The sequence below is a fragment of the Vogesella sp. LIG4 genome, assembly GCF_900090205.1.
Taxonomy (GTDB): Bacteria; Pseudomonadota; Gammaproteobacteria; order Burkholderiales; family Chromobacteriaceae; genus Vogesella.
On sequence record NZ_LT607802.1, the window covers coordinates 1,343,673 to 1,455,461 of the forward strand.

Annotated in this window: 112 protein-coding genes, 1 tRNA gene, 1 pseudogene and 1 riboswitch (1 of these 115 cut by a window edge); of the genes and pseudogenes, 86 read left to right on the forward strand and 28 right to left on the reverse strand. The window is 60.6% G+C overall.

Annotated elements, in window-relative coordinates:
* A protein-coding gene (locus PSELUDRAFT_RS06305; protein WP_088966039.1) for a succinylglutamate desuccinylase/aspartoacylase family protein crosses the window boundary here: on the forward strand, positions 1–852 show its 3' portion. Its footprint begins 273 nt before the window's first position; 852 of the gene's 1,125 nt are visible here — the last part of the coding sequence; its start codon lies beyond the left edge, outside the window; its stop codon occupies positions 850–852.
* A gap of 1 nt (position 853) precedes the next feature.
* Here the strand turns inward: PSELUDRAFT_RS06305 and PSELUDRAFT_RS06310 are convergent, their stop codons facing one another.
* Complete coding sequence (locus PSELUDRAFT_RS06310; RefSeq protein ID WP_088966040.1) at positions 854–1,294, reverse strand: Lrp/AsnC family transcriptional regulator; 441 nt, start codon at positions 1,292–1,294, stop codon at positions 854–856.
* Positions 1,295–1,748: 454 nt separating this feature from the next.
* Here PSELUDRAFT_RS06310 and phoB point away from each other — a divergent pair, with 454 nt between their 5' ends.
* From phoB to tal, 4 genes are all read left to right on the forward strand, one after another.
* Positions 1,749–2,438 carry a phosphate regulon transcriptional regulator PhoB gene (gene phoB, locus PSELUDRAFT_RS06315; protein ID WP_088966041.1) on the forward strand — a complete coding sequence of 230 codons (690 nt, stop codon included), beginning with the start codon at positions 1,749–1,751 and terminating at the stop codon, positions 2,436–2,438.
* A 3-nt stretch (positions 2,439–2,441) separates the two neighbouring features.
* The gene (gene phoR / locus PSELUDRAFT_RS06320) at positions 2,442–3,740 is read left to right on the forward strand and encodes a phosphate regulon sensor histidine kinase PhoR (protein WP_231895318.1); all 1,299 of its coding nucleotides are present in this window, start codon (positions 2,442–2,444) and stop codon (positions 3,738–3,740) included.
* Positions 3,741–3,817: 77 nt separating this feature from the next.
* Positions 3,818–4,114, forward strand: coding sequence for a Dabb family protein (locus PSELUDRAFT_RS06325; protein ID WP_088966042.1), 297 nt, complete (start codon positions 3,818–3,820; stop codon positions 4,112–4,114).
* 94 nt (positions 4,115–4,208) lie between these two features.
* A complete protein-coding gene (tal, locus tag PSELUDRAFT_RS06330; RefSeq protein ID WP_088966043.1) occupies positions 4,209–5,270 on the forward strand; it encodes a transaldolase in 1,062 nt (353 codons plus the stop codon).
* Between the two features lie 228 nt (positions 5,271–5,498).
* On the opposite strand, the gene PSELUDRAFT_RS06335 is transcribed toward tal, so the two are convergent.
* Together PSELUDRAFT_RS06335 and PSELUDRAFT_RS06340 are read right to left on the reverse strand one after the other, a co-directional pair.
* A complete protein-coding gene (locus PSELUDRAFT_RS06335; protein WP_157725032.1) occupies positions 5,499–6,041 on the reverse strand; it encodes a hypothetical protein in 543 nt (180 codons plus the stop codon).
* 133 nt (positions 6,042–6,174) lie between these two features.
* Complete coding sequence (locus PSELUDRAFT_RS06340) at positions 6,175–6,696, reverse strand: hemerythrin domain-containing protein (RefSeq protein ID WP_088966045.1); 522 nt, start codon at positions 6,694–6,696, stop codon at positions 6,175–6,177.
* A 142-nt stretch (positions 6,697–6,838) separates the two neighbouring features.
* Here PSELUDRAFT_RS06340 and PSELUDRAFT_RS20075 point away from each other — a divergent pair.
* The 4 genes and pseudogenes from PSELUDRAFT_RS20075 to PSELUDRAFT_RS06355 all read left to right on the forward strand — a co-directional run.
* Positions 6,839–7,267 (forward strand): annotated as a pseudogene (locus tag PSELUDRAFT_RS20075) (GNAT family N-acetyltransferase); the annotation flags it as partial.
* A 48-nt stretch (positions 7,268–7,315) separates the two neighbouring features.
* The gene (ampD, locus tag PSELUDRAFT_RS20080) at positions 7,316–7,870 is read left to right on the forward strand and encodes a 1,6-anhydro-N-acetylmuramyl-L-alanine amidase AmpD (RefSeq protein ID WP_369800108.1); all 555 of its coding nucleotides are present in this window, start codon (positions 7,316–7,318) and stop codon (positions 7,868–7,870) included.
* A 214-nt stretch (positions 7,871–8,084) separates the two neighbouring features.
* A complete protein-coding gene (locus PSELUDRAFT_RS06350; RefSeq protein WP_157725033.1) occupies positions 8,085–8,774 on the forward strand; it encodes an ABC transporter substrate-binding protein in 690 nt (229 codons plus the stop codon).
* A 58-nt stretch (positions 8,775–8,832) separates the two neighbouring features.
* Positions 8,833–9,438 carry a flavin reductase family protein gene (locus PSELUDRAFT_RS06355; protein ID WP_088966048.1) on the forward strand — a complete coding sequence of 202 codons (606 nt, stop codon included), beginning with the start codon at positions 8,833–8,835 and terminating at the stop codon, positions 9,436–9,438.
* Here the strand turns inward: PSELUDRAFT_RS06355 and PSELUDRAFT_RS06360 are convergent.
* From PSELUDRAFT_RS06360 to PSELUDRAFT_RS19740, 5 genes are all read right to left on the reverse strand, one after another.
* On the reverse strand, positions 9,435–10,031 hold the full coding sequence (locus PSELUDRAFT_RS06360) for a DUF4166 domain-containing protein (protein WP_197693940.1): 597 nt from the start codon (positions 10,029–10,031) through the stop codon (positions 9,435–9,437). The two genes, PSELUDRAFT_RS06355 and PSELUDRAFT_RS06360, sit on opposite strands and share 4 nt — an antisense overlap.
* A gap of 11 nt (positions 10,032–10,042) precedes the next feature.
* On the reverse strand, positions 10,043–10,519 hold the full coding sequence (locus tag PSELUDRAFT_RS06365) for a DUF2269 domain-containing protein (protein WP_088966050.1): 477 nt from the start codon (positions 10,517–10,519) through the stop codon (positions 10,043–10,045).
* Positions 10,516–11,379, reverse strand: coding sequence for an NAD-dependent epimerase/dehydratase family protein (locus PSELUDRAFT_RS06370; protein WP_088966051.1), 864 nt, complete (start codon positions 11,377–11,379; stop codon positions 10,516–10,518). The genes PSELUDRAFT_RS06365 and PSELUDRAFT_RS06370 overlap by 4 nt, the downstream gene beginning before the upstream one ends.
* Entirely contained in the window at positions 11,376–11,738 is a 363-nt protein-coding gene (locus PSELUDRAFT_RS06375) for a hypothetical protein (protein WP_088966052.1), read from the reverse strand. Before PSELUDRAFT_RS06375 ends, PSELUDRAFT_RS06370 begins: the two co-directional genes overlap by 4 nt.
* A 120-nt stretch (positions 11,739–11,858) precedes the next feature.
* Positions 11,859–12,887 (reverse strand): helix-turn-helix domain-containing protein, encoded by a 1,029-nt coding sequence (locus PSELUDRAFT_RS19740; protein ID WP_231895319.1) that lies wholly within the window; start codon positions 12,885–12,887, stop codon positions 11,859–11,861.
* Between the two features lie 181 nt (positions 12,888–13,068).
* Here PSELUDRAFT_RS19740 and PSELUDRAFT_RS06385 point away from each other — a divergent pair, with 181 nt between their 5' ends.
* Both PSELUDRAFT_RS06385 and PSELUDRAFT_RS06390 read left to right on the forward strand, forming a co-directional pair.
* Positions 13,069–14,775 (forward strand): proline--tRNA ligase, encoded by a 1,707-nt coding sequence (locus tag PSELUDRAFT_RS06385; protein ID WP_088966053.1) that lies wholly within the window; start codon positions 13,069–13,071, stop codon positions 14,773–14,775.
* A gap of 64 nt (positions 14,776–14,839) precedes the next feature.
* On the forward strand, positions 14,840–15,463 hold the full coding sequence (locus PSELUDRAFT_RS06390; RefSeq protein ID WP_088966054.1) for a lytic transglycosylase domain-containing protein: 624 nt from the start codon (positions 14,840–14,842) through the stop codon (positions 15,461–15,463).
* A gap of 70 nt (positions 15,464–15,533) precedes the next feature.
* Here PSELUDRAFT_RS06390 and PSELUDRAFT_RS06395 read toward each other — a convergent pair whose 3' ends face one another.
* On the reverse strand, positions 15,534–16,046 hold the full coding sequence (locus tag PSELUDRAFT_RS06395; RefSeq protein ID WP_088966055.1) for an RDD family protein: 513 nt from the start codon (positions 16,044–16,046) through the stop codon (positions 15,534–15,536).
* A gap of 217 nt (positions 16,047–16,263) precedes the next feature.
* On the opposite strand from PSELUDRAFT_RS06395, the gene ilvB reads away from it, so the two are divergent.
* The 11 genes from ilvB (at position 16,264) to PSELUDRAFT_RS06450 (ending at position 28,016) form a co-directional block, all read left to right on the forward strand.
* Positions 16,264–18,030 (forward strand): biosynthetic-type acetolactate synthase large subunit, encoded by a 1,767-nt coding sequence (ilvB, locus tag PSELUDRAFT_RS06400; RefSeq protein ID WP_088966056.1) that lies wholly within the window; start codon positions 16,264–16,266, stop codon positions 18,028–18,030.
* A 9-nt stretch (positions 18,031–18,039) separates the two neighbouring features.
* The gene (gene ilvN, locus PSELUDRAFT_RS06405; RefSeq protein ID WP_088966057.1) at positions 18,040–18,531 is read left to right on the forward strand and encodes an acetolactate synthase small subunit; all 492 of its coding nucleotides are present in this window, start codon (positions 18,040–18,042) and stop codon (positions 18,529–18,531) included.
* A 48-nt stretch (positions 18,532–18,579) separates the two neighbouring features.
* Entirely contained in the window at positions 18,580–19,596 is a 1,017-nt protein-coding gene (gene ilvC / locus PSELUDRAFT_RS06410) for a ketol-acid reductoisomerase (protein WP_088966058.1), read from the forward strand.
* A gap of 172 nt (positions 19,597–19,768) precedes the next feature.
* Complete coding sequence (gene pssA / locus PSELUDRAFT_RS06415; protein ID WP_088966059.1) at positions 19,769–20,527, forward strand: CDP-diacylglycerol--serine O-phosphatidyltransferase; 759 nt, start codon at positions 19,769–19,771, stop codon at positions 20,525–20,527.
* A 192-nt stretch (positions 20,528–20,719) separates the two neighbouring features.
* Positions 20,720–22,510, forward strand: coding sequence for a 2-isopropylmalate synthase (locus PSELUDRAFT_RS06420; protein WP_088966060.1), 1,791 nt, complete (start codon positions 20,720–20,722; stop codon positions 22,508–22,510).
* Between the two features lie 209 nt (positions 22,511–22,719).
* Positions 22,720–23,343 (forward strand): dethiobiotin synthase, encoded by a 624-nt coding sequence (bioD, locus tag PSELUDRAFT_RS06425; RefSeq protein WP_088966061.1) that lies wholly within the window; start codon positions 22,720–22,722, stop codon positions 23,341–23,343.
* 300 nt (positions 23,344–23,643) lie between these two features.
* On the forward strand, positions 23,644–24,762 hold the full coding sequence (gene coxB / locus PSELUDRAFT_RS06430; RefSeq protein WP_088966062.1) for a cytochrome c oxidase subunit II: 1,119 nt from the start codon (positions 23,644–23,646) through the stop codon (positions 24,760–24,762).
* Positions 24,763–24,772: 10 nt separating this feature from the next.
* The gene (ctaD, locus tag PSELUDRAFT_RS06435) at positions 24,773–26,404 is read left to right on the forward strand and encodes a cytochrome c oxidase subunit I (protein WP_179947571.1); all 1,632 of its coding nucleotides are present in this window, start codon (positions 24,773–24,775) and stop codon (positions 26,402–26,404) included.
* A gap of 1 nt (position 26,405) precedes the next feature.
* Positions 26,406–26,954 carry a cytochrome c oxidase assembly protein gene (locus tag PSELUDRAFT_RS06440; RefSeq protein ID WP_088966063.1) on the forward strand — a complete coding sequence of 183 codons (549 nt, stop codon included), beginning with the start codon at positions 26,406–26,408 and terminating at the stop codon, positions 26,952–26,954.
* Complete coding sequence (locus PSELUDRAFT_RS06445; protein ID WP_088966064.1) at positions 26,951–27,130, forward strand: DUF2970 domain-containing protein; 180 nt, start codon at positions 26,951–26,953, stop codon at positions 27,128–27,130. Before PSELUDRAFT_RS06440 ends, PSELUDRAFT_RS06445 begins: the two co-directional genes overlap by 4 nt.
* Positions 27,131–27,158: 28 nt before the next feature.
* Positions 27,159–28,016 (forward strand): cytochrome c oxidase subunit 3, encoded by an 858-nt coding sequence (locus PSELUDRAFT_RS06450; RefSeq protein WP_088966065.1) that lies wholly within the window; start codon positions 27,159–27,161, stop codon positions 28,014–28,016.
* Between the two features lie 6 nt (positions 28,017–28,022).
* On the opposite strand, the gene PSELUDRAFT_RS06455 is transcribed toward PSELUDRAFT_RS06450, so the two are convergent.
* Positions 28,023–28,202 (reverse strand): twin transmembrane helix small protein, encoded by a 180-nt coding sequence (locus tag PSELUDRAFT_RS06455; RefSeq protein ID WP_088966066.1) that lies wholly within the window; start codon positions 28,200–28,202, stop codon positions 28,023–28,025.
* Positions 28,203–28,263: 61 nt separating this feature from the next.
* On the opposite strand from PSELUDRAFT_RS06455, the gene PSELUDRAFT_RS06460 reads away from it, so the two are divergent.
* From PSELUDRAFT_RS06460 to PSELUDRAFT_RS06580, 25 genes are all read left to right on the forward strand, one after another.
* Positions 28,264–28,911 carry an SURF1 family protein gene (locus tag PSELUDRAFT_RS06460; protein ID WP_157725034.1) on the forward strand — a complete coding sequence of 216 codons (648 nt, stop codon included), beginning with the start codon at positions 28,264–28,266 and terminating at the stop codon, positions 28,909–28,911.
* Positions 28,886–29,338 (forward strand): hypothetical protein, encoded by a 453-nt coding sequence (locus PSELUDRAFT_RS06465; protein WP_157725035.1) that lies wholly within the window; start codon positions 28,886–28,888, stop codon positions 29,336–29,338. The genes PSELUDRAFT_RS06460 and PSELUDRAFT_RS06465 overlap by 26 nt, the downstream gene beginning before the upstream one ends.
* Before the next feature lie 51 nt (positions 29,339–29,389).
* A complete protein-coding gene (locus PSELUDRAFT_RS06470; RefSeq protein WP_088966069.1) occupies positions 29,390–30,421 on the forward strand; it encodes a heme A synthase in 1,032 nt (343 codons plus the stop codon).
* Positions 30,409–31,311, forward strand: coding sequence for a heme o synthase (locus PSELUDRAFT_RS06475; protein WP_088966070.1), 903 nt, complete (start codon positions 30,409–30,411; stop codon positions 31,309–31,311). The genes PSELUDRAFT_RS06470 and PSELUDRAFT_RS06475 overlap by 13 nt, the downstream gene beginning before the upstream one ends.
* Entirely contained in the window at positions 31,312–31,896 is a 585-nt protein-coding gene (locus tag PSELUDRAFT_RS06480) for an SCO family protein (protein ID WP_088966071.1), read from the forward strand.
* Between the two features lie 41 nt (positions 31,897–31,937).
* Positions 31,938–32,690, forward strand: coding sequence for a flagellar brake protein (locus PSELUDRAFT_RS06485; protein ID WP_088968408.1), 753 nt, complete (start codon positions 31,938–31,940; stop codon positions 32,688–32,690).
* Positions 32,691–32,718: 28 nt separating this feature from the next.
* A complete protein-coding gene (gene hisG / locus PSELUDRAFT_RS06490; protein ID WP_088966072.1) occupies positions 32,719–33,360 on the forward strand; it encodes an ATP phosphoribosyltransferase in 642 nt (213 codons plus the stop codon).
* A gap of 57 nt (positions 33,361–33,417) precedes the next feature.
* Positions 33,418–34,710 carry a histidinol dehydrogenase gene (gene hisD, locus PSELUDRAFT_RS06495; RefSeq protein ID WP_088966073.1) on the forward strand — a complete coding sequence of 431 codons (1,293 nt, stop codon included), beginning with the start codon at positions 33,418–33,420 and terminating at the stop codon, positions 34,708–34,710.
* 133 nt (positions 34,711–34,843) lie between these two features.
* Positions 34,844–35,914: a histidinol-phosphate transaminase gene (gene hisC / locus PSELUDRAFT_RS06500; RefSeq protein ID WP_088966074.1), complete on the forward strand. Its 1,071-nt coding sequence runs from the start codon at positions 34,844–34,846 to the stop codon at positions 35,912–35,914.
* Positions 35,915–35,920: 6 nt separating this feature from the next.
* On the forward strand, positions 35,921–36,514 hold the full coding sequence (gene hisB / locus PSELUDRAFT_RS06505; RefSeq protein WP_088966075.1) for an imidazoleglycerol-phosphate dehydratase HisB: 594 nt from the start codon (positions 35,921–35,923) through the stop codon (positions 36,512–36,514).
* A gap of 74 nt (positions 36,515–36,588) precedes the next feature.
* Positions 36,589–37,230, forward strand: coding sequence for an imidazole glycerol phosphate synthase subunit HisH (gene hisH, locus PSELUDRAFT_RS06510; RefSeq protein WP_088966076.1), 642 nt, complete (start codon positions 36,589–36,591; stop codon positions 37,228–37,230).
* Between the two features lie 24 nt (positions 37,231–37,254).
* Entirely contained in the window at positions 37,255–37,998 is a 744-nt protein-coding gene (hisA, locus tag PSELUDRAFT_RS06515; RefSeq protein ID WP_088966077.1) for a 1-(5-phosphoribosyl)-5-[(5-phosphoribosylamino)methylideneamino]imidazole-4-carboxamide isomerase, read from the forward strand.
* A 47-nt stretch (positions 37,999–38,045) separates the two neighbouring features.
* Complete coding sequence (hisF, locus tag PSELUDRAFT_RS06520; protein ID WP_088966078.1) at positions 38,046–38,813, forward strand: imidazole glycerol phosphate synthase subunit HisF; 768 nt, start codon at positions 38,046–38,048, stop codon at positions 38,811–38,813.
* Positions 38,814–38,823: 10 nt separating this feature from the next.
* Positions 38,824–39,216 (forward strand): phosphoribosyl-AMP cyclohydrolase, encoded by a 393-nt coding sequence (hisI, locus tag PSELUDRAFT_RS06525; protein ID WP_088966079.1) that lies wholly within the window; start codon positions 38,824–38,826, stop codon positions 39,214–39,216.
* 97 nt (positions 39,217–39,313) lie between these two features.
* Positions 39,314–39,640, forward strand: coding sequence for a phosphoribosyl-ATP diphosphatase (locus tag PSELUDRAFT_RS06530; RefSeq protein ID WP_088966080.1), 327 nt, complete (start codon positions 39,314–39,316; stop codon positions 39,638–39,640).
* Between the two features lie 16 nt (positions 39,641–39,656).
* On the forward strand, positions 39,657–39,977 hold the full coding sequence (locus PSELUDRAFT_RS06535; RefSeq protein WP_088966081.1) for a histidine triad nucleotide-binding protein: 321 nt from the start codon (positions 39,657–39,659) through the stop codon (positions 39,975–39,977).
* Between the two features lie 134 nt (positions 39,978–40,111).
* The gene (gene tatA, locus PSELUDRAFT_RS06540) at positions 40,112–40,309 is read left to right on the forward strand and encodes a Sec-independent protein translocase subunit TatA (RefSeq protein ID WP_088966082.1); all 198 of its coding nucleotides are present in this window, start codon (positions 40,112–40,114) and stop codon (positions 40,307–40,309) included.
* Between the two features lie 9 nt (positions 40,310–40,318).
* A complete protein-coding gene (tatB, locus tag PSELUDRAFT_RS06545; protein ID WP_088966083.1) occupies positions 40,319–40,789 on the forward strand; it encodes a Sec-independent protein translocase protein TatB in 471 nt (156 codons plus the stop codon).
* On the forward strand, positions 40,790–41,530 hold the full coding sequence (tatC, locus tag PSELUDRAFT_RS06550) for a twin-arginine translocase subunit TatC (protein ID WP_088966084.1): 741 nt from the start codon (positions 40,790–40,792) through the stop codon (positions 41,528–41,530).
* Positions 41,514–41,876: a DUF2069 domain-containing protein gene (locus PSELUDRAFT_RS06555; protein WP_197693941.1), complete on the forward strand. Its 363-nt coding sequence runs from the start codon at positions 41,514–41,516 to the stop codon at positions 41,874–41,876. The genes tatC and PSELUDRAFT_RS06555 overlap by 17 nt, the downstream gene beginning before the upstream one ends.
* Positions 41,877–42,094: 218 nt before the next feature.
* A complete protein-coding gene (locus PSELUDRAFT_RS06560) occupies positions 42,095–44,260 on the forward strand; it encodes a type I secretion system permease/ATPase (protein WP_164497423.1) in 2,166 nt (721 codons plus the stop codon).
* Positions 44,257–45,633: an HlyD family type I secretion periplasmic adaptor subunit gene (locus PSELUDRAFT_RS06565; RefSeq protein WP_088966086.1), complete on the forward strand. Its 1,377-nt coding sequence runs from the start codon at positions 44,257–44,259 to the stop codon at positions 45,631–45,633. The genes PSELUDRAFT_RS06560 and PSELUDRAFT_RS06565 overlap by 4 nt, the downstream gene beginning before the upstream one ends.
* Positions 45,634–46,230, forward strand: coding sequence for a response regulator transcription factor (locus PSELUDRAFT_RS06570; RefSeq protein ID WP_088966087.1), 597 nt, complete (start codon positions 45,634–45,636; stop codon positions 46,228–46,230).
* A gap of 151 nt (positions 46,231–46,381) precedes the next feature.
* Complete coding sequence (locus PSELUDRAFT_RS06575) at positions 46,382–50,371, forward strand: retention module-containing protein (RefSeq protein ID WP_088966088.1); 3,990 nt, start codon at positions 46,382–46,384, stop codon at positions 50,369–50,371.
* A gap of 157 nt (positions 50,372–50,528) precedes the next feature.
* Positions 50,529–51,719 carry an EAL domain-containing protein gene (locus tag PSELUDRAFT_RS06580; protein WP_197693942.1) on the forward strand — a complete coding sequence of 397 codons (1,191 nt, stop codon included), beginning with the start codon at positions 50,529–50,531 and terminating at the stop codon, positions 51,717–51,719.
* Between the two features lie 77 nt (positions 51,720–51,796).
* Here PSELUDRAFT_RS06580 and PSELUDRAFT_RS06585 read toward each other — a convergent pair whose 3' ends face one another.
* From PSELUDRAFT_RS06585 to PSELUDRAFT_RS06600, 4 genes are read right to left on the reverse strand one after another with little or no spacing between them, the layout of a single operon-like run.
* Positions 51,797–52,378 (reverse strand): BON domain-containing protein, encoded by a 582-nt coding sequence (locus PSELUDRAFT_RS06585; RefSeq protein WP_231895321.1) that lies wholly within the window; start codon positions 52,376–52,378, stop codon positions 51,797–51,799.
* Positions 52,375–52,965 carry a phosphoheptose isomerase gene (locus PSELUDRAFT_RS06590; RefSeq protein ID WP_088966091.1) on the reverse strand — a complete coding sequence of 197 codons (591 nt, stop codon included), beginning with the start codon at positions 52,963–52,965 and terminating at the stop codon, positions 52,375–52,377. The genes PSELUDRAFT_RS06585 and PSELUDRAFT_RS06590 overlap by 4 nt, the downstream gene beginning before the upstream one ends.
* A gap of 38 nt (positions 52,966–53,003) precedes the next feature.
* Positions 53,004–53,342: a YraN family protein gene (locus PSELUDRAFT_RS06595; protein ID WP_088966092.1), complete on the reverse strand. Its 339-nt coding sequence runs from the start codon at positions 53,340–53,342 to the stop codon at positions 53,004–53,006.
* Positions 53,339–54,412: a penicillin-binding protein activator gene (locus PSELUDRAFT_RS06600; protein ID WP_157725036.1), complete on the reverse strand. Its 1,074-nt coding sequence runs from the start codon at positions 54,410–54,412 to the stop codon at positions 53,339–53,341. Before PSELUDRAFT_RS06600 ends, PSELUDRAFT_RS06595 begins: the two co-directional genes overlap by 4 nt.
* Before the next feature lie 60 nt (positions 54,413–54,472).
* Here PSELUDRAFT_RS06600 and rsmI point away from each other — a divergent pair, with 60 nt between their 5' ends.
* Both rsmI and PSELUDRAFT_RS06610 read left to right on the forward strand, forming a co-directional pair.
* Positions 54,473–55,345: a 16S rRNA (cytidine(1402)-2'-O)-methyltransferase gene (gene rsmI / locus PSELUDRAFT_RS06605; RefSeq protein WP_179947594.1), complete on the forward strand. Its 873-nt coding sequence runs from the start codon at positions 54,473–54,475 to the stop codon at positions 55,343–55,345.
* Positions 55,346–55,398: 53 nt separating this feature from the next.
* Positions 55,399–55,483, forward strand: a tRNA-Leu gene (locus tag PSELUDRAFT_RS06610).
* Positions 55,484–55,583: 100 nt separating this feature from the next.
* Here the strand turns inward: PSELUDRAFT_RS06610 and PSELUDRAFT_RS06615 are convergent.
* The gene (locus tag PSELUDRAFT_RS06615; RefSeq protein WP_088966095.1) at positions 55,584–56,249 is read right to left on the reverse strand and encodes an OmpA family protein; all 666 of its coding nucleotides are present in this window, start codon (positions 56,247–56,249) and stop codon (positions 55,584–55,586) included.
* A gap of 247 nt (positions 56,250–56,496) precedes the next feature.
* Positions 56,497–56,580, forward strand: a riboswitch (cyclic di-GMP riboswitch).
* A 52-nt stretch (positions 56,581–56,632) separates the two neighbouring features.
* On the opposite strand from PSELUDRAFT_RS06615, the gene PSELUDRAFT_RS06620 reads away from it, so the two are divergent.
* From PSELUDRAFT_RS06620 to PSELUDRAFT_RS06630, 3 genes are all read left to right on the forward strand, one after another.
* Positions 56,633–58,903, forward strand: a complete 2,271-nt coding sequence (locus tag PSELUDRAFT_RS06620) for a S8 family serine peptidase (RefSeq protein WP_088966096.1) — start codon at positions 56,633–56,635, stop codon at positions 58,901–58,903.
* Positions 58,904–59,039: 136 nt separating this feature from the next.
* Positions 59,040–59,798: a TatD family hydrolase gene (locus PSELUDRAFT_RS06625; protein WP_088966097.1), complete on the forward strand. Its 759-nt coding sequence runs from the start codon at positions 59,040–59,042 to the stop codon at positions 59,796–59,798.
* A 66-nt stretch (positions 59,799–59,864) separates the two neighbouring features.
* A complete protein-coding gene (locus tag PSELUDRAFT_RS06630; RefSeq protein WP_088966098.1) occupies positions 59,865–61,496 on the forward strand; it encodes a methyl-accepting chemotaxis protein in 1,632 nt (543 codons plus the stop codon).
* A gap of 102 nt (positions 61,497–61,598) precedes the next feature.
* Here the strand turns inward: PSELUDRAFT_RS06630 and PSELUDRAFT_RS06635 are convergent, their stop codons facing one another.
* Positions 61,599–63,485, reverse strand: a complete 1,887-nt coding sequence (locus PSELUDRAFT_RS06635; RefSeq protein ID WP_369800088.1) for a TolC family outer membrane protein — start codon at positions 63,483–63,485, stop codon at positions 61,599–61,601.
* A gap of 193 nt (positions 63,486–63,678) precedes the next feature.
* Between PSELUDRAFT_RS06635 and PSELUDRAFT_RS06640 the strand changes: the two genes are divergently transcribed.
* Together PSELUDRAFT_RS06640 and PSELUDRAFT_RS06645 are read left to right on the forward strand one after the other, a co-directional pair.
* The gene (locus tag PSELUDRAFT_RS06640; RefSeq protein ID WP_231895322.1) at positions 63,679–64,353 is read left to right on the forward strand and encodes a transglutaminase-like cysteine peptidase; all 675 of its coding nucleotides are present in this window, start codon (positions 63,679–63,681) and stop codon (positions 64,351–64,353) included.
* A gap of 11 nt (positions 64,354–64,364) precedes the next feature.
* Entirely contained in the window at positions 64,365–66,278 is a 1,914-nt protein-coding gene (locus PSELUDRAFT_RS06645) for an EAL domain-containing protein (RefSeq protein WP_088966101.1), read from the forward strand.
* 249 nt (positions 66,279–66,527) lie between these two features.
* Here the strand turns inward: PSELUDRAFT_RS06645 and PSELUDRAFT_RS06650 are convergent, their stop codons facing one another.
* From PSELUDRAFT_RS06650 to PSELUDRAFT_RS06660, 3 genes are all read right to left on the reverse strand, one after another.
* On the reverse strand, positions 66,528–67,418 hold the full coding sequence (locus PSELUDRAFT_RS06650) for a Tim44 domain-containing protein (protein ID WP_088966102.1): 891 nt from the start codon (positions 67,416–67,418) through the stop codon (positions 66,528–66,530).
* 65 nt (positions 67,419–67,483) lie between these two features.
* The gene (tsaA, locus tag PSELUDRAFT_RS06655) at positions 67,484–68,185 is read right to left on the reverse strand and encodes a tRNA (N6-threonylcarbamoyladenosine(37)-N6)-methyltransferase TrmO (protein WP_088966103.1); all 702 of its coding nucleotides are present in this window, start codon (positions 68,183–68,185) and stop codon (positions 67,484–67,486) included.
* Positions 68,186–68,353: 168 nt separating this feature from the next.
* Positions 68,354–69,106, reverse strand: coding sequence for a GNAT family N-acetyltransferase (locus PSELUDRAFT_RS06660; protein ID WP_088966104.1), 753 nt, complete (start codon positions 69,104–69,106; stop codon positions 68,354–68,356).
* Positions 69,107–69,301: 195 nt separating this feature from the next.
* Between PSELUDRAFT_RS06660 and mnmG the strand changes: the two genes are divergently transcribed.
* The 16 genes from mnmG to glmS all read left to right on the forward strand — a co-directional run bounded on the left by mnmG (position 69,302) and on the right by glmS (position 85,029).
* A complete protein-coding gene (mnmG, locus tag PSELUDRAFT_RS06665; protein ID WP_088966105.1) occupies positions 69,302–71,194 on the forward strand; it encodes a tRNA uridine-5-carboxymethylaminomethyl(34) synthesis enzyme MnmG in 1,893 nt (630 codons plus the stop codon).
* 112 nt (positions 71,195–71,306) lie between these two features.
* Positions 71,307–71,933: a 16S rRNA (guanine(527)-N(7))-methyltransferase RsmG gene (gene rsmG / locus PSELUDRAFT_RS06670; RefSeq protein ID WP_088966106.1), complete on the forward strand. Its 627-nt coding sequence runs from the start codon at positions 71,307–71,309 to the stop codon at positions 71,931–71,933.
* Positions 71,930–72,721, forward strand: a complete 792-nt coding sequence (locus PSELUDRAFT_RS06675) for a ParA family protein (RefSeq protein ID WP_088966107.1) — start codon at positions 71,930–71,932, stop codon at positions 72,719–72,721. The genes rsmG and PSELUDRAFT_RS06675 overlap by 4 nt, the downstream gene beginning before the upstream one ends.
* Before the next feature lie 2 nt (positions 72,722–72,723).
* The gene (locus PSELUDRAFT_RS06680) at positions 72,724–73,590 is read left to right on the forward strand and encodes a ParB/RepB/Spo0J family partition protein (RefSeq protein ID WP_088966108.1); all 867 of its coding nucleotides are present in this window, start codon (positions 72,724–72,726) and stop codon (positions 73,588–73,590) included.
* Positions 73,591–73,682: 92 nt separating this feature from the next.
* Positions 73,683–74,066: an ATP synthase subunit I gene (locus PSELUDRAFT_RS06685; RefSeq protein WP_088966109.1), complete on the forward strand. Its 384-nt coding sequence runs from the start codon at positions 73,683–73,685 to the stop codon at positions 74,064–74,066.
* Positions 74,056–74,865 (forward strand): F0F1 ATP synthase subunit A, encoded by an 810-nt coding sequence (atpB, locus tag PSELUDRAFT_RS06690; RefSeq protein WP_088966110.1) that lies wholly within the window; start codon positions 74,056–74,058, stop codon positions 74,863–74,865. The genes PSELUDRAFT_RS06685 and atpB overlap by 11 nt, the downstream gene beginning before the upstream one ends.
* A gap of 63 nt (positions 74,866–74,928) precedes the next feature.
* Positions 74,929–75,216, forward strand: a complete 288-nt coding sequence (gene atpE / locus PSELUDRAFT_RS06695; RefSeq protein WP_088966111.1) for a F0F1 ATP synthase subunit C — start codon at positions 74,929–74,931, stop codon at positions 75,214–75,216.
* A gap of 40 nt (positions 75,217–75,256) precedes the next feature.
* Positions 75,257–75,727: a F0F1 ATP synthase subunit B gene (locus tag PSELUDRAFT_RS06700; RefSeq protein WP_088966112.1), complete on the forward strand. Its 471-nt coding sequence runs from the start codon at positions 75,257–75,259 to the stop codon at positions 75,725–75,727.
* A 7-nt stretch (positions 75,728–75,734) separates the two neighbouring features.
* A complete protein-coding gene (locus PSELUDRAFT_RS06705; RefSeq protein ID WP_088966113.1) occupies positions 75,735–76,271 on the forward strand; it encodes a F0F1 ATP synthase subunit delta in 537 nt (178 codons plus the stop codon).
* 8 nt (positions 76,272–76,279) lie between these two features.
* Positions 76,280–77,821: a F0F1 ATP synthase subunit alpha gene (gene atpA / locus PSELUDRAFT_RS06710; RefSeq protein ID WP_088966114.1), complete on the forward strand. Its 1,542-nt coding sequence runs from the start codon at positions 76,280–76,282 to the stop codon at positions 77,819–77,821.
* Positions 77,822–77,864: 43 nt separating this feature from the next.
* Complete coding sequence (gene atpG, locus PSELUDRAFT_RS06715; RefSeq protein WP_088966115.1) at positions 77,865–78,731, forward strand: F0F1 ATP synthase subunit gamma; 867 nt, start codon at positions 77,865–77,867, stop codon at positions 78,729–78,731.
* Between the two features lie 41 nt (positions 78,732–78,772).
* Positions 78,773–80,167 carry a F0F1 ATP synthase subunit beta gene (gene atpD / locus PSELUDRAFT_RS06720; RefSeq protein ID WP_088966116.1) on the forward strand — a complete coding sequence of 465 codons (1,395 nt, stop codon included), beginning with the start codon at positions 78,773–78,775 and terminating at the stop codon, positions 80,165–80,167.
* A gap of 15 nt (positions 80,168–80,182) precedes the next feature.
* Complete coding sequence (locus tag PSELUDRAFT_RS06725) at positions 80,183–80,605, forward strand: F0F1 ATP synthase subunit epsilon (protein WP_088966117.1); 423 nt, start codon at positions 80,183–80,185, stop codon at positions 80,603–80,605.
* A gap of 117 nt (positions 80,606–80,722) precedes the next feature.
* Entirely contained in the window at positions 80,723–82,087 is a 1,365-nt protein-coding gene (glmU, locus tag PSELUDRAFT_RS06730; protein ID WP_088966118.1) for a bifunctional UDP-N-acetylglucosamine diphosphorylase/glucosamine-1-phosphate N-acetyltransferase GlmU, read from the forward strand.
* A gap of 308 nt (positions 82,088–82,395) precedes the next feature.
* Positions 82,396–83,196 carry a DeoR/GlpR family DNA-binding transcription regulator gene (locus PSELUDRAFT_RS06735; protein WP_088966119.1) on the forward strand — a complete coding sequence of 267 codons (801 nt, stop codon included), beginning with the start codon at positions 82,396–82,398 and terminating at the stop codon, positions 83,194–83,196.
* A 3-nt stretch (positions 83,197–83,199) separates the two neighbouring features.
* Positions 83,200–85,029, forward strand: coding sequence for a glutamine--fructose-6-phosphate transaminase (isomerizing) (glmS, locus tag PSELUDRAFT_RS06740; protein ID WP_088966120.1), 1,830 nt, complete (start codon positions 83,200–83,202; stop codon positions 85,027–85,029).
* Between the two features lie 200 nt (positions 85,030–85,229).
* Here glmS and PSELUDRAFT_RS19910 read toward each other — a convergent pair whose 3' ends face one another.
* The gene (locus tag PSELUDRAFT_RS19910; RefSeq protein ID WP_304440662.1) at positions 85,230–85,643 is read right to left on the reverse strand and encodes a helix-turn-helix domain-containing protein; all 414 of its coding nucleotides are present in this window, start codon (positions 85,641–85,643) and stop codon (positions 85,230–85,232) included.
* Between the two features lie 114 nt (positions 85,644–85,757).
* On the opposite strand from PSELUDRAFT_RS19910, the gene PSELUDRAFT_RS06750 reads away from it, so the two are divergent.
* From PSELUDRAFT_RS06750 to PSELUDRAFT_RS06760, 3 genes are all read left to right on the forward strand, one after another.
* Positions 85,758–86,147 (forward strand): DoxX family protein, encoded by a 390-nt coding sequence (locus PSELUDRAFT_RS06750; protein ID WP_088966121.1) that lies wholly within the window; start codon positions 85,758–85,760, stop codon positions 86,145–86,147.
* A 43-nt stretch (positions 86,148–86,190) separates the two neighbouring features.
* Positions 86,191–86,934: an SDR family NAD(P)-dependent oxidoreductase gene (locus tag PSELUDRAFT_RS06755; RefSeq protein WP_088968411.1), complete on the forward strand. Its 744-nt coding sequence runs from the start codon at positions 86,191–86,193 to the stop codon at positions 86,932–86,934.
* Positions 86,935–87,046: 112 nt separating this feature from the next.
* A complete protein-coding gene (locus tag PSELUDRAFT_RS06760) occupies positions 87,047–87,682 on the forward strand; it encodes an NAD(P)-dependent oxidoreductase (protein WP_088966122.1) in 636 nt (211 codons plus the stop codon).
* Here PSELUDRAFT_RS06760 and PSELUDRAFT_RS06765 read toward each other — a convergent pair.
* The 4 genes from PSELUDRAFT_RS06765 to PSELUDRAFT_RS06780 form a co-directional block, all read right to left on the reverse strand.
* Complete coding sequence (locus PSELUDRAFT_RS06765; protein ID WP_197693944.1) at positions 87,679–88,602, reverse strand: D-alanyl-D-alanine carboxypeptidase family protein; 924 nt, start codon at positions 88,600–88,602, stop codon at positions 87,679–87,681. The two genes, PSELUDRAFT_RS06760 and PSELUDRAFT_RS06765, sit on opposite strands and share 4 nt — an antisense overlap.
* Before the next feature lie 216 nt (positions 88,603–88,818).
* Positions 88,819–90,699 carry a methyl-accepting chemotaxis protein gene (locus PSELUDRAFT_RS06770; protein ID WP_088966124.1) on the reverse strand — a complete coding sequence of 627 codons (1,881 nt, stop codon included), beginning with the start codon at positions 90,697–90,699 and terminating at the stop codon, positions 88,819–88,821.
* A gap of 17 nt (positions 90,700–90,716) precedes the next feature.
* Complete coding sequence (locus PSELUDRAFT_RS06775) at positions 90,717–92,153, reverse strand: amino acid racemase (RefSeq protein WP_088966125.1); 1,437 nt, start codon at positions 92,151–92,153, stop codon at positions 90,717–90,719.
* A 59-nt stretch (positions 92,154–92,212) separates the two neighbouring features.
* A complete protein-coding gene (locus PSELUDRAFT_RS06780; RefSeq protein WP_088966126.1) occupies positions 92,213–93,478 on the reverse strand; it encodes a dicarboxylate/amino acid:cation symporter in 1,266 nt (421 codons plus the stop codon).
* A gap of 282 nt (positions 93,479–93,760) precedes the next feature.
* On the opposite strand from PSELUDRAFT_RS06780, the gene PSELUDRAFT_RS06785 reads away from it, so the two are divergent.
* Positions 93,761–94,657, forward strand: coding sequence for a LysR substrate-binding domain-containing protein (locus PSELUDRAFT_RS06785; RefSeq protein WP_088966127.1), 897 nt, complete (start codon positions 93,761–93,763; stop codon positions 94,655–94,657).
* Between the two features lie 146 nt (positions 94,658–94,803).
* On the opposite strand, the gene PSELUDRAFT_RS06790 is transcribed toward PSELUDRAFT_RS06785, so the two are convergent.
* Genes PSELUDRAFT_RS06790 through PSELUDRAFT_RS06800 form a run of 3 tightly spaced genes read right to left on the reverse strand, consistent with a single transcriptional unit; the run spans position 94,804 to position 98,221 of the window.
* Positions 94,804–96,039 carry a TniQ family protein gene (locus tag PSELUDRAFT_RS06790; protein WP_088966128.1) on the reverse strand — a complete coding sequence of 412 codons (1,236 nt, stop codon included), beginning with the start codon at positions 96,037–96,039 and terminating at the stop codon, positions 94,804–94,806.
* Positions 96,040–96,048: 9 nt separating this feature from the next.
* Positions 96,049–96,414, reverse strand: coding sequence for a helix-turn-helix transcriptional regulator (locus tag PSELUDRAFT_RS06795; RefSeq protein WP_197693945.1), 366 nt, complete (start codon positions 96,412–96,414; stop codon positions 96,049–96,051).
* Positions 96,415–96,463: 49 nt separating this feature from the next.
* Positions 96,464–98,221 carry a TnsD family Tn7-like transposition protein gene (locus PSELUDRAFT_RS06800; RefSeq protein ID WP_088966129.1) on the reverse strand — a complete coding sequence of 586 codons (1,758 nt, stop codon included), beginning with the start codon at positions 98,219–98,221 and terminating at the stop codon, positions 96,464–96,466.
* Positions 98,222–98,379: 158 nt separating this feature from the next.
* Between PSELUDRAFT_RS06800 and PSELUDRAFT_RS06805 the strand changes: the two genes are divergently transcribed.
* The 12 genes from PSELUDRAFT_RS06805 (at position 98,380) to PSELUDRAFT_RS06850 (ending at position 110,657) form a co-directional block, all read left to right on the forward strand.
* Positions 98,380–98,670 carry a DNA-binding protein gene (locus tag PSELUDRAFT_RS06805; protein WP_231895323.1) on the forward strand — a complete coding sequence of 97 codons (291 nt, stop codon included), beginning with the start codon at positions 98,380–98,382 and terminating at the stop codon, positions 98,668–98,670.
* 231 nt (positions 98,671–98,901) lie between these two features.
* Positions 98,902–99,870 carry a hypothetical protein gene (locus PSELUDRAFT_RS19250; protein WP_157725038.1) on the forward strand — a complete coding sequence of 323 codons (969 nt, stop codon included), beginning with the start codon at positions 98,902–98,904 and terminating at the stop codon, positions 99,868–99,870.
* Positions 99,867–101,894 carry a hypothetical protein gene (locus PSELUDRAFT_RS19255; RefSeq protein WP_157725039.1) on the forward strand — a complete coding sequence of 676 codons (2,028 nt, stop codon included), beginning with the start codon at positions 99,867–99,869 and terminating at the stop codon, positions 101,892–101,894. Before PSELUDRAFT_RS19250 ends, PSELUDRAFT_RS19255 begins: the two co-directional genes overlap by 4 nt.
* On the forward strand, positions 101,891–103,309 hold the full coding sequence (locus PSELUDRAFT_RS19260; RefSeq protein ID WP_157725040.1) for a hypothetical protein: 1,419 nt from the start codon (positions 101,891–101,893) through the stop codon (positions 103,307–103,309). Before PSELUDRAFT_RS19255 ends, PSELUDRAFT_RS19260 begins: the two co-directional genes overlap by 4 nt.
* 110 nt (positions 103,310–103,419) lie before the next feature.
* A complete protein-coding gene (locus PSELUDRAFT_RS06820; protein ID WP_088966133.1) occupies positions 103,420–104,151 on the forward strand; it encodes a type IV toxin-antitoxin system AbiEi family antitoxin domain-containing protein in 732 nt (243 codons plus the stop codon).
* Between the two features lie 255 nt (positions 104,152–104,406).
* Entirely contained in the window at positions 104,407–104,907 is a 501-nt protein-coding gene (locus PSELUDRAFT_RS06825; RefSeq protein ID WP_088966134.1) for a 3'-5' exoribonuclease, read from the forward strand.
* A 637-nt stretch (positions 104,908–105,544) separates the two neighbouring features.
* Positions 105,545–105,934 carry a hypothetical protein gene (locus PSELUDRAFT_RS06830; protein ID WP_157725041.1) on the forward strand — a complete coding sequence of 130 codons (390 nt, stop codon included), beginning with the start codon at positions 105,545–105,547 and terminating at the stop codon, positions 105,932–105,934.
* Between the two features lie 139 nt (positions 105,935–106,073).
* Positions 106,074–107,150 (forward strand): competence protein CoiA, encoded by a 1,077-nt coding sequence (locus tag PSELUDRAFT_RS06835; RefSeq protein ID WP_088966136.1) that lies wholly within the window; start codon positions 106,074–106,076, stop codon positions 107,148–107,150.
* On the forward strand, positions 107,134–107,511 hold the full coding sequence (locus tag PSELUDRAFT_RS06840) for a hypothetical protein (protein ID WP_088966137.1): 378 nt from the start codon (positions 107,134–107,136) through the stop codon (positions 107,509–107,511). The genes PSELUDRAFT_RS06835 and PSELUDRAFT_RS06840 overlap by 17 nt, the downstream gene beginning before the upstream one ends.
* 492 nt (positions 107,512–108,003) lie before the next feature.
* Positions 108,004–108,735 (forward strand): N-acetyltransferase, encoded by a 732-nt coding sequence (locus PSELUDRAFT_RS19265; protein ID WP_157725042.1) that lies wholly within the window; start codon positions 108,004–108,006, stop codon positions 108,733–108,735.
* A complete protein-coding gene (locus PSELUDRAFT_RS06845) occupies positions 108,736–109,584 on the forward strand; it encodes an ImmA/IrrE family metallo-endopeptidase (RefSeq protein ID WP_088966138.1) in 849 nt (282 codons plus the stop codon).
* Positions 109,581–110,657: a hypothetical protein gene (locus PSELUDRAFT_RS06850; RefSeq protein WP_088966139.1), complete on the forward strand. Its 1,077-nt coding sequence runs from the start codon at positions 109,581–109,583 to the stop codon at positions 110,655–110,657. The genes PSELUDRAFT_RS06845 and PSELUDRAFT_RS06850 overlap by 4 nt, the downstream gene beginning before the upstream one ends.
* On the opposite strand, the gene PSELUDRAFT_RS19270 is transcribed toward PSELUDRAFT_RS06850, so the two are convergent.
* Complete coding sequence (locus PSELUDRAFT_RS19270; RefSeq protein ID WP_157725043.1) at positions 110,627–111,211, reverse strand: sce7726 family protein; 585 nt, start codon at positions 111,209–111,211, stop codon at positions 110,627–110,629. The two genes, PSELUDRAFT_RS06850 and PSELUDRAFT_RS19270, sit on opposite strands and share 31 nt — an antisense overlap.
* Between the last annotated feature and the right edge of the window lie 578 nt (positions 111,212–111,789).

Genomic DNA, 111,789 nt, shown 5'->3' on the forward strand with positions numbered 1-111,789 from the left:
GCGGTGGGCCGTTTCGAGCTGGACAGCGGCGAGAACTTCAACCGCCAATACGCCGAACCCTCGGCCGCGGTGGTTGCCGCGGTGGCGGACAAGCTCGGCGACGATATCGACCACAACCGCACGCTGATCCGCCAGGCGCTGCGCGAGGCGCTGCAAGCGCAAACGGTGGACAGCGAGCTGGCCAGCCTGCGCCAGCAGCTGCACCTGCTGGCGGTGGACGCCGACCTGGTCATCGACCTGCACTGCGAATGGCGCGGCGCCATCCACATCTATGCCAACAACGAGCAATGGCCGCGGGTGGAAGCACTGGCCGCCTACCTGGGCTGCCCGGTGTCCCTGCTGGCCGACTCCTACGGCGGCATGCCTTTCGACGAGGCCATCTTCATGCCCTGGCTGCGCATTCGCGATGCCTTGCCGGGCAAGCCGGTGCCGGTGGACAGCGTGTCGGTCACGGTGGAGCTGCGCGGGCAGCAGGATGTGAATCACGAACTGGCGCGGCAGGATGCCGCCGCCATCCTGGACTTTCTGCGCCACCAGGGCCTGCTGGCCGAAGCGGCGCCGCCACTGCCGCCGCTGCCGTATCCGCCCACGCCGCTGGAAGGCTCGGAAACGCTGCTGGCGCCGCATGCCGGAGTTGTGGTGCTGCATGCCGCCATGGGCGACTGGATTGAAGCCGGGCAACTGGTGGCCGAGGTGGTGGACGCGGTGGAGGGCCGCTCAAGCGAGGTGCGTGCCAGCACCTCCGGCGTGCTGTACGCCGGCATCCATCACCCTTACACCCATCTGGGCGATACCGTGGCCAAGGTGGCCGGCGCGGTGAAACTGCAGAAAGCGCGGCTGCTGGACGCCTGAGTCAGTCGTCGCCCAACTGGGGCATGCGCGGCGGTACCGGCTGATCGATCACCATCGAGGTCTTGGTATCGCCGTACTGCATCAGGCGGGCGATGACTTCCTGCAGCGTGCTCATGCTGCCCACCGCCACGCGTATCATCAGGCCGCTGCTGCCGGTAATCGAATCGCAGGCGATGATCTCCGGCATGTTCTTGAGCTTTTCCACCACGCCGTAGTACTCCAGGTTTTTCACCGTCAGCTCGATGACGCACTGGATGGGGTAGCCCAGCTTGTCGGGGCTGATGATTGCGCGGTAGCCGCTGATTACGCCGCTTCGTTCCAGTTTTTCCACCCTGTCGGCGACGGCAGGTGCCGAAAGGTTCACCCGGCGGGCAAGTTCCGCAAAGCTCAGACGGCCGTTTTCATGCAGTGCAACAAGGATTTTGCGGTCGAACTTGTCCATTCTTTCGATTCCAAAGTCTACGGGCCAAAAATAGATTGTATACAAACTCCGGAGGAAGAAAATCCTTCGAATGCCCATTACCAGCGGCCATTATCGTCCGTAAAATTCGCCCCGTGTTGAAGCACTAGGGTCCGCGCCCGAAGCTTCGACTTCTGGATCTGTTGTGAGGGTGCTCAATGTCCCTGAGCATCTTTGAACTGTTCTGGTGATCTCTTTGTCCCTGGTCTTTAAGACTGTTGGCGCCCGGCGCCGGCAGTTGACCTCTTCAGGCCTGTCCCAATCGGACAGGCCGTTTTTTTTTCTCCCGTCGTACAAGCTCGCCAAGTGGCCGGCATTCTATATGGAACTGCCGTGAACACCGCGGCCATGTCAATGACAGGCCGGCTTGGTGAAGTGTCACATTTCTGTAACGATCAGTTTCTATCCTTGCCATAATTGCCATGGGAGGATAAGCATGCCCGCCAATATTCTGCTCGTAGAAGACGAGCCGGCGATCCAGGAGTTGATCGCCTTCAATCTGGTTCAGGCCGGCCATCACGTATTGCGTGCCAGTACCGCCGAAGTGGCGCTGACCCTGGTAAAGAACGCGCTGCCGGATCTGGTCCTGCTGGACTGGATGCTGCCAGGCGCTTCCGGCGTGGAAATCGCCCGCAAGCTGCGCGCCGACGAGCGCACCCGCCAGATCCCCATCATCATGCTGACTGCGCGTTCCGACGAGCAGGACAAGGTGCAGGGCCTGGAGGCCGGCGCCGATGACTACATCACCAAGCCGTTCTCGCCGCGCGAGCTGCTGGCGCGCATCAAGGCGGTGCTGCGCCGCCGTGCGCCGCAGATGACCGACGACGCGGTGGAAGTGAAAGGCCTGCGCCTGGACCCGGTAACCCACCGCGTGCAGGGCAATGGCGGCAGCATCGACCTGGGCCCCACCGAATTCCGCCTGCTGCACTTCTTCATGACCCATGCCGAGCGGGTGCATTCGCGCACCCAGCTGCTGGACCAGGTATGGGGCGACCACGTATTCGTGGAAGAGCGCACCGTGGACGTGCACATCCGCCGCCTGCGCAGCGCGCTGGAGCCCACCGGCCACGACGGGCTGATCCAGACCGTGCGCGGCACCGGCTACCGTTTTTCGGCACAGGGGTAGGTCTTGGCCGAATTCCTGATCATGCGGCTGGTAACACTGGTCGCACTTGCCGCCGTAGCGCTGATTTGCGGCCTGGTATGGGGGCCGCTGTCTGGCATCAGCCTGATGCTGGGCCTGCTGGTGGCCTGGCTGGGCTTTCACCTCTACCACCTGGCGCAGCTGCTGCGCTGGCTGGAACGCCCGGCGCCGCGCCGCGTGCCGGACGGCTTCGGCCCGTGGAACACCGTGTTCATGGCGCTGTACCGCCAGGCGCGCCGCCAGAAGCAGAGCAAGCGCCGGCTGGCCATCGTGCTGGACCGCTTCATTAACGCCAGCGAGGCGATGCCGGACGGCGTGGTGGTGCTGGACGAGTACGACCGCATCGAGTGGATCAACCCGATGGCGGTGGAGCACCTGGGGCTGGATCGCCGCCGCGATATCGGCAGCCAGATCCTGAACCTGGTGCGCGAGCCGGAATTCCACGATTACATGGCCGAGCAGCGCTACAGCCAGCCGCTGATCCTGCGCAACGGCGCCAGCGGCCAGGAGCTGGTGCTGTCCGTCCAGCTGGTGCCGTTCGACATCAAGCGCAAGCTGCTGCTCACTCGCGACATCACCCAGCTGGAGCGGGTGCAGACCGTGCACCGCGACTTCGTGGCCAATGTGTCGCACGAGCTGCGCACACCGCTTACCGTGGTGGGCGGCTTCCTGGAAACGCTGTCGGACATGGAAGAAGTGGACGCTGCCACGCTGCAGCATTTCCTGCCGATGATGCTGGAACAGTCACGGCGCATGCAGAGCCTGGTGGAAGACCTGCTCACCCTGTCGCGCATCGAAAACAGCCCGCTGCATGCGTTGCAGGAGCCGGTGGACATGACATCCATGCTGGATACGCTGCAGGTGGAGGCCGAAGGCCTGTCGCAGGGGCGGCACAGTATCGAACTGCAGCGCGACAGCGGCCGCAATCTGCTGGGCAACCAGCAGGAGCTGCACTCGGCGTTCGGCAACCTGGTATCCAACGCGGTGCGCTACACGCCGGAAGGCGGCAACATCACCCTGCGCTGGCGCGAGCTGGACGACGGCCGTGTGGCGTTCTCGGTGGCCGATACCGGCATCGGCATTCCGGCCGAACACCTGCCGCGCCTGACCGAGCGTTTCTACCGCGTGGACCGCGGCCGCTCGCGCAACAGCGGCGGCACCGGCCTCGGCCTTGCCATCGTCAAGCACGTACTGATGCGGCACCATGCCCGGCTGGAGGTACGCAGCGAGCCGGACAAGGGCAGCGAGTTCAGCGTGGTGTTCAGCCCGGAACAGGTGGCCTGAAACGGCATGAGCTACGCTCAAAAGGTTGGCTGCGGCCAACCTTTTGTCTTTTTTGACGCTGCTACCGGAGGCTCATCATGCTGCATCACATCGTACTGTTCCGCTTTCCCGACCATACCGACGCCGACACCATCGCCCGGGTGCAGGCCGAGTTCGCCGCGCTGGTGGCCGCCACCGGGGTGGTCAGCGATTTCCGCCATGGCCCGGATGTCAGCCCGGAAGGCCTGGCGCAGGGCTTTACCCACGGCTGGCTGCTGCAGTTTGCCGGCGTTGCCGAGCGCGATGCCTACCTGGTGCACCCGGCGCACCAGCAGTTCGTCGCCATGGTGCAGCCCTTGCTGGCCGCGGCGCTGGTGTTCGATTTCGTCGATTGAGCAACGGTGCTGTAGTGGCTTTGCTTCATGCCGGCATCGGGTTAGCATGGCCTGACGACATTTCCCGTTTTCCAGCCCTTTTCGAGTAGCACACATGAATCGATTGCAAGCCATCCGCCCGTTCGGCCAGCGCATCTGGCTGGACAACCTGTCCCGTGAACTGCTGGCCTCCGGCGAACTCGCCCGCCTGCTGCAGGAAGACGGCATTGCCGGCGTCACCTCCAACCCGGCCATCTTCCACAAGGCCATCAGCACCGACCCGCGCTACCGCGACGAGCTGGCGCAGCTGAAAACCAATGCCGCGCTGTCCGCCGAGCAGCGCTACGAGACGCTGGTGATCGCCGACATCCAGGCCGCCTGCGACCTGAACCTGGCGCAGTACCGCGCCACCGGCGGCGACGATGGCTACGTGTCGCTGGAAGTATCGCCGGAACTGTCGCGCGACGAAGCCGGCACCCTGGCGGCTGCACGCCGGCTGTGGGCGGCCATCGACCGCCCCAACGCCATGATCAAGATCCCGGCCACGGCCGAAGGCATTGCCGCCTTCCGCCAGCTCACCGCCGAGGGTGTCAACGTCAACATCACCCTGCTGTTCTCTTTGCGCCAAGTAGAGGCCGTGTGGGATGCCTACATCGCCGGCCTGGCTGCACGCCATGCCGCCGGCCTGCCGCTGGGCCACATCAAGGCGGTGGCCAGCTTCTTCCTGTCGCGGGTGGACAGCCTGCTGGACGAACAGCTGCCGGCCGAGCTGCAGGGCAAGGTGGCGGTGGCGTTGTCGCGCGTGGCCTACCAGCGCTACCTGGAGCGCTTCCACGGCGCTGAGTTCGCCGCGCTGAAGGCGGCAAGCGCCCGCGCCCAGTTCCTGCTGTGGGCATCCACCGGTACCAAGAACAAGGCCTACTCCGACGTGCTGTACGTGGAAAGCCTGATCGGCGAGGAAACCGTCAACACCGTGCCGGATGCCACCCTGGCGCTGTTCCGCGACCACGGCAACGCTGCCGCCACCCTGGGCCAGGATGTGGCCGCCGCGCGCGCCACCCTGGCGGCAGCACAGGCTGCCGGCGTGGATTTCGACGTGGTGGGCGAGAAGCTGCAGCAGGACGGCCTGGTGCTGTTCGAGAAGGCGTTTGCCGAGTTGCTCAAGCTCACCGCATGAGAACCTGCTTACGATCTGCTGCGCGTCGGTGATACTGCGTTGAAAACGTCTTCGGAATGCTCATTGACTTCATGTCAACTCCGCTTCCTCAGCAGTTTTCGCCTTGTCTCCCCTTAGCTCGCGAGATCGTAAACAGATTCTGAGGCGACGGTTGAGGTAATGGACAAGGGCTCCCGCAGGGAGCCCTTGCTGTTTATGGCGCCTAGCCCGCCGGCCTTGCGGCCAACCTCAGTCCAGCGCCGGGCAGGCGCTGTCGGCCAGCCGGCTGTCGCACAGCTGCACGCTGCGCAGGTACTGCAGCCATTCGCTCTGCTGCGCCTTGCTGGGGCTGAACTTGAACGCCTTCTGGATCACGTAGAAGCTGTCGTGCCCCTGTATCGCCTTGAACCAGGTGAGTTCCGGCTGGCCGGTGGCGGGGTTGTTGGGGCAGGACAGATACCACAGCGCAAACGGGTAGCCGTTGTCGCGGCCATCGGCCAGCACGTCGTAATCGCTGCCCGGGCAGGAGAACTGCCACTGGCGCACCATCACGTCGCGAAAATCCTGCGGCGTGGTGGTATGCATGCCCAGAAACACCTGGGTGGTGAGCATCTCGTCCCAGCGGTGCACCGACTGCGCCGCCGGCACCATCTCGGTCATCACCAGGTCGTCCTTCTCGGTCTGGAAGTCGATCTTGTAGCCGGCCGGCAGGTTTTCCACCAGGTTCTCGTTCTGCAGGGCGGCCATGGCGGGCAGGCTGGCCAGCAGCAGGGGCAACAGGGGCAGGCGCATGATCACCTCCGGCGGATGGCGACCCGCCACGCACTAGCCGGCGTGGCGTCCGGGTAAGGCTGCCTGCAGGCACGATGCCGCTGGCCGCTCCCAGAGTTTCACAGTAGCACGGCCGCCGGCCGGGTGAAGCGCGTCAGGCGGTGCGGCGCGCGGCCATGCGCTGGCCGGCGGCGTACAGCTCATCGGCGCTGATCAGCGCCTCGGCAGTGGGGAACAGCCAGGCTTCCTCGCGGGCGGCGTGCTCGCGGTACAGGCGGGTGAATTCGTGGATCTCGCCGGCGTTCAGCCCGCTCAGGCTGCCGGCGGCGTAGGCGTTCAGGTCGTCGCGGATGGCGTTCCAGCGCGCATGCAGGTAGCCGTGCTCACCCAGCAGCTGCTCGATCTTGGGCGCCGCCTCCGGCTGGCGCGCCATGATCAGCGGGAACAGTTCGTCCTCTTCATCCTGGTGGTGCGCCGGGCCGGCCACCTCGAAATAGCGCACGATGCCGGCGATGGTATTGGTTACCGCGGTGCTGCGGCCGTTGGCATCGATATAGGCCGGCAGCGCGTCCAGCTGCTGGCAGAAGTGGCGCACCTTGTCGTGACAGGCGTTCAGCATCTCCAGCGGCGCATCGAAGGACGGCGCGGCGGCGGACAGGGAATCGAGCTTGAGCATGGCAGTCTCCTGCGATAAAGGTTGGCCGCAGTATCGCGCTGCAAGTGTTGCCTGCCTATGACGGCGCTCAACTTCCGGCGTCTGCCGTGGGGCAGGCTGTTGCGGTAAAGTGCACCTTTGCCCGTTGAGACGGACTGCCGCGATGAGCGTTCCTTTCCAGATTCGCCCGCTGCCGCGCGATGCGGCCAACCTTGCTGCCGCGCTGGCGCTGCACGATGCCGCCCATGCGCTGGAAGTGGCCTGGCTGCAGGGCTACCCCGTACCGCGGCTGTGGCCGGACGCGGCTGCCATTGCCGCCGATAGCCGCCAGCTGCTGGCGGCGTATGACGAGGCCGGCACGCTGTGCGGCCTGCTGCTGGCCAGAGCGCTGGCGGACGGCGGCATCGATATCGAACGTACGCTGGTAGCGCCGCAGCGGCTGGGCGAGGGCTGGGCCGGGCGCCTGCTCAGCGCCGCGCTGGCGCCGGTGCAGCACGCCACGGTGATGACCGCCGCCGCCAACCAGGCGGCACTGCGCTGCTACCGCAAGGCCGGCTTCAGTGTGGTGCGCGAATTTGCCGCGCCGGACGGCCTGCCGCTGCTGGCGCTGGCCTGGCAGCGCGACGATAGCCCGCTGGTGTTGCAGCTGGATGCCGATGGCTGGGTGTGCGAGGCGGAAAAACTGCCATCGCCCAACTGCGATGATTTTGCCGCACCGGCTGCCACGCCGCTGCTGGTGATCCACAACATCAGCCTGCCGCCTTACCAGTACGGCGGGCCGGGCGTGCCGCAGCTGTTCAGCAACAGCCTGGACCCGGACGAGCACCCGTACTACGCCACCATTGCCGGCCTGCGGGTGTCCTGCCATTTCTTCATCCGCCGCGATGGCAGCCTGCTGCAGTTCGTGCCCACCAGCCGCCGCGCCTGGCATGCCGGCGTGTCGCAGTGGCACGGTCGCGAACGCTGCAACGATTTTTCGCTGGGCATCGAAATGGAAGGCTGCGACTACGAGCCGTTCTGCCATGCGCAGTACCGCACGCTGGCGGCGCTGGCGGCGCTGCTGCAGCGCGACTGCGGCGTGACGGCAATTACCGGCCACGAGTTCATCGCCCCCGGCCGCAAGAGCGACCCCGGCCCGTATTTCGACTGGGCGCGGCTGTCGGCCAGCATCGGGCGGGTGCTGCCGGAAAACTGAAACCGCTGCGGCCAACCTCGGGCTGGCAGGCTGGGCGACGGTTTGTCCGGCCCGCGTCCGCGTGTGCGCCGGCGTTCTTCGCGTGACCGTGCAGGCAATAAATCCTCATAAAAGCCTTACTGCACAAAAGTGAGGTTTTTCAATAAATGTTTTTCGCGTTTCACCCGTATTGATTATGCTTTAAGGGTTTTCATCTCCGGGGATGCCCGCCACCGTGCGCATCATCAGCTTAATTGCCAGCCTGCTGTGGGCCGGCCAGCTTGCGGCACGGCCATTGCTGCTGCTCACCCAGCAGCAGGCGCCGTACGCCATGCAACAGCCGGACGGCCGTCAGTACGGCCTGGCCTTGCAGGCGGTGCGCTGCGCCCTGCAGCGCAGCGGGCAGAGCGTGGTGATCCGCTTCGTGTCCTGGTCGCGGGCGCAGCGGCTGGTGGAAAGCGGTGCGGCAGACGGCTACTTCCCCGCCTCGCGCAATCCGCAGCGCGACGTGCATGCGCAGTGGTTCGGCCCGGCGGCGCCGCAAGAATGGCGCTGGTACCTGCGGCGCGACAACCCGCTGGACCCGGCCGCGCCGGACTTCGCCCAGCGCGCCAGGGTGGGCGCCTATGCCGGCTCCAATATGCAGCAGTGGCTGCTGGATCACGGCTACCGCATCAGCGTCAGCCCGCCGGAGCATGACCAGATACTGGATGTGCTGCTGGCCGGCCGCGCCGATGCCGTCGTGGCGGCCAACCTGGCCATGGAAGCGTTGATCGCCAAGCGCGGCGTGGCCAGCCGGGTGCGCTCGGTTCTGCTGCAGGACAAACCGCTGGGGCTGTACCTGGCGCACGACTACGTGCGGCAGCAGCCGCAGCTGGTCGCCAGCCTGCCGCAGGCCATGCGGCAGTGCTACCCGGGTCGCTGAGTTGGCAGACGGCTGCGATGCCGTGCACCATGGCGCATCGCCATTTTGTAGCAGATACATGAACTACGCCTGCCAGCAACTCGACAGCAACGCCATCTACCGCCTGCTTACCGCACTGGTAACGCCGCGCCCCATCGCCTGGATCAGCACCCGCGGCCCGGATGGTGCGGCCAACCTTGCGCCGTATTCCTTTTTCACCGTGGCCAGCCTGTCGCCGCCGGTGCTGCTGGTCAGCCAGGTGAACCCGCGTCACGGTGGCGACAAGGACACGCTGCGCAATCTCGCGGCCAACGGCGAATGCGTGGTGAATATCGTCAGCCATGAACTGGCCGCGGCGATGAATGCCAGTTGCGCGCCGCTGCCCTATGGCGACAGCGAGTTCGCCGCCGCCGGCCTGGCCCCTTGTGCCAGCCAGTGGGTAGCCGCCCCGGGTGTCGCCCTGGCCAGGGCGCGTATCGAATGCCGGCTGCGCGATATCCAGCGCATCGGCGACGGCCCGATGGGCGGCAGCCTGATGCTGCTGGACGTGCTGGGCATCAGCGTGGACGACGCACTGCTGCAGGACGGCGCGGTGGATGCCGCATTGCTGGACGCCATCGGCAAGCTGGGTGGCGATGGCTACAGCACCACCCGCGAGCGCTTCGAGCAGCAGCGGCCGGCTTAAGGCTGCGGCATCGTCGTCGGACTTGCCTCGGCGTTGGCCGCATGAGTGTCGAAGATGCCGCTGTAGCGGTACACCTCGCCCAGCAGCGGGTGGGTCAGGCGGAAGTCCATGGCAAAGCGGTTATCGTCCAGTGCCTCTTCCACGATGCTGGTGTGGCCCAGCAACCATTCGGGCAGCGGCAGCCGTAACGGGCCAAGCCGGACGATAAAGCTCTCGCCGCGGTAGTGCAGCTGCTGGCCGACCACATAGGGCGTCATCGCCAGCCCCAGCACCGGGTTGATGTATTCGATCAGCTGGCCAGGCTTGCCGGCCTCCCAGCGGCTGTCAAAACGCAGAACCCTGCCGTCGGGAAAGACGATGCGGCGCTGCCAGCGCTGCCGGCCCTGCTGATCGTCCTTGCGCACCTCGGTGGGCAGTTGCCGGCCGCGACGGTGTATCAGCGCGCCCATCAGGTGCAGTAGTTGCAGCAGCGGCTGCATGGCAAGCGGGTAGTGGATGTCCAGGTGGCCATGCTCCACGCTGTGGCCAGCTACGTAATGGGCCTGCAAGGCGGCTGGCAGCTGATGCCAGTGCCTGCCCAGAATCTGTTGCATCAGGCTGCTCATCATTGTGCTCCGGGGAGGTGTTTGAAAACCATCAGCGCCACCACCAGCACCATGGCACTGAAGGCGGGCACGCCGAGCCAGAACCACCAGCGGGCGTACTGCCAGTACAGCGGCGGCAGGGCGGTGTGTTGCGCACAGCTGCTGGCGGCGATCTGCCGCATGCGGATCTGCAGCCACACCACCGGCAGCCAGCAGATGCCGGCCAGTGTGTACAGCGTCAGGGTGGCGGCAACCCACGGGGTGGTGAGCGGCAGGCCCAGCTGCTGCAGCATGTAGAGGCCGCTGGCCGGCTGGAAGATCACGGTGGGGGTGGTGAACAGCCAGTCGGCCAGTACCACGTGGCGGTTGGTCACGGCGATGTGCGCGACATCGCCGCTGCGGTCGGCCATCCATTTGTAGAAGGCGCTGCCGAGGCCGGTGCCGAACAGCAGCACCATGCTGAGAATGTGCAGGGTTTTGATCAGTGCGTAGCTCATGAGCTTTCTCCTTGTGTAGCGGCGTGAAAGAACAGGCGCGGCGAGGGCGACAGCGGCGGGCGCCCCAGCAGCCGGGCAAGCGGCTCGGGGTTGGCCGCACGGCTGGCCAGCAGCATGCGCAGGTTGTCCGGCTGCAGTACCGGGTTGAGGTGGCGACCGACACGCAGCAGGGCCAGCAGCAATGCCGGCGGAATGGCCAGCACCGGCGCCGGCGCCTGCCCGCGTGCCGCGCGCATGGTCTGCAGCCAGTCGGCAAAGCTCAGCGGCTGCGGCCCCACCACGTCCACGCTCTGGCCGGCCACACCTTGCGCCAGTGCTTGTTGCACGGCGGCCACTACATCGCTGATGTGTACCGGCTGCACCAGCTGGCGGCCACCGTTCGGCAGTGGCAGCAGCGGCAGGCGCGCCAGCTGCATGAAGGCGGCGCTGCTGGCACTGCCCGGGCCGTAGACCAGCGAGGGGCGCAGCACCAGCCAGTCCAGCGGCAGGCTGCGCAGATGGCGGTCGGCGGCGAGCTTGCTCAGGTGGTAGGGGGTGAAGGCGCTGTCGTCGCAGCCCAGTGCCGAAATCTGGATCACCCGTGAAATACCGGCCTGCACGCAGGCATCGAACAGCGCGCAGGGGGCCTGCGTGTGCAGGGTGGCAAAGCGCTGCCCCGGCTGTTCGGCGATGATGCCCACAACGTTGATCACCACATCGGCACTCGCCAGATGGGGCAGCCAGTGCTGCGCGCTTTGCAGCTGGTTGACGTCGGTGCCGTGGCGGCGAGACAGCGGCTGCACGCGATGGCCGGCTGCCAGTAGGGCGGCACTCAGGTGGCGGCCGATGAAGCCGCTGGCGCCGGCAAGCACGATATTCATTGCTGTGCCTCCGGCGTGGCGGCCGGGGAAGCGGCCGGCGGCTGGGGAATGAAGCGGCCCAGGCGTGTGCCTATGCTGCGCAGACCCAGAAGCAAGCCGGCCAGGGTGGCGATCAGCACCAGGTGCAGGCTGTTCAGTGGGGCGACACCGGTGGTGAACAGACTGACCAGCAGCGTCAGCAGCAGCGGGGCGATGGTCAGCATCACGCGGGTGTAGCTCAGCCAGAAGGCGGCGGCGTGTTCGCTGGGGCACAGCCGGGACAGCAGGTTGTGCAGCGGTGTGGACAGTGCGCGTAGTACGGCCACGCTGGCGATGAGGCTGATCAGCGCGGCAAGCAGTAGCTGGAGGTAGGCATTCATGGCGATCTCCCGGTGAAGTGTGGAGATCCCAGTTTCGTGTCTCAGCGCAGGGTAAACCTCCGCTTTGGCCGGATAGGAGCAATTTATTGCTCCGGAAAGATCATTCCGGAGAAAAAACCATCAGTTTGCCGGCGCTGCCGGTTGCCCCTGGTGCAGCTTGCGATACTGCCCGGGCGTGGTGCCGGCGATTTCGCGGAAGGCTTCGTAAAAATTGGACTGCGAAGTGAAGCCCACGCTCAGGCCGACAGACAGCACCGAGGCGCCGGGTTCCTCGCACAGCATGCGCTGCGCAGCGGCGACGCGCTGCTCGCGCAGGTAGCGGGCAAAGCCTTTGCCTAGGCAGCTGTTGAGCAGCTCGGACAGCTGGTGGCTGCTCAGGCTCATGGCCTCGGCGAGGCCGGCCAGACTCAGCTCGGCGTCCAGGTACAGCTGCTGCGTTTGCATCAGCGCTGCCAGCCGTGCCAGCGCGGCATCGCAGTCCACATTGCCCAGCGTGGTGTTGCTATAGGCGGTGTGCACCGTGGCATTGACCTCTTCTTCCAGCTGCGGGCGCATGGCCAGGGTCAGCTGTACCAGCAGAAAGGCAAGGCCGATGGCTATGGCGTACAGGCTGTAGAACAGCTTGCCGGGCAGCGTGGTCTGTAGCAGCCCCAGCAGCGAGACGCCGCTGGCGATGGCGAATACCGCGCCAAGCAGCAGCATCTCGCGGTGGAAGTTTTCCCGCTCCTGGCGCAGCGGGTACAGCACGCGCAGCAGCCACAGCAGGTAGCCGGCACCAATGCTGAAGGCCAGCGGCAGCGCGAAGCCCGGCGGCACCCATACGCTCAGCAATACCGGCAGACCGTGCAGCAGCAGTGCCGGATGCGCGTTGTTTGCCTCCGGCTGCAGCAGCGGGCGGCTGAACAGGTAAAACGCCGGTGCCACCAGGTACAGGGTGACAAAGTAGGGCCGCTGCAGTACCCAGGGCAGGTCCAGATACAGCCAGGCAAAGTGGCACAGCTGCAGCGCCGCCAGTGCCAGCAGCAGAATCTGCCCGGCAAGGCCGGCCAGCGGCGTGCTGTACCGGCGGAAATGGCCCAGGCCCAGGGCCAGGGCGCAGAACAGGGAATAACCGGTAAACAGGATGGCCAGGGTGGCGATGGTTTGCATGGGCGGACAGGTGAAAACGGGTGCCCGGAAATATGTCGGAATCATGGTTGCGGGTCAATTCCGCCAGTGCACGCGGCGAGCGGCCGCCAGCTGCTGTCGCACATGCGGCCAACCTTTCCCCTTGTCGCCGCTACCCGCTACAATCAACGTCATTTTGCAGCATTTCCAAGGAACCCCGCCCATGCGCGCCTCGCAGTTTTTCATTTCCACCCTGAAAGAAGCCCCCGCCGATGCCGACATCGTCAGCCAGAAGCTGATGCTGCGCGCCGGTTTCATCCGTAAAGTTGCCGCCGGTGTCTACAACTGGATGCCGATGGGCCTGCGCTCGCTGCGCAAGGTGGAGAACATCGTGCGCGAGGAAATGAACCGCGCCGGCGCCATCGAGATCGTGATGCCGGTGGTGCAGCCGGCCGGCCTGTGGCAGGAAACCGGTCGTTTCGACGGCATGGGTGACGAGCTGCTGCGCTTCAAGGACCGCCACGAGCGTGATTTCGTGATCCAGCCGACTTCCGAGGAAGTGGTGACCGACATCGCCCGCAACGAGCTGCGCAGCTACCGTGCGCTGCCGAAGAACTTCTACCAGATCCAGACCAAGTTCCGCGACGAGCGCCGCCCGCGTTTCGGCGTGATGCGCGGCCGCGAGTTCACCATGAAGGATGCCTACTCCTTCGACCGCAGCGCGGATGATGCCGGCAAGAGCTACGACAATATGTACGCCGCCTACTGCCGCATTTTCGACCGCTTGGGCCTGACCTACCGCGCGGTGGCGGCCGATACCGGCGCCATCGGCGGCGACCGCTCGCATGAATTCCAGGTGATTGCCGAAACCGGCGAAGACGCCATCGTGTACTGCCCGAATTCCGACTATGCGGCCAACATCGAGCTGGCCGAGGCGGTAGCCCCGGCCGGCGAGCGCGCCGCCGCCGGCGAGGCGCTGACCAAGGTGCACACCCCGGGCGTGAAGACCATTGCCGACCTGGTGCGCTTCCTGAACATCGACATCAAGGCCACGGTGAAGGCGCTGGTGGTGGAAGGCGAAGAGGGCGACGCGGTGCTGATGATGGTGCGCGGCGACCATGAGCTGAACGAGGTGAAGGCGGAGAAGATCGCCGGCATCAAGAAGCCGCTGACCATGGCCACCCCGGCGCTGATCAACAAGGCCTTCGGCGCCAACCCCGGCTCGCTGGGCCCGGTGGGCTTCAAGGGCCGCATCATAGCCGACCGCACCGTGGCCAAGATGGCCGACTTCGTGATCGGCGCCAACGAGGATGATCAGCACTACACCGGCGCCAACTTCGTGCGCGACTGCGTGGAGCCGGAAGTGGCCGACCTGCGCAATGTGGTGGTGGGCGATGCTTCCCCGGACGGCAAGGGCACGCTGGATATCCAGCGCGGTATCGAGGTGGGCCATGTGTTCTACCTGGGCACCAAGTACTCCAAGGCCATGGATGCCACCTTCCTGGATGAAGACGGCAAGCCCAAGCACTTCGAGATGGGCTGCTACGGCATCGGCGTTACCCGCATCCTGGGCGCCGCCATCGAGCAGAACTTCGACGACAAGGGCATGATCTGGCCGGACAGCATCGCGCCGTTCAGCGTGGTGATCTGCCCGGTGGGCTACGACCGCTCCGAAGCGGTGAAGGCCGCCGCCGACCAGCTGTACGGCGAGCTGCAGGCCAAGGGCGTGGACGTGATCATCGACGACCGTGGCGAGCGCCCGGGTGCGATGTTCGCCGACTGGGAGCTGATCGGCGCGCCGCACCGCGTCACCATCGGCGACCGTGGCCTGAAGGAAGGCAAGCTGGAATACCAGCACCGCCGCGACAGCGAAGCCACCGCGGTGGCGCCGGCCGATATTCTGGCCCACCTGCTGGCCAAACTGGGCTAAACCGAAGGGTGGGCCAAGGCCGTCAGGCCATGCCCGCCCTACGTTCAGACAAGGTTGCCCCGTAATGCGCGCTCCGCTGCTTGCCCTTCTCTCCGTTGCCCTGCTCGCCGCCACCCCGGTGTGGGCGGGTGCGCAGCGCGAAGAGGCGCTTGCGGCCAACGTGGCCTCGGCGATGTCGCGCAGCGTGTCGGATGTGAACGCGCCGCGGCTGGTGTTCGAGGATGTCCGCGAAGGCCCGCTGTGGCTGGCGGAGATGTCGCGCCGGCTGCAATCGCGCATCCCGGACCAGTGGATGCGCGAGCGGCTGCTGACCGCGGTGCAGTACGAGGCCACCCGCGCCGGGCTGGACCCGCAGCTGGTGCTGGGGCTGATCCAGGTGGAAAGCGGCTTCAACAAGTACGCCATTTCGCCGGTGGGCGCGCGCGGGCTGATGCAGGTGATGCCGTTCTGGGTGCGCAGCATCGGCGCGCCCGGCCACAATCTGTTCGACCTCACCACCAACCTGCGCTACGGCTGCACCATTCTGCGCCATTACATCAATATGGAAGGCGGCAACCTGTTCCGCGCGCTGGGCCGCTATAACGGCAGCCTGGGGCAGCCCGATTACCCCAACCTGGTGGTGGGGGCGTGGAAGCAGCGCTGGCAGTGGGCCGCGCCGCGGGCGGACAAGTTGGCCGCATTGCCCTAGCCGGTTTGCGCCGGAATACAAAAAGCCCTTGTGCATTGCGCAAGGGCTTTTTCATTTGCGGCGAAGGCGCTTAGCTGCGCTCGCCCCTGGGGGCGACGATCTGGCGGGTGCCGGCCAGGCGGTCGTGCAGGAACTGGCGGTCCGGGTCAGTGAACGGCCACAGCAGCGGCAGCAGCCACCACGACATGGCGATCCACATCGCGGCGCGGGTTTCGCCGCTGGCACGCTGCCAGGCCAGGAAGGAGATGATGGGCACGCCGACGAACAGCATCAGCGCCACCACGAAGCGCACCGCGGCATGCGGCCAACCCAGCGGGCCGTCATCGCGCGTTACCAGCTTGATGCGCCAGGTTTTCATTGCCGGCGTCTGGCCGCTTTTCACCCAGCAATAGCCGAAATAGCCGTACAGCACCGCAGCCATGGTCAATTTGTATAGCCATTCCAGCGGCAGTGCGTGATTGCCCCAGGTCAGCAAGGGGGTGAACACCGCGGCAACGGTGAACACGATGGCTGCCAGCAGCAGCAATTCATAGCAGAGGGAAGCAAAGCGGCGCGGAAGGCCGGGAGTGGCTGCGGATGTCATGAAATGGGGTGTCGTTATCGAATAGCCTGGCCGCCAGTGCGGTCAATACGGCATGTTATCAAAGCGGCCCCGCCCCGCCTACCCCCGAAAAGTGGCTGTTTTTGCAAGTTTTTGCCGCTTTTTTGCACCTGCACAAAAGCGCTTGACCGTGCTTTCTGGCTTGGGTTAAGTTCATTCATCACGGGACAAAAATAACCTGAAATACAAAGAGGCAAAAATGCAGATATCGGGCGCGGAGATCGTAGTTCGCAGCCTGCAGGAAGAAGGAGTCGAATTCGTATTCGGCTACCCCGGCGGCGCGGTACTCGAAATATATGACGCAATTTTCCGTCAGCAACAGTTCAAGCATGTACTGGTCCGCCACGAGCAGGCCGCGGTGCATGCCGCTGATGCTTACTCGCGTTCCAGCGACAAGGTCGGCGTGGCTCTGGTCACTTCCGGCCCGGGCGCAACCAACGCGGTCACCGGCATCGCCACTGCTTATATGGATTCCATCCCGATGGTGGTGATTTCCGGCCAGGTGCCGACACCCGCCATCGGTCTGGACGCCTTCCAGGAAGTGGACATGGTGGGTATTACCCGCCCGTGCGTGAAGCACAACTTCCTGGTGAAGGACATCAACGAACTGGCGGCCACCATCAAGAAGGCGTTCTACATCGCCAAAACCGGCCGTCCCGGCCCGGTGGTGGTGGATGTGCCCAAGGATGTGACCCAGGCCAAGGCCGAGTTCCACTACCCGGAAAGCGTGAGCATCCGCTCCTACGTGCCGGTTACCCGTGGTCACCCGGGCCAGATCAAGAAAGCCGTCAACCTGCTGGCCGAAGCCAAGCGCCCGTATATCTACGTGGGCGGTGGTGCAGTGCAGGGCAATGCCGCCGCTGAAGTCACCGAGCTGGTGAAGATGCTGGGTGTGCCGTGTACCAACACCCTGATGGGCCTGGGCGCCTATCCGGGACAGGATCAGCAGTTCCTCGGCATGCTGGGCATGCATGGCACCTACGAAGCCAATATGGCCATGCAGTACTGCGATGTGCTGATCGCCGTGGGCGCGCGTTTCGACGACCGCGTCATCAGCATCCCGTCGCACTTCCTGTCGCAGCCGAAGAAGATCGTGCACATCGACGTGGACCCGTCCTCCATCGCCAAGCGCGTGAAGGTGGATGTGCCCATCGTTGGTGACGTGAAGCATGTGCTGCGCGACATGATCGACCTGTTCAAGCAGAGCGGCCTGAAGACCAACGAGCAGCACCTGGCCGGCTGGTGGAAGCAGATCGAGCAATGGCGCAGCTACAACAGCCTGCTGTACACCCCGTCCACCGAGCTGATCAAGCCGCAGTACGTGGTGCAGAAGCTGTACGAGATCACCGGCGGCGATGCCATCATCACCTCCGACGTGGGTCAGCACCAGATGTGGGCGGCGCAGTACTACCCGTTCAAGCGCCCCAAGCAGTGGCTGAACTCCGGCGGCCTCGGCACCATGGGTTTCGGCCTGCCTGCCGCCATCGGCGCACAGCTGGCCAACCCGGACGCGCAGGTGGCCTGTATCACCGGCGAAGGCTCCATCCAGATGAATATCCAGGAGCTGTCCACCGCCAAGCAGTACCACACCCCGGTGAAGGTGGTGGCGCTCAACAACCGCTACCTGGGCATGGTGCGCCAGTGGCAGGAGTTCTTCTACGGCACCCGCTACTCCGAGTCCTATATGGACGCGCTGCCGGATTTCGTGAAGATCGCCGAAGCCTACGGCCACATCGGCATCAAGGTGGAAAACCCGGCCGATGTAGAGCCGGTGTTGCGTGAAGCCTTCAGCCCGGCACTGAAGGAACGTCTGGTCTTCCTGGACTTCCGTACCGACCAGTCCGAGAACGTGTTCCCGATGATCCAGAACGGCAAGGGCCTGGACCAGATGGACTTGCCGCCGCACATGCGCGAGCTGCAGATCGCTCCGTTCGAGAACAACCGTGACTACGGCAACATGTGCTGAGGCGTAAGAATGCGACACATCCTTTCTATTCTTTTGGAAAACGAAGCGGGCGCACTCTCGCGAGTAGTAGGACTTTTTTCCGCCCGCGCATACAATATCGATTCGCTAACGGTGTCGACCACCGAAGACCCGACACTGTCGCGGATGACTATCGTCACCCATGGGTCCGACGAAGTCATCGAACAGATCACCAAGCAGCTCAACAAGCTGATCGAGGTGGTCAAGGTGATTGACCTCAACGAGTCCGACCATATCGAACGCGAGATGATGTTGATCAAGGTCCGTGCCACCGGCAAGGATCGTGAAGAAATGAAGCGCATGGCGGATATCTTCCGCGGTCGCATCATCGACGTGACGGAAAAGACCTACACCATCGAGCTCACTGGTACCAGCGAAAAGCTCAACGCCTTTATCGAGGCGATCGACCGTTCAGTGATCCTGGAAACGGTGCGTACCGGTGCATCCGGCATTGGTCGCGGCGAACGTATTTTGAAGATCTGAAATCACCAGGGCGGCTACCCGCTGCCCGAGAACAACTAGGGACATGAAATGAAAGTTTTCTACGACAAAGACGCTGACCTCTCCATCATCAAGGGCAAGCAGGTCGCCATCATCGGTTACGGCTCCCAGGGCCACGCCCACGCGCAGAACCTGAAGGAATCCGGCGTCAACGTGATCGTCGGCCTGCGCAAAGATGGCGCATCGTGGAAAAAAGCTGAGGCCGCCGGCCATCAGGTAAAAGAAGTTGCCGACGCAGTGAAAGCTGCCGACGTGGTAATGATCCTGCTGCCGGACGAATCCCAGCCGGACGTGTACTACCGCGAAATCGCCGCCAACATCAAGCAGGGCGCTGCGCTGGCCTTCGCTCACGGCTTCAACGTGCATTACAACCAGATCGTGCCGCGCGCCGACCTGGACGTGATCATGATCGCCCCGAAAGGCCCGGGCCATACCGTGCGTTCCGAGTACGTGAAGGGCGGCGGTGTGCCGACCCTGATCGCCGTGTACCAGGACAAGTCCGGCAAGGCCCGCGACATCGCCCTGTCCTACGCTGCTGCCAACGGCGGCACCAAGGGTGGCGTGATCGAGACCAACTTCCGTGAAGAAACCGAAACCGACCTGTTCGGCGAGCAGGCTGTACTGTGCGGCGGCGCGGTTGAACTGGTGAAAGCCGGTTTCGAAACCCTGACCGAAGCCGGTTACGCTCCGGAAATGGCCTACTTCGAGTGTCTGCACGAACTGAAGCTGATCGTTGACCTGATGTACGAAGGCGGCATCGCCAACATGAACTACTCCATCTCCAACAACGCGGAGTATGGCGAGTACGTGACCGGCCCGGAAGTGGTGACCTCCGCCACCAAGGAAGCGATGAAAAAAGCGCTGTACCGCATCCAGTCCGGCGAATACGCCAAGATGTTCATCCTGGAAGGCAAGACCAACTACCCGAGCATGACTGCCCGTCGTCGTCTGAACGCCGAGCATCCGATCGAGAAGGTGGGCGCCGAACTGCGCGCAATGATGCCGTGGATCGCCAAGAACAAGCTGGTTGACCAGTCCAAGAACTGATCTTGGTCTGTTGCAGCTAACAAAGCCGGACTTTGTCCGGCTTTTTGCATTTTCGGCGGCCGTGGTGGCTTTTGTCGTGCCGGCTGCCGTTTTAGAATGAACGGCTGTATGCGGCCAACCTTAGGCCGCGCGCCATCAACCTGTAGCCAACAATAACGACAAGGGCGAGCCCATGCATATCGATCCGGCCCCGAACAAGCTGTCCCTGCGCCGCCAGGGCATCTACCTGCTGCCCAACTCCTTTACTCTGGCCGCGCTGTTTGCCGGTTTCTACGCCATTGTGCAGGCGATGAACCTGCACTTCGAGCATGCCGCGGTGGCGATCTTCATCGCCATGATCCTGGATGGCATGGATGGCCGTGTGGCGCGGCTTACTCACAGCCAGAGTGCCTTTGGCGCCGAATTCGATAGCCTTTCCGATATGGTGAGCTTTGGCGTGGCGCCGGCGCTGGTGGCCTACGAGTGGATGCTGAAGGACCTGGGCAAGCTGGGCTGGATGGTGGCCTTCATTCATTGTGCCGGCGCTGCGCTGCGCCTGGCGCGTTTCAATACCATGATCGGCTCCACCGACAAGCGCTGGTTCATCGGCCTGCCCAGCCCGGCTGCGGCGGCACTGGTCGCCGGCCTAGTGTGGATCTGTCATGCCTACGGCTACAACGACCTGCCGGGGCTGAAATGGGTGGCGCTGGGCTTTACCGCCTTCTCCGGCATCACCATGGTGACCAATGTGAAGTTCTGGAGCTTCAAGGAGATCCACCTGCGCCGCCGTGTGCCGTTCGTGATGCTGCTGGCACTGGTGCTGGTGCTGCTGCTGCTGATGTCGGAGCCGCCGTTGGTGCTGTTCGGATTCTTTGTCTGCTATGCGCTGTCCGGCTATGTGATGGCGGTGCTGGGCATGGGCAAAAAGACCGCGCCGCAGGCTGTCGAATAAGCCCTCTGGGCGGATGGCTGGCGACAAAGGCACCTTGGGGTGCCTTTTGTTTTGTCTATAATCTGACATATTGTCCAATAAATTGCCTTTGGACATATGTTTGCAACATGAAAAACAATAAATTTCCGGATTTGTTTGACACAATGTCGGCGATTTCGGTAAGGTAAGCCCAGAGACATACAGGAGACAGCAATGCAATTGGACATCGAGCGTCTAATCGAGGATTTCGGCGGCCCCAGCGTACTCGCGGAAGCGCTGACGGCAGGCTTCCCCGAGGAGCCGGTGACCCGTGCGGCTGTCTATAAATGGCGCGAGCGCGGCAGCCTGCCGCTGGCACAGCTGAACAAGCTGGCGCTGCTCGCCGCACAACAGGGCAAGCGATTCGATTTCAACGACTATCTGACCGGCGCACAGCCGGCGGGACAATGGAGATCACCAGACATGGGCGACCGTCTCATCATTTTCGATACCACCTTGCGTGATGGCGAACAGTCGCCGGGCGCAGCGATGACCAAAGAAGAAAAAGTCCGTATCGCCCGCCAGCTGGAACGCCTGGGTGTGGACGTGATCGAGGCCGGCTTTGCCGCCGCCAGCCCCGGCGATGCCGACGCGATTCGCGCCATTGCCGAAGTGGTGAAGGAATCCACCGTCTGTTCGCTGGCCCGCGCCAACGAGCGCGACATCCGCGCCGCCGGCGAAGCGGTTGCTCCGGCGCCGAAGAAGCGCATCCACACCTTCATCGCCACCAGCCCGATCCACATGGAGAAGAAGCTGCGCATGAGCCCGGACGAAGTGGTGACCGCGGCGGTGAAGGCAGTGAAACTGGCACGCGAATACACCGATGACGTGGAGTTCTCCGCCGAGGATGCACTGCGCTCCGATATCGACTTCCTCGCCCGCATCTTCGGCGAGGTGATCAAGGCCGGCGCCACTACCCTCAACGTGCCGGATACCGTGGGCTACGCGGTGCCGCGCATTACCGAAGCCTTCTTCCGCGAGCTGATCGCCAAGACCGAGGGCGGCGACAAGGTAGTGTGGTCCGCCCACTGCCACAACGACCTGGGCATGGCGGTGGCCAACAGCCTGGCCGCAGTGCTCGGCGGTGCCCGCCAGGTGGAATGCACCATCAACGGCCTGGGCGAGCGCGCCGGCAACGCCGCGATGGAAGAGATCGTGATGGCGGTGAAGACCCGCAAGGACGTGTTCGGCGTGGAAACCCGCATCGACAGCACCCAGATCGTGCCTGCGTCCAAACTGGTATCCACCATCACCGGCTACCCGGTACAGCCGAACAAGGCCATCGTTGGCGCCAACGCCTTTGCCCATGAGTCCGGCATCCACCAGGATGGCGTGCTCAAGCATCGCGAAACCTACGAGATCATGTCCGCCGAATCGGTGGGCTGGACCGCCAACCGCCTGACGCTGGGCAAGCTCTCCGGCCGCAATGCCTTCCGCACCAAGCTGCAGGACCTGGGCATCGTGCTGGAAAGTGAAGAGGCTCTGAACGCCGCCTTCGCCCGCTTCAAGGAACTGGCCGACAAGAAGCGCGAGATTTTCGACGAAGACCTGCACGCGCTGGTGTCCGACCAGCTGGTGACCGTCGAGCAGGAAGACTACAAGTTCGTGTCGTTGAAAGTGGCGACCGAAACCGGCGAATCGCCGCAGGCGCAGATCGTGTTCGTGGAACACGGCAACGAGTGCCGTGCCGAATCGACCGGCTCCGGCCCGGTGGATGCCGCCTTCAAGGCCATCGAAAGCGTGGTGAAGAGCGAGGCCGAGCTGGAACTGTACTCGGTGAACGCCATCACCAAGGGCACCGAATCGCAAGGCGAGGTGACCGTGCGCCTGGCCAAGGACGGCCGCATCGTCAACGGCCAGGGCGCCGACACCGACATCATCGTCGCCAGCGCCAAGGCCTATCTGGCGGCACTGAACAAACTGCATAGCAAGACCGAGCGGGTGTATGCCCAAGGCCCGGTGTAAGGAGCGCGCAAACGCGGCGGCAGGACGTCCCACCCGGAAAGGTTGGCCGCAGCGTTCAAGATCAAAGGCTCACAAGGCCGCCCCATCGAGGTGACTGCCCAACCAGGCGGACGCCGACAGCCGACCCAGGAGGTCGGCCTTGTCGCGTCCGCCTTTTGTTTTGCCGTTTTGGCCGCATCTAGCGTTAATTCATCTACAGGACAGCTGTCGTGGCACAAGGCTATTTCATTACCGGCACCGATACCGAGATCGGCAAGACGCACAGTGCGGTGAAGCTGGTGCAGCACCTGCAGGCGCAGGGCAAGCGGGTGCTGGCGATGAAGCCGGTGGCCTCCGGCTGCGACATCCTGCCGGACGGCAGCTGGCACAACGACGACGTGGCGCGGCTGGTGGCCGCTACCGGGCAGACAGACCTGGACCTGATGAACCCCTACCGCTTCGTGCCGCCGGTATCGCCGCACATCGCGGCGCGTCAGGCCGGGGTGGAGATCGACCTTGCGCTGATTGCTGATCACTATCAAAGGTTGGCCGCACAGGCCGACGTGGTGCTGGTGGAAGGCGCCGGCGGCTGGCTGGCGCCGCTGTCCGACCGCTACCGCATGCAGGAGCTGGCACAGCGGCTGCAGTTGCCGGTGATCCTGGTGGTGGGCATGCGCCTGGGCTGCATCAATCATGCGCTGCTGACGGCACAGGCCATCCAGGCTGCAGGTTGCCAGCTGGCCGGCTGGGTGGCCAACCGCGTGGTGCCCAGTCAGCTGGCCTATGCCGACAATCTGGCCACCTTGCAGCAGTACCTGGGCGAGCCGCTGCTGGAGCTGCCGTTCGAGGGCTGAGTGGCGAGCATGCCTGGTTGCCAGGCTTCATGCCAAGTGGCTATTAATGGGCGCACGTATGCGGCAGCAATGCAAACAATGCTGTAAATGCTGCGCCGCAGCATGATAAATCCTTGTTTTTTTACGGCGAATTTCTAATCTCGTTACTGAACTGCCATTGGAATAGAGCAGAGAGCGACCGGTAATCCGGTTACAACGAGAGGATCGACACGGCAGCCTGATGCCGTAGTCAACAGAGGCCCGCGTAGTGTGGCAGCCGGTACCTGGCCGCCAAGCTGGGAGGGCCTGTAGGGAGACGCCATGCTTTCCCGTTATGCCCGCCTTGGGATCTGGGGGTGCGCACCGCTGTCTGCGGCCGCGTCCAGGCTGAACTTCCAGACGCCCGTTACGCAGCTGGCCCAAGAAGTCTACGACATGCACTTGCTGCTGCTGTACATCACCGGCGCCATTTTCGTGCTGGTGTTTGTCGTGATGTTCTGGGCCATCCTGCACCACCGCAAATCCGTCGGCCACCAGGCCAAGCATTTCCATGAGAACACCACGGTCGAGATCGTCTGGACGGTTATTCCGTTCCTGATCCTGGTGGGCATGGCACTGCCTGCCACCCGGCTGATCCTGCAGCAGAAAAGCAGCGCCGGCGCGGAAATGACCATCAAGGTCACCGGTTACCAGTGGAAGTGGCAGTACGACTACCTGGACCAGAACCTGCGCTTCATGAGCCACCTGGCCACACCGCACGATGCCATCGTCAATGCGGCCAATCTTAGCGACAACTACCTGCTGGAAGTGGACGAGCCGCTGGTGGTGCCAACCGGCGCCAAGGTGCGGCTGCTGCTCACCGCCAGCGACGTGATCCACTCCTGGTGGGTGCCGCAGCTGGGCGTGAAACAGGATGCGATCCCGGGTTTCGTGCGTGATGCCTGGTTCAAGGTGGACAAGCCGGGCATCTACCGCGGGCAGTGCACCGAGCTGTGCGGCAAGGACCATGGCTTCATGCCCATCGTGGTGCTGGCCAAAACGCCGGAGGAATACCAGCAGTGGCTGGCCGCCAAGCAGAAGGCCGCCGCCGCCAGTGCCGACGACCCCAACAAGATCTGGAAGCTGGAAGACCTGAAGGCGCGTGGCGAGAAGGTGTTCAGCCAGAACTGCGTAGCCTGCCACCAGGCCAACGGCAAGGGTATTCCGGGCTCCTTCCCGGCGCTGGATGGCTCCAAGATCGCTACCACCGACAAGCCGGCGCATATCGAAATCGTACTCAACGGCAGCAAGCGCAACCCGGCAATGCAGGCCTGGGGCAAGCAGCTGTCGGATACCGACATTGCAGCGGTAATCACCTACGAGCGTAATGCGTGGGGCAACCATACCGGCGACGTGGTGCAGCCCAAGGAAATCAAGGCTGCCCGTGGCGGCAAGGCGTAAGGAGGGGATGATGGCGATTGCAGAAACCACCCACGCCGGCCACGGCGAACATCATGGCAAGCCGCACGGCATCGGCCGCTGGCTGTATGCCACCAACCACAAGGATATCGGCACGCTGTACCTGTGGTTTGCGTTCTCGATGTTCATCACCGGCGGCATCCTGGCGTTGTGCATCCGCGCCGAGCTGTTCCGCCCCGGGCTGCAGTTCTTCCAGCCCGAGCTGTTCAACCAGTTCACCACCCTGCACGGGCTGATCATGGTGTTCGGCGCCATCATGCCGGCCTTCACCGGGCTGGCCAACTGGATGCTGCCGCTGATGATAGGCGCGCCGGACATGGCGTTTGCGCGCATGAACAACTGGAGCTTCTGGCTGCTGCCACCGGCTGCCGCGCTGCTGATGCTGTCGTTCATCGTGCCCGGTGGCGCCGCCGCTGCCGGCTGGACGCTGTATGCGCCGCTAGCCACCCAGATGGGCATGGGCATGGATTTCACCATCTTTGCCATCCACATCATGGGGGTAAGCTCGGTGATGGGCTCGATCAACATCATCGTCACCATCCTTAACCTGCGCGCGCCGGGCATGACGCTGATGAAGATGCCGATGTTCGCCTGGGCCACCCTGATCACCGCCTACCTGATCATTGCAGTAATGCCGGTGCTGGCCGGGGTGGTAACCATGGTGCTGACCGACAGGCACTTCGGCACCCACTTCTTCAACGCCGCCGGCGGTGGCGACCCGATCCTGTACCAGCACATCTTCTGGTTCTTCGGCCACCCCGAGGTGTACATCATGGCGCTGCCGGCGTTCGGCATCGTCAGCCAGGTGATTCCAGCCTTCGCCCGCAAGCCACTGTTCGGCTACACCTCGATGGTGTACGCCACCAGTTCCATCGGTATCCTCAGCTTCATGGTATGGGCGCACCACATGTTCGTTACCGGCATGCCGGCCACCGCGCAGCTGTTCTTCATGTACGCCACCATGCTGATCGCCGTGCCCACCGGGGTGAAAGTGTTCAACTGGGTCGCCACCATGTGGGAAGGCAGCATGAGCTTTGAAACACCGATGCTGTTTGCGGTGGGCTTCATCCTGCTGTTCACCATCGGCGGCCTGTCCGGGGTGACGCTGAGCATTGCCGCAGTGGATATCCAGCTGCACGGCACCTATTACGTGGTGGCGCATTTCCACTACGTACTGGTGGCCGGCGCCTTGTTCAGCCTGTTCGCGGCCATCTACTACTGGTTCCCCAAGATGACCGGGCGCATGTACAACGAGAAGCTGGGCAAGTTCCACTTCTGGTGGTCGATGATCTGGTTCAACGTCACCTTCTTCCCGATGCACTTCCTTGGTCTGGCCGGCATGCCGCGCCGCATTCCCGACTACAACCTGCAGTTTGCCGATTTCAACGCCATCGCCAGCGTGGGGGCGTTCTGTTTCGGCCTGGGGCAGCTGATTTTCCTCTACAACATCATTACCAGCATGCGTAGCGGCCCGCTTGCCCCGGAGCACCCGTGGGAAGGCGCCAATACCCTGGAATGGCATATCCCGACACCGGCGCCGTACCACAGCTTTGTCGAGGCGCCGACGGTAGAGGTGGGAGAGAACGGGGTGATCAAGTCGGTACAGGGTGGAAAGCATCACTGATATGGAACAGCGCCAGCTAGTGCCTGCCCGCGACAACCGCGCCCTGCTGTTGAAGCTCAGCGTGGTGGCTTGCGCCATGTTCGCATTCGCCTGGGGGCTTATCCCGGTGTACGACGCGCTGTGCAAGGTTACCGGGCTGAACAAGCTGCTGGTGCCGGACTCGGTAGCGGCCGCGCCAGCCAGCAGCCGCAGCCAGGCAGCACCGCTGACGCTCACCTTCGACGCCACGGTGCAGCCGGGCCTGCCGTGGGAAGTGCGGCCGCTGGTGTCCAGCTTGCAGGCGCGCCCAGGCGAGTTCGTGCGGGTGGATTATGAAATCACCAATGCCAGCAACCGCCATGTGGTCGGGCAGGCGATACCCCGCTACCTGCCGGCGGCGGCGGCAGAGTACGTGAAGAAACTGGATTGCTTCTGTTTTGCGCAGCAGGCATTCGAACCGGGGCAGACCAAGCGCTTTCCGGTGGTGTTCGTGGTGGACAAGAGCATTCCCGCCGGCATCGACAGCATTACGCTGGCGTATACCATTTTCGATGTGCCGGGGCGCTCATGAAGCTCCCGCTGCAAGCCCTGCGTGCCGTTTTCTCGGCCTTCATCGGCATCCGCAAGGGGCAGGAAGCCAGACAGGACAGCAAGCTGAGCTTTGCGGATGTGGTGACCGCCGCCATCGTGCTGGCGGCCTTGCTGATCGGATTGTTGCTGTTGCTGGTGCATCTGGTGACGTCATGAACCGGATGCGGCCGCCAAGGAGAGGGTAATGATAAAACAACACGAGCAGAGCCATTATTTCGTGCCGGACCCGTCCCGCTGGCCCATCATCGGCTCGCTGGCGCTGTTCTGCCTGGGGTTGGGAGCGGCCTTCGCCGTCAACAGCATGGCGGTGGGCAAGCTGGGCTTGCTGGCCGGTTTTGCCATCCTGTTCTGGATGCTGTTCGGCTGGTTCGGTGATGTGATCCGCGAGAGCCTGGCCGGGCGCTATCACGGCTGGGAGGATCACTCCTTCCGCTGGGGCATGGGCTGGTTCATCTTCTCCGAAGTGATGTTCTTTGCCGCCTTTTTCGGCGCGCTGTTCTATGTGCGGACGATCTCGGTGCCGGAGCTGGGCAACGACCTGCACAAGCTCTTGTACCCGGATTTCACTCCCAGCTGGCCACTGGTCACCGGGCCGGGCATGACCGCGCATTACGAGGCGATGGAAGCCTGGGGGCTGCCGGCGGTTAACACCCTGATCCTGTTGAGTTCCGGCGCCACGCTGACCTGGGCGCATTGGGGCCTGCTGGCCGGCAAGCGCCGGCAACTGGCTACCGGGCTGGGCATCACCGTGCTGCTGGGCGCGTCCTTCCTGAGCCTGCAGATGTACGAATACGCGCACGCCATGCGCGAGATGGGGCTGAGTCTGGCATCCGGCGCCTATGGCATGACCTTCTTCATGCTGACCGGTTTTCACGGCCTGCATGTATTCCTGGGCGCCATCATGCTGTCGGTGATGTGGCTGCGGGTGCAGCGCGGGCATTTCAGTGCCGAGCACCATTTCGCCTTCGAGGCGGCTGCCTGGTACTGGCACTTCGTGGATGTGGTGTGGCTGATCCTGTTCGTGTTCGTGTACTGGTTGTAGCGGCGGCTACCAGTTTCCCCAGAGCTTGCCGGCCATCACCAGGGCGAACAGGCTGATCGACAGCACCACGCGCAGGGTCAGTGCCTTCACGGTGCGACGCGGGTCACCGCCGCGGGTCAGTGAACGCAGTGCATAGGCCAGTGAACCGATAATGAGCAACAACAGCAACGGTACGATCACATTCATGGCGGTTTCTCGTTCAGGGGCACCCTCCCAGTCTAGACGTCCGCGCAGTGGCCTGTGGCTGTTGTTGCTGGCGCTGGTGCCGCTGGCGCTGGCGGTGTGGCAATACCAGCGCGGCGAGCAGCGCACGGCGCAGCTGGCGGCGTTCGAGCGTGCGGCCAACCTGCCGCCGCGGCACCTGGCGGAAATCGCCCTGCAGGCGGAGCCGAACGGGCAGCGGGTATGGCTGACGGTGCGCGACAGCAAGCCCTCGGTGCGCATCGCCGGTGCCTTGCTCGACGAGCGCGACGGCGTGCGCGAATGGCAGGCGGTGCAGTTGCTGGATGGCAGCTGGGTGGTGGTGGACCGCGGCTGGCTGCCGCGCCCGGTGGGCATCATGAGCTTGCCGCTGCCTGTCGGCCGGCTGTCCGGGCGCTGGGTGCCGCACCCCCGGCCCTACCTGCTCAGCAAGGCGCGCATCGGGCTGGAAGGTGAGGTGGATGCGCTGGACTGGGCGGCGCTGGCCGCCAGCCTGCCGGGGCATCTGCGTGACGGGCTGGTGGTGCTGGAGCCCACCTTACGGCCCTATACCACCTGGCCGGTGAAGCCGGCATTCGATCCGCAGCGGCACTACGCCTATGCGCTGCAGTGGCTGCTGATGGCGCTGTGCATGGTGGTATTGGCGCTGATGATGAGGAGGAGACAGCATGCAAGTCGCACTGGGCAAGACTGATATGCGGCCGTTGTGGTGGATGCTGCTGCTGGCCCTGCTGCCGGTGGTGGGCTCCACCTGGCTGTATTTCGGCTGGCAGCCGGCAAGCAGCCGCAGTGTCGGCACGCTAGTCGTGCAGCCGCTGCCGACTGTGCAGGCGCAAGGCTGGCCGGCCGGGCGCTGGGCTCTGCTGTCGCTGGGGGCGGGCTGCGATGCGGCCTGTGAGCAGCGGCAGTTTGCCATGCGGCAGATCCGTACTGCCCAGGGCGAGGATGCACAGCGGCTGCAGCTGGTGCGGCAGCCCAATCGTGCCGGCTTGCGCGAGGATGGCTTTTACCTGGTGGACCCGATGCGCAATCTGGTGCTGTTCTACCCGGACGGCACCGCGCCCACGGCGATCATCCGCGAAATCACCAGAGTGCTGAAAACCAATAACGGCCTCGGCTGAGCGTCGAACTTGCGGCCAACTGTGCCGCCCATGCTGCAACAGGGGGATGTCATGAAACGTCTGCTGCTGTTTGCCTTGCTGCTGGCCTGCATCGTGGTGCCGCTGGGTGCCTATGTCCGGCTGTCCGACGCCGGCCTGGGCTGCCCGGACTGGCCCGGCTGTTATGGCCACCTTTCCCCGCATCATGCCGCCGACGATATCCGCCAGGCCATGGCCGTGCAGCCGGACGGGCCGGTATCCCCTGCCAAGGCGTGGAAGGAGATGACCCACCGCTACCTGGCTGCCACGCTGGGCCTGCTGGTGTTGTGCACGGCAATTGTTGCCTGGCGGCAGCGCCGGCACCGGCTGGCGGCCAGCGGCCTGCTGGCGCTGCTGGTGCTGCAGGGGCTGCTGGGCATGTGGACCGTCACCCTGCTGCTCAAGCCGGCGGTGGTGACGGCGCATCTGCTGGGTGGCATGAGCATCGTGTCACTGTTGGCCGCATCGCGCTTTGCCGCACCCACGCCACGAGCGGTGCCGCGGCGCGTGGGCTGGCTGCTGTGGCTGCTGCCGCTGCTGGTGCTGGCGCAGATCGCGCTGGGCGGCTGGGTATCCAGCAACTACGCGGCACTGGCCTGCCAGGGCTTCCCCAGCTGCAACGGCAGCTACCTGCCGGACGACATGCAGTTTGCCGGCGCCTTCCACTGGCAGCGGGTGCTGGGGGAGAGCGCCGACGGCTCTCCGTTGCTGTTCAGCCAGCTGACCGCCATTCACTGGCTGCACCGGCTGGGCGCGCTGCTGCTGACGCTGCTGTTGCTGGCAGCCATCCAGGCTGGCTGGCGCGTAGCGGCGCTGCGGCCGCGTTTGCGGTTGCTGGCGGCTGCGCTGGTGCTGCAACTATTGCTGGGTGCGGCCAACGTACTGCTGCAATTGCCGCTGCCGGTGGCGGTGGCGCACAACATCGGCGCCATGCTGCTGCTGGCCAGCACCATGTCGCTGGCGTTCAGCGTCCGGCCACAAGTCATGCCGCAGCCGCGCGCCGTGACGATAGCGCGGCAGCGCCTGCGCAAACCACGCGGAAGGAGCACCACATGGCCAGCCTGACCCTGCAGCCGGCACGCCAGCACTGGCGCGCCATGTGGCAGCTCACCAAGCCGCGGGTAGTGCTGCTGATCGTGTTCTGCGCGGTGATCGGCATGCTGCTGGCGGTACCGGGCACGCCGGACCTGCCGCGCATGTTGGCCGCAACGGCGGGAATTGCGCTGGTGGCGGGGGCTGCGGCCATGATCAACTGCCTGGTGGAGCGCACCATCGATGCGCGCATGCGCCGCACCGCCTGGCGTGCCACCGCGCGCGGCGAGGCAGGCACCGTCGCCACGCTGCTGGTGGCGTTGACGGCGCTGGGGCTGGGCATGGCCTTGCTGATTGCGCTGGTCAACACGCTGACTGCCTGGCTGACGCTGGGGACGTTTGTCGGCTACGCCATCGTCTACACCCTGCTGCTCAAACCGAACACGCCGCAGAACATCGTGATCGGCGGCGCCAGCGGCGCCATGCCGCCGCTGCTGGGCTGGGCAGCAATGACCGGCGATGTCAGCGCCATGGCCATGCTGCTGTTCCTGATCATCTATGCCTGGACGCCGCCGCATTTCTGGGCGCTGGCGTTGTACCGGCGCGACGACTACCAGCGCGCCGGCCTGCCGATGCTGCCGGTGACGCACGGCGCGCGCTTCACCACGCTGTCCATCGTGCTGTATACCGTGCTGCTGCTGGCGGTGTCCGTGCTGCCGGTGGCGCTGCGCGCCAGTGGCGTGCTGTACCTGCTGGCAGCCCTGCTGCTGGGTGGGCGCTTTTTGTGGCTTGCGGTACGTTTGCATCGAAACTATTCTGACGAGCTGTCGCGCCACTGCTTCCGCTGGTCCATCCATTACCTGAGCTGGCTGTTTGCGGCGCTGCTGCTTGATCACTATTTTTTCTTTGCACTGCGATTCTGAATGTCCCGACTGCTTACCTGGTTGGCGGCGCTGCTGCTGGCTGTGACGCTGGCTGCCTGCTCGCCCGGCGAAAAACTCACCTTCAAGGGCACCGACCTTACCGGCGCCGACTTCGGCAAACCCTTCACCCTGACCGGCCAGGATGGCAAGCCGCACAGCCTGGCGGACTACAAGGGCAAGGCGGTGGTGCTGTTCTTCGGCTACACCCATTGCCCGGACGTGTGCCCCACCACCATGCTGGAGTACCAGCAGGTGATGAAACAGCTGGGCAAGGACGCCGACCAGGTACAGGTGCTGTTCATTTCCGTGGACCCGGAACGCGATACCCCGCAGGTGCTGGCCGGTTATCTCCCGTTCTTCGACAAGCGCTTCATGGGGCTGACCGGCGAGCCGGAGCTGGTCAAGTCGGTGGCGGCGCAGTACAAGGTGGTGGCGCAGAAGCAGCCCACCGCAGGCGGTGGCTACAGCGTGGACCACAGTGCCGGTAGCTATGTGTTCGACAGGAACGGCCAGCTGCGCGTCTATATGCCTTACAACACCCCGGTAGCGGATATCGCGCATGATCTGCAGCAGTTGTTGCGTTAGACTGCAATAACACACTACTTCTGTTGCGGAACGCCAGCATCGTGACCGAGCACACCCCACCCCGAGCCAATAGCCCGCAGCAGGCGGAACTGGCCCGTTTCACCATCAGCAGCCCGCTGGAAATCCAGCAGCACCTGCGCAGCCTTGCCGAGCTGAAGCAGGCGGTTACCGTGTTTTCCAACAAGGGCAATACCTTCATTGTCACCCGGCTGTGGGCGGTGGATGCCGACAATGACCGGCTGGTGTTCGGCCTCAGTGCCGACGAAAACGCCAATCGCCACCTGCTGGCCAGCGAGCGCAACGTCATGGTGAGTTCCCCGGCCGGCATCAAGATGCAGTTCATCTGCGGCCCGGCCGAGGAAGTGGAATACGAAGGCCGCCGTGCGGTGGCGATGGCGATACCCGACAAGATCATCCGTTTGCAGCGGCGCGAGTTCTTCCGCATTAACACCCCGCCGATCAAGCAGGTATGGTGCCGGCTGCCGGCCCACCCGGGGCGCATGCTGCCCTTGTTCGACATCAGCCTTGGCGGCATGTCGCTGACGTTGGCCGCAGACCAGCACGACTGGCTGCAGGCCGGCGAGAAGCTGGAGAGGGTGGAAGTAGACCTGCCAGAAGCCGGCCTGCTGCAAGTGGGGCTGGAGGTACTGCATGTCATACCGGTGCTTGGCCTGGCTGGCCATGAGCATTACCGCGCCGGCTGTGCCTTCGCCGACATGAACATGGCACGCGAATCGCTGCTACAACGCTACATCACGCACCTTGAGCGCGAGCGCCGTGCTCTGGTACGCTAAACCCCAACTATTGCAACGCAGCAAAATCATGACTTTGACTATTGCCCTGTCCAAGGGCCGCATTTTTGAAGAAACCCTGCCGCTGCTGGCCGCCGCCGGCATCGTTCCCGCCGAAGCACCGGAATCCTCGCGCAAGCTGATCATCGGCACCAACCGCCCGGACGTGCGCCTGGTGATCGTGCGTGCTTCCGACGTGCCCACCTATGTGCAGTACGGCGCCGCCGACCTGGGTATTGCCGGGCGCGACGTGCTGATCGAGCATGGCGGCGCCGGCCTGTACCAGCCGCTGGACCTCAACATTGCCAAGTGCAAGATGATGGTGGCGGTGGAAAACGGCTTCGACTACGAGGCGGCAGTGAAGCACGGCGCGCGTCTGAAAGTGGCTACCAAGTACCCGCTGATCGCCCGCGAGCACTTTGCCGCCAAGGGCGTGCACGTGGACATCATCAAGCTGTACGGCTCCATGGAGCTGGCACCGCTGGTCGGCCTGGCCGATGCCATCGTCGACCTGGTATCCACCGGCGGCACGCTGAAGGCCAACAACCTGGTGGCGGTGGAGCACATCATCGACATCAGCTCGCGTCTGGTGGTGAACCAGGCCGCGCTAAAGCTCAAGTACGACACCATCCAGCCGGTGCTGGATGCCTTTGCGGGCGCCGTTCCGCAGTAAACAAATGCCCGCTGCGGCCAACCTCAAGGTTGGCCGCACGCTTCTGGAGCCGTCAACATGCAACGCCTGTCTTCCTCCCAGCCCGACTTCGACGCGCGCCTCAAGGCGCTGCTGGCGTTTGAAACCGCGCAGGACCCGGCGGTGGACGCCGCCGTCGCCGCCATCTGCGACGACGTGAAAGCCCGTGGCGATGCCGCCGTGGTGGAGTACACCAACCGTTTCGACCGCATGAGCGTGGCCAGCATGGCCGAACTCACCCTGCAGCGCGATGAACTGCAGGCCGCCTGGCAGCGCCTGCCTGAGCACGTACAGAGCGCGCTCTCCACCGCCGCCGAGCGCGTTCGCCGCTATCACGAGAAGCAGCTGGCGCATTCCTGGAGCTACGAAGACGAAGACGGCACCCTGCTGGGCCAGCAAGTGACCGCGCTGGACCGCGTCGGCATCTACGTGCCGGGCGGCAAGGCGGCGTATCCCAGCTCGGTGCTGATGAACGCCATGCCGGCCAAGGTGGCCGGGGTGGGCGAGATCATCATGGTGGTACCGACGCCGAACGGCGAAAAGAACGACCTGGTGCTGGCCGCAGCCTACATCGCCGGTGTGGACAAGGTGTTCACCTGTGGCGGCGCACAGGCGGTGGCAGCACTGGCCTACGGCACCGAGAGCGTGCCGCAGGTGGACAAGATCACCGGCCCGGGCAACGCCTACGTGGCGGCCGCCAAGCGCCGCGTGTTCGGCGTGGTGGGCATCGACATGGTGGCCGGCCCGTCCGAGATCCTGGTGATCTGCGATGGCGACACCGACCCGGACTGGATCGCCATGGACCTGTTCAGCCAGGCCGAGCATGACGAAATCGCCCAGGCCATCCTGCTGTGCCCGTCCGCTGACTACATCGCCAAGGTGGAAGCCAGCATCGAGAAGCTGCTGCCCGACATGCCGCGTCGCGCCATCATCGAGGCCAGCCTCGGCAACCGCGGCGCGCTGATCGAAGTGCGCGACCTGGACGAAGCCTGCAGCATCGCCAACTACATCGCCCCGGAACACCTGGAGCTGTCGCTGGCCAAGCCGGAAGACTATGTGGCCAAGATCCGTCACGCCGGCGCCATCTTCATGGGCCGCTTCACCTCGGAAAGCCTGGGCGACTACTGCGCCGGCCCCAACCACGTGCTGCCTACCAGCCGCACCGCGCGTTTTGCCAGCCCGCTGGGGGTGTACGACTTCCAGAAGCGCAGCAGCCTGATCCGCGTGTCGCACGCCGGTGCGCAGCAGCTGGGCCGCGTGGCCAGCATACTGGCGCATGGCGAGGGTCTGACTGCGCATGCGCGCGCCGCCGAACTGCGTCTGGATAAATAAACCTACGCACCGGGCTGCCGCTTCCCGGCGGTAGCCCATATCGGGGTTTCAGGTTACGATGAAGCCCTTGTTGCAAAAACCGCGTCGGGCCACCACCGACATTTCGAACCGGCCCGTCCGGCAAGAACTGTCGATGAAAATGTCTATACAGCAATTGTTCCGCCCCGACGTGCTGGCCATGCAGGCCTACCACGTTGCCGATGCCTCGGGCTACATCAAGCTCGACGCGATGGAAAACCCCTACCATCTGCCAGCGGATCTGCGTCAGGAACTGGGCCAGGAGCTGGCCGAAGTGGCGCTGAACCGTTACCCGGACCCGCACGGCGACGGGCTGAAGGATCAGCTCAAGTCCGCCTTCGCCATTCCCGATGCCGCCGACGTGGTGCTGGGCAACGGCTCAGACGAAATCATCACCCTGATCACCCAGGCCCTGGCCGCACCGGATACCGTGGTGCTGGCGCTGGAACCCTCCTTCGTGATGTACCGGCTCAACGCGCAGTTCTCGCGTGTGCGCTACGTGGGCGTGCCGCTGAGGCCGGATTTCGGCCTCGACCTGCCGGCCACGCTGGACGCCATTCGCCAGCATCGCCCGGCGGTGGTGTTCCTGTCCTACCCCAACAACCCCACCGGGCCGCGCTTCGCCCGCGAGGAAGTGCAGGCGGTGCTGGATGCCGCGCCGGGGTTGGTGGTGGTGGACGAAGCCTATCAGGCGTTTGCCAGCGACAGTTTCATGGGTCTGGCAGGCAGTCAGCCGCACCTGATCGTGATGCGTACGCTGTCCAAGCTGGGCCTTGCCGGCCTGCGCCTGGGCTATGCCGCCGGCCACCCGGACGTGATCGCCCAGCTCGACAAGGTGCGCCCGCCGTACAACATCAACGTGCTGAGCCAGGCCGCCGCCAAGTTTGCGCTGCGCCACCTGGACGTGTTCGCCGCGCAGGCGGCCGAGCTGCGCAGCGAGCGCAGCCGGCTTGCCGACAGCCTGACGACGCAGCCGCAGCTGACGGTGTATCCATCCGAAGCCAACTTCCTCACCATCCGCGTGCCGGATGCGCTGGCGCTGTTTGCACATCTGAAGGCTGCAGGTATCCTGATCAAGAACCTGCACGGCTATCATCCGCTGCTGGACAACTGCCTGCGCCTGACCGTGGGCAGCCCGGACGAAAACAGCGCGCTGCTTGCCGCCATTCACGCCTACTTTGCCTGAGCCATCATGCGTACTGCTACCGTTACCCGTAATACCCTGGAAACCCAGATCACCGTCAGCATCAACCTGGACGGCAATGGCACCGGCCGCTTCGACACCGGCGTGCCGTTCCTGGATCACATGATGGACCAGATCGCCCGCCACGGCCTGATCGACCTGGACGTGCAGGCGCGCGGCGACCTGCATATCGATGCCCACCACACCGTGGAAGATATCGGCATCACCGTGGGCCAGGCGTTTGCCAAGGCCGTCGGCGACAAGAAGGGCATCCGCCGCTACGGCCATGCCTACGTGCCGCTGGATGAGGCGCTGTCGCGAGTGGTGATCGATCTGTCCGGCCGCCCGGGCCTGCAGTACCACATCCCGTTCACCCGCGCCGCCATCGGCGGTTTCGATGTGGACCTGTTCAGCGAGTTCTTCCACGGCTTCGTGAACCACAGCATGGTGACGCTGCACATCGACAACCTGCGCGGCGTCAACAGCCACCACCAGGCCGAGACGGTGTTCAAGGCCTTCGGCCGCGCGCTGCGCATGGCGGTGGAGTTCGACGAGCGCATGGCCGGCATCACGCCGTCCACCAAGGGCACGCTGACTGCCTGATGCCGGGCCGCTGCAAGCCCGCTGGCATTGCACTGGAATTCTGCTACACCCAAACATGACCCTGTAAGGCTGATATGAAAGTTGCAGTCATCGACTACGGCATGGGCAATCTGCACTCGGTGCTGAAGTCCGTGCAGTACGTGAACGACATCGGCGCCGACATCTTCCTGACCTCCGACCCGGAGCAGGTGATCAAGGCCGACAAGGTGATCTTCCCCGGCCAGGGCGCGATGCCCGATTGCATGCGCGAACTCAACAGCTACGGCCTGGCCGAGGCGGTGTGCGAGAGCACACGCAACAAGCCGTTCTTCGGCATCTGCGTGGGCGCCCAGCTGCTGCTGGAGCACAGCGAGGAAGGCAACACCCCCGGCCTTGGCATCTTCAAGGGCGAGGTGAAACGCTTTGCGGCCAACCTGTTGGACGCGCAGGGCGAGCGGCTGAAAGTGCCGCACATGGGCTGGAACCGCATCTACCAGCGCCGGTCGCACCCCCTGTTCGCCGGCATCGAAGACGGCGAGCGGTTTTATTTTGTGCACAGTTACCACTTTGCCCCCGCCGAGGCTGATATCAACCTGGCGGAAAGCGAGTATCCGGATCGCTTTTGTTGTATCGTCGGGCGTGGCAATATTTTTGCCACGCAGTTCCACACCGAGAAGAGCCACCGTGCCGGGCTGCAGATGATGAAGAACTTCCTGGCCTGGGATGGCACTGATTAACTTTCCGTAGATCTTGTACGCACCATGCTGCTGATTCCCGCTATCGACCTGAAGGACGGTCAATGCGTACGCCTGAAACAAGGCGTGATGACTGATGCCACCGTGTTCTCTGATGACCCCGTCAAGGTTGCCGTCCACTGGCGCGACCAGGGCGCGCGGCGCCTGCATCTGGTTGACCTCAACGGCGCCTTTGCCGGCAAGCCCAAGAATCTGGCGGTGATCCGCGACATTCTGGGCGCGGTGGGCAACGACATGCCGGTGCAGCTGGGTGGCGGCATCCGCGACCTGGACACCATCGAGCAATATTTCAACCTGGGCCTGAAGTACGTGATCATCGGCACCGCCGCGGTGAAGAACCCCGGCTTCCTGCACGATGCCTGCGATGCCTTCCCCGGCCAGGTGATCGTCGGCCTGGATGCCAAGGATGGCATGGTGGCCATCGACGGCTGGGCCAAGGTGACCAACCACAACGTGATCGACCTGGCCAAGCGCTTCGAAGATTACGGCGTGAACTCGGTGATCTACACCGACATCGGCCGCGACGGCATGATGAACGGCGTCAACATCGAGGCTACCGTCAAGCTGGCGCAGGCGCTGACCGTGCCGGTGATCGCCTCCGGCGGCCTGACCAACCTCGACGACGTGCGCAACCTGTGCGCGGTGGAGAGCGAGGGTGTCGAGGGCGCCATTACCGGCCGCGCCATCTACGAGGGCAGCATCGACTTCGCTGCCGCGCAGACGCTGGCGGACGAACTGTCCGAAGCCTAACCCCCGGTTGGCCGCCTCGTGCGGCCAACCCTCATTTGTAGTCCATCATGTCCCTAGCCAAACGCATCATCCCCTGTCTTGACGTGACCGCCGGTCGCGTGGTGAAAGGCGTCAACTTCGTCGGCCTGCGCGATGCCGGCGACCCGGTGGAAATCGCCAAGCGCTACAACGAACAGGGCGCCGACGAGCTGACCTTTCTCGACATTACCGCCAGTTCCGACCAGCGCGACATCATCCTGCACGTGATCGAATCGGTGGCCGAGCAAGTGTTCATTCCGCTTACCGTGGGTGGTGGCGTGCGCAAGGTGGAGGACATCCGCCGCCTGCTGAATGCCGGTGCCGACAAGGTCAGCATCAACACCGCGGCAGTGACCAACCCCGACCTGGTAAAGGCTGCCGCCGACAAGTTCGGCAGCCAGTGCATCGTGGTGGCGGTGGATGCCAAGGCGGTGACGCCAGAGAACGACCGCTGGGAGATTTTCACCCATGGCGGGCGCAACCCTACCGGCCTTGACGCTGTCGAATGGGCAGCGAAGATGGCGGAATACGGCGCCGGCGAGATCCTGCTTACCAGCATGGATCGCGACGGCACCAAGATCGGCTTCAACCTGCCGCTGACCCGTGCAGTGTCCGAGGCAGTGCCGATTCCGGTGATCGCCTCCGGTGGCGTGGGCAACCTGCAGCATCTGGTGGAAGGCGTGACGCTGGGCAAGGCTGATGCCGTGCTGGCCGCCAGTATCTTCCACTTTGGCGAGTACACCGTGCGCGAGGCGAAAGAAGCCATGCGCGCCGCCGGCATCGAAGTTCGTCTCTAAGGTTGGCCGCATGAACGCAAACTGGCTTGACGCCGTGAAATGGGATGACAAGGGCCTGGTGACTGCCATCGCCCAGGATGCCGCCAGCGGTCGCGTGCTGATGGTGGCGTGGATGAACCGCGAATCGCTGCAGCTCACTGCCGATACCGGTATCGCGCACTACTGGAGCCGCTCGCGCAACCGGCTGTGGAAGAAGGGCGAGGAGTCCGGCCACCTGCAGACGGTGAAGGAGCTGCGTCTTGACTGCGACGGCGACGTGATCACCATGCAGATCGAACAGGCCGGCGGCATTGCCTGCCACACCGGCCGCGAAAGCTGCTTCTACCGCGTGTTCCGCGACGGCGAATGGGTGGTGACCGATGCCGTGCTGAAAGACCCGCACGCCATCTACCACCAGCACTGATCACAGCAGGGCGGCTGCGGCCGTGCGCGCTGTTACCTGCCCGTAAAATATTCGACATATACTTGCCGCGCTGCGGCAGGCTGCAAAGGAAGCCGCGATGATTGCTGCCGACGTACTGAAGACCATTGGCGATACCCTGGAAGCACGCAAGGAATCCAACCCCAGCTCCTCCTATGTTGCCGGGCTGTTCCACAAGGGCGAAGATGCCATCCTGAAAAAGGTGGCCGAGGAGGCAGCCGAAGTACTGATGGCCTCCAAGGACAAGGATCGCCTGCACCTGGTGCGCGAAGTGGCTGATCTGTGGTTCCACAGCATGGTGCTGCTGGCGCATCACGGCCTGCGGGCCGAAGATGTGCTGGCGGAGCTCAAGCGTCGCGAAGGCATTTCCGGTCTGGACGAAAAAGCGTCTCGTACCCAGCAATGAATCGACAAGGATCGTTATGAGCAACTGCATTTTCTGCAAGATCGCCGCTGGCGAGATCCCGGCGAACAAGCTGTATGAAGACGACGACATGGTCGCCTTCCACGACATCCACCCCAAGGCACCGGTGCATTTCCTGCTGATTCCCAAGCAGCACGTGGATTCGCTGGCGCACTGCGATGCCAGCCACCAGCAGATGCTGGGCAAGCTGCTGCTGATGGTGCCGAAACTGGCGGCCGAGCAGGGCCTGAGCGATGGCTTCAAGACCGCCATCCATACCGGTGCCGGCGGTGGCCAGGAAGTGTTCCACCTGCATCTGCACGTGCTGGGCAACAAGTAAGCCCGCATGGCAAAGCTGCAGATTGGGTGACTTTGATCAGAGCGTAGCGCTGGTTTCTGCCGCTACAATTTGATTGTATTGAATACGGCGGCGGTGAGTTCCGCCGTGCACTCGTTGAATGAGAGAGGTGTGAAATGGGCGGACTGAGCTTGATGCACTGGCTGATCGTGCTGCTGGTGGTGGTACTGGTATTCGGTACCAAGAAACTGCGCAATATCGGCGAAGACCTGGGTGGCGCCGTACGTGGCTTCAAGGAAGGCATGAAGGGCGAGGCCGAGAAGAACGACGGTCAGAATCCTGCCAAAGACGCCGATAACGGCGACAAGAAGTAAGCGCGCGCCGTGTTCGAAGTCAGCTTTGGCGAGCTGCTGACCATTGGCGTGGTCGCGTTGATCGTACTGGGGCCGGAACGCCTGCCCACGGTCGCCCGCACCATCGGCGCCCTGGTTGGTCGCGCGCAGCGTTTTGTCGCCAGCGTCAAATCGGACATCCATCACCAGAGCCAGCTGGCGGGGCTGCAGGAATTGCAGCACGAAATGCAGCAGGCGGCCGATGCGTTCCGCAACCAGATCGAGTCTGAAGTGGCGCAGGTGCGCCAGACGGCGCAAGACATCGAGCACCAGGCTACCGACATCGCCCACGATGTGGCGGCGCAAGCCGCTGTGCAGCCGGCTGCGACCGTTGCGGCCAACGTGCCGCTGGCGGAAGACGCGCCGCATGTCCACAAGGACGACAATCAGCTCGACCTGTTCGATACCCCGCCTGCCAACCCTGCCCACCCTGCCCACCCCGCTGCCGACCATCGTTCATAAATGGATCAACAACCCCTGCTTGTCCACCTGCTTGAGCTGCGTAGCCGCTTGATCCGCGTTGCCGTCGGCCTGTTGCTGACCTTCCTGGTGCTGTTCCACTGGTCCGGCCAGATCTACCACCTGCTGGCCAAGCCGCTGCTGGAGGCGCTGCCCAAGGGCGCCAGCATGATCGCCACCGAGGTCACCGCGCCGTTTTTCGTGCCGCTGAAAGTCACCATGCTGGTGGCGTTCCTGATTTCGCTGCCCAATACCTTGTACCAGCTGTGGGCGTTCGTGGCGCCCGGCCTGTACAGCCATGAAAAGCGGCTGGTGCTGCCCTTGATCATCAGCAGCGTTGTGCTGTTCATGCTGGGCATGTCCTTTGCCTACTTCGTGGTGTTCCCGGTGGTGTTCGGTTTCCTGAGTGCAGTGACGCCGGCCGGTGTGGCGATGATGACCGACATCGACAAATACCTGTCCTTCGTGCTGGGCATGTTCATGGCCTTTGGCGTCACCTTCGAGGTGCCGGTGGTGGTGGTACTGCTCAACCGCATGGGCATCGTCAGCCTGGCCAAGCTGCGCGAAGGCCGGCCGTACGTGGTCGTCGGCGCTTTCGTGGTGGCCGCGGTGGTGACGCCGCCGGATGTGCTGTCGCAGGTGATGATGGCAGTACCGCTGTGGCTGCTGTTCGAAGCCGGCATCATTGCTGCCATGCTGGTGAACCGGAAAAAGGCGACACTGGCGCATGATCATGACAAGTAACTGCCGGCCGTTTCACTGGGGCGCGATTGCCAGCCTGATAGCGCTGATCCTGTTGTGCCTGGCCTGGGAGTTGTGGCTTGCGCCGCTGCATGCCGGTGGTTCCTGGCTGGTGCTCAAGGCGGCGCTGCTGCTGCTGCCGCTGATGGGCGTGCTGCGTGAGCGCATCTATACCTACCAGTGGTCCAGCATGTTCATCCTCGCCTATTTTGCCGAAGGCACCATGCGCGCCTGGGGCGAGCACGGCCTGGGGCAGCGCCTGGCGCTGGCGGAGGTGATGCTGACCGTGAGCTACTTTACGTGCGTACTGTTGTATATACGCGCCAGACGACTGGCTGCCGCGCACTGAAGCGCTGTGCCAGCAAAGAAAAAGCCGACCCGTGCAGGTCGGCTTTTTCTTTGTTGCGGATGCGGTCGCTTTTTAAAATCGTTTGTTTAATATAAATCAAACGTCTATTGCAGGTTTGTCATGTCATCCTGATAATGTCTAAAGCTTTGTAATGGTCAATACGACAATTCTTACCATAATAAATCAATCGTTACCCAGTTCTGAAAATGACAGCTGCCATGAATAATCCGGAATCCGGAAGTCCGTCTGCATTCTCTCAGCACGCTACGCACCTCGATCCCCTTCTGGATTGTCTGTTCCAGCTCACGCGTGAGCATGGCCTGACAACCACACGGGATTCGCTGGTTGCCGGCATTCCGCTGGAGAACCAGCGTTTGACCCCCTCCATGTTCTCGCGTGCGGCACGGCGTGCCGGCCTGGCATCACGGGTGCTGCGCCGACCACTGAACAGCTTGCCGCCGGCGCTGTTGCCGGTGGTGCTGCTGTTGAAGGGTGACGATGCCTGCCTGCTGCGTGCCATCGAGGATGATGGCCGCTTCCGCATCAGCCCGGCCGAGCTGCCGGAGGCCGAGCAGGTGCTTACCCTGGCCGAGCTGGAGGAGCGCTACAGCGGCCTGGCCATTGCGGTGAAGCCGCGCTACCGCTTCGACAAGCGGGTGCCGGAGCTGCATCAGGCACGCAGCCAGCACTGGTTCTGGCACGCCATTCTGCAGGGGCGGCCGCTGTACCGTGATGCGCTGGTGGCAGCCTTCTTCATCAACGTGTTCGCCTTGGCACTGCCGCTGTTCACCATGAACGTGTACGACCGCGTGGTGCCGAACATGGCGTTCGAAACGCTGTGGGTGCTGGCGCTGGGCGTGTTGCTGCTGTTCGGCTTCGATTTCCTGATGAAACTGACGCGCGGCTATCTGATCGACCTGGCCAGCAAGCGCGTGGACGTGATGCTGTCGGCGCTGATCATGGAACGGGTACTGGGCATCCGCATGGAAGCGCGCCCGACCTCGGTGGGAGCGTTTGCGGCCAACCTGCGCGCCTTCGAAACCGTGCGCGATTTCATTGCCTCCGCCACCATCACCACGCTGGTGGATGTGCCGTTCGCACTGCTGTTCCTGTTCGTGATCGGCTGGATTTCGCCGTGGATGGTGATTCCGCCCGTGGTGGCGGTGCTGCTGATGCTGCTGCTGGCACACAGCGTGCAGGAGCGCATGCAGGAGCTGACCGAAACCACCTTCCGCGCCTCGTCGCAGCGTAACGCGCACCTGGTGGAAAGCCTGGTGGGCCTGGAAACCGTCAAGACCCTGGCTGCCGAAGGCGAGCTGCAGGGGCGCTGGGAAAAGGCCACGCTGTTCCTGGCGCAGGTGGGCAGCCGCCTCAAGCTGCTGTCGGCGGTCACCATGAACTTTGCCGGTTTCATCCAGCAGCTGATGTCGGTGAGCATCGTGGTGGTGGGCGTGTACCTGATCAAGGAAGGCCAGACCTCGGTGGGCGGCCTGATCGCCTGCTCGATGCTGGGCTCGCGCGCACTGGCGCCGATGGGGGCGGTAACCGGCCTGATGACGCAGTTCAACAATGCCAAGTCCTCGCTTGCCTCGCTGGAGGGCCTGATGAAGATGCCGGTGGAGCGCGAGAGCGAAGCATCGTTCTTCCATCGCACCAGCTTCCGTGGCGATATCGAATTCTCCGGCGTGTCGTTCAACTACCCGAACAGCCCGATGGGGGCGCTGCGCGATGTGTCGTTCCGCATCAAGGCCGGCGAACGCGTGGCCTTCCTGGGGCGGGTTGGCTCCGGCAAGAGCACCATCCAGAAGCTGATCATGGGCCTGTACCAGGCGCAGGAAGGCGCAGTACGCATCGACAGCATCGATGTGAAGCAGATCGACCCGGCCGAGCTGCGTCGCCACATTGGCTACGTGTCGCAAGACCCGGTGCTGTTCTACGGCACGCTGCGCCAGAACATCAGCATGGGCCAGCCGCACGTGCACGATGCCAGTATCTACGCTGCCGCCGAGCTGGCGGGACTCACCGAGTTCGTCAACAGCCATCCGGAAGGCTTCGACATGATCATCGGCGAGCGCGGCGAATCGCTGTCCGGTGGTCAGCGCAAGGCGGTGACCATTGCGCGTGCGCTGCTGAATGCGCCGCCGATCCTGCTGCTGGACGAACCGACCAGCAATATGGATCACAGTACCGAAGCCGCCATGAAGCGCACCTTCGAGAACATTACGGCCGGCAAAACCCTGGTGCTGGTGACACACCACACCACGCTGCTCGACCTGGTGGATCGCATCATCGTCATCGACCAGGGCCAGGTACTGGCTGACGGGCCGAAGGCGGAGATTATCCAGGCACTGCAACAGGGTCGTATCGGGAAAGCGCGCACATGAACAAGCAACAAGACACTGAAAAGCAATCCTTCTACCAGCGCTTGCTGGACTGGTCTTCGGCAGAGGATCTGCACGATCGCCAGGATTTTGCCGGCGATGCCGAGTGGGCGATTCTGGAGCAGAACCCGCAACGGCCACGGCTGTTCCTGTGGACCATCGGCCTGTTCATCGTGGTAGCGCTGATCTGGTCGGCGCTGGCGAAGCTGGACGAGGTGGCCCGTGGTGAAGGCAAGGTGGTGCCGACCAGCCAGATCCAGCATCTGCAGAGCCTGGACGGTGGCGTGGTATCGAAGATTCTGGTGAAAGAGGGCGACGTGGTGGAGCGTGGCCAGCTGCTGCTGCAGGTGGACAACACCCGCTTCGTTTCCTCGCTCAATGAAAACCAGTCGCAGTCGGTGGCGCTGAAGGCCAAGGAAGCCCGTCTGCGCGCACTGGCCGAAGGCAAGCCATTCGAGCTGCCGGCCGGGGTGGCCCAGCAGGCGCCGGACATCGCCCGCCAGGAAATGGACCTCTACCACTCCAAGCAGATGGAGCTTGAGGCCAACGTATCGATTGCCCGCCAGCAGCTGTCGCAGCGCAGCCAGGAAATGAACGAGGCCAAGGCGCGGCGCGACCAGGCTGCCCAGGGGCTGGAACTGACGCAGAAAGAGTTGAACTACACCCGCCCGCTGCTGAAGTCCGGTGCAGTGTCGGAAGTGGATATCCTGCGCCTGGAGCGCGATGTGTCGCGCTACCAGGGCGAGCGCGATATGGCCGGGGCGCAGATTCCCAAGATCCAGGCGGCTATTGGCGAAGCAACGCGCAAGATCCAGGAGGTGGAGCTGACCTTCCGCAACCAGGCCAGTACCGAGTTGTCGGAAACCTTGGCCAAGCTGGGCACCCTGGGCGCTGGCAGCGCTGCGCTGCAGGACAAGGTGAAGCTGACCGAAATGCGCTCGCCGGTGCGTGGCGAGGTGAAGCGCGTGCTGGTGAACACCGTGGGCGGGGTGGTGCAGCCGGGGCATGACATCATGGAAATCGTGCCGCTGGACGACACCCTGCTGATCGAGGCCAAGATCACCCCGCGCGACATCGCCTTCCTGCGTCCGGGGCAGGACGTGTTTGTGCGCTTCACTGCCTACGATTCCACCATCTACGGTGGTCTGAAGGGCAAGCTGGAGCAGATCGGCGCCGACTCCATCACCGACGACAAGGGCAATACCTTCTACGTGGTGAAAGTGAAGACCGATTCCGCCCACCTGGGCGAGAAGAAACTGCCGATCAAGCCGGGCATGGTGGCGGAAGTCGACATCATTACCGGCCACAAGAGCGTGTTGAACTACCTGCTCAAGCCGGTGCTGCGCGCCAAGGCCCAGGCACTCAGCGAGCGCTAAATGGACATCATGCTCATCAGCAGCAGCCATTCTTTGCAAGCCCATCTGCAGGTTGCCTTTGGCGAGTGCACCCAGCATCCCTCCTTGTGGGATCTGGCTGCCTCGCTGCGCCTGCCGGATGGCCGGGTAGTATGGGTGGACGTCGACAACCAGGATGAAGACCTGGTGCAGCGTCTGTGCCGCGGCGATTTCGGCAAGGCGCGCGTGGTGGTGATGAGCAGCGTGCCTAGCGATGAAGCCGCCGTACGCTGGCTGGGTGTTGGTGCCAGCGGCTACGTGCACGCCTTCGCCATTGCAGAGACATTGCGACAGGTGGCGGGTGCAGTATCCGCCGGCGGTGTGTGGATCGGGGTGCACCTGATGCAGCAGCTGTGCGCGCGCTTCGGCCAGGTGGCCAAGAGCGACAGCCCATTGCTGCAGCAACTGACCGAGCGTGAGCGCGAAGTGGTGGACCACCTGCGCAACGGCAAGAGCAACAAGCAGATTGCCCGCGACATGGACATTTCCGAGCGCACGGTAAAAGCCCACCTGACGGCCATTTTTGGCAAGTTTGGCGTGCCGGATCGTGTGCAGCTGTTGCTTAAGCTGGCGGTCTGACCCGGTATAGGCATTTACCCTTTTTGCATTTAATCAACAAAAGGCCGGGAAACCGGCTTTTTTTACGCCCATTGCCCTTTAGTACAATGTACTGGGCATTGTCTGATTTTTAGACTGCCAGTCTGGATAATCTGGTCAATGGAGCGTCTGTATGAATGCGGTAAGCCAGCACGGAAAAATCGTAGCAATCACCGGTAAAATCATTGCTGTTGCGGCCAACGGCACCCAGCGCATTCTGCATGTCGGCGACATCGTTGCCGTAGGCGAGCGACTGATCGTTCCCGCAGACGCCTCCATCGAAGTGCAGGCGGATAATGGCAACGTCGTTAAAGTAGCCGAACCGCGCGATCTGACCATTACCGATGACGTTTTTGGCCATGCGCATGCCGACAAGACCGACGCGGCGCTGGCCACCATGCCGAGCGAGGCACAGCAGGTGCTGGCATCGCTGCAGAATGGGCTGGACCCGCTGCAGAACCTGGAACCGGCCGCCGCCGGCCTGAACGGTGCCGCCGGCAGTGAAGATGGCGGTATCTCCTACACCATCCTCGGCCGGGTGAACGAAAACATCACTCCGGTCAGCCTGACCAGCGGCACGACGGATGGCAATGCCATCAACACCACCGGCTCCACCGGCTCCACCGGCACCGGCACCCAGACCAGCAGCACGGCAATCGACCAGCCGTCGGTACTGCAGGCCGACAGCAACACCGTGGCCGAAGACACCCCGGCCAAGGGCAATGTGCTGGCCAACGACCACGACCCGGACACGGTACTGAGCGTGAGCGGCGTAGATGTCGCCGGCACCCACTACGACGTGACTGCCGCGCACAGCACCGAAATCAAGCTGGAAAGCGGCACGCTGGTCATTGCGGCCAACGGTGAATACACCTTCACCCCGGCGGCCAACTGGAATGGTGAAGTGCCCACCATTACCTACACCACCAATACCGGTAGCAGCAGCACCCTCAGCATCAACATCACCCCGGTGGACGATCCGGCAGTCATCAGCAGCGGCAACGGCAGCGTGGTGGAGAACACCCAGCCGACCGTGGAAGGTACTCTGACCGCCACCGACGTCGACAACCCGACACTGGCGTTCACCGCTGGCACCGAGAAAGGTGCCTACGGCAGCCTGACCGTCGACGACAAGGGTCACTGGTCCTACACCCTGGACGAGCGTGCCGAACCGTTGGCCGCCGGCCAGCAGGAAACCGAGACCTTCACCGTCAAACTGAGCGACGGCAGCACCACCACCGTGACCATCAACGTCACCGGTACTGGCGACGCCCCGGTGATCAGCACCGGTAATGGCAGCGTGGTGGAAGACACCGCGCCGACCGCTACTGGCACGCTGACTGCTACCGACGTGGATAACGCTGGCCTGGCCTTCAACAAGGCCATCTACAGCGGCAGCTACGGCAGCCTGAGCGTGGATGACAAGGGGCACTGGAGCTACACGCTGGACAGCCGCGCCGACCCGTTGGCCGCAGGGCAGAAGGCTGCGGAAAACTTCACCGTGACGCTGAACGACGGCAGCAAGACCACGGTGACCATCGACATCACCGGTACCGACGACAAGCCGGTGATCAGCACCGGTAATGGCAGCGTGGTGGAAGACACCGCGCCGACCGCTACTGGCACGCTGACTGCTACCGACGTGGATAACGCTGGCCTGGCCTTCAACAAGGCCATCTACAGCGGCAGCTACGGCAGCCTGAGCGTGGATGACAAGGGGCACTGGAGCTACACGCTGGACAGCCGCGCCGACCCGTTGGCCGCAGGGCAGAAGGCTGCGGAAAACTTCACCGTGACGCTGAATGACGGCAGCAAGACCACCGTCACCATCGACATCACCGGTACTGACGATCCGAGCCGCCTGATGGCCGATGTCAAGACCACGCTGGAAGACAACCCGGTATCGGGCAATGTGCTGACCAACGATATCGATGTCGACAACCACCTGCTGGTAGCCAGCATCAAGGTGGGTGGTGTCAGCTACACCGTGCCTGGCACCGGCTCGCTGACCGTGGCGGTAACCGGCGGCTCCCTGCAGGTGGCGGCCAACGGTGACTACACCTTCACGCCGGCGCAGGACTGGAACGGCACCGTGCCGACGGTGAACTACACCACCAATACCGGCAGCACCTCCACGCTGGACATCAACGTTACGCCGGTAACCGATGGCTTCACCGATGCCAGCGAGGTGGTCTCCACCGACCAGAACGTGCCGCTGAACGGTAGTGTGCTGGATGGCACCCACAGCGTGGATGGCCCGGTGAGCGTGAGCAGTTTCAGCATCAACGGTAGCAGCTACGCCGCCGGCAGCACCGCCACCATCAACGGTGTAGGCACGCTGCATATCGATGCGGACGGCAAGTACAACTTCACACCGGCCAGCGGCTACTACGGTAGCGTGCCGACGGTGAGCTACGTGGTGAGCGATGGTGTCAGCATCGACAACTCCACGCTGAACATTACCGTGCAGAGCTATGCCGCGGATGTGGGCACCTCCGGCAGCGATGCCATGACCGGTACGGCAGCAAACGACGTGATGATCGCGGACGTGAGTGGCCTGCAGGTAGTGTCCGGCCACAACTACAACATCGCCTTCATCGTGGATACTTCCGGCAGTATCGGCTCCACCAACCTGGCGAACATGGTGTCCTCGCTGGAAACCGTGTTCAAGACGCTGATCAGCAGCGCCACCAGCACCGGTGCAGGTAGCGTGAACGTGATGCTGGTGGACTTCGACTCCAAGGTGGAAAGCTCGGTGTCGGTGAACCTGGCTTCCAGCGATGCGCTGAACACGCTGAAAACGGCGCTGGCATCGATGGTGTCCGGCGGCACCACCAACTACGAAGCGGCGTTCGAGGAGGCATCCAACTGGTTCCGCAGCGGTATCAGCAACAGTGGCACCACCAACCTGACTTACTTCATCACCGACGGTCAGCCGAATACCTACGAGGTGGGGGCCAGCACGGTGAAGGTGGTGGATTACAACAGCCAGGCCACCAGCACCAGTGATGTGAGCCTGTCTAACCTGCTGAATCTGGCGAACTACAAGCCGGGCATGGTGGTGAGCACGATGGTGGACGGTGTGAGCCGTACCATTGTCGATGCTTCCGGTAATGTGCATCAGTGGCAGGACAACGGCTCGTTCCAGGGGCACGGCAAGAATCAGACGTGGGTAAGCAACTGGGTTGACACGACTGTCGGCAATATCAATGCCGACGGTACCGGCCACTACGAGCTGGTAACCAGCAATACCATGCTGTCCGACAACGACAGCACGGTGGTCAGCCATGCCTCGGCTGCCTACACCTTGCTGTCGCAGGTATCCAGCGTCGATGCCATCGGTATCAACAATGCCGTCAGCGCGGCGGACCTGAAGCCGTACGACAGCGATGGCGTACCGCACACCAACATCGATGGCACCCAGCTGGCCAGCACCATCCTGGGCACCACCACGGCAGCGCTGCCGGGCAACGATACCGTTAACGGCGGTGACGGCAACGACATCCTCTTTGGCGACATCGTGAAGTTCAACGGCATCTCCGGCGATGGCTACACCGCGCTGCAAAGCTATGTGGCGGGCAAGACCGGCGTGCTGGCCAGTGCGGTATCGACGGCGGATATCCACCACTACATTTCCAGCCACATGCAGGAGTTCAACGTCTCCGGCAGCAGCGATGGTGCCGACAAGCTCTACGGCGGTGCCGGCAACGACATTCTGTACGGTCAGGGCGGCAACGACACCCTGGTGGGTGGCGCGGGCAATGACACCATGTTCGGTGGTACCGGGGTGAATACCTTCCAGTGGCAGCTGAACGATCAGGGCACCGTGGCCAACCCGGCCAAGGATGTGGTGATGGACTTCAAGAACGGCAGCGGCGGCGATGTGCTGGACCTGAAGGACCTGCTGGTGGGCGAGAACAGCACCAACCTCGGCAACTACCTGCACTTCGCTTCGGACAGCAGCGGCAATGCGGTGGTGCAGGTCAGCAGCCATGGCAGCATCGGCAATGGCTTCGATCAGCAGATCACGCTGAACAACGTACACCTGGCCGACCTGGGCAGCGGCGATCAGCAGATCATTGCCAACATGCTGAAGAACGGCAACCTGAAGGCGGATATGTAAGCAGCCTGTAAAGGGCGCTGGACAAGGGCCGGGTAACCGGCCCTTTTTTCATGCCTGACGGCAACAATTCGCCATCAGGCATTGGGCTTGCGGCCAACCTCACTTACACTGGAACGGCAATTGCTAATTTCAGCCCATCATCTGATGGAGGAACGTTGTGGATAAGCGACCGGTGCGGGATTCCTTGCTGCTGGATTCCCACTTTCAGCCCATTTACAGCCTGGCGCATCGCCGCACGGTGGGCATGGAGGCATTGCTGCGGGCCAGCGAGAACGGCGAAATGCTCGGCCCATTGCAGGTCTACGAGCGCTACATCCGCCGCGATGAGCGCGTGGCGCTGGACCTGGCGGTGTGCGAGGCGCACTGCCGGCGCTTTGCCGACATGTCGCAGCAGCAGCGCTGGCTGTTCCTGAACGTGGATGCCATGACGCTGTCCGACGCCAAGCAGGCGGCGGAACTGGGGCGCATCATCCGCGACAGCGGCATTGCGCCGCAGAGCGTGGTGCTGGAGGTGCTGGAGCAGACCATAGAGCTGGACGCGCGCCTGATCGAAGGCATCGCCGTGCTGCGCGAACAGGGCTGCCTGCTGGCCATCGACGATTTCGGCGTCGGCCATTCCAACCTCGACCGGGTGTGCAGCCTGGAGCCGGATTTCGTCAAGTTCGACCGCAACCTGCTGCGCAGTGCGGTGACGCAGCAGCGTACCCGCAACCTGCTGTCGCGTTTGGTGCGGCTGATGCACGAAATTGGTGCGCTGGTGGTGGTGGAAGGGGTGGAAAGCGATTCCGACGTGGTGGTGGCACTGGATTCGGGCTGCGACCTGGTACAGGGCTTCTATGTGGCGCGGCCGGCGGCGCAGCCGGATGCCGACAGCCTGATCACCCCGCGGCTGGATGCCAAGTGGGACGAGCTGATGAACCGCGAGATGCTGCGCCGCAAGCTCAACCGCCGCCAGCTGGAGCTGTCGCGCCAGGCTTTCGTGCAGACCGCCATCGCGCTGATGCAGGGCAGCGAATTCCGCTTTGCCGCACAGCCGATGATGTCGCTGCCGGACGTGATCCGCTGTTTCTTGCTGGACAACGAAGGGCGGCAGAAGGGCCCCAACCTCAACGTGCGCCAGCTGAGCGAGGAGGACAACCTGCGCTTTGCGCCGCTGGAGGACACCACCGGCGCGGTATGGTCGCGGCGCAGCTACTTCCAGCACGCCATCGACCAGCCCGGCGTGCTGTACATGAGCGAGCCGTATCTGTCGATGACCGATACCCGCACCTGCGTCACGCTGTCGATGTCGATCGAGATCGACGATGCCATGCACGTGCTGTGCGCCGATGTGCTGCTGCCGCGCTGAGTTGGCCGCCACGGCGCAGCAGCAATGAAAAAACCGGGCGTTTGCCCGGTTTTTTTTTAATGAATGCGTGTGTCCGTTTACGGCTGCGTGGACAGCGGTTCGAACAGCGTCACCACCTGCAGCACGCCGGAGGTGGCAGCGGCTACCTTGGCGGCGGCATCGCCTTCATCCTGGGTAACCAGGCCCATCAGGTACACCACGCCGCGCTCGCTCACCACCTTGATGCCGGTGGGCGGGTAGCCGTTGCCTTGCAGCAGGCGGGTGCGCACCTTGGTGGTGAGCCAGGTGTCGCCGTTGCGCTGCGGCAGGCTGGAGCTGGGGGCAACCACCATATGGTTGTAGATGCGGCGCACATTGGGCATGCCGCGCAGCTGCAGTTCGATGGCGCTGCGCTGTGCCTCGTCCGCCGCCTCGCCGGTAAGCAGTACCGCGCGGTTGTAGCTGGTGACGTTGACATGGGCTGCCGGGTAGCGCTCGCCAATCGCCTGCATCCCTTTCAATTCGATACTCTGGTCTTCCACATAGGCGCCGCTGGTGCGGCGGTCGGTTGCCACCATGGTGCCGGCAGCCACGCCACCGGCCACCAGCGGGAAGCAGGCGGTAAGGTTGGCCGCAGCCAGTGTGGCCAGCAGCAGGGCCGTTGCGCGTCGTTTCATCATTCACCTCCCAACAGCATGTAATCGATGGCGTCACACAGCGCATGCAGCAGCAGCAGGTGCACTTCCTGCACGCGGGCGGCGCGGGTAACGGGGACATTCAGGTGCAGATCCTCCGGCGACAGGATCTCGGCCACCTGGCCGCCGTCGTTGCCGGTAAGGGCGATCACGTTCATGCCGCGCTCGTGGGCGGCGTAGATCGCCTCGATGATGTTGGCCGAATTGCCGGTGCTGCTGATCACCAACAGCAGGTCGTTGTGGTGGCCCAGCGCACGCACCTGTTTTGAAAAGATCAGATCAAACTCGTAATCGTTCCCCACCGCGGTGAGCGAGGGGCTGTCGGAAGACAGCGCGATGGCGGCAAGGCCGGGGCGTTCCTTCTCGAAATGCCCCAGCATCATGGTGACGAAGTGGTGGGCATCGGCCGCCGCGCCGCCGTTGCCGCAGGCCAGGATCTTGCCTTCGTTCATCAGGCTGGCCACCATGCGTTCCGCCGCCACGGCGATGGCGGGGGCCAGTTCGTCCATCACCAGCTGCAAGGTGGCGATGCTTTCCCGGAAATGTCCGCCTGCGCGGTCAATCAGGTCCATGCGTATTCCTCAGGAGTTGCCGGGCCGGCCACTGCGGGCTAGCCGATGATGTTCTGCAGCCACTCCACCGGTGCGTCGCCATTGAACAGCACGGCGTCGAAACGGCAGGGGGCGTCGATGTGCTGCTGGCTCAGGTACAGGTTGGCCGCAGCGGTGAGTTTCTGGCGCTTGGCAGCGCCGATGCTGGCCGCGGCACCGCCAAAGCTGGCACTGCGGCGGGCGCGTACTTCGACGAAAACCAGGCTGGCGCCATCGCGCATGATCAGATCGATTTCACCGAAGCGGCAGTGCCAGTTGCTGCAGACCAGCTTCAGACCCTGCTGCTGCAGGAAGCGGGCGGCCTGCTGCTCGAAGGCGCTGCCGGTGCTGCGGCTCATTGCGTGGCGCCAAGCACGCTGCTGGGCAGGTCACGCTGCACTTGCCAGCCCTTGCCCAGGTGCAGGTCGCCGGTGGCGCCGCCCAGCTTGATCAGTTGCGGGTTCTTGCTGCCGGCCAGCGCTACCGCCAGGCGGTAGGCATCCACCCCCAGCGCGTACAGGCGCTCGGTGGCGCGGGTCAGATTGTTGCCGGGGCGGGCGATGCCGCGGGTTTCCGGGTGGTCCGGCATCAGGAACCACGGCATATCGACAAAGCGTACGCCCTGCATGATGGCCGGCGCCTGCTGGGTGTTGACCAGCGATACCGCGTAGGCCGGCAACTTGGCAGGCAGCAGCGCACGGGTGGCGGCGGCCTCCTTGCTGTCCAGCGCCAGAATCACCGCGTCGCTGCTCTCCAGCGCCGCATTCAGCTGCCCGGCATCCGGGTTGCTGACATCCAGCTCGCGCAGCGCCTTGCCGCCACGCGCCGGCCATGCCTCGGCAAACGCCTGGCGCAGGCGCTGCGACAGCGCCTCGCTGTTATAGAGCAGCACCGGTTGCTGCCTGCCGTCGTCCTGCAGCAGTCGCACCACTTGCGGCGCTTCGGTTTCCACCGCCAGGCTCAGGCTCCACACCTTGCTGCCTGCTGGCGGCGCTTTTTCCAGGCTGTTGAGTACCAGGGTCGGCAGCTTGCTTTCCGCGGCAAGGTTGGCCGCACCCTGGCGGGTAAGCGGGCCGACGATGAAGTTGGCGCCGTCGGCCAGTAGCTGCTGGTAGCCGGCCTGCACCTGCGCGTCATCGGTCAGGCTGGCCACGCTGATCTGCACGCCGCTGTCGGTATTGGCCGCGGCAGCGGCATCGAAGCCGGCCTTCACCACCTGTGCGGCTTCTTTCAGCTGTGGGGAATCCAGCGGCAACAGCAGGCCCAGATGCGGCACCCGGCCGCTGGCCTTGCTGGCAGCTTGCGGCGCGGCGGCGGCAGCAGTGCCGGCCATGGCTGCCGGTTTGGGGCTGACGAGCGGCTGCAGCTGCTGCTGATTTTGCTGCAGGATGTAGCCGGGGGTTTGGGCAGTCGCTACACTGGCCGCCAATAAAACGGCAGTGCCGGAAACCCATGGAGCCAATACGTGCAGACAGCGCTTGATCACTTGATGAATTCTGCTCGGGAAACGTTTATCGACGGGGCATTATATGTGGTGGCTACGCCCATTGGAAATCTGGCGGATGTGACCGTTCGCGCCCTGGCCGGGTTCCATGCGGCAGACATTATCCTGGCGGAAGATACCCGGGTGACCGGCAGCCTGCTCACCGCCTACGGTATCCATAAAAAGCTGGTCAGCCTGCGCGAACACAATGAGCGCGAGATGGCGGCCAACGTGGTGCGCTGGATCGGCGAAGGCAAGATCGTGCTGCAGGTGTCCGATGCCGGCACGCCGGGCATTTCCGACCCCGGCGCGCGGCTGGCCGACGCGGTGTGGGCAGCCGGCTTGCGCGTGGTACCGATTGTGGGCGCCTCGGCAGTGATCGGTGCCATGTCCGCCGCCGGCCTGGAAACCGGGCAGTTCCACTTTCACGGCTTTCTGCCGCCCAAGAGCGGCGCGCGCAGCAAGACGCTGCAGCAGTGGCAGCAGGCCGACTACGCCGTGGTGTGCTACGAAGCGCCGCATCGCATCCTGGAGTGCGTGGAAGACATCGTGGCCACGCTGGGCGAGGCGCGCCCGCTGGTGCTGGCGCGCGAGCTGACCAAGACCTTCGAAACCTTTCTGCGCCTGCCCGCCGGCGAGTTGGCCGCACGCATCCGTGCCGACAGCAACCAGCAGCGCGGCGAGTGCGTGCTGATTATCGACGCCGCGCCGCGCGTGGCAGCGGCCGACGACGCGCTGCCGGCAGCGGCGCAGGCACTGCTGGCCGAGCTGGTGGCGGTGCTGCCCACCAAGCAGGCGGCGACCATCGTGGCCGGCCATTACGACCTGAACAAGAAGCAGCTGTACGACGCCGCGCTGCAGCTAAAGGCCGTGCAATAAGGTTTACAGCCGCAATGTAGCCCGACTATAATCCGCAGCCTTGAAGTTTTGTCGCCCGGGTGGCGAAATTGGTAGACGCAGGGGACTCAAAATCCCCCGCCGCAAGGCGTGCCGGTTCGAGTCCGGCCCCGGGCACCACGACAAAGATTCAAGCAGATAAAAACCCCGCACAGCGCAAGGCTCTGCGGGTTTTTTGTTGCCTGCTTGCCGGCGAGGTGGCAAACCGCCCGGCGGGTGCTTACTTGGCAGCCTCGGCAACGAAGATTTCCACCCGGCGGTTGGCCGCACGGCCATTCGGGGTGCCGTTGTCGGCGATAGGCTCATGCGAGCCACGGCCGTCGATGGCGATGCGGTTCATCGCTACGCCGTGCGCCACCAGGTATTCGCGCGTGGCCTTGGCGCGGTTCACCGACAGCGGGTTATTGATGGCATCGCTGCCGGTGTTGTCGGTGTGGCCGATGATGCGCACGGTGGTGACCGGGTTTTGCTGCAGGGTTACGGCAAAGCGGTCCAGTACCGGGCGCAGGTTGGATTTGATGTCATAGCGGCCGCTGTCGAAGGAGACATCGCTGGGGATGTTCAGCTTCAGCTGGTTGTCGCTGGTCTGGCTGACGCTGACGCCGGTGCCCTGCGATGCCTGCTCCATGGCTTCCTTCTGTTTCTGCATGTGCTGCGACCACAGGTAGCCGCCGCCTGCGCCTACCGCGGCGCCGAGCACCGCACCGGTGGCGGCGCTGCGGCCGGAGTGGCCGCCGGCGGTCATTGCGCCCAGTACGGCGCCGACGCCGGCGCCAATCGCCGCACCGGTACCGGTGGTTTTCTGGGTTTCGTTCATATCGGCACAGCCGGCCAGGCTGGCGGCGGTGAAGGCAATGAGTACCAGGCTCAGAACGGGTTGTTTCATGATGGCTTCGACTCCTCGAAATAATGCTTGCTGTGGGGGGGCAACTGCCCGAGAGCAGCGTTGCTACAGGCATGTCGAACTGCTGGTACTCAATATAGTTCCCGCATGTGGCAATGGCATGTAAGCGGATTGGGCCGTGACGGCGGCTGGCGGGCGCTTAAGCCACGGTTTTCTTTACTTTTTCTAGCTGCTTTGGCATGCTGCTGATTATAAATTTTTAACAATATGCTTCGGTGGCCGGCTGCTGCCACCGAACCGGCAAAACTGCGCGAAAGCCAGTGACGCAAAGCTTCCGGGCTCTGGATTTTTCTGTGCCAGCGGGGCTGCCCAGCCGACAGGCTGGCCCGTCGTCCGACTTTTGCCTACCTACAGGACAACGGGTAATGGCAAATCTTTCTGCATGCGGCCGCGTGACCATGCTCGCGCTGGCTGTGTCTGTGGCGTGTGCTGCATCGCAGCCGGCACTGGCCGCAAGCTACGCTCCCTGGCTTACCCAGATCGGTCTGAACGATACCGTGGCTTCCGCCGCCAATTGGGGCTACGGCCAGGTGCTGGGCGTGGTGGACACCGGGGTAAGCGCCAGCAGCCCGGAGTTTGCCAGCGGGCAGGTTTCCAGGACGCTCAGCAGTTGTGCGGCGCTCAGCTTCAGTTGTTCCAATGGTTTCCAGGATGACAATGGCCACGGCACGGCGGTGGCCAGCATTGCCGCCGGCTACAAGACCATGCCGTTCACCGCTTCGGCTGGCGGCTACACGACCAAGGCCGGCAGCCTGATCGGCGTGGCACCGCTGGCGAATATCGTGGCGGAAAAGGTGCTGAACGCCCAGGGCAGCGCATATTCCACCGATGTGGCCAACGGGGTGCGCAAGGCGGCCGATGCCGGCGCCACGGTGATCAACCTGTCGCTTACTTTCAACAACGACGCCGCCACGGTGCAGGCCATCAACTACGCGGCTGCCAAGGGCGCGTTCATTGTGTGGGCGGGGGGCAATAGTGCGGCCAACCTGCTGGGCGGCGCCAATACCAGCGGCCTGACCGACGTGGCCATCAAGCACCTGCTGTTTGCCGGCTCGGTGAACAGCCAGAGTGCGCTGTCCTCGTTCAGCAACAAGCCGGGCAGCGGGGCGCTGCTCAGCAGCAGCGGCGCCCGCACGGGGTATGCTTCGCGCTGGCTGATGGCGCCGGGCGAATCCATCATCGCGCCGTATATCCTGGACAACAACAATCTGTACCTGTGGTCGGGCACCTCGATGTCCACGCCCATCGTCAGCGGCTCGCTGATGCTGCTGCAGAACGCCTGGCCCATCCTGCGCACCAACGGTACTACCGCCGACCTGCTGCTGCTGACCGCCAAGGACCTGGGGTCGGCCGGGGTGGACAGCACTTATGGCAGCGGGCTGGTCAGCCTGCAGACCGCGTTCCAGCCCTATGGCGCGCTGACGGTTACCGGCGCCAACGGCAAGCCGGTGACAGTCAGCTCCCTGAGCGGCGCGATGATCAGCAGTGGTGCGCTGGGCAACCTGAGCACGGTGAAATCGCAGCTGAGCGCCTATACCGCGTTCGACAGCTTTACCCGCAATTTCAGCGTCAACCTGTCTGGCCTGCTGACTTCGGTGACGGCGAAGGCCACGCTGAACCCGCTGCCGAGCAATACCTTCTCCGCACCCAAGGTGATGAAGCTGGCCGACGGCGCCGAGCTGGCTTACGCCAGCGAGAGCGTGGCCCTGCCGCGCATAGGGCAGGATTTCGGCTTTCAGGACAGTGGCAATCAGCCGCCGCTGGCCACCTTTGGCTACGCCATGTATGCCGGCCGCCAGGGGGATGTGATGGCGATGGGCTATGGCGCACCGGCGGCCTACGGTTTCAGCCGCGCGCTGTTCAATGACGACCTGATGGCGCGCCAGGCGCTGGCCTTCGAGCAGGGCGCCATCGGCAACGTGGCGCAGGGTGGTTACCAGCTGAGCTATGGCAGCAAGCTGGGCAGTGCCCGGGTGGCGCTGTCGTACACCACGAATCAGCAGACCACAGGCAGCGATGCGGCCAACACCAGTAATGCCCAGTACAAGGTGGGGGTTTCCCTGCCGCTGGGAGAGAGCCTGCGTGCCGGCCTGAGCTATGGCGAGGTGAACGAGAGCAACGGCCTGCTGGGCAGCAGCTATGCGCAGAACGGCCTGCTGTCGCTGGGCGGCAACCACAGCTCGGTAGTCGGCGCTTCGCTGGCCTACCGGCTGGATGCCAACTCCGGCCTGTTGCTGAACGCCGAGCTGGGGCATACCCGTGCCGCCCAGGGTAGCGGCCTGCTCAGCGAAACCAGCGCCATCGTCTCCAACGCGTTCGGTATTTCCTGGCTACGCCAGAACCTGCTCAACACGCAGGATCAGCTGTCGCTGTCGCTGACCCAGCCGCTGCGCGTGGCTTCCGGCCGGGTCGCCCTGCTGACCGCCAGTACCGATGCCGATGGCCGCCCGGTATACGGCAAGAGCTGGAGCAGCCTGGCGCCGAGCGGGCGCGAAATGGACCTCACCCTGGCGTACACCACGCCGCTGCACAAGAGCGGTGTGCTGCAGTGGCAGGCCGGCTACCAGAAAGATGCCGGCAACAGCAGCGGCAACAACCGCGGGGTGCTGGGCATGAACTGGAAGAACAGCTTCTAAGTGCCTGCACGTTGGCCGCAAGCCCGCCGCGCTGTTCGCGCCGCGGGCTTTTTTGCGGCCGCTGGCAGGTTTGCCGGCTGGCATTCCGGCCCGACTGCCGCTAATTTGCAGACAACCTGTTACCAAGCCGCTGCCCATGTTCATCGATACCCACCTGCATCTGGATGCTGCCGAATTTTCCCCCAACCGTGCCGAGTTATGGCAGGCTGCGCGCCTCGCCGGCGTGTCGCAGGCCATTGTGCCGGCGGTGAGTGCGGCCAACTTTGCCATGGTCCGGCAGATGCGCGACGAGTTCGGCGTGGCGGTGGCCTACGGCCTGCATCCGATGTACCTGGCCGAGCACACCGATGCGCACCTGGAGTTGCTGGCGGACTACCTGCAGCGCGAACGCCCGGTGGCGGTGGGCGAGTGCGGGCTGGACCTGTTCGTGCCCGGGCTGGACCCGCTGCGGCAGGAGCAACTGTTGCTGGCGCAACTGCGGCTGGCGCGGCGCTTCGAGCTGCCGGTGATCCTGCATGTGCGTCGCGCGCAGGACCAGGTTCTCAAGTGCCTGCGGCAGGTGCCGGTGCGCGGCGGGGTGGCGCATGCCTTCAATGGCAGCGCGCAGCAGGCCGAGGCGTTCATCAAGCTGGGGTTCTGCCTGGGCTTTGGCGGGGCGATGACCTATCAGGGCTCGCAGCGCATCCGGCGGCTGGCCGCCAGCCTGCCCATGTCCGCCATCGTGCTGGAAACCGATGGCCCGGACATTCCGCCGGAATGGGCGCAGGGGCAGCCCAATGCGCCGGCCAACCTGGCGCGTATCGCCGGGGTGCTGGCGGTGTTGCGGAATATGTCTGTAGCGGATATCGCGCAGGAAACCAGTGCCAACGCCCGGCGAATGTTTGTCGATTTGTAACTCCGCATTGCTTAAATTTTAAGGAGGTTGGCCAGTTTCTGGCCACATTCTCCACCGGGAGGAATCATGTTCAAGCACGTCTATTTATCAACCCGCATCGTGGCCGGTTTTGCCGCGCTGGTGCTGCTGCTGCTGTTTGTCGCCATCAGCGGCGTGAGCGTGCTGCATCAGGCCGGGAACAGTTTCCAGAACGTGGTGGAGGGCAGGCTGCAGTTCAGCAATGGCGTGCAGTCGCTGCGTGCCGATATGGGCAACCTGCGCCGCTTCGAGAAAGATACCTTCATCAACCTGGCGGATGCCGGCAAGCGCAACGACTACATCGCCAAGTGGGGCGACAGCCTGAACACGGCGCGCAGCCACCTGCAGGAGGCGGACAAGTTCGCCGACAGCGACAGCCGCGCGCAGATCCAGACACTGAACCAGGCGCTGGGCAATTACGAGCAGGGCTTCAAGACGGTAACCGGGCAGATTGCCGCTGGTACGGTGGGTAGCACGCTGGATGCCAACAAGGCGATGGGGCCGTTCAAGAGCGCCATCCACAGCATGGAAGCGCTGACCCAGCACCTGGTGGATTCGGCGGTAGCCGGCGCCCGAACCGACGAGCAGGGCGCCATGGCCGCCATTGCCGCGTCCACCCGGCTGCTGCTGATTGTCAGCGGCGTGGGCGTGCTGCTGGCAGTGGCCATTGCGGCGGGTATCGTGCAGTCGATCCGCCAGCCGCTGCAGCAGATTACCCAGCGGGTGGAGCAGCTGGCGGCCAGCCGCGATCTGCGTGACCAGCTGCCGGACTACGGCCGCAACGAGATCGGCCGCGTGGCGCAGGCGCTGAACACCCTGCTGACATCGGTGCGGGAGCTGATTGGTGAGTCGCGCCAGCATTCGGAACGGCTGGTGCATGCCGCCGACCAGTTGTCCGGCGTCAGCCAGAATATTTCCGGCGCGGCGGCCAACCAGTCACAGGCGGCCTCCGCCTGTGCCGCGGCCATCGAGCAGCTTACCGTCAGCGTGACTGTGATGGCGGACAGCGCCCAGGGCGTGGAACAGCAGGTGCGCGGCGCCGCCGGCGCGGCCGAGCAGGGGGCCGAGCTGGCTGGTACCGCGGCGCGGCAGATCCAGCACATCGCCGACAATATCAGCAATACCGGCACGGCTATCGACAGCCTCAACCAGCGCTCAGGCGAAATCGGCAACATTGTCGGCGTGATCCACGATATTGCCGATCAGACCAACCTGCTGGCGCTGAATGCGGCTATCGAGGCGGCGCGCGCCGGGGAATCCGGCCGCGGCTTTGCGGTGGTGGCGGACGAAGTGCGCAAGCTGGCCGAGCGCACCAGCCAGGCCACGGCGGAGATTGCACAGCGCATCCAGGGCGTGCAGGCGGATACCAACGCCGCTCACCGCGCCATGCAGCAGGCCGGCGAGTTGGTGGCGGCCGGGGTGGAGGATACCGGCCGTGTGGTGCAGGCCTTGCAGCAGATTCGCATGTCGTCGCTGGATTCGGTGCACAAGGTGGCGGAAATGGCCGCGGCGGTGCAGGAACAGGGCGTGGCCAGCCAGGATATCGCGCGCAGCATGGAGCAGATTGCGCAGATGAACGACCGTACCAGCCTGTCGGTACGCGAATCCGCCGATCTGGCCGGCGGCCTGAAGCAGCAGGCGGGCGAGCTGGATGTCAGCATCACGCGCTTCACGGTGTGATGCCGGGCAACGGCGTATCCGCTAGCGGAGTGGTGGCGTAACAATGCAAAAAGGCCGGTCATCAGACCGGCCTTTGTGTTTGCACTGCCTTGAGTGGCCAGCTTAAGGGTTGCTGGCTTCAGGCAACATCTTCTTCGGCTTCTTGGCCTTGACGGACTTGATCTTCTTGCTTGCCATCGGCACGGCCGGGCCGGCGTTGTCCTGGATCACCACAACCACGCGACGGTGGGTCGGATCGGTCGGCGCCAGGTTCGGCAGCAGGTGGGTACTGCCATAGCCTTCGTTATCCAGACGGCTGGCCGGAATACCCTTGGTTACCAGGTAGTCGCGTACAGCCTGCGCGCGGCGCTTGGACAGGTCCAGGTTGTGGTTGAAGCCACCGGTGGTGTCGGTATGGCCTTCAACACGGAAGTGCTTGTTGGCCATTTCCGGCATGCTCAGCGTGGTTGCCAGCTGATCCAGTGCCGGCAGGCTTTCCGGACGCAGCTTGGCGGAATCCAGGTCGAACTGCACCTGTACCCGTACGGTTACGTCCTTCTGCAGCGGCGCCGGCTTGGTGTTGGCCACCACCGGGGCGGTCAGGCTCTGTGCCGGAATCTTGTTCTTGTCCAGCGTGGTCGGCGCGGTGTAGTCGGTCGGGCAGCTCGGGTAGGTCAGGTCATCCACCTTATTCAGGTCGCTGTCCTGCGGCATGATCTGCAGCGCCTGCAGCAGACGGCCGGATTCGGCCATCACGCGGTAGGTGGCCAGTTCCTGGTTCATCTCGCCATTGAGCTGTTCACGCTTGGCATCGAACACTTCGTTTTCGCTGTCCAGCAAGTCAAGCAGGGTGCGCTGGCCGATGTCGAACTGGGCGCGGTAGGCATCGCGCGCCTTCTCGGTGGAGATGGCGTGCTGGCGCAGGGCATCCAGCTGGCTGGTGATTTTCACCACATCGTTGTCGGCAATGCTCACCTGCTGGCGCATGTCGCGGCAGGCCTTCACGCCCAGCGCCTCGGCTTCGCCCAGGTGCTCGGTGGCGGAACGCAGGCGCGCACGGTCGGCACCGCCACGCAGCAGGTTCATGCTCACTACCAGTTCCACCGCGGTATCGCGGTAGTTGTTGTTCAGACCCTGGTAGTTGGAGGTTTCCAGGTGGTTGGCACGCAGGTCAACGCGCGGCGAGAAGGCACCCTTGCGCACGTTGATATCGTGCTCGGCGGCGCGGTAGAACGAGCGTGCGGCCAACAGCGACGGGTTGTTCTTGTCGGCCAGCGGCATCAGTTCGTTGCTGTTCGGCACCATGCCCAGGTCCAGGGCCGGCAGTACCAGCTCCTGCGGCGGCGGCGAGCCCATGATGCGCTCGTAGCGGGCGGACACATCATGCAGGTTGGACATCTCGTTGATCAGGTTGGACTCGGCCAGACCCAGACGGCCGTTGATCTGTTCCAGGTCCACGCGGCGGCCCACACCCTGCGACACGCGCTGCAGGATCTGCTCGTAGATGCCCTTGTGGATGGCGTAGTTTTCCTGGGCGATTTCCACCAGCTTGCTGTAGCGCACCACGTCGATGAAGGCACGTACCGCTTCCAGACCCTGTGCCTCGGCGGCGGCAAGGTACTCGTAGTAGCGGCCGCGGGCGGTATAGTCCATCTGCTTAAGTTGGTTGACGGTTTGGAAACCCTGGAATAGGTTTTGAGTCAGGGTTGCCTGGTAGCCGTGACGGTCGAAGCTGGTATCGGTCGCGGTGGTCGCATTGATCGGGTTGCGCAGGTTCTCGTGGCCGGTGGTGTAGCTGATATCCGCGGTCGGGAAGAAATCGGCGCGTGCAATGCCCTTGTCTTCGACGCTGGAGCGGAAGGCGTACCATTTCATGCCTACTTCCGGGTTGCTCTTCACGGTTTCCATGACGGCGTCCTTGAGATCAAGGGCGTGGGAAATGGCTGGCACGGTCATAGCCATCAATGCCATTAGCGTATAACCGTGCAGATATTTACGACGAAAGTTCATGATAGCCTCGCGTTTGCCTTGAGATTATGAAGTGTTTGGTTCGAAGTATTTTAAATATAACCTATAGTAGATGAATTCTCTAAACTGCGTATTGCAGTGTCAAGTAAAAAGATAAGACGTTGTGGTAAGTACAACGGTGTTTTTACAGGCCACCACCCGTATGCTTGGTATAGAAGCTTTACAAAAGTTTGCAGTGACTTTTGCTGACCGGCGCTGGCGGTGGGGCTGGTTGCTGCTCGTCTGCAGCATCCTGCTGACGCTTGCCGGCGTGGGGGTGGCCAGCGTGACAGCCGAGCGCGCCGAGCAGTTGTACGGGCCGCAGGTGCTGCGAATCTATCGAGATTGGTTACAACTGGTGCTGAAGTTGGGCAAGGAGCCCAGCGAGGACGTGAAGGTGCGCGAGGTCAACCAGTTCTTTAATCAGCGTTTACGCTATGTTGAAGATATCGTGCTGTGGAAGCAGGAGGATTACTGGGCGACGCCGCTGGAGGCCATGAGCAAGGGCGGTGGCGACTGCGAGGACTACGCCTTTGCCAAGTACTTCACGCTGAAGGAGCTGGGCATTGCACCGCAGAAACTGCGCATGATTTACGTCAAGGCCCGCATTGGCGGCCCGAACAGCCCGATCACCCAGGCGCACATGGTGCTGGCGTACTATCCGACCGCCACGGCGGAGCCGCTGGTGCTGGACAGCCTGCTGACCAGCATCCTGCCGGCCTCGCAGCGCAGCGACCTGCAACCGGTGTTCAGTTTCAATGCCGAGGGCATCTGGGTGGGTAACAGTGCGGCGCCGAATGCCAGTGCCGACCGCCTGACGCGCTGGCGGCAACTGATAGATAAAATGAAGGCAGAAGGTTTTATCAATTGAGACAGGCTAAAATGAAACGTGTTTCCCTGATACAACAGTTGTGGTTTCTGGTCGTCTCGGCGGTGGTGCTGGCGGCGGCAGGCAGCCTGGTAGCCAACCTCTACAACGCCCGCGACTACCTGGAGCAGCAGCTGGCCACGCAGAGTGCCGATGCGGCCAACTCGCTGGCGCTGCTCATCACCCAGAACCACGCCGAGAAGGCCATGGGCGAGACACTGATCAACGCCGCCTTCGACCAGGGTCACTTCCGCCGTATCACTTGGCTGGACCCGGATGGCAAGCCCAAGATCCAGCGCGTGAACGAAGTACAGTTCGGCGGTGCGCCGGGCTGGTTCCGCCGCGTTCTGCCGCTGAACGCTTCCCCGGCGCGGGCGATGATCAGCAGCGGCTGGATGCAGGCAGGTGTGGTCGAAGTGGTCAGTGATGCCAGCTACGCCTACGTTTCCTTGTGGCAGGGCGCGTTGACGGTGTCGTTCTGGGTACTGATGGCCGGCGTGGTGGTAGGGCTGATCGGCTCGGTCGGCGTCAATACCATCCGCCGCCAGTTGCTGGCGGTGGTGGACCAGGCCAAGGCGATTACCCAGCGCCGTTTCGTCACCATTCCGGAGCCGGAAGGCCCGGAAATGGGCCGCCTGGCCCAGGCGATGAACGCCATGGTGACGCGGGTGAAAGTGATGTTCGAGGAAGAAGCGGCGCGGCTGGAGGAAATGCGCCAGCAAATCAACTTCGACAAGGTGACGGCGCTGGCCAACCGCGATTACTTCATGGGCCGGCTGGGCGCCACGCTGGGCGAGCCGGACGTGGCGCAGGAAATGCTGGTGCTGATCCGCATCGGCGCGCTGGCCGAGCTCAACGCCCATCTGGGCCGCCCGCTCACCGACGAAATGCTGGCACAGTTCGGCCGTGCCTTGCGCGATACCCGGCGCTTTGGCGACGACAGTATCGCCGCCCGCCTGAACGGCGCCGACTTCACCCTGATGGCGCAGCAAAGCTGTGTCGATGCCGACAAGGTGCGCGAACTGCATGACGAACTGGCCGCGCAACTGAGCAGCTTTGCCGGCCAGCCGGTGCTGCTGGCGATGGCGGCTACCGATCTGCGCCAGGGCGACAGCATCCGCGACGTGATGTCGCGGCTGGATGCCGCACTGGCCTTGTCCGAGGTGAATGGCAGCACGCGGGTGGAAGTGGCTGTCGGCAACGTTGCCAAGCCGCTGGCGATTACCGCCGAACAATGGGGCGGGCTGCTGGATCGGGCGGTGGCGGAGCGTGGCTTCAAGCTGGTGCGTTTTGCGGTGCGAGGTTCCGATGGCGGCATGCTGCACGAGGAAGCGCCGCTGCGGCTGAAGCAGGGCGAGGACTGGCTGCCGGCCGGGCAGTTCCTGCCGATGGCGATTCGTACCCGTCGTGTCGCCGCGCTGGATCTGGCGGCGGTGGCGATGGCGCTGGAACAGTTGGCCGCAGAGCCGGCCTGCGCCGGGCTGGGGGTGAACCTGGCGGCGGAATCGCTGGACGACGACGGTTTCATCGTGCAGCTGGCAACGCTGATCCGTGGCCAGCGCCAGGCGGCGGCCCGGCTGTGGCTGGAAATGGCCGAGGCCGGCATCATGCCGCGTTTCGAACGCTTCCGTGCGCTGTGCCTGGCTTTGGAAGAGCTGCCGTGCCGGATCGGTATCGAGCACTTTGGCCGCCAGTTCAGCCTGATCGGCCAGCTGCACGACCTGGGTATCGATTACCTGAAGGTGGATGGCAGTTTCGTGCAGCAGATCGAGCAGCAAAGCGGCAACCAGACCTTCCTCAAGGGGGTGTGCAATATCGCCCACAACATCGGCCTGGGGGTGATTGCCGAAGGGGTGAAGACCGAGCCGGAGGCCACCATGCTGTTCTCGCTGGGCTTCGATGCCATTACCGGGCCGGGCGTGAAATAAGCGCTGCGGCGGGGTTGGCCGCATCATGTAGTAGTGACAAAAAAGGCGCCTTGCGGCGCCTTTTTTGCGGCAGCGAACAACGTGCTTCACCTGGATCTTGCCGGACCCGGCAAAGCCGGGCCGCTTCAGCCAAGTGATTGAGTCGGCAGCCTTCCTGTTTATAAAACAAAGCCCTTTCGCGGAACGAAAGGGCTTTGTCGATCGCTCAAAGGCGCCTTGCGGCGCCTTTTTTGCGGCTTACGGTTTGGATCAGCCCTGCTGGATGCCGGCCACAAGCCACTTGCCGTTGCTGGCGTCGTCCTTCACGTAGTGCCAGGTTTCGCTGAACGGCAGCGTCGGCGAGCCCACGCTTTCGCTGACCTGGCCGCTAAAGCGCACGCTGCAGATCATGCGGCCGGCTTCGGTGGTGGCTTCCACCACCTGGCAATCCAGCTGCGGGAAGTCGGCCGGTTCGGTGTTGGCCGCAATGTCTTCCTTCAGCGCTTGGAACAGGTCCGGCGTCATGTACTTGCGGATTTCCTCCAGGCTGTCCAGCGAGTTCAGGTTCTGCAGATGCAGGAAGGTAGCCTTGGCCTGGCGCAGGAAGTGCGGCACCTCGGTACCATCAGGCAGGCGCTGCAGGCTGGCCGGCGGCGGGGTGGTGCCACTGCCGTACTGCTGCATGCCGGAGCCGATCGGCGGAATGCCGCCCTGAGCCGGTTGCGGCTGGTAGTACATCGGCTGGCCGGACTGCGGTGCCGGGTCGCGGCGCTGCTGCTTGGCCGCACGGTTGCGGAAGAAGGACAGCAGGGCCAGGCCGGCCAGTGCGCCACCGATTACGAACAGCCACGGGAAGCCGCCGGACTGGCCGTTGCCGGCCTTGCCGTCATGCATGGCGTTGCCCAGCAGGTAACCGGCTGCGGCGCCGGCAGCACCGGCGGCTACCATGCCGCCAATGCCGCTGCCTTTCTGCGGTGCCGGGGTGGGTGCCGGCTGCATCGGCGCGCGCGGTGCCGGGGCAGGCTGGTAGCTCTGCGTCGGCGCGGCGCGCTGCATGCCGGCGCTGCGGCCGCGGCCCAGGCGGGCGGCGTCGGCGAACGAGCTGGCCAGCAGGGTGATGAGGGAGAAGGCCAGAATGGTCGTCTTCACTCGGGAATTCATGTGTGTGTCTCCATGGTATGCCGATTGCAAGTGCAGTCAGCCGCTCAGACCAGGCCGAGCCAGACTTAGTTCTGGGCGGGGGTGACAATTTCAAGCACGGTGACGATATTGCCCTGTACGCCGAAGCGCACGTCACAGTGCGCCAGGCGGATGCCGTACACCCGCGCCGGGTCGTCCTGGTAGGCCGGGCGCGGGTCCTGCGCCAGCACTTCCTCGATCAGCGGCAGCAGCCACGGCGGGGTATCGGGCCAGGCGGCCAGGTCGGCGCGGGCGCGCTCATGCCATTGCACCGCCAGTTGCGGCGGCGGGCCGTCGACAAAGCCGCCGCGCGCTTCCGGCTTGGCTTCCACGAAGGGAATGTAGGGCTTGATGTCCAGCACCGGCGTGCCGTCCAGCAGGTCGGCGCCGGCCAGCTGCAGGGTGACGCCATTGCTGCTGTCTATGCCCTTGAGTTCCACCAGCGACAGCCCCAGTGCGTTGGGGCGGTGGGTGGCGCGGCTGGCGAACACGCCCACCTTGGCATTGCCGCCCAGTCGCGGCGGGCGCACCAGTGGCTGCCAGCCACGGGCGGCGGTTTCGTGGAACACGAATGTCAGCCAGACGTGCGAAAACGCCTCCAGCCCGCGCACGCAGTCGGGCTGGTTGTAAGGTGGCAGCAGTTCCAGCGTCACCGGGGCCGAGGGCGCCAGCGCCGGCTGGCGCGGAATGCCGAATTTTTCCTGGTACGGCGAGTGGATCACGCCGATGGTATCGAGTTCGAAGCGCATGGCGCGATTGTAGCCGATGCGCCGCTACGCCAAGACCGGGTGTGGAAAAGCCAAAAGGTTGGCCGCATGCCTGGCGGCATGCGGCCAACCTTAGAGTGCCTTGTGCCCACGCTCTTGCGAGCCATGGCGTTTTTCACTGCATCACTGACGCGCAGCAGGCCACGGGGTTCAGGCGGCGAAGTGCTTCTGGTGACGCAAATCCAGCCGGCTCATCGGCAGCAGCATGAAGAAGTCTGCACAGTTGAAGTCCGGGTCCCAGGCCGGCTCGCCACACACCCAGGCGCCGGCGCGCAGGTAGCCCTTGATCAGCGGCGGCAGCGGTACCGGCGCGGAATCGTCCACCACCTTGTCCAGCGGCAGCGCCAGGTGCGGCGTTACGCGCCATTCCGGCGGCGCCAGGTGCTTGCCTTCCAGCTGGCGGTACAGGCTCACCGCCTGGTGGCCGCCGTCGGCCAGGCTCACGCTGGCGCAGCCGGCCAGGTACTGCCCGCCCTGCTGGCGCACGTAGTCGGCCAGGCCGGCCCACAGCATGGCGATCACCGCGCCGCGGCGGTAGTCCTTGTGCACGCAGGAGCGGCCCACTTCGATGATGTGGTCGCGGATGCCGGCCAGGCGTGCCAGGTCGAATTCATGTTCGGAATACAGGCTGGGCAGCGCGTGCGCGCGGGCCGGCGGCAGCATGCGGTAGGTGCCCACCACCTTGCCGCTGGTGTTGTCTTCCACGATCAGATGGTCACAGTAGGCATCGTAGTCGTCGCGGTCGATGCCATCGGCGGCGCTGGCGAGCTGCGCACCCATCTCCTCGGCAAACACCTGGTAGCGCAGTTTCTGCGCGCGGCGGATGTCCTTGTCGCTGCGGGCGAGGCGGACGCTGAGTTTGCCGGCCGGAGCCAGCACCTGCTGTTCGCTAAGATGTTGCATGCGGCTTTCCTGTAATGAAGTTTGCCGGATCATGCTATGGGCCGATGTTGACAGCGGCGTGTCGTGTCCATGACGGTTCGGTGACGCCACGGGATGCCCCTGAGGCAGGCAGGGTGATGAAAATCAATGACTTACAATGTGTGAGTTTTGGCGTACAATGCCCGGTTCCGTTTTTGTCTTGTCTGTACACACCTTATGATCTACCCGACGACCTTTGACGTGATTGTGGTGGGCGGCGGCCATGCCGGCACCGAAGCCGCGCTGGCAGCAGCGCGCATGGGTTGCAGCACCCTGCTGCTGACGCACAACATCGAAACCCTGGGCCAGATGTCGTGCAACCCGTCCATTGGCGGCATCGGCAAAGGTCATCTGGTGAAGGAAGTGGACGCGCTGGGCGGCGCCATGGCGCTGGCCACCGATATCGGCGGCATCCAGTTCCGCACCCTCAACGCTTCCAAAGGCCCGGCGGTGCGCGCTACCCGCGCCCAGGCCGACCGCATCCTGTACAAGGCAGCCATCCGCGAGATGCTGGAAAACCAGCCCAATCTCACCCTGTTCCAGCAGCCGGTGGACGACCTGCTGATCGAAGGCGAGCGCGTGGCCGGTGCCATCACCGCCATCGGCCTCACCTTCCGCGGCAAGACCGTGGTGCTGACTGCCGGCACCTTCCTGTCCGGCAAGATCCACGTTGGCCTGGAAAACTACACCGGCGGCCGCGCCGGTGACGAAGCCGCCTCCACGCTGGGCGCACGCCTGCGCGAACTGAACCTGCCGGTAGGTCGCCTCAAGACCGGCACCCCGCCGCGCATCGATGGCCGCAGCATCGACTTCTCGGTGCTGGAAGTGCAGCCGGGCGACACGCCGGAGCCGGTGTTCTCCTACCGCGGCAGCCGCGCCATGCACCCGAAACAGCTGCCGTGCTGGATCGCGCACACCAACCAGCAGACCCACGACATCATTCGCAGCGGTTTCGAGCGCAGCCCGATGTTCACCGGCGTGATCGAAGGCGTCGGCCCGCGCTACTGCCCGTCGATCGAAGACAAGATCAACCGCTTTGCCGACAAGGACAGCCACCAGGTATTCCTGGAGCCGGAAGGTCTGACCACCCACGAGTTCTACCCCAACGGTATCTCCACCAGCTTGCCGTTCGACATCCAGCTGGCGGCGGTGCGCTCGATCCGCGGCCTGGAAAACGCGCACATCCTGCGCCCGGGCTATGCCATCGAGTACGACTACTTCGACCCGCGCGGGCTGAAGTCCACGCTGGAGACCAAGGCCATCCAGGGCCTGTTCTTCGCCGGCCAGATCAATGGCACCACCGGCTACGAGGAAGCGGCGGCGCAGGGCCTGCTGGCCGGCCTCAATGCCGGCCTGTACGCCCGCGAGCAGGACGGCTGGTGCCCGCGCCGCGACGAAGCTTACCTCGGCGTGCTGGTGGATGATCTCTCCACCATGGGCGTCTCCGAGCCCTACCGCATGTTCACCAGCCGCGCCGAGTTCCGCCTGCAGCTGCGCGAGGACAACGCCGACCTGCGCCTGACCGAGGTTGGCCGCAAGCTGGGGCTGGTGGGCGATGCGCAGTGGGATGCCTTCTGCCGCAAGCGCGACGCGGTGGAGGCGGAAAAGCAGCGCCTGGGCAGCACCTGGGTGCATCCGTCCAGGATCCAGCCGGGTGAGGACGAGCGCATCGTCGGCCAGAAGCTGACGCGCGAATATTCGCTGGCCGACCTGCTGCGTCGCCCCAACGTGGCTTACAGCGAGCTGATGACACTGTCGCTGGCAGGGGAGGGCGTCAGCGACGAGGTGGTGGCCGAGCAGGTGGAAATCCAGATCAAGTACCAGGGCTACATCGACCGTCAGAACGAGGAAGTGGCGCGCCGCGAGCAGCTGGACGACGTGAAGCTGCCGGCCGACATCGACTACGGCCTGGTGAAGGGGTTGTCCAAGGAAGTGTCGCAAAAGCTCAACCAGCACCGCCCGGAAACCCTGGGGCAGGCATCGCGCATCCAGGGCATCACCCCGGCGGCGGTGGCGCTGTTGCTGGTACATCTCAAGCGTGGTTTTGCCGACGCCCGCAGCGCCAGCTGATCCGTAAAAAAATGCTGCAGTGCGCTCCGAAGTGCCGACTTCGGGGCGCATTTGTTTTTGATACCCGTTACAATCGGGCGATCCAGAAATTCCGACATTCATTGCAAACGACATGACGCACCGCGCAGACATCACCGCCGGCCTGGCCGCCATCGGCCTGGACCTGAGCGAACAGCAGATCAACCTGCTGGAAGGCTACCTGGGCCTGCTGGCCAAGTGGAACCAGACCTACAACCTCACCGCCATCCGCGAGGAAGAGCGCATGGTGAGCTACCACCTGCTGGACAGCCTGACCCTGGTGCCGCAGCTGGCCGGCGGCACGCGCCTGCTGGACGTGGGTTCCGGTGGCGGCATGCCGGGCATTCCGGCCGCCATCGCCCGCCCGGACCTGCACGTGGTGCTGCTGGATGCCAATCACAAGAAAACCACCTTCCTGCGTCAGGCCGTCATCGAGCTGAAACTGCCGAACGTGGAAGTGATCACCGGCCGCGTGGAAGCCTACCAGCCGGAGCAGAAATTCGACCGCATCACCAGCCGTGCCTTTGCCGAGCTGGCCGATTTCGTCAAGCTGTCGCGCCACCTGCTGGCCGACGATGGCCAGTTCGTGGCCATGAAGGGCGTGTACCCGTACGAGGAAATTGCCCAGCTGCCGGAAGGCTTCGGCGTGGCGGAAGTGCGCCCGCTGCAAGTGCCTGGCCTGGAAGCCGAACGTCACCTGGTGCGCGTGGTAGCAAAATGACCGCCCGCATCATCGCCGTTGCCAACCAGAAAGGTGGAGTAGGCAAGACCACCACGGTGGTCAACCTGGCGACCGGCCTTGCCGAGCAGGGCCGGCGGGTGCTCATCGTCGACCTCGACCCGCAGGGCAATGCCACCATGGGCAGCGGCATCGACAAGAGCGATCTGCCGCTGTCGGTGTACCACGTGCTGCTGGCAGAAAATAGCATCGAGGAAGTGCGCCGCCCGGCCAAGGAAGGCGGCTACGACGTGCTGCCGGCCAACCGCGACCTGTCCGCCGCCGAGGTGCAGCTGGTGCAGGAACTGGCGCGCGAAGCGCGGCTGAAGAACGCGCTGGAACTGGTGGCGGATCAGTACGACTACGTGCTGATCGACAGCCCGCCGTCGCTCAACCTGCTCACCCTCAACGGGCTGGTGGCGGCGCAAGGCGTACTGATTCCCATGGTGTGCGAATACTACGCGCTGGAAGGCCTCACCGACCTGGTAGGCACGCTGCGCAAGGTGCGCGCCGCCGTCAACCCGCGCATCGAGATCATGGGCCTGCTGCGCACCATGTTCGATGCGCGCAGCAACCTGTCGCAACAGGTGTCGGAGCAGCTGGCGCGCCACTTTGGCGACAAGGTGTTCGACACCGTGGTGCCGCGCAACATCCGGCTGGCGGAAGCGCCCAGCCATGGCCTGCCCGGCATCGTCTACGACCGCACCGCCCGGGGCTCGCAAGCCTATCTCGCGCTGGCCGGCGAACTCATCGCCCGGCTGGAACCGCAAACCGTATCTACCGAGCAATAACCATGGCCAAACTGAAAGGACTCGGGCGCGGCCTGGACGCGCTCCTCTCCACGGTGGAGGCGGCGGACGACCGCCTGACCACGCTGCCGCTGGATCGCATCCGCCCCGGCAAATATCAGCCGCGCAGCTTCATTGCCGATGAAGCGCTGCAGGAGTTGGCCGCATCCATCCGGGCGCAGGGCGTTATCCAGCCGGTGGTGGTGCGCGAAGTGGGGCTGGGTGATTACGAGCTGATCGCTGGCGAGCGCCGCTGGCGCGCCAGCCAGCTGGCCGGGCTGCAGGAGATTCCTGCGGTGGTGCGTAGCGTGGCCGACGACGCGGCGATGGCGATGGCGCTGATCGAGAACATCCAGCGTGAAGACCTGGATCCTATCGAAGAAGCGCGTGGCATCAAGCGCCTGATCGACGAATTCGCACTGACCCACGAAGCCGCCGCCGAGGCGCTGGGCCGCTCGCGTAGCGCGGTGAGCAACCTGCTGCGCCTGCTGGCACTGCCGCAGCCGCTGCAGGACATGCTGCATCACGGGCAGCTGGAAATGGGGCACGCACGGGCACTGCTGCCGCTGCCGGTGATCGAGCAGGTGGCGCTGGCGCAGGAAATCGTGGCTGGTGGCATGACGGTGCGCGAGGTGGAACAGCGCGTGCAGCAACAGCCGGAACAGCTGCAGAAGGTTGGCCGCAAGGCCAATGGTGCGCCGCAGCGCGACGCGGATATCGACCGCCTGGCGGAGCTGCTGTCCGATCGGCTGGGTATGTCTGTCTCTTTTCGGCACTCCGGCAAGGGCCGTGGCAAGCTGATCATTGATTATGCAAGCCTGGATGAACTTGACGGACTACTTGAAAAACTTCAAGCAAAATCAAGCTGCTGACAGCTTGGTTATATTAGTCCAGATGCCAATTGGCAAAGTTGACGCTCTCGTCAGCCCAAGCCTATAATCGCTCGATTTTTTCAGATTCAGACATGATTAATCCGGACGCCAAGCGCGTACTGCGCGCGCAGGCCAAGCTGACAGCGCTGGCCATGCTGGTGAGCGTACTCATCGCCGGCGCAGTGCCCAGCGTACCGTTGTCTGTGCTGATCGGCGGGCTATGTGCTATCGTGCCCGCCCTGCTTTATGTGCGCATTGCCGGCAAGGTGCAGCGGGCAGCGCCGCAAGAACTTATGCGGACACACTACCGGGCAGAAGCGGTGAAGTTTGTTGCCACTGTTCTGTTATTTGCGGGTACGTTTGCATTTTTCAAGGATTTATCCGTAGCGGGATTGTTCGGCGGCTATATTGCCGCGACATCCGGCTACTGGTTCGGGCTTTTGAGCAATAATCGAGACCAAAGCAATGGCAAGTAACGCAACTGAGTATATTCAGCACCACTTGACGTTCTGGAACTCCTCGCACGAGGGCGGGTTCTGGAGTGTGCACGTCGATACCTTCTCCATTTCCCTGCTGCTGGGCTTCCTGTTCGTAGGCATCTTCGCCAAGGTTGCCCGCAACGCCAAGCTGGAAAACCCGGGCCGCCTGCAGCTGTTCGTGGAGTCCATCGTCGAGATGGTCGATACCCAGGTGAAGGAAATCTTCCATGCCAAGAGCAAGGTTGTTGCCCCGCTGGCACTGACCATTTTCTGCTGGATTTTCCTGATGAACGCCATGGATATGCTGCCGGTTGATCTGATTCCGTGGATCGCTGGCAATATTGGCGCTGCCCTGGGTCATGACCCGCATCATGTTTACTTCCGCGTGGTACCGTCCGCCGACGTTAACGCCACCTTCGCCATGTCGCTGTCCGTGATGCTGTGCATCATCGGCTTCTCCATCTCCGCCAAAGGCCTGGGTGGCTGGATCAAGGAGCTGTTCACCGCACCGTTCCATGCCGAAAGCCTGCCGATGATCATCATCCTGGCACCGGTGAACTTCGCGTTCCAGCTGGTGGAACTGGCAGCCAAGCCGATCTCTCTGGCGCTTCGTCTGTTCGGTAACATGTACTCCGGCGAACTGATCTTCATCCTGATCGCACTGCTGCCGTGGGGCGTGCAGTGGGCACTGGGTGCGCCGTGGGCCATCTTCCACATCCTGATTATCACCCTGCAGGCCTTCGTGTTCATGATGCTGACCATCGTGTACCTGAGCCTGGCAGTTGAGCATCACTGATTTAGCCGTTTTTTTAGTACCTTTTCTCAAACCATCCTTGCATTAAATCTTTAGGAGAATTAAATGGAAGCTCTCGTTTCTCAGATCCAGTCCATGACCGCTCTGGCTGCAGCCCTGATCATTGGCCTCGGCGCTATCGGTACCGCTCTGGGCTTCGCCATCCTGGGTGGCAAGTTCCTGGAGTCCTCCGCTCGCCAGCCGGAACTGATCCCGGTTCTGCAAACCAAACTGTTCATTATCGCTGGTCTGCTGGACGCTATTTCCATGATCGGTGTGGGCGTTGCCATGCTGTACACCTTCAACAACCCGTTCCTGTCCGCCGCTGTAGCTGCTCTGAAAGCCGGTCACTAATCAACGGTTGTTGTCGTAACCACACTGGAGGAAAACAAGCGTGGAATTCAACGTAACACTACTGGGCCAGGCGATTACTTTCGCCATCCTGGTATGGTTCACCATGAAGTTTGTTTGGCCTCCGCTTACCAACATGATGGAAGAGCGTGCCAAGCGAATCGCTGATGGCTTGGCCGCTGCAGAACGCGGCAAACAAGATCTGGAAGCTGCTGAAAAGCGCGTAGCTGACGAACTTCGCCAAGCCAAGCAACAGGCTACCGAATTCGTACTCGCTGCTGAAAAGCGTGCCAGCCAGATTGTGGAAGAAGCCAAAGACGCAGCCCGCACCGAAGGTGCGAAGCTGGTGGCTGATGCCAAGGCGCTGATCGATCAGGAAGTGTTGCGTGCCAAGGAAGCCCTGCGTGAGCAGGTTGCTGGTCTGGCCGTAGCCGGTGCGGAAAAAATCCTGCGCAAAGAGATCGACGCTGCCAAGCACGCGGATCTGTTGGCCTCCATCAAAGCGGAGTTTTAATTAACTCATGGCAGAACTCATTACCGTAGCAAGGCCCTACGCCGAAGCGGTATACAGCCTCGCCACCGAGCAGCAGACCCTGAACAAGTGGTCGGAAGCTCTCGCGTGGCTGGCTGCCATGGTGGCGAACCCGGACGTGGCGCAAGTCGTCACCAACCCGAAACATACCGCGCAAGAGATTGAGGCGCTGCTGTTTGACGTGCTGGGCGATAAGGCGAGCGGCGAAGTGCGCAACTTCGTTGTAACCCTCATCGAAAACCGCCGTCTGACGCTGCTGCCGGAAATCGCCGCACAGTTCGAAGTGCTGAAGGCGCAAGCCGAAGGTGCCCTCGACGCCATCGTCGAAACCGCCTTCCCGCTGAACGACGCCCAGCAGGCCGAACTGGCCGCAAGTCTCAGTCAGAAATACGCCAAGTCCGTACGTGTAGACGTACGTGTGGTGCCCGAGCTTATCGGCGGCGTACGCATCCTGATTGGTGACGACGTGATCGATGCATCCGTCAGCGGCAAACTGCAGGCAATGGCCGCAAGCCTCAAGAACTAGGAGAGATCATGCAGTTGAACCCCTCTGAAATCAGTGACCTGATCAAGGCCAAGATTCAGAACCTGTCCGAAGGCGTAGAGACCCGTACCAAAGGTACCGTGATCTCCGTAACCGACGGCATCGTTCGTATCCATGGTCTGACAGACGTCATGCAGGGTGAAATGCTCGAATTTGCGGGCAACACCTTTGGCCTGGCCATGAACCTGGAGCGTGACTCCGTAGGTGCCGTGATCCTGGGCGAGTACGAGCACATTTCCGAAGGTCAGGAAGTGAAGTGCACCGGCCGCATTCTGGAAGTGCCGGTAGGCCGCGAACTGGTTGGCCGCGTGGTAAACGCGCTGGGTCAGCCGATCGACGGCAAGGGCCCGATCAACGCGTCCGCTACTTCCCCGATCGAGAAAATCGCTCCGGGCGTTATTGCCCGTCAATCGGTTTCGCAGCCGATGCAGACCGGCCTGAAGTCCATCGACTCCATGGTTCCGGTTGGCCGCGGTCAGCGCGAACTGATCATTGGCGACCGCCAGACTGGTAAGACCGCTGTTGCACTGGACGCGATCGTTAACCAGAAAGGCACTGGCGTTATCTGTATCTACGTAGCCGTAGGTCAGAAAGCGTCCTCCATCGCCAACGTGGTACGCAAGCTGGAAGAGCACGGCGCCATGGGTCACACCATCGTTGTTGCCGCTACCGCTTCCGAAGCCGCTGCCCTGCAGTTCATCGCTCCGTACTCCGGTTGCGCGATGGGCGAATTCTTCCGTGATATCGGTGAAGATGCCCTGATCGTATACGATGACCTGTCCAAGCAGGCTGTAGCCTACCGTCAGATCTCCCTGCTGCTGCGCCGCCCGCCGGGCCGCGAAGCTTACCCGGGCGACGTATTCTATCTGCACTCCCGTCTGCTGGAACGCGCTTCCCGCATCAACGCGGACGAGGTAGAGAAGCTGACTGCTGGCGCAGTGAAAGGCAAGACCGGTTCCCTGACCGCGCTGCCGATCATCGAAACCCAGGCTGGTGACGTTTCCGCATTCGTTCCGACCAACGTAATTTCCATTACCGACGGTCAGATCTTCCTGGAAACCGATCTGTTCAACGCAGGTATCCGTCCGGCGATCAACGCCGGTATCTCGGTATCCCGCGTGGGTGGTGCCGCTCAGACCAAGGTAATCAAGAAGCTGGGTGGCGGTATCCGTCTGGCCCTGGCTCAGTACCGTGAACTGGCAGCGTTCTCGCAGTTTGCTTCCGATCTGGACGAAGCAACCCGCAAGCAGCTGCAACACGGTGAAGTGGTTACCGAGCTGATGAAGCAGAAACAGTTCTCCACCCTGTCTACCGCCGAAATGGCGCTGACCCTGTGGGCGGTGAACAAGGGTTACTACGAAGACGTACCGGTCAAGAAAGCCCTGGCTTTCGAAGCAGCCTTCCTGGCATACGTTCGCGCTAACCACGCTGACGTGCTGACCGCGACCGACGCTTCCGGTGACCTGTCTGCCGACAACGAAAAAGTACTGGCCAAGGCGATCGAATCGTTCAAGGCTGGCTACAGCTTCTAAGCTGAGTCTTTCGGATACCTCGAGTTAAAGAAAGGTTCAGGATATGGCAGTCGGTAAAGAGATTCTCACCAAGATCCGAAGCGTGCAGAACACGCAGAAGATCACCCGCGCTATGCAAATGGTGTCGACCTCCAAGATGCGCAAAACGCAAGAGCGTATGCGCGCTGCCCGTCCTTACGCCGAAAAGGTGCGTTCCGTTATGGCGCACCTGGCTTCGGCCAATACGGATCTGGAGCACCCACTGCTTGCCCGCCGCAGCGAGATCAAGCGTGCCGGCATTATCGTTGTTACCTCGGACAAGGGTTTGTGTGGTGGCCTCAACGCCAACATCATCAAACGCTTCTACGCCAAGGTAAGCGAACTGCAGACACAAGGCGTTGAAGTACAGGTGTGTGCACTGGGCCAGAAAGGCCTGGCTGCCGCCCAACGCGCCAAACTGAACGTTGTGGCAAGCGCAGTGCATCTGGGCGATGTGCCCAAGATGGACAAACTGATTGGCCCGCTTACAGTGCTGTTGAAACAGTACGCTGAAGGCGAACTGGATGCGGTTTATGTCGTGTACTCCCGTTTCATCAACACGATGAAGCAGGAGCCGGCGCTGGAACAGTTGCTGCCCTTGAGCGACGAGCACATGGTTGTCGAACACGCCCATGCCTGGGATTACGTGTACGAGCCGAGCGCCGTCGACGTCATGGAGTTTCTGGTCAAGCGTTACCTGGAATCCGTCGTGTATCAGGCCGTGGCCGAAAACATGGCTTCCGAACAGGCTGCCCGTATGGTGGCCATGAAGGCAGCAACGGATAACGCCGGTAACGCGATCAAGCAACTGCGTCTGGTGTACAACAAGTCACGTCAGGCAGCAATTACCAAAGAGCTGTCGGAAATCGTGTCTGGCGCCGCAGCGGTATAACCGTCGCAGACTGTAAAAGTTTATTGAGTTAGGAACCGATAATGAGCCAAGGCAAAATCGTACAAATCATTGGCCCGGTGGTCGACGTGGAGTTTCCGCGCGACGCCATGCCAAAGGTTTATGATGCCCTGAAGCTGGTTGACGCTGACCTGACGCTCGAAGTCCAGCAACAGCTGGGCGACGGCGTGGTGCGTACCATTGCTATGGGTAGCTCGGACGGCCTGAAGCGTGGCATGGCAATCACCAACACCGGTGCACCGATTTCGGTACCGGTTGGCGCCGCCACTCTGGGTCGTATCATGGACGTACTGGGCACTCCGGTTGATGAAGCCGGCCCGGTAGCTTCCGAACATACCCGCGCCATTCACCAGGCTGCCCCGAAGTTCGACGAGCTGTCCGCAGCTACCGAACTGCTGGAAACCGGCATCAAGGTGATTGACCTGCTGTGTCCGTTCGCCAAGGGCGGTAAAGTAGGTCTGTTCGGTGGTGCCGGTGTGGGCAAGACCGTGAACATGATGGAGCTCATCAACAACATCGCCAAGGCGCACAGCGGTCTGTCCGTGTTCGCCGGCGTGGGTGAGCGTACTCGTGAAGGCAACGACTTCTACCATGAAATGAAGGAGTCGAACGTTCTGGACAAAGTGGCCATGGTTTACGGCCAGATGAACGAGCCGCCGGGTAACCGTCTGCGTGTTGCGCTGACCGGTCTGACCATGGCCGAGCACTTCCGCGACGAGAAGGACGCCAACGGCAAGGGCCGTGACGTTCTGTTCTTCGTGGACAACATCTACCGTTACACCCTGGCCGGTACCGAAGTGTCCGCGCTGCTGGGTCGTATGCCGTCCGCGGTAGGCTACCAGCCGACCCTGGCGGAAGAAATGGGCCGTCTGCAGGAACGTATTACCTCGACCAAGGATGGTTCCATTACCTCCATCCAGGCCGTATACGTACCTGCCGATGACTTGACCGACCCGTCCCCGGCCACCACCTTCGCCCACCTGGATGCGACCGTGGTTCTGTCCCGTGACATCGCGTCGCTGGGTATCTACCCGGCCGTTGACCCGCTGGACTCCACTTCCCGTCAGCTGGACCCGCTGGTAGTAGGCGACGAGCATTACGCCGTTGCCCGTGGCGTACAGTCCACCTTGCAGAAGTACAAGGAACTGCGTGACATCATCGCGATTCTGGGTATGGATGAACTGTCTGAAGAAGACAAGCTCACCGTATACCGTGCGCGTAAGATCCAGCGCTTCCTGTCGCAGCCGTTCCACGTAGCTGAAGTATTTACCGGTTCCCCGGGCAAGTACGTTCCGCTGAAGGAAACGATCAAGGGCTTCAAGGCGATTCTCAGCGGCGAATACGACCACCTGCCGGAACAAGCGTTCTACATGGTTGGCGGTATCGACGAAGCTGCGGAAAAAGCCAAGACCCTGTAATCAAGGAGACGGCTCATGGCCAAGATGCATGTGGAAGTGGTCAGCTCCGAGCAGCAGATCTACTCCGGCGAAGCCGAGTTCCTGGTTGCGCCGGCGCTGGAAGGCGAAATCGGTGTTTACCCACGTCACGTGCCGCTTCTGACCCGTATCAAGCCTGGCGTACTGCGTCTGACAGTACCGGGCAGCAAGGACGAAGTGTTGGTGGCTGTTTCCGGCGGTCTGCTGGAAGTACAGCCCACCCACATCACCGTTCTGGCCGATACGGCGATCCGCGGTGAGGATCTCGACGAAGCTCGCGCCAACGAGGCCAAACGTGCTGCCGAGGAATCCCTCAAGCACGCTACCGACGACCTGGATACGGCGAAGGCTCACGCTGCCCTGGCAGCCGCCATCGCCCAGCTCAAGGCGCTGGAATACCTCCGCAAGCGCGTGCACTGATAACGCGAAAGCGTTGGTGTATAGTCGCAGGCTGCCACGCAAGTGGCAGCCTTTTTCATTTCTGCAAAGCCCCGCATAATGTCGGGCTATCTACATAGAATTGTCGCGGACGCATTCATGGAATCCCTCAGCGTAGTCATTCTTGCTGCCGGTAAAGGCAAGCGCATGTATTCGGCCCTGCCCAAGGTGCTGCACCCGATTGGCGGCCAACCCATGCTGGCTCGGGTCATCGCCACCGCCCGCCAGCTGCAGCCGGGCAAGATCGTCGTGGTGTATGGCCACGGCGGCGAGCAGGTGCGCGCCACCATCCAGGATGCGGATGTGGAATGGGCCTTGCAGGCCGAACAACTGGGCACCGGCCACGCGCTGAAGATGGCGCTGCCGCACCTGCCCAAGGATGGCCACACCCTGGTGCTGTACGGTGACGTGCCGCTCACCACCGTGGCCACGCTGCAGCAACTGTTGGCCGCAGCCGAAGGCGGCATGTCGCTGCTCACCGACGTGCTGGCCGATGCCAGCGGCTACGGTCGCATCGTGCGCAATGCCGATGGCGACATCGTGGCCATCGTGGAAGACAAGGATTGCAACGCGGCGCAGAAGGCGATCCGCGAAATCAACACCGGCATGCTGGTGCTGCCGAACGCGCGACTGGAAGGCTGGCTGTCCGAGCTACGCAATGGCAACGCCCAGGGCGAGTACTACCTCACCGACGTCATCGCACTGGCAGTGCGCGACGGTATCGCGGTGCCGGGTGTCACCGTGGCTGCCAGCTGGGAAGCTGCCGGCGTGAACAACAAGCTGCAACTGGCCGAGCTGGAGCGCCAGCTGCAACTGAACCAGGCGCGCGCGCTGCTTACTGCCGGCGTTACCCTGGCAGACCCGGCTCGCATCGACATCCGCGGCCAACTTGAGCACAGCGAAGACGTCAGCATCGACGTGGGCTGCGTGTTCGAAGGTCAGGTCAAGCTGGGTGCTGGCGTGCAGATCGGTGCCTATTGCGTGCTGAAGAACGTTACCGTGGCTACCGGCACCCGTATTGCGCCGTACTCGCACCTGGAAGACGCCGAAGTGGGCGCCGGCTGCCAGTTGGGCCCGTACGCACGGCTGCGCCCGGGCGCCAAGCTGGCCGACCACGTGCACATCGGCAATTTCGTGGAAGTGAAGAAGAGCACCATCGGCAGCGGCTCCAAGGTCAATCACCTTACCTACATCGGCGATGCCGACATCGGCAGCAAGGTGAACGTGGGCGCCGGTACCGTAACCTGCAACTATGACGGCGTGAACAAGTTCCGCACCACCATCGGCAATGGCGTGTTTGTCGGCTCCGGTAGCATGCTGGTAGCACCGGTGACGCTGGAAGACGGCGCTACCATCGGCGCCGGCTCGGTGATTACCCGTACCGCGCCGTCCGAACAGCTGACCGTGGCACGCGCCAAGCAGCTGACCGTGCCCGGCTGGCAGCGCCCGCAGAAGAAAAGCTGATTCCAGCGTTCTGCCGTACAGAACCGCCCAGGCTGCTGCCGGGCGGTTTTTTCATGCCGGGCACCTCGAAAAACGCCAGCTTTCGTTGCGATACTGCGTTGCTCATAAAAAATCCCTCCTTACATATCAAACATATGCGGCGTCGGGATTTTTCATTCGCACCTGGTCTCGCTTGGAAATCAGGGTTTTCGAGGCGTCTGCCTGTTTTGCCGGCAAAGGTTGGCCGCAAGCCAGCTGTCCGGCATGCCCGCTTGTGTGTGGCAGGTTTCGCTGATATATTTCGCAAAACTTTCGAAACGAAACATTGCATGACGAAGCGAAATACACAGCAGCGCCGTCACGCCATCGTTGCCCTGGTGCAGGAGCGTGGCGAAGTCAGCGTCGAAGAGCTGACCCGCAGCTTTGCCACTTCCGAAGTGACCATCCGCAAGGACCTGGCGCTGCTGGAAACCGGCGGCCTGCTGCTGCGTCGCTATGGCGGCGCGGTGTCGCTGCCGGCGGAGATGGTCAATGCCGGCGACCCGACAAAAGTTTCGCAACGAAAGCTCGCCATCGCCCGCGCGGCGGCAGAGCGCATCCGCGACCACAACCGCATCATCATCGACAGCGGCACCACCACCAGCGCCATGATCCCGCTGCTGGGCCACAAGCGCGGGCTGATCGTGATGACCAACTCGCTGAACGTGGCCGGTGCGCTGCGCGAGCTGGAAAACGAACCCACGCTGCTGATGACCGGCGGCACCTGGGATCCGCATTCCGAATCGTTCCAGGGGCAGGTGGCCGAGCAGGTGCTGCGCTCCTACGATTTCGACCAGCTGTTCATCGGCGCCGACGGCATCGACCTGGCGCGCGGCACCACCACCTTCAACGAACTGGTGGGGCTGTCGCGGGTGATGGCCGAGGTGGCGCGCGAAGTGGTGGTGATGGTGGAGTCCGACAAGATCGGCCGCCGCATTCCCAACCTGGAGCTGCCGTGGGAGCGCATCCAGACCCTGGTGACCGACGACGCGCTGTCGGCAGAGGCCAGGGAAAGCATTCAAGCCAAAGGGGTGACACTGATCTGTGCCCCGTCGCAAACCCCAATGCAAACAGATTCTGTAAGGAGATAAAGCATGTGCGGCATCGTCGGCGCCATCGCCAACCGTAATATCGTTTCCGTGCTGGTAGAGGGCCTCAAGCGCCTGGAATACCGCGGTTATGACTCCTCCGGCATCGCCGTGCACGCCGGCAGCCAGATCACCCGCGTACGCAGGGTTGGCCGCGTGGCCGAGATGGAAGCCGCGGCACAGGCCGACAACGTGCAGGGCCAGCTGGGTATCGGCCACACCCGCTGGGCCACCCACGGCGGCGTGACCGAGTACAACGCCCACCCGCATGTGTCGCACGGCCTGATCGCCGTGGTGCACAACGGCATCATCGAGAATCACGAAGAGAAGCGCGCCGAACTGAAAGCCGCCGGCTACGTGTTCGAATCGCAGACCGATACCGAGGTGATCGCCCACCTGGTACACCAGTACTACCTGCAGGAAAAAGACCTGTTCCGCGCTGTGCACAAGGCCACCCGCGAGCTGACCGGCGCCTACGCCATCGGCGTCATCGCGCTGGACCGCCCGGATGAGCTGGTATGCGCGCGCATGGGCTGCCCGCTGCTGATCGGCCTGGGCGAGGGCGAGAACTTCATCGCCTCCGACGTTTCCGCCATCCTGTCCGCCACCCGCCGCGTGCTGTTCCTGGAGGAGGGCGACATCGGCCACCTCACCCGCGACGGCGTGAAGCTGATCGACAAGGACGACCAGCCGGTGGAGCGCAAGGTGCACGTGTCCGACGTATCGCTGGCCTCGCTGGAACTGGGCCCGTACAGCCACTTCATGCAGAAGGAAATCCACGAACAGCCCAAGGCGCTGTCCGACACCATCGAAGTGGTGCTGGACGACGGCTTTGTGCCCGAGCTGTTCGGCACCGCTGCGGCCAACGTATTGCCGGCGCTTACCGGCGTGAAGATCCTGGCCTGCGGTACCAGCTACTACGCCGGCCTTACTGCCAAATACTGGATCGAAAGCATCGCCGGCGTGGTGTGCGATGTGGAAATCGCCAGCGAGTACCGCTACCGCCAAGCCTTCGCTGACCCGCAGCACCTGGTGGTGACCATCTCGCAGTCCGGTGAAACGTTGGATACCATGGAAGCGCTGAAATACGCGCGCAGCCTGGGCCACCAGCATGCGCTGTCCATCTGCAACGTACGCGAATCGGCGATTCCGCGTGCCTCCGACCTGGTGTTCTACACCCGCGCCGGTGCCGAAATCGGCGTGGCCTCCACCAAGGCGTTCACTACCCAGCTGGTAAGCCTGTTCGCGCTGGCGGTAACTCTGGGCAAGGTGCGCGGCCGCGTCAGTGCCGAGCAGGAAGCGCAGTACCTGGACGAGTTGCGCCGTCTGCCGGGCAGCGTGCAGCACGCGCTCAACCTGGAGCCGCAGATCACCGCCTGGTCGCAGCAGTTCGCCGCCAAGAACGACGCCCTGTTCCTCGGCCGCGGCCTGCACTACCCGATCGCGCTGGAAGGCGCGCTGAAACTGAAGGAAATCTCCTACATCCACGCCGAAGCCTACCCGGCCGGTGAACTCAAGCACGGCCCGCTGGCGCTGGTGGACGAGAACATGCCGGTGGTGGTGATTGCCCCCAACGACGTGTTGCTGGAAAAGGTGAAGTCCAATATGCAGGAAGTGCGCGCCCGCGGCGGTGAGCTGTTCGTGTTCGCCGACGCCGATAGCCACTTCAGCGAATCCGACGGTGTACACGTGATCCGCACCCCGCGCCATGTGGGCATCCTCAGCCCCATCGTGCATTCCATCCCGGTACAACTGCTGGCCTACCACGTGGCACTGGCACGTGGCACCGACGTTGATAAACCGCGCAACCTGGCCAAGAGCGTGACGGTGGAGTGAGCGGTTTGGGTGGTGCTCACTAGTGATCGGAAAGAATAAAGTCTGTCACGAGGTAATGAAGTCTGTCACGACGATGACATAATCAACTTGTTGCTAGCTGCTCCAAAAAAAAGAGGCCCGGAAGGGCCTCTTTTCGTATGTGATTGCTTGGTTTTCCACGGAAGAGGTTACCTATGTAAGAGTGCAGGCAACCACCAGCCCTATTTTGACTTGCGCCCGCTTGACGTCGGCCGCCTCGGTATACTACCCCCATACACCCGCCACCACTCCGTCAGAGCTTCCATCGTTGGCCCTAGCCCCCGGGCTTTTTGCGTGATTTCGTACTCGACTCTCGGCGGTACTTCTGCAAGGACCGTGCGCGAGACCAAGCCATCTGCCTCCAGCTCACGCAGCTGCGCCGTCAGCATATGTTGCGTGACCCCCGGAATTGCACGTCGCAATTCCCCGAAACGGTGCATCCGCTGATTTAGCAGCCAGAGGATTTCCAGCTTCCACTTGCCCGAGAGCAGTGCAAATGCCCGGCGCATTTCCTCATGCATGTTGATCTCGTTATTGCCATTAGTCTGGTTTTCCATACTTAGCATCATTTTTTCATCGTACTTGTGAATATTCATGTTAGCCGACATCATCGCTACATGCCATGGGGCGAGAGAAATTGTACGTCGCTAGGCATGTGTCAAAGCCGACGCGAGAAATCTTGCAGGGCAATTACTGTTAAGGAAATTCTCATGACTCGTAAACACGCCTACTGGATCAGCACGACGCTCTTGTGCCTGCTCTATCTAGCCTCTGCCACCTTCTATGCAACCCAAGGGGACAAGGTCCGTCAGTTGCTTGGTGCGCTCGGCTATCCCGGCTACCTCGTACCAGTTCTTTTTGTTGTAAAGGTGTTGGGTGTCATAGCTGTTCTATCTCGTGTTAGTGCAGCAGTTAGCGATCTTGCCTACGCCGGTATGTTCTATCACCTACTGCTGGCCTTCTCCGCGCATATCAATGCCCATGATGGCGTCGGTTTCATTCCTGCCCTAATTGGGTTGGGACTTCTGCTCGCTTCATTCCTTACCCAAAACGCTGCTCGCGCCAAGACGTCACCCTATGCGCCGTCAGTTGCCCGCTGAGGTGATGCAACCTCGTACCACCATGAATTGAATGGAGATCAAAATGAATCGACTCGAAGGAAAAGTAGCCGTCGTCACTGGCGCTGGCCGTGGCATCGGCAGGGCAATCGCAAAGCTGTTCGCAGCAGAAGGTGCCAAGGTCGCAGTTCTCTCGCTTACGCCTGCGAACGTGGATGCCGTCGTTGCCGACATCACCGCCGCCGGTGGCACGGCGCTTGGCGTGCCTTGCGACATCAGCAATGCCGATCAAGTCAAGGCGGCAGTGGATAAGGTTGTCGCCGCCTATGGTGGCATCGACATTCTCGTGAACAACGCCTTCGATCCCACTGTTCCTTTCTCGTCCATCATCGACCTGTCGGTGGAAAAGTTGCAGCGTAATTTCGAGGTTGGCCCGATTGCCTACCTGCGCACGATGCAGGCTTGCTATCCCTATCTCAAGGCAAGCGGCGAAGGTCGGATCATCAACTTCGGCTCGATGGCAGGTGTCGTCGGTCTTGTCGGTTATGGCCCCTACAACATGGCGAAAGAGGCCGTCCGCGCCCTGACTCGGACTGCCGCGCGCGAATGGGGTGCCGATAAGATCACCGTGAATAATGTCTTGCCGGTCGCTGAGACGTGGGGGCCGGATGCCAATGTGCCGGCGCCGACCAATCCGCTTGGCCGCTACGGCTCGCCGGAAGAAGACATTGCCCCTGTTGTCCTGTTCCTCGCCAGCACGGATTCGCAGTTCATCACGGGATCGAGTCTCACTCCCGATGGCGGCTCGATCATCGACAGCGCACGTTGAAAGGCAAGGGAGCAGATGCCGAGAACTGCATGATCGCGGACCTAACAAGGATAGGTATCACTCCCTGCCGATTTCTTACTTTCCCAGAAATGATTTTCCTCAGAGGCACAATATGAAAGTAACCCTTTTCGGTGCGACCGGAAAAACAGGACGATACTTGATCGACGAAGGTCTGAGGCGTGGAGTGGATATGACCGTCTTTGCGCGCCCGAGTAGCCCTTTTGAAAACTCGAACGTGCGTGTTGTGCGTGGCGAGCTAACGGATCAGATTCTTCTGAGAGAAGCTCTTAGCGGTGCGGATGCCGTGTTGTCGGCTCTCGGGCCAACTTCGCCACAACACCCCAAAGACTTGCCGATTACCAGGGCCACACAGACCATCATTTCGGCGATGAAGCAGCAGGGTGTGAGGCGCCTCATTACGGTATCGACTGGCACTGCATCGGACCCTGGCGATGGCTTTGACTGGAAGATATGGCTTCCTGCCATACTTGTCAGGCTTGCTCTGCCGAGCTCTTATCAAGACATTATCGGGCTCGCAAACGCCGTACGGGCTTCCGAGCTCGATTGGACAATGGTCCGTGTAGCCTTATTGAAGACCCGGCCTGCGGCTGACCATCTGAACGTTGGTCTATATGGTTCCACCAAGCACTCGATGACTGTTTCGCGTGAAGACGTTGCCATGTTCATGTTCAATCAAATAGAGAATGGACGATTCATTAGCATGGCTCCTGGTATCAGCTCGCGTTAGAAAGTAGAACGAGTCACCAGCCGGTGTCCCGATCCACTAGAAACGGGATAATCTTTAAAAGAAGAGAACGCATAGTTAAGAAGCTGTTCAGCACTTGATATTCGTTTCTGGGCTGTCGGGGCTCCGAGAACGACCGCAAAGACCCGGCGGGTCACGGGCGGATTCGTTTGCTTTCGTTTTGCCGTTGCAACGATGCAATAGCCCGCAGCCTGGGTATGGCCTGTCTTCAAGCCATCAACGGACGGATCCATGCCCAACAACCAGTTCTTGTTTCTTTTATGGAACTTTCCATATGCAAAATTCTGCACCGATGAATACGAATAGTATTCAGGGAAATCTTTTGTAAGCCGGATAGCTAAGGTTGCAAGATCACGGGCGGTTGAATAATTCCCTGGTGTCGTGATACCTGAAGGCGTGGAATAGTGCGTATGAGTCATGCCGAGCCGCCTGGCCGTTTTGTTCATTTCCTGTTCGAAGTTGGGAAGTGTTCCCCCAACTCGCTCAGCCAGAACGTGTGCGGCATCATTGGCGGAGGCCACAATTAAGCCTTGAACCAGATCTTTGATCTGCACCCGCTGACCAGGTGCAAGGTACATTTGAGCTTCGTCATTGCCGACATCGCTGATATCAGCTGCGCTGACTACCACAGTCTCATTCCAATGTAATGTCCCACGCTTTAATGCATCAAGTACGATGTATGCCGTCATGAGCTTGGTGAGAGAGGCCGGTTGACGTTCTGCATCAGCATTATGCTCCAGCAATGTCTGCCCAGACTCGCCGTCAATTATCATCCATGAGGTGGCTTGGATATTGGCTGGTGGCTGGGCCGACGCAATTCCAAATGCCCCTATCGAAAGCAATGTAATACCAAATTGGACAAGCGAAATACGGTGAAAATAAGTTGAAACTGGCTTCTTCAATCTATGGGCCTTAGAAAAAAGTCATTGTTGGATAAAAACAGTAGCTGTGCTGAGCGAGTAAGGCACGGCCAAGGTAGCGATGAACGGAATGAACGAGAGTGACGCGACGCTATGTTTCGTTGAAGGGTGCCGTTACCACAAGCGAGGCACGAACCACACTGACCATTCCTTTTCTAGCGTGCATCTGCACAAACAACGCAGCGGTGGTTGGTGGTCTCATAATCTGAAGCTAGCGACCATTCCTTTCAACTGATCGGCCAGTTCGCCTTGGTTCTGGACGATGACACTAGACTGACGGATAGCGGCGTCGGTTTGTTGCGCCATCGTATTGATGCGTTCTGCACCTTGTGCCATCACCGTCGTGGCCGCACGCTGCTCGTCAGTTGCACACGCGATTTCTCCCATGCGAGTTACCATGCCCTGTGTCAAGCTGCGGATCGCGGCGATCTCTTCAGCGGCATTGCGCGATAGCTCCACTCCTTGGCCCACAGACTTCTCCATGCTCCCCATGCGTAGCAGCGCTATCTGTACATCCTCGTGAATCGAGCCGATCACGCTACCGATCTCGATAGTGGCCCTGGCGCTGCGTTCGGCCAATTTTCGTACCTCGTCCGCCACTACAGCAAAGCCCCGGCCCTGCTCACCTGCCCGTGCCGCCTCGATCGCCGCGTTGAGTGCCAGTAGATTGGTTTGGTCGGCAATTTCCTTGATCACGATAACGGTGTCACGGATTCGTTCCGAGCGTCCCCCCAGGCTATCGAGCACCTCCGCCAAGGACTGGCATTCAGTGGCGATGCCGCCGATCTCGTCGGCTACCCTCACGACCGCCGAGGCGGAATCTCGCGAACTGTTATCGATCTGTCCGACCAGTTCACGGGTATCGCGCACATGGTCTGAAATCTGCGTGATACTGACAGTGATCTCTTGGATGGTGGCCGAAGTGCCAGCTAGCTCGGCGGACTGCTGGCACGAATCGCCTGAGATCCTTTGTGCGGTGGAGATTAGGCGCCGTGAGTCACTGGCCAGCGTCTCGGCTTGGCTGCGCACTGCTACGAACATCTTGTGCAAACGCTCGGCAAACTGATTGAAGGCGGCCGCGATCTGGCCCACCTCGTCAGTACCGGTCACTGGCAGGCGCTGAGTCAAATCGGCATCGCCGCCGGCGATCGCCTGCATGGCCCGCTCCACTTCGCCTAGACCGGTTAACAGACGGCCAACTCCAAACCAGGCCAGGGCGACCAACACGATGACAAGCGCCGATGCCGACGCCACCAACGTCCACAATAGGCCGGTCAGTGGCGCATATGCAGCATCGCGGTCCAACACGATACCGAGATACCACTCGGTACCGGTAATTGGCACGATCTTCAGTAGGCGCTTGTGCCCATCCAGCTCAATCGTGGTCAGCGCTTGGGCGGTTTTGCTTGCCATGGCATCGACGTCAACAATGGCCGGGAGGTAATGGCGGATCGGCTGCGAGAACGCTGCTATCTGCGGATATCCAATCAGCTTGCCGTCACGTTGTACTAGGAAACTGAACCCGGCTACCGGCAGCTTCAGCGAGAGGACGCTGGAGACGATATTACCGAGTTCAACATCGCCCCCCGCTACCGCTTGAACCTGCCCGCCAGCCTTGTATGGTGCAGCAAACGTCACGACCAACTTTTGTGTGCTCTTGGCGATGTACGGCTCAGAAATCACTGTCGCGGCAGTTCTCTGCGCTGCCACATACCATGGCCTCACGGTCGGGTCGTAGCCGGGCGCAGGCTGTTTGTCGACCGAGTAGACTATGCGGTGGTCAGCGTATCCAACATAGAACAGACTGAATCCACCGGCTATGGCCGCCTGCGCCAGATGCGGACGCAACGGCACCACCCCAGGCAGATAAGGCAATACCGATTCGGTCACCTGCTTGCGGCTTTGAACCCAGTTGGCGATATCGCGACTATAGCCGTTCAGGGTCATGGCCAACTCACGATTTAGCCCTGCGCTGACTTCACGCTGCATACGCAGGTAAGCAATAGCGGCCACCAAGGAGGTGCACAACAGGATGACGGCGACGATAAACAGGATAAAACGGGCACGCAGCGAAGCCATGGGACTCCTCTTGCAAACTAATGAGCGTAGGCAAGCTCGACACAGCGCCGGGCTAGGATCTCGGTCGGATCGATCAGCGCTACCGTACTGTCGCCCAATTTGAAACGCTCACATTGAGGGAGTATCAGCGGCAACTCTGTGCAGCCGAGGACCAACACTTGGGCACCAGAGTCGGCAAGGTGTGCAGCTGCTGCCAGCAGTTCTTCCTTGCAACGACCTGTGGTATAGCCAGCCTTGACCCCTTGCTCGCCATAGATGGCTTCCATTACCAGGTTCTGATGGGTTGGATCGGGAATGAGCAGCGTAAGGCCGGCGGCGTCTGCAATGGTGTGATAAACCCGGCTTTGCACCGTACCGGAGGTAGCCAGCAGTCCTACAGGCCTCGCGGTGCCGTAGTGCTTACGGATATACCCGATCGTCTCTTCCAGCATGTGAACCACAGGCACACTCAGGTAAGGTTGGATGCTGGGAACAAAGGCGTGAGCGGTGTTGCACGGAATGGCGATGGCATGGGCTCCGTCCGCCTCCAAACGCTTGCAGGTGGATAGCATGGCCACGGTTGGGTCGGTCTCTCCGCGAAGCAGATTGGCGGTGCGATCGGGAATCTGAGGATTCTGTTCCACCACCATCTTGATGTGATCCTGGTCGCGGGTGGCCGGTGTGTTATGGATAACCTTATTCATGAAATCGACCGTTGCCGCCGGCCCTACACCGCCGACGATCCCCAGCTTGAACGGTGCCGATGTAACCTCCCTTTGATGAAGTAAGGCATATTCGGCATAGATCTCATTAATATCTGCTAATGCAATGCCAAACCTCTGCATTTCGGCTGCTACCATGGCTAGCTCTGTAAACCCTGGCAGTAGCAGATCTGCTTGTTGCTCCTGCAACTGATGGCAGGCCCGGCTTACTAATTCGATTACAGCTTTATCAGCCCCGCCTACCTGTAAGCCACGAGTACCGTATACGGCCTCCATGAGTCCTTCTTGTTCAAGGGAAGAAGGGTAGATCAGTTGGTAATGTTCGCCAAAATAGCGCTCGAACAGCCCCGCATGGCGCACATAGTCAGATGTCAGCACCCCAAGCCGGCTACCAGGCGCTATCCGGGCTGCAACATACTGGGAAAGTGCATCCATCATATCCAGCACGGGCGCCTCGAGTTCGGTCTGAATCTCATCGCGAAACACGTGGCTGGCGAAGCACGGAAGTAAGATGGTATCCACGCCACGTTGGATCAGGGTACGGCCAGTTTCAAACACATAGAGCTTACGTGCGATAACATTACTGTCTTGTTCCAGTGAAGTACCGGCTCCACGGAAAGGGTGCTGTTCGAGCAGGAAATGTAGTTCCGTCTCTGCGTGACCTGCGGTATGCGCTTTCAGCAACTTACCGAACAGGTCGGCGCCAGCCAGCGCGCCCAGCCCGCCGATGATGCCCAGGGTTCTTTTGTTCATGATCGTGACGACTTAGCGAAAGAAGGCGGCCGCATCAAGCGGCCGCACAGGGTTAAACATCAGGTGCGGGCTTCCGCCGGTTGAACAATCTCTTGTGGGTTCTGCTCACCTTCCAGCTTGGCAACCACGGCAGTGGCAAGGCTATTGCCCAGCACATTGGTCGCAGTGCGTCCCATATCAAAGAACTGGTCGATCCCCATGATCAGCAGCAGCCCCGCTTCCGGCAGATGGAACATGGGCAGGGTTGCTGCCACAACCACCAGCGAAGCACGTGCTACACCGGCCATTCCTTTGCTTGTCACCATCAGTACCAGCAACAGAACCAGCTGCTGAGTAAAGCTCAAATTAATGTTGTAAGCCTGGGCGATGAACAGTACGGCAAACGCCTGATACATCATCGAGCCATCCAGATTGAACGAATAGCCAAGCGGCAGCACGAAGCTGGAAATACGCTTAGGAACACCAAATTTCTCTAGAGAATCGATGGTTTTCGGGTAGGCGGATTCGCTACTGGCAGTCGAGAACGCCAGCATGATCGGTTCACGAATATGCTTCAGAAGCTCACCAACCGACTTGCCGAGAAACAGATAGCCCACTGCCAGCAAAAGCCCCCACAGTAGTGCCAGCCCCAAATAAAACTCGCTGATCAGTTTGCCGTAGCTCAGTAACACCCCAAGGCCCTGTACCGTGATGACAGCCGCCATGGCGGCAAATACGCCAATCGGCGCCAGACGCATCACGTAGTCCGTGATGCGGAACATGATGCGCGCCAGTTCATCGATGCATTTGTCAAACGCGGTATGCCCCTGACCTTTGACAAAGCCGAGCGCAGCCCCGAAGAACAAGGAGAACACCAGGATCTGCAGGATTTCATTTCCAGCCATGGCTTCTGCAATGCTTTTGGGGAAAACATGCGTGATAAAGCCCCTGAGATTCAGATCTGCTGTTTTCAACCCCGCACTTGCAGCAGCATCCGGCAGTACCAACTGCATGTGATTACCAGGCTCAAACAGATTGACCAGTGCCATGCCGAGCAGAAGGGATGCAACGGATGCGCAAATGAACCACAGCATGGCTTTGAGGCCGATGCGACCAACCGCACTAGCATCCCCCATGCTGGCAACACCGGTAACCAGGGTGGCAAATACGAGTGGAGCGATGATCATCTTGATCATCCGTAAAAAGATGTCTGTCACTATGCTGAAGTAGCCGGCAATATCCTTGGCGGCCTGCGCGTCAGTGGAAAAGCTGTGGCATAGGTAACCAACCAGAACGCCCAGAAGCATTGCCACGCCAATCTGGCGAGTCAGTTTTTGGGTGTTCATGGCCGCCCTCCCATCAGTACTTGGTGACAGACAGAGCGTGAACCGTACGGGCCGGTCTCGGCGGGTAAAAATTTTTTTGGAATATTCATGACAGACTCCTGTGTAGGCGCATGCGGTGAGTGCGCCATTGAATTCTAGAGTCGGACTAGAAGCTCCTTGATGAGGATGGCTCATGTCGCTATGCGGATTCGGAATAGCTTTTTTTGTGCGCTAAACAGATGATTTAGGATGAGTCTGGTATCGATTGACCAAGCCGAGGTGTAGCAGAGGGGAGTAGGGACGATGTATATCAGATGGATAGATGACCTCCTGGCTCTGGCCGAAACCAAAAGCTTTTCACGGGCAGCGGAAAGTCGTCATATCACCCAATCGGCGCTATCACGTCGTATACGATCCTTGGAGGAGTGGGTCGGGGCAGATTTGGTCGATCGGGGTATCTACCCCCTGGAGTTGACGCCAGCAGGTAAGCTTTTCTGTGAACAGGGGCGAGAGGCGCTGCAATTGCTGCTGAGTGCTAGGGCGGAAATTCGCCAGGAAACTCGCATGCCTGGTAAGGCCATCCAGATTCGGGCCGGGCATACGCTGTCAATGACCTTCCTACCTAAGTGGATGAAGCAATTCCATTTTCATCATGGGCAGTTTAATACTCGCGTAGTGGCTGAAAATGTGCTCGATGCTGTGACCGCGCTCTCGGAAGGTAGCTGTGACCTGATGTTCTGCTACCATCACCCTCTTACCCCCATTCTGCTAGACCCGGAAAAGTTCGAGTATCTATCGTTAGGGCATGAAGACTTTATCCCTGTCACGGCGCGGCTACCTTCGGGGCGTCCTGCTTTCAGTTTGCCAGGGCGGAAAACGGCACCAATCCCATACCTGGCGTACACCTCCACTACCTTCCTGGGGAGAGTTGTTGAGGTGATTCTGAAACAGGCGCCAGTTGAGCCCTTCCTTGAGCGCTGCAACGAAGCGGATATGGCCACGTTGCTGCTGAACATGGCCCGTGAGGGTTATGGGGTGGCATGGGTACCAGAAAGTGCGGCGGTTGACGCCTTGCAAAAAGGGGAGCTCGTCTACGCAGGCCAAGATGAATGGCATGCTAGGCTCGAAATCCGGGTCTATCGCGCTATCAACAATTCCAATGCGGCTCTGCAGGAGTTATGGCAGTCCTTGCAAAGGTAATGCACGACGTAAAAGAGTACTTTATTTACGGCTAGACCATCATCAGCGCCGTCACTACATTCCCAGTCTCAATTATTACGAGCTATTCCGAAGGAGAGAGAAAACCTTGCGGGTCGTTGCTTTTTGGCAAGGCTCCAAGCCAATACTTATCCGAAGTTGTTTGCCAAAATTTTTGCAAACGTTCGCCAGTCTTCTCCGGGGAGCCCCATACCGCCTTGTTTCTCCCATTGATTCTTCATCGCGCCTCCCCAAGCTTTCAGCTCTGCAGGACTGGCATACGATAGCCTCTCAAGAACGAAGTGTCGTTCTGCTGCTGGTACGCCAGCCGCGGTAGGTAGACCATAGCGTTCTCGATACTTGTAAGCGGTACGAGATGAGCACTTCAGATGTCGGGCCATGTGCGATACATTTCCACTGGCTTCAACAAAGATGCGAACGAACGCAGCTATCGATTTGAACGGGTCATCCGACAGTAGCTCAGCATCAGGTTTTGATGCTATTTCAACCTCTACGGTTACTTGTCGGAGGTGATCGACTCCTTCAAATAGTGCAGCCAGGATCATTGCGATGGCCTGTCCTGATGCACCCTGCCCAAAAAATGCCGCGTCGATCTCTAAATGCCTTCCCTGATAGCTCGGGGATAGCAGTGCTGGGTAATGCTTTTCTAGCCAGTCCACCGGGAATTGGGTCTTGATGTGCCGACTGAGAGAGGAGTCCGGCGCTTTCTTTTTTATATCTCGTGTAATCCCTAGCGCTTCGCACCGTGTCTTGACTGGAGGGATGAGTTCTTTAGGGGAAATTCGCTCTGGTTGGGAGAGCAGCCAGGTCGCAAATTCATGGTACCGAGTGACAGTGGGATGGTCCCAAGAGGGAGTGGATTCACGAGTCGGTGCGACATGTAGAAAATGATATTCCGGCGGAAGTAGAAAACCGTCGGTACCTTCGGTACGGAGTAAGGGTGTTTTATGCTTAATGCAAATGTCAACACCCGGCAGTTGATGTTGTCGTTGCCACCATCCAATTTTTTTCTCTTCCACGCATTGCTGGCAGGCCCGCGCTGCTTTGAGGAGTGGGCCATCAGCAGGTTTAAGCCAGCGGCGAATCAAGGGCTGATAGGTTAGTTCTGAATGTTTCTGACCAGGATAGGCGTAGTGGAACGGAATTAAGGTATGGCGCGCCAGATACTGCTCCGGATGCATGGCCAGCTGTTCCGAGAAGTAAAGAAGCTGTTGGCGGTCTTCGTTTCGTTTTCGGTGGTCCTGGGCCGAACCCAGGGTATAGCGAAGTAGCGCGCTAAAGCTTGGTATGCCGTTCAGGAACGCGATCCTGCCCGCATGGCCCAGTCCAAGTTCATCTGGATGCGGCTTCGCCATTATGAGCATGGGGACACCTTATTCATGATGCAGATGTGGGGGAACGGGGTGCAGCTGAGCCAAGCTTCGAATCACTTGTGCAAGGGCATGAGCGTGGGTAGCTGTGCCATCCCATACTTCTCCAAGTGCTGCCATCAGTTCACGATTTGTCCGGACGTCTGGCTTGTCCGTAATGGCTAGCTTAGATTCTGCATAAATGCATAGCTTGTTGAGTAGCTTGGTTCGACGCGTAATTTGCCCTGACAGCACCCTGCTGACTTGGGATTGGTTTACGCCCATCGCCATCGCAAGTGCTGTCTGGGTGATGCCTGCTGCTTTGAATAGGGATGCCAGCTCATGGGCTTTCTGCTTGGGGTCGTCAGGGTGCATATCCTGATTATGCATAAAATCCTCATAAATGCATAGTTGTGGCGCGGGAGGAACCGTGCGAATGCTAGCCGTTGGGAAGCAGGCCACTATCTTGCTGACGGCGAGCCTTGGTTACTTGCTGGATAGCCTGCACGGTCAGTGGTAGGCGCGCCAAGGTACCTAGCCGCATGCGTAGAAGAGGAAGCTGTTTGTAGAGCATCTGCAGGCTGATACGTTTCAGATCTGGAGAGGCATTTATGATGTCCAGAGCGGCTTGTTTAACGAGCTGAGCAAGCTCTACATCACGTTCATCCCAGGCGATTCTGGGTGAAGAGTACTCGCGTGGTTTTGACACGGAATGCTCCTGCAGCCAAGCGCGATCATTGCGATACAGCCAGGCAAATGTCGCCGGTTCGAGTAGCCGGAGTGTCTTGGTATTGAGCTCGGGGTTAGCCTCATACACGGCTAGCCAACTCTGGCGTGCTTTTGCTTTGGCCATGTCATTCCTTACTGCGTGCCATCGTGCTTGTAGACCCGGCGTTGTACGCAAAATGGTGGTGATGGTGGAGACGGAAATGCCATGCTTTGCCGCGACGATAGCCTTGTCCTCCCCAGTCTCCAGATCCAGGATCAGCTGTACATAGCGCTCTGCCTTCAATTTCTTTGGACGTCGCTTGTAGGCCAGACCGTGGCCTGCAGCACAAACAAGAAATGTCTTGATGTCTACTCCGGCCGATGCGGCTGCTTCCCGAGCCGAGATTTCTGCATTGGCAAAGCGATTCAGCAGAGCTGGGCTGCTTTCAGTCTTCCTCTGCTCAGGTGGCGGAGTCTGGGCTTGGCAATCGATTGTTGGTTCCGTCCACGCATCGCACTCGGAGAGAAATATCTCCGGTGTGGGGTACAGCCAGCTGATGATGGCCAATTGATGCAGAGGGTGTCGGACAAATCGCGGAACTGACAACATGTGGCGCAGATGTTGTTCGGCCGCGAGTGATGTGGCCGGCAATGGGGCTAACTCGGGTACCACACGCAACTGAGCGCAATGAGCCAAGTAGCTGGGTATTGCCAAACTGATACGCGGCCTCCCTGTTTTGGTAGCGTACCCCGCGGCAACCAGCGCTCTTGCATGGCAGTGCACAACAGACGCAGGGGAAAGCACTTGGTAAAGGGAGCGGTTCCCCAGCGCCAACGCACCGCGGGCAAGTCTGACTAACGCATCGTTCTCTTGGACTGGGATAGGCTGCCCGATGGTATTGCGGGGGGCATCCAGTTCCGCTTCTGCCGGTAAAACCCACTCAAATCGACCGACCCCGTTCGCTTTGTGCTGGGCTTCCAATAAGGGATCGCCGTGGATGGGGCAAATCCATACCCCAGGTAGCTGATGGCATCGGTGCCAGTAGGCGACATAGTGATGGGCTACGTCATCTCTCATGCATTGAGGGCAAGCTTTTAGCGGAAAGTGGGCACGGAACTGAGAGGTAACCAAGCCGAGTTGGAATTTCAGCTGCCCCAAGCCGGAAGAACGAAGCTGTCTGAAAAGCTGGTCAACGCTAGATAGCGGCTGAAAGGCGACCAAGATCGGGGCGATAGTGTGATTTTGCAGGATTGAAGCAATATCACCCAACACTCCACCTGTCGCCTGAACGAAGTAATCCAGTGCACCGGGCAGGTCATGGCTTGTCCCCGCATGAGGGTGGCCAAACAGCATATTCCCCGTACTGCGGCTCAATGGATTGCATGATAGCCAGTGGTACCGACTGGCCCAACTGAACAAGGTCTCGTCCGGTAGCCATGCTGGGCATGATCCCTGCCCGTCTGGGGATTGTCCGATTCTGTTAGTCACGTTGGCGATACCAGTCGAATCAATTTACCTGTTAGATATATTTATTAATACTGTGAGTTTTTAAATCTTTTGCTTGTCAATTAATTCACGATAGTCCATAGTTGTACGGTGTAAAGGCATGAACGAATCGACACACATCTGATCAGGTGTGGACAAATTTGAAAGACTGGAACGGTATGCAGACGCGTACGCTGCAGGAAGTACGGCGGGCTTTCGAGGAGCATGGACTGACCGTCGCTGAATGGGCGCAGGCCAAGGGCTTCAAGCAGGACATGGTATATGCCGTCTTGCTGGGACGAGCGAGGGGTCTAAGAGGCGAGGCGCATAAGATTGCGCTGGCACTCGGGCTGAAAGGACCGGCCCAGACAGAAAGCCCGTTAGTGTGGCTTTCGGAGGAAGAATCGAACGAAGTGACTCAGGAAAAGGAGACCCCTATGGCTGATGGATAGCATTTTGAGCCAGGGAAAAGCACAAGGGCCGCAAGCTGTTGGCGCAGCAAAACGGCCCTTCTGGGTGTGCAGATCACTTTTGAGTGGGATCTGCTTACATCCTCATCCACAACGCAGCCTTTGTCAAGGCGGCGTTGTCGGTCTGCTTTTTCCTTCTTGCAGAAAAAAACGGTTGCCGCCCTCCCCCTGAGAGGAGGCCTGGTAGGTTTTTGTTTGTGAAAAGGAACATCAATGAATACTCGACTGAAAAAATTGGTCGACCGCTACATCGAGCGACAGGGCGTCCTTCAAATCGGATCTGAGTACCAACCAGCAATCCGAGCCGTTAGGGGGGAAGCCCCCTCGATGTCTCGTTGTTGTCGAATCTGGTTCGCGCTACACGACCGAGAGCTCCACACACTGAGCTTAAGCGAAACGTGTGCAGCTACCATCGCGATTTTTCATCCCGGTTTGGTGGATTTGCTGGAGCAGCGCTGCTTACCTACTGACCCAGAGTGTCATCCAGTTTCTTTGTATCCGGAAATGAGTGGCACATTACTACCTGGATTATCAGGAACTGTAGCGATTGCTGAGAAATTAGGACTATCCAAATTTCACCCCAGGTTTGTATGTGAAGACGAAATTGGGCGCTATCGCGTCCCCGTCCCATTTGTCGGTGATCTCCTACTGATTCTTAAGGATCAAGACGGCCTCTATGCCGTCAACTGGACGGTGAAAGCTAGCGAGGCGGGCTTCAAAGAGAGCCTGAATCGACGACCGGCAAAACGACAAAGTTTGCAAAGCCAAGAACGGGCAGAGGCAAGGCTCAGGATCGAAGTGGAGTGCTATGCCGAGGCGGGAATACGCACTCACAAGATTATCCGCACAACCTTCTCTTCCACTTTAGTTGCCAATCTGAAGCAATGTTTGATCTGGTCCACACGACAGACGACATTGGCCCCCACTGCTCAGCAAGAGATGGTTGCCGACTATGAGGCAATCGTTGGCACTGAGCTAGCTCCATTGGACTTACTTGAGTCACACGAGCAGAAGTACCAGTGCACACGACAAGATTGTCTCATCATTTTTCATCGGGCGGTGTGGACTAGGCAGGTCAGGATTAACCTGTTCATCCCAGTGTTATTCGACACGCCAATGCAAGAGGAAACAGAAGACCCACTTACCAAATATGCCCCCCTATTTGATAGGGGTGGAATATGAAAGTCGGTTCCCAACTTCATTTCAAGAAAGGCTATTTACAGGTTTCCAGTCAGCAGGAGCTTTATCTGCTATATGCCAAGTCAAAAAAATGGGTTACTTGTGTCGAATTTATTGATTCGAAAAATGCTCGCAAGGCAGTGATATATCAATTTTGTCGAGAAAAATTTGAATATGGGATAGGTGAAGAAATAAGTTTGGTTGAGCGCGACGGTGATAACGATAAAGATAAATTGCCGCCATGGTTAAAGCCAATAGAGGGGTTGAATATTCACAGTTTTGAATTGGAAAGAATGAATGCCAAAAGATCAAATTTGGAGTGCGCATTAGATAGGGAGTGCATCATATACCCACTTCTTGATTGTCTGGCTGAGATATTTGAAGAGGAAGATCCGAGTGGAAAAATTGCACAGCTAGTTCGAGAAAAAATGCCAGGGAAACACGCCACACGAATTAGGCTGTGGCTATGTAGTTATCTCGTCTTTGGTCGAAAACCTGCCGCACTGTACCCTAGTTATTGTAATGCAGGTCATTACAGTCGAGATGATTGTAAAGATGATAGCTCCTTCGGTCGCTCAGTAAAAACAGATGGTATAAGGCCATGTCGAGTCACTGATGAAATGAAGGAGAAAATAATAGACGGATATTTGGAATTTGCAGATACCGGCGTTTCAGAAAAGAAAATTTATTATAAAACGCTAAGGGAGTATTTTAAATGTCGAGTATTGGGAAAAGGGCGTAACATAAAAATAATTTCTCCTAACGGAGAACCTTATCCAACTATCAATCAATTCAGGTATTGGGTTCGTAAGAAAATAAAGCCGGAGATGCTGCGGGAAGCGAAGTATGGGGCAACCCGCCTACGCCACGCCTATGAGCCAGATTACGGTAGGTTCAGCCAGGGCGTTGGTAATCTACTTGAAGTCACAGAGGCAGATGGCAGTAATTTGTCTGAGCAACTGATTGACTTTGATGGACAGCCATTTGCAGATGGCTTCTGTACGGTGAGTATCGTTGATTGTGCCACGGGAGCAATCTTCGGAGTGGGATTTGCACCAGGGGCAGAAACGCTTTCCGCCTATCAGATGGCACTATTCTGTGCCGCGGTACCGAAATCTTACTTTGGTAAGTTATTTGGTGTGCCGCTAGATGATGAACAGTGGCCTTGTCGGGGGCTTCCCGGTCAATTGAATATTGATAGAGGGCCAGGGGGGAGTGACAAATTACTAAGAGAAAAAGTGAGAATCCCGTTTGTAGAGTTGACTGGAAGTTATCAGCCAAGAAGTAAAGCAACGGTGGAATCCTCACACGACAGATCTGTGAAGACTGAGGGGGAGCCACTTTTTTTTCAAAGTCAGTATACCCCTGTTTCGGTTGTAAAACGTCTTGTTTTGAATGCCACTAAGAAGAATTGGGAAAGCGACGCCAGTGCTCGATTAACGCCTGAAATGATACGCGATAGGGTATTGCCCAATCCGATGTCAATGTGGGCTTGGCTTGATCAGCGAGCTAGGACATGTGCCTGGGAAATCAGCATTGATGAAGCAGTAAGAGCGTTTGCAACACCAGTCGAGTTCACAGTAAGTCGCGACTGGATCATGCTTGGAGCAAGACGGTTTGACGCTACGGGCTTACGAGATGAGTTGCGATCACGTATTTCTAGTGGGCAAACCGTTAAGGTACGTGGGTATGCCATTGATATGTGTGTGCGTTATGCATGGATTGAAGTGAATAATCGGCTCATCGAGATGGAGGTGTTATTGCCGATTCGATCTGATCATCAACAGCTGTATGTGCGTCTTGGCTATTTGCAGAAAGAAAAAGAGATGCTTGATCAGCTGAAGAGGGAACAGGGCGAATTTAATGTTGCAGTTAACCTAGACTATTACCAAGCGTGTGAGGAGACGATTGGAAAAGATCCCGATGCAGGTCACTGGGTAAAGGGTAGGAAAAAACGAACAGTAAATCTCAAGGCTGCGGCCAAAGTTACTAAAGATGCAACAATGCCTGCGAGGGCTGGTAAATGATCCAATCTCCATGGGTGGAAAGATTCAATGGACTAGATGATCAGGCCATTTCTCTCCGTGTACGGCATGTTCCGAATCCAGTTTCGGATCTGTGCAAATCTCCCTCGGCGGAGGCTTCGAATTTGCTGTGGCATACGCTAAGAGAGATTTTTTTACCAACACCGCGCACTTTGCAAGTAATAAATAAAATATTAGCGATAGCTATTTCACACTCCAAGGTTACTTACCCGAATGTGGATACATTCTGGCAAAAATTGCATCGTCTTGATTTTCAACCAGAACCTGCGACCTGTTTTGCCGGTTTGGCTGGCGTGGGTAAAAGTGAGGTACTGAAAGCCATAAATCGCTTGATGCAGGAGGTACTGGCTGTCGATGCTGGGGAAGGTTGTCGGCTTATGATGCGAGCCTTCTTCTACTCTCGGGTAGAAGAAGGTGATAGTGAAGCCTCAATCCTTCGGTCGTTTTTACAAAGCAGCTGGGAGGCGCAGCAAAAATTCTTGGGTGTATCTGAGGGTGTCAAGCGAAATGCTGCCGATGGTAAAGAAAATGATTCACCATGGAATGTAAAAGCGGTTAAGAAGGCAAGTGACCTAGCTAAGAGATTCGCTCTTCGAGATGGTGTAGCAACTATTTTGCTCGACGAGCTGCAGTTTATGACGCAGAGCTCGGAGGCGAATACGAAGGTGACGAAAGCATTATTAGCGAGTACATACCTAGGGCCCCCGTTAGTGTATGCCACTAATTATGACATGGGGCATCGCCTGAAAAATCGTGGTCAGCAAGATCGTGAGCGCTTGCTCGCACGTCACATCGTACTGCTGCCGGATTCCTTGGGGCGAGATGAAGATGTCCTTGCCTGGCAAGACTATCTGACCGAATGTGTCCGGGTCTCGGCTGGCTGCATATCCATTGACCCCCTGCGAGATGGGGAGGCGCTACATCAGTATACGTTTGGACTTAAGCGAAAACTGCTTGAGCTCTTCCGGATTGGCTATGGGCACGCCCGAGACAAGAGTCGGCCGCACGCTACGATTGAGGACTTCGAATGGGCGTACCGTTCAAGTGAATATAGTGTTCACCGGGAAGACGTTGAAGAGCTGATCGCAATTACTTTGGGACGAAAAAGCGCGCGGCTAGATTTACAGTGCCCTTTCCCCCTGGACCCAGAAGAGTGGCAGCATCGTGCCGCGTATCAGAAAGCCAAAAATATTGAAATGGTCACGAACTTGGCGACGGCATCGTCACTGAGTCCTGACGAGAAAAAGGCCTATGTCGCTGCTGGTGGTACGGTTCCGACCAAACCGCAGAAAAAGAGTAGCAAGACCTCGACTAGTCGCCAGACCAAACCACCGATGGCAGAGTCAATGCGTGGTGGGGCGCAGCGCTACAAGAATCAGCAACAATCCCAGAAGTAATAGAGGGATGATCTTGCCCCACTGGTTTTTGATGTGCCCGCGTGTTTTGCGTTGGAAAATTCAAAAAATCCCTGGGAGATGTACGAAAAACCTATGCAGCTGGATCGACAATGACCCGACATACCGTGCAACGCTTGATGCAAGAGGCACCTAAGGGAGTACCCATGGATGCCAGGCAACTGACAGAGCTAGGTGTCAGTATGGCGATGGCGTCATACCTGGTGAAACAGGGGTGGATGTACCGCTTGTCGCCAGGGGTGTACATGTTGACGGGTGACAAGCCTACCCGCGACGGCGTGATTGTTTTCCTCAGTCGAAAGATCCACGGTTTGCATGTTGGGGGAAAGACGGCCCTGGCATGGCGGGGGGTAAGGCACAACATCGCATTCAGGGAGCGGGTGCAACTCTGGGGGCGAACACCCTATAAGTTTCCTGAGTGGGTCAGCGACGTCATGCTCTACTCCTACCAGACAACGCAGCTATTTGATGAGGGACTGGCATACGAGTCATGGCTGACTCCCCTGCCGGTTGGCCATCCTGGTGTGCTCGTTTCAAGTGTCGAAAGGGGGCTGCTTGAATTGGTATCGGATGTCGGAAAAGGCCAATCATTAGAAGAGGCCAACAATTTAGCGGTGTCCCTGCGAACCCTACGGGTTCCTGTGCTAGATGAGCTGCTTTTACATTGCCCCCGGGTGAAGGTTGCACGGCTGGTGCGTGACCTGGGATTGGCTGCTGGCTACGAATGGGGGCGTGACTTACAGAAGCACGTTGACCGCATTAGCAAAGGCAAACGTTGGTCGGTGCTGACCAAGCAAGGTGAGCGGCTGACGCTGAAACCATGATGAAAGGAGCACAATCATGCGCAGGTTTGTGCAGGAGTTTTGGCTGGCGGTAAAGGAAGGCCCACGGTTGTATTTTGCCCCGTTGATTGGCGCCATGCGTGGCGTCAGGGATGCAGTACTGAGCAGCATGGGACGAGAACCGTAGTCCCAGGAGGGGCAGCCCGTGCTGATGCTCTGGGGCAGGGAGCTGATCGGGGCGTTCTGCTACTTATATATAGGTGTCTCCCAAGTGCCGCTACCTGATAGGGGGATCACATGCTTGTCTTTGTTGATTGCGAGTTCACGGACTTCATCCAGATTGAGCTGATTTCGATCGGCCTGGTGGCTGAGAATGGCCGTGAGTTCTATGCCGAGCGGAATGACTATCGTCGTGAAGATTGCAGTGACTTCGTTCGCGCCTACGTCCTTCCCCTGTTAGGTCGCATGGAGAATGCGAGCTGCTCCGCCCAGGAGCTGACAGCCAGGCTGCACAGCTGGTTTGCCGCCTTCGACCAGCAGGTTACGTTGGTGTTCGATTACGCCGCTGATTGGGACCTGCTCGCTGATGCCCTGCAAGGTGACGCAGGCCTGCCATTTCCCGATAATCTGGGCGAGAAATGGCTGTTGACACCCGAGGTGATGAGGACGGAGGTTTTCCAGCGCGCATTGGCTGCGGCTTACGGAGCAGAGCGATCCCCACATCATGCCTTGGCAGATGCACATGCATTACGATCCGGGTTCGTGTCATGGAGGCTGGCCACTTTGCCGCACTCTTAGGGCGGCCCATGCTTGCATGCCCAAGTCGGCCGCGGCGTTTTTGGGGCCGGCAATTGAGAGGTACAGAACTCCCCTCGATCGCAGTTCTTGCCCTGCCGTTTGCTCAGTTCACAGGAGACCGGTTTGGGTCAATGCTAGTCATGAATACAGACTGGGCCAGTGCTGCCGCGCAAGTGCGGGGCTCTGTGCCTCAGAGGATCTGGACGCCTCACCCGAAATACCTCTCCCCCCGCGAAAACCAATTGGGCCGTAATGCCTCCAGGTTTCACGGCGCCGGTCGCCGCCTGTCGCACCGGCCATGCCCCCTTGTCGGCGCTGTTGAGCAACACTCCGACGATGGGATTGAGTTGTATGTAGAACAGACTTCAGACCAGCACTGCTGGGTGCAGTCGTCTTCTAAACATGACAAACCGGCATCAGTGGCAACCATCTAACAAACTACCGTTTTTGAGATTCTTTTACGGTATCGCATGCTAAGTCCAGGGCGCTATACGGTTTCGGAAACCCGGCCAAGTTGGCTAGGTACGGCGTGATAAAATCGCCGCAAAGGAGCTGTATGAGACGAGAACAACTAACTGACATGCTGGTGCAGTGGATTCATGACGAGGGGGTGCGCGGAACTATCCCGGAGAAACGCATGAGCGATCATGTCGTCATCGGTCGGTTCACACCACAAATGCTGGCGATCCTTGGATGCAACGACCGCGAGCTGGTCACGTCCGTGTCGCACCTTGAAAAAATGATGTTTGATCACGCGATCAGTGCGGCTAGGCTGAAGAACCTGCATGGCATGATCTGTACGCCGGAGAAAATTTTCCGGTCGGCCTCACAGCCAGCCACCTCTATCGTGGTTATGACCATCGAGACTCTGCGACACATGCCGATCATCGTGCCGATTCACCTGGACAAGCCGGGTGCAACTGGCAAAGCGCCGGATCATTGGGTTGCGAGTGCTTACGCGAAAGATCAGCCGGCGATGCTGGCTAAGTGGGAAGCGAGAGGGCTGCTGATGTGGCAGCAGAAATGAATTTGCCCCAGTGTGTGGATGCCGAAACTCTGATTGTCGAAGCATTGATCACACCCCTGGGGCACTTTTATATTACTCAAATTTGGGACAACAGGCAACCGTGAGCGCTCACGAAATCGCCTGATGAGCAAGGCAGCGAATGCCCCTACGTTGCATTGATGACCTCGGTAACAGCATCCAATCGTTCAGTCTGGATGATCAACAGTGGGCGGCTCTGCAACGCGAGAACGCCCTGCGCCGTCACCTTCGCATGGCTTGCTGTGATACGCCTGCTGTGCTCAAAACCTCCAAGCTCGGCATGCGGTTTTTTGCCCACGCTAAACGGGGTGAGTGCACCTCAGCGCCGGAATCCGAACATCACCTGACCCTCAAGGCGATTGCGGCCAGCGCCATACAGGCATGTGGCTGGAATGTGGCCACGGAAGTTCCAGGGGAGACGCCAGCCGGTGAAAAATGGATTGCGGACGTGCTGGCCACTCGCGGCAACGCCCGTGTGGCTGTTGAAATCCAGTGGTCTGGCCAGACAGCAGACGAAACCATGCGTCGGCAAGAACGTTACCACCAGTCTGGCGTCCGGGCACTGTGGCTTCTGCGCCAGCCGGGATTTCCCGTGACTGAAAAACTGCCTGCGGCTTGCGTTCACCTGGACGATGAAACAGGCGTATACCGGGCAATGTTGCCCCGCCATGAGTCGATGAATTCCAGTGACCGGAAATATCCCCGACTGTGGCATCAAGTCATGCCCGTTGGTGAATTCATTCACGCGGCGTTCAGGCGTCGTTTCACGTTCGGGAAGATACAGCAAGGCGAGTCGGTAACGATTCAGGTCATGGGCGTGTGGGTGAAGTGTTGGGACTGCGAGGAGTGGACAAGGCTCATCACTGATATTAACTTCCTCAGAGAGGACAAAATTTATACGTTCTCTATTGATGATATTGGCCCAAACTTAGCAAACCTCATTGGCCTAGATCGGTTACGCCACAAGAAAGTTGGCGCAATAAAATCGCGCTACAGCAAAACAGAAAAAGAGATCTACCTTTCCAATGGCTGTATCAAATGCGATGCACTGCAAGATCGGTATTCTGTCTGGAAGCGGAAACATAAAGCTGAAATAATTTTTGAGGTTGATATGCTGGTTGATGCCAGAATGAAGGCATTAATAAACGGGTATTACTTCCCGCATTGGAATGTATCTGACGATGGCCAAAGACGATAAGCAGCTGTCTCAAAAAATCGCCACACGGCTTCTGGCACCGGCCTTTGCCGCCTTTGAGGCAATCGAAGCCGGTCAAGTCAAACGGGCCCAGCTGGAAACGCTGGACATGACCATGAAGCTGGCCCGGCTCGCCGGCCAGCGTGGTGTACGAGTGCCAGCGGCTAGCGAGGATCTGGCCACCATCGTTGACGACATTGCCGGCGCTTTTGAAACCGGGGATGTGGTGCAGCTGGACGATGACCAGATCACGCGAGCCACGCAATGGCTCAAGGCGATGCGAAACCAGCTCGGCCATGCTAGGAACAGCACACTACTAGCTCTGATTGACGATCTGACGTTGATAGCCACGCTACAAGAATGACAAAACCCGCCTTATGACGGGCATAGCCTAGCGTCCTGTCGCTCGAGAATCAGCCGCAGTAAGGTTTTACCATCACCCTTTTTCACCCCCAGACGCCATGGCAAAACGCGAGTCAGCGTGCATCGCCACCAGTACTGCCTGGCGCATGATTTTGACAGCATGTAGTTGTCATATTCATGGGGTATCAGCCGCTAGCAGCGGTTGCTAGCTTATCCCAGTCTACGAGCTGATTGAGAATAATTCTCATACTTTACCACCTACAACTAACCGGCTGGGAGGGGGCTCCAAGGGCTATTAGTGGGCCGCCCTGTCAGTATGAGAATGGCAGACGAGGTTCCTTCAGTCAGTGTCTGTGGGGTACGAGATCGGCTAGGGCAGAATCTGAATTGATCGACATCAATGCCGACTGGCCTGTATTCGATAGCTGTATCGGCGCATTCGTAGCGCCTATCAACAATACTAACTAGCAATATAGGAATTTACTCAAGAAGCTTGACTGAAACCCATAAATGCATTATGAGTATGTCTATAACATACTTCGTCGCCAATATGTCAACCGTAGCTGAATTTCTAGCACTTCTAGACGCTGAACCATTTTCAACCAGCGATGTGATCGCAACAGACTGTATCGCTTCGTGCGAAGGGGGAGATGTTACGTGTACGGTGCATTACGGGCTCGATCCTGTAAAGGCACGTGCGTGTGACCGTACATGGACCCGTTTCAATGATGAACTTCTTGCTTTTGTCATGGGTAATTTTGAAGGTGATGAGCGCAAGGAAGTCTTTGGCACTCTATCGCTTGAAGACGCGCATTGGGAGTGGTTAGCAAAGGCTGCACATTACCGTGGAGATGAGTACAAGTGGTTTTTTCTCATGGCTAATGGTGAGCCGCAGGCGGCCTGTATGATCTATCACCCAAAAGCGAGCGTCTTTGGGAGTGGCGACATTTTCTATATTGAATATGTGGCAACAGCTCCTTGGAATCGTCCTAATCCATACAAGCCCCGCGTTTTAAAAGGTGCAGTTCCTCTATTGCTTCGACATGTCATTCAGTATGCACATGCTGTGCTTAATCTACGATACGGGTTCTCGCTTCACGCATTGCCAAAAGCATGCTCATTCTATGAGCGTATCGGAATGACCCCTCATCCTAAATTTGATAAAGACCCACTTGCGTTCTACGAAATGGAGCAAGAAAAGGCCCAGACATTTGTGGAGGCGTAAATGGATTTTGATGATTTTGATTTGTACCCGATAACACCGAATCTAATAGTCGATAATGAGGCTGTATATAGGTCTATTGAGGCAACGTATGATGCTCTTCAGAAGCTTCCGAGAAAATCTAGAGCACATGCCGAAGGGATATCGCTTTCACGGTTAGTTAGCGAGTATTCCCGACTGGAAAATAAAGGACACGCATTATTTCGTCGTGGTTCGGACGTTGATGATACCCTGCAACTTTTGTGGATGACTAAAGCGCGTTATCAAGCAAGTGTAACTTTGGCATCAGGCCAATTTCAGACGTTCGCAGGATTGTCCGAGGATAATCTTGCTAAAATTAGAGAACTGAGTAAAGACCCGAAGACATTGAGCAACGTAAAGCCGTTGCTTGCAGAGTATGGTGTTGTACTTGTTTATGAACCATCATTACCTTCTCTAAAAATTGATGGTGCTGCATTTAAGCTTGAGAACGGAACTCCAGTTGTTGCATTGAGCTTGCGTTATCACCGTTATGATAACTATTGGTTTACGCTAATGCACGAATTGGCGCATGTCGCCTTACATATCGCTGACCTAGATGACCCAATTATAGATGACTTCGATGAGTCATCCAGTGATTTAATCGAGCTTGAGGCGAATAAGCTTGCCTCAGATATTCTTATTGACCCTGCGGACTGGCGAACCTGTCGTGCTAAAGGAACGAGAGATATCAAAGACGTAATAGCTTTTGCCAAGGAAATTGGGACGCATCCAGCAATTGTTGCCGGCCGGATACGCAATGAACAAAATAGATTTGAACTATTTTCTAAGTTGGTAAATGAGGTTAATGTTCGAGAGATTCTTGGTGAATGAATAAATATATTCCGTTTTTGAAATTAAAAACAAATGAATTTGCCGCGATTAAGAACTTGGATGACTCCTTGAGAAAGGGGCTCTCACCATTTTTTGATGTTCCTCGCCAAGATGAGGATAAGGATGAGGCTGAATTTAAAGCAATAATTAAGCGGCTTGTTCGGAAGTGTGAAATAAATCTTAAGGGGATCGATAGGTTTTTTGTAGATAATTTTGATGTCAGTGATCGATTTGTTATTGATGGTCGAAATTCCTACCTTTATATCCTGGAGCAGTTTTCTGATCTTCCAGTTATTCCTGTAACAGGGCTTAATCGAAGTCGAGATAGAAGGCAGTCTGTTTTTGATGCGCATTCGTTGGGGTATGTTAAATCCTCAACTGTTGCAGTGCGATTGAATAAAGAGGATATTGAGGATTATCGACTTGTTAGTCGTCAGTTACGTAGTATTTTTGAGTCGATTTCAGAGTGCTTTGCTAATGTAATGTTGATAATCGACTGTGGAGTTTGTTTGCCTGATGAAGTTGGGGTTACTGGGAAAAGAGTGTCGGAATTCTTGCTGCAATTTTCTGAGGAAAATGAGCCGTTACCTATAGTGATTGCTGGGTCTTCTATAACTGCGTCAATTAGAGATATCGCGACTGTTGAAAGTCGTATTCTTATGCCAAGAAATGAGGTCGCAATATTTAAGGACGTCGCTTGGCGAACTGGAATTAAAGAGCTGACAATTGGGGACTACACAACGGTTAGCCCATTTTACTCAGATATTGAAATTCCCAAAGAGGCGATGCGTAATGTTATCACGCCTAAGCTTATATATCCGTTTGATGGTAATCAGTATGTGATGCGTGGCGGCGCACTAAGAACACATCGACGCGGTAGCCTGCAATATAATGATTTGGCTGCAGAGTTAGTTGAGGAGTCATTTTATCGGGGAGCTGGCTACTCATTCGGTGATTATTTTTTTAATGAAAAAGCACATGGCCGTGGTAAACAAGTAACTCCATCAAATGCAGTATGTCCGATGGTGAATGCCCATATTACCTACATGCTCCGAGATTTTGTGGTTTTATAAATCCTGGCTGTAAGTTTTTTTGCAATCTCGATGTCTGTTGAATCCTTTGATAACTTGTGCGCAATGTTCTCTGACAATTCTTGGCGATTTAATTTTTCTGGCTTGTTGAGACAGTAAAATTGAGCTAGTTCAATTAGCTCTGAACGCCACAAAGTGAGTAGCGCTGTTTGTGATTGAAAGCTAGGGCTCTTCTTTGCTTTTCGTATATATCGGAAAATAATACTGTCGCGTTTTAAACGTGCCAACATGATTCCCCAATGCGGCGGGGCGATCCGAAGCGCAGTGTCGAGGTGCCTTTCAGTAGTTACTAAGGTTATTTTTTGAAATGCGGCATCATAGTATTTTCCCTGGATGATTACTCGTGAGATGCTGTCTTTCTCCCCTTTAATCTCATAGCAGTGTGGTGTTTGATGTACCGCAACTACGTCGGCGATCGCCTTCCCTTCGTGGACCGTGAGTTCCTCAAGTATGCGTCTTGGAGGGGTAGGAAGCCCCGACAATTTTTCTAATAATGCTTTGCGAATCGTTGGGTCATTTAAATTAATATTTTTCACGTTATTTAATGCTCTAAAATAAAATGCAATGTGTCTTTGGGGCAACAAGTTTTTGGCGCCTACAATTTAACATCATGCCACACATTCTTCAATTTATTGAGAAAATACGGCTCATATTTATCTATTTGTTACCGTGCTTCTAGCTGACCACCGTAGTGCCTGGCGACCCGGTGTCAGCCAATTGCAAATAGAATACTGGTAGTTCGGAAAGATGCCATGGGGCGGGTGATAACTGGCATGGCGGATACTAGCTGGCTCATATGCTCGGCCTGTGTATGAAGTATCTTTCAACTCAGCGAAGTGTGGAAGAGCGTAGTACTCTGATCTGCAGAAAAGAGTCGCAAATCTCGTCCTCCAGCTTCCCCACTGAGGATCTTATGTGTAGCTGCATCGCACAGATACCTGTTGTGTTGAGACTATACCGTGTTCAACGTTTGGAACAGGTGGGTTACGGGCAGCACTGAGGTAGAAAGCTGCCTTTAGTGTAAAAGCCTTCTACTCCAGCGGCTATCCGACAGATTGAAGTGTTCGCTTTAACACAGCTAGGCGGCTATGGCCGGCTTGCTCCTTGGTAAGTT

Bases quoted from the DNA above. Each gene is read 5' to 3' on its own strand.
- PSELUDRAFT_RS06755 (WP_088968411.1), top strand. From the start codon at position 86,191: ATGAATCGACTCGAAGGAAAAGTAGCCGTCGTCACTGGCGCTGGCCGT.
- PSELUDRAFT_RS06620 (WP_088966096.1), top strand. From the start codon at position 56,633: ATGGCAAATCTTTCTGCATGCGGCCGCGTGACCATGCTCGCGCTGGCT.
- PSELUDRAFT_RS06835 (WP_088966136.1), top strand. From the start codon at position 106,074: ATGCCCCTACGTTGCATTGATGACCTCGGTAACAGCATCCAATCGTTC.
- rsmG (WP_088966106.1), top strand. From the start codon at position 71,307: ATGACGCACCGCGCAGACATCACCGCCGGCCTGGCCGCCATCGGCCTG.
- PSELUDRAFT_RS06790 (WP_088966128.1), bottom strand. From the start codon at position 96,039: ATGCTCATAATGGCGAAGCCGCATCCAGATGAACTTGGACTGGGCCAT.
- hisC (WP_088966074.1), top strand. From the start codon at position 34,844: ATGAAAATGTCTATACAGCAATTGTTCCGCCCCGACGTGCTGGCCATG.
- PSELUDRAFT_RS06840 (WP_088966137.1), top strand. From the start codon at position 107,134: ATGGCCAAAGACGATAAGCAGCTGTCTCAAAAAATCGCCACACGGCTT.
- PSELUDRAFT_RS06445 (WP_088966064.1), top strand. From the start codon at position 26,951: ATGAAGCTCCCGCTGCAAGCCCTGCGTGCCGTTTTCTCGGCCTTCATC.
- PSELUDRAFT_RS06585 (WP_231895321.1), bottom strand. From the start codon at position 52,378: ATGATGAAACGACGCGCAACGGCCCTGCTGCTGGCCACACTGGCTGCG.
- PSELUDRAFT_RS06530 (WP_088966080.1), top strand. From the start codon at position 39,314: ATGATTGCTGCCGACGTACTGAAGACCATTGGCGATACCCTGGAAGCA.
- PSELUDRAFT_RS06850 (WP_088966139.1), top strand. From the start codon at position 109,581: ATGAATAAATATATTCCGTTTTTGAAATTAAAAACAAATGAATTTGCC.
- PSELUDRAFT_RS06785 (WP_088966127.1), top strand. From the start codon at position 93,761: ATGTATATCAGATGGATAGATGACCTCCTGGCTCTGGCCGAAACCAAA.
- atpE (WP_088966111.1), top strand. From the start codon at position 74,929: ATGGAAGCTCTCGTTTCTCAGATCCAGTCCATGACCGCTCTGGCTGCA.
- PSELUDRAFT_RS06705 (WP_088966113.1), top strand. From the start codon at position 75,735: ATGGCAGAACTCATTACCGTAGCAAGGCCCTACGCCGAAGCGGTATAC.
- PSELUDRAFT_RS06660 (WP_088966104.1), bottom strand. From the start codon at position 69,106: ATGCAACATCTTAGCGAACAGCAGGTGCTGGCTCCGGCCGGCAAACTC.
- PSELUDRAFT_RS06385 (WP_088966053.1), top strand. From the start codon at position 13,069: ATGCGCGCCTCGCAGTTTTTCATTTCCACCCTGAAAGAAGCCCCCGCC.
- PSELUDRAFT_RS06825 (WP_088966134.1), top strand. From the start codon at position 104,407: ATGCTTGTCTTTGTTGATTGCGAGTTCACGGACTTCATCCAGATTGAG.
- PSELUDRAFT_RS06340 (WP_088966045.1), bottom strand. From the start codon at position 6,696: ATGCTCAAGCTCGATTCCCTGTCCGCCGCCGCGCCGTCCTTCGATGCG.
- PSELUDRAFT_RS06455 (WP_088966066.1), bottom strand. From the start codon at position 28,202: ATGAATGTGATCGTACCGTTGCTGTTGTTGCTCATTATCGGTTCACTG.
- PSELUDRAFT_RS06570 (WP_088966087.1), top strand. From the start codon at position 45,634: ATGGACATCATGCTCATCAGCAGCAGCCATTCTTTGCAAGCCCATCTG.
- PSELUDRAFT_RS06450 (WP_088966065.1), top strand. From the start codon at position 27,159: ATGATAAAACAACACGAGCAGAGCCATTATTTCGTGCCGGACCCGTCC.
- PSELUDRAFT_RS06675 (WP_088966107.1), top strand. From the start codon at position 71,930: ATGACCGCCCGCATCATCGCCGTTGCCAACCAGAAAGGTGGAGTAGGC.
- PSELUDRAFT_RS06465 (WP_157725035.1), top strand. From the start codon at position 28,886: ATGCAAGTCGCACTGGGCAAGACTGATATGCGGCCGTTGTGGTGGATG.
- PSELUDRAFT_RS06335 (WP_157725032.1), bottom strand. From the start codon at position 6,041: ATGCGCCTGCCCCTGTTGCCCCTGCTGCTGGCCAGCCTGCCCGCCATG.
- PSELUDRAFT_RS06325 (WP_088966042.1), top strand. From the start codon at position 3,818: ATGCTGCATCACATCGTACTGTTCCGCTTTCCCGACCATACCGACGCC.
- PSELUDRAFT_RS06420 (WP_088966060.1), top strand. From the start codon at position 20,720: ATGCAATTGGACATCGAGCGTCTAATCGAGGATTTCGGCGGCCCCAGC.
- PSELUDRAFT_RS06310 (WP_088966040.1), bottom strand. From the start codon at position 1,294: ATGGACAAGTTCGACCGCAAAATCCTTGTTGCACTGCATGAAAACGGC.
- PSELUDRAFT_RS06650 (WP_088966102.1), bottom strand. From the start codon at position 67,418: ATGAATTCCCGAGTGAAGACGACCATTCTGGCCTTCTCCCTCATCACC.
- hisA (WP_088966077.1), top strand. From the start codon at position 37,255: ATGCTGCTGATTCCCGCTATCGACCTGAAGGACGGTCAATGCGTACGC.
- PSELUDRAFT_RS06780 (WP_088966126.1), bottom strand. From the start codon at position 93,478: ATGAACACCCAAAAACTGACTCGCCAGATTGGCGTGGCAATGCTTCTG.
- PSELUDRAFT_RS06750 (WP_088966121.1), top strand. From the start codon at position 85,758: ATGACTCGTAAACACGCCTACTGGATCAGCACGACGCTCTTGTGCCTG.
- PSELUDRAFT_RS19910 (WP_304440662.1), bottom strand. From the start codon at position 85,643: ATGAATATTCACAAGTACGATGAAAAAATGATGCTAAGTATGGAAAAC.
- PSELUDRAFT_RS06470 (WP_088966069.1), top strand. From the start codon at position 29,390: ATGAAACGTCTGCTGCTGTTTGCCTTGCTGCTGGCCTGCATCGTGGTG.
- PSELUDRAFT_RS19255 (WP_157725039.1), top strand. From the start codon at position 99,867: ATGAAAGTCGGTTCCCAACTTCATTTCAAGAAAGGCTATTTACAGGTT.
- pssA (WP_088966059.1), top strand. From the start codon at position 19,769: ATGCATATCGATCCGGCCCCGAACAAGCTGTCCCTGCGCCGCCAGGGC.
- PSELUDRAFT_RS19260 (WP_157725040.1), top strand. From the start codon at position 101,891: ATGATCCAATCTCCATGGGTGGAAAGATTCAATGGACTAGATGATCAG.
- PSELUDRAFT_RS06680 (WP_088966108.1), top strand. From the start codon at position 72,724: ATGGCCAAACTGAAAGGACTCGGGCGCGGCCTGGACGCGCTCCTCTCC.
- ctaD (WP_179947571.1), top strand. From the start codon at position 24,773: ATGGCGATTGCAGAAACCACCCACGCCGGCCACGGCGAACATCATGGC.
- rsmI (WP_179947594.1), top strand. From the start codon at position 54,473: ATGAATTCTGCTCGGGAAACGTTTATCGACGGGGCATTATATGTGGTG.
- PSELUDRAFT_RS06615 (WP_088966095.1), bottom strand. From the start codon at position 56,249: ATGAAACAACCCGTTCTGAGCCTGGTACTCATTGCCTTCACCGCCGCC.
- PSELUDRAFT_RS06565 (WP_088966086.1), top strand. From the start codon at position 44,257: ATGAACAAGCAACAAGACACTGAAAAGCAATCCTTCTACCAGCGCTTG.
- PSELUDRAFT_RS06630 (WP_088966098.1), top strand. From the start codon at position 59,865: ATGTTCAAGCACGTCTATTTATCAACCCGCATCGTGGCCGGTTTTGCC.
- atpG (WP_088966115.1), top strand. From the start codon at position 77,865: ATGGCAGTCGGTAAAGAGATTCTCACCAAGATCCGAAGCGTGCAGAAC.
- mnmG (WP_088966105.1), top strand. From the start codon at position 69,302: ATGATCTACCCGACGACCTTTGACGTGATTGTGGTGGGCGGCGGCCAT.
- PSELUDRAFT_RS06685 (WP_088966109.1), top strand. From the start codon at position 73,683: ATGATTAATCCGGACGCCAAGCGCGTACTGCGCGCGCAGGCCAAGCTG.
- PSELUDRAFT_RS06735 (WP_088966119.1), top strand. From the start codon at position 82,396: ATGACGAAGCGAAATACACAGCAGCGCCGTCACGCCATCGTTGCCCTG.
- ilvB (WP_088966056.1), top strand. From the start codon at position 16,264: ATGCAGATATCGGGCGCGGAGATCGTAGTTCGCAGCCTGCAGGAAGAA.
- PSELUDRAFT_RS06845 (WP_088966138.1), top strand. From the start codon at position 108,736: ATGGATTTTGATGATTTTGATTTGTACCCGATAACACCGAATCTAATA.
- ilvC (WP_088966058.1), top strand. From the start codon at position 18,580: ATGAAAGTTTTCTACGACAAAGACGCTGACCTCTCCATCATCAAGGGC.
- PSELUDRAFT_RS06645 (WP_088966101.1), top strand. From the start codon at position 64,365: ATGAAACGTGTTTCCCTGATACAACAGTTGTGGTTTCTGGTCGTCTCG.
- PSELUDRAFT_RS19740 (WP_231895319.1), bottom strand. From the start codon at position 12,887: ATGCAAACCATCGCCACCCTGGCCATCCTGTTTACCGGTTATTCCCTG.
- atpA (WP_088966114.1), top strand. From the start codon at position 76,280: ATGCAGTTGAACCCCTCTGAAATCAGTGACCTGATCAAGGCCAAGATT.
- ilvN (WP_088966057.1), top strand. From the start codon at position 18,040: ATGCGACACATCCTTTCTATTCTTTTGGAAAACGAAGCGGGCGCACTC.
- PSELUDRAFT_RS06555 (WP_197693941.1), top strand. From the start codon at position 41,514: ATGATCATGACAAGTAACTGCCGGCCGTTTCACTGGGGCGCGATTGCC.
- PSELUDRAFT_RS06375 (WP_088966052.1), bottom strand. From the start codon at position 11,738: ATGAATGCCTACCTCCAGCTACTGCTTGCCGCGCTGATCAGCCTCATC.
- PSELUDRAFT_RS06365 (WP_088966050.1), bottom strand. From the start codon at position 10,519: ATGAGCTACGCACTGATCAAAACCCTGCACATTCTCAGCATGGTGCTG.
- glmS (WP_088966120.1), top strand. From the start codon at position 83,200: ATGTGCGGCATCGTCGGCGCCATCGCCAACCGTAATATCGTTTCCGTG.
- PSELUDRAFT_RS06595 (WP_088966092.1), bottom strand. From the start codon at position 53,342: ATGAGCCGCAGCACCGGCAGCGCCTTCGAGCAGCAGGCCGCCCGCTTC.
- PSELUDRAFT_RS06625 (WP_088966097.1), top strand. From the start codon at position 59,040: ATGTTCATCGATACCCACCTGCATCTGGATGCTGCCGAATTTTCCCCC.
- PSELUDRAFT_RS06635 (WP_369800088.1), bottom strand. From the start codon at position 63,485: ATGAACTTTCGTCGTAAATATCTGCACGGTTATACGCTAATGGCATTG.
- PSELUDRAFT_RS06795 (WP_197693945.1), bottom strand. From the start codon at position 96,414: ATGCATAATCAGGATATGCACCCTGACGACCCCAAGCAGAAAGCCCAT.
- PSELUDRAFT_RS06575 (WP_088966088.1), top strand. From the start codon at position 46,382: ATGAATGCGGTAAGCCAGCACGGAAAAATCGTAGCAATCACCGGTAAA.
- hisB (WP_088966075.1), top strand. From the start codon at position 35,921: ATGCGTACTGCTACCGTTACCCGTAATACCCTGGAAACCCAGATCACC.
- tatA (WP_088966082.1), top strand. From the start codon at position 40,112: ATGGGCGGACTGAGCTTGATGCACTGGCTGATCGTGCTGCTGGTGGTG.
- PSELUDRAFT_RS06475 (WP_088966070.1), top strand. From the start codon at position 30,409: ATGGCCAGCCTGACCCTGCAGCCGGCACGCCAGCACTGGCGCGCCATG.
- atpD (WP_088966116.1), top strand. From the start codon at position 78,773: ATGAGCCAAGGCAAAATCGTACAAATCATTGGCCCGGTGGTCGACGTG.
- PSELUDRAFT_RS19250 (WP_157725038.1), top strand. From the start codon at position 98,902: ATGAATACTCGACTGAAAAAATTGGTCGACCGCTACATCGAGCGACAG.
- phoB (WP_088966041.1), top strand. From the start codon at position 1,749: ATGCCCGCCAATATTCTGCTCGTAGAAGACGAGCCGGCGATCCAGGAG.
- hisD (WP_088966073.1), top strand. From the start codon at position 33,418: ATGCAACGCCTGTCTTCCTCCCAGCCCGACTTCGACGCGCGCCTCAAG.
- PSELUDRAFT_RS06590 (WP_088966091.1), bottom strand. From the start codon at position 52,965: ATGGACCTGATTGACCGCGCAGGCGGACATTTCCGGGAAAGCATCGCC.
- PSELUDRAFT_RS06535 (WP_088966081.1), top strand. From the start codon at position 39,657: ATGAGCAACTGCATTTTCTGCAAGATCGCCGCTGGCGAGATCCCGGCG.
- hisH (WP_088966076.1), top strand. From the start codon at position 36,589: ATGAAAGTTGCAGTCATCGACTACGGCATGGGCAATCTGCACTCGGTG.
- PSELUDRAFT_RS06820 (WP_088966133.1), top strand. From the start codon at position 103,420: ATGACCCGACATACCGTGCAACGCTTGATGCAAGAGGCACCTAAGGGA.
- PSELUDRAFT_RS06560 (WP_164497423.1), top strand. From the start codon at position 42,095: ATGAATAATCCGGAATCCGGAAGTCCGTCTGCATTCTCTCAGCACGCT.
- PSELUDRAFT_RS06830 (WP_157725041.1), top strand. From the start codon at position 105,545: ATGAGCGATCATGTCGTCATCGGTCGGTTCACACCACAAATGCTGGCG.
- hisG (WP_088966072.1), top strand. From the start codon at position 32,719: ATGACTTTGACTATTGCCCTGTCCAAGGGCCGCATTTTTGAAGAAACC.
- PSELUDRAFT_RS06440 (WP_088966063.1), top strand. From the start codon at position 26,406: ATGGAACAGCGCCAGCTAGTGCCTGCCCGCGACAACCGCGCCCTGCTG.
- hisF (WP_088966078.1), top strand. From the start codon at position 38,046: ATGTCCCTAGCCAAACGCATCATCCCCTGTCTTGACGTGACCGCCGGT.
- tal (WP_088966043.1), top strand. From the start codon at position 4,209: ATGAATCGATTGCAAGCCATCCGCCCGTTCGGCCAGCGCATCTGGCTG.
- glmU (WP_088966118.1), top strand. From the start codon at position 80,723: ATGGAATCCCTCAGCGTAGTCATTCTTGCTGCCGGTAAAGGCAAGCGC.
- PSELUDRAFT_RS06395 (WP_088966055.1), bottom strand. From the start codon at position 16,046: ATGACATCCGCAGCCACTCCCGGCCTTCCGCGCCGCTTTGCTTCCCTC.
- PSELUDRAFT_RS06480 (WP_088966071.1), top strand. From the start codon at position 31,312: ATGTCCCGACTGCTTACCTGGTTGGCGGCGCTGCTGCTGGCTGTGACG.
- tatC (WP_088966084.1), top strand. From the start codon at position 40,790: ATGGATCAACAACCCCTGCTTGTCCACCTGCTTGAGCTGCGTAGCCGC.
- PSELUDRAFT_RS06360 (WP_197693940.1), bottom strand. From the start codon at position 10,031: ATGCAACAGATTCTGGGCAGGCACTGGCATCAGCTGCCAGCCGCCTTG.
- hisI (WP_088966079.1), top strand. From the start codon at position 38,824: ATGAACGCAAACTGGCTTGACGCCGTGAAATGGGATGACAAGGGCCTG.
- PSELUDRAFT_RS06770 (WP_088966124.1), bottom strand. From the start codon at position 90,699: ATGGCTTCGCTGCGTGCCCGTTTTATCCTGTTTATCGTCGCCGTCATC.
- PSELUDRAFT_RS06760 (WP_088966122.1), top strand. From the start codon at position 87,047: ATGAAAGTAACCCTTTTCGGTGCGACCGGAAAAACAGGACGATACTTG.
- PSELUDRAFT_RS06370 (WP_088966051.1), bottom strand. From the start codon at position 11,379: ATGAATATCGTGCTTGCCGGCGCCAGCGGCTTCATCGGCCGCCACCTG.
- PSELUDRAFT_RS06725 (WP_088966117.1), top strand. From the start codon at position 80,183: ATGGCCAAGATGCATGTGGAAGTGGTCAGCTCCGAGCAGCAGATCTAC.
- PSELUDRAFT_RS06355 (WP_088966048.1), top strand. From the start codon at position 8,833: ATGAACTACGCCTGCCAGCAACTCGACAGCAACGCCATCTACCGCCTG.
- tsaA (WP_088966103.1), bottom strand. From the start codon at position 68,185: ATGCGCTTCGAACTCGATACCATCGGCGTGATCCACTCGCCGTACCAG.
- atpB (WP_088966110.1), top strand. From the start codon at position 74,056: ATGGCAAGTAACGCAACTGAGTATATTCAGCACCACTTGACGTTCTGG.
- PSELUDRAFT_RS06775 (WP_088966125.1), bottom strand. From the start codon at position 92,153: ATGAACAAAAGAACCCTGGGCATCATCGGCGGGCTGGGCGCGCTGGCT.
- coxB (WP_088966062.1), top strand. From the start codon at position 23,644: ATGCTTTCCCGTTATGCCCGCCTTGGGATCTGGGGGTGCGCACCGCTG.
- PSELUDRAFT_RS06390 (WP_088966054.1), top strand. From the start codon at position 14,840: ATGCGCGCTCCGCTGCTTGCCCTTCTCTCCGTTGCCCTGCTCGCCGCC.